The 115,343-nt window shown below is 55.7% G+C and carries 95 protein-coding genes and 1 tRNA gene (2 of these 96 cut by a window edge); 48 read left to right on the top strand and 48 right to left on the bottom strand.

Features of this window, described 5'->3' with window-relative positions:
* A protein-coding gene (gene folD / locus EI77_RS07385; RefSeq protein WP_133794226.1) for a bifunctional methylenetetrahydrofolate dehydrogenase/methenyltetrahydrofolate cyclohydrolase FolD crosses the window boundary here: on the bottom strand, positions 1–35 show its start. 841 nt of this gene lie to the left of the window's left edge; 35 of the gene's 876 nt are visible here — the first part of the coding sequence; it begins with the start codon at positions 33–35; its stop codon lies off the left edge, out of view.
* A gap of 484 nt (positions 36–519) precedes the next feature.
* Here folD and EI77_RS07390 point away from each other — a divergent pair, with 484 nt between their 5' ends.
* From EI77_RS07390 to EI77_RS07410, 5 genes are all read left to right on the top strand, one after another.
* Positions 520–1,017 carry a Spy/CpxP family protein refolding chaperone gene (locus EI77_RS07390; protein ID WP_133794228.1) on the top strand — a complete coding sequence of 166 codons (498 nt, stop codon included), beginning with the start codon at positions 520–522 and terminating at the stop codon, positions 1,015–1,017.
* 86 nt (positions 1,018–1,103) lie between these two features.
* Entirely contained in the window at positions 1,104–1,688 is a 585-nt protein-coding gene (locus EI77_RS07395; protein ID WP_133794230.1) for an RNA polymerase sigma factor, read from the top strand.
* Positions 1,669–1,968, top strand: coding sequence for a hypothetical protein (locus EI77_RS07400; protein ID WP_133794232.1), 300 nt, complete (start codon positions 1,669–1,671; stop codon positions 1,966–1,968). Before EI77_RS07395 ends, EI77_RS07400 begins: the two co-directional genes overlap by 20 nt.
* On the top strand, positions 1,965–2,402 hold the full coding sequence (locus tag EI77_RS07405; protein ID WP_133794233.1) for a hypothetical protein: 438 nt from the start codon (positions 1,965–1,967) through the stop codon (positions 2,400–2,402). Before EI77_RS07400 ends, EI77_RS07405 begins: the two co-directional genes overlap by 4 nt.
* Positions 2,403–2,516: 114 nt before the next feature.
* Complete coding sequence (locus EI77_RS07410; RefSeq protein WP_133794235.1) at positions 2,517–3,779, top strand: polysaccharide pyruvyl transferase family protein; 1,263 nt, start codon at positions 2,517–2,519, stop codon at positions 3,777–3,779.
* Between the two features lie 54 nt (positions 3,780–3,833).
* Here the strand turns inward: EI77_RS07410 and EI77_RS07415 are convergent, their stop codons facing one another.
* Entirely contained in the window at positions 3,834–5,186 is a 1,353-nt protein-coding gene (locus EI77_RS07415) for an AI-2E family transporter (RefSeq protein WP_133794237.1), read from the bottom strand.
* A 158-nt stretch (positions 5,187–5,344) separates the two neighbouring features.
* Here EI77_RS07415 and EI77_RS07420 point away from each other — a divergent pair, with 158 nt between their 5' ends.
* The 3 genes from EI77_RS07420 to EI77_RS07430 all read left to right on the top strand — a co-directional run bounded on the left by EI77_RS07420 (position 5,345) and on the right by EI77_RS07430 (position 8,114).
* The gene (locus tag EI77_RS07420; RefSeq protein ID WP_133794239.1) at positions 5,345–6,466 is read left to right on the top strand and encodes a glycerate kinase; all 1,122 of its coding nucleotides are present in this window, start codon (positions 5,345–5,347) and stop codon (positions 6,464–6,466) included.
* Positions 6,467–6,553: 87 nt separating this feature from the next.
* Positions 6,554–7,486, top strand: coding sequence for an ACP S-malonyltransferase (gene fabD / locus EI77_RS07425; protein ID WP_133794241.1), 933 nt, complete (start codon positions 6,554–6,556; stop codon positions 7,484–7,486).
* Positions 7,487–7,580: 94 nt separating this feature from the next.
* Positions 7,581–8,114 (top strand): hypothetical protein, encoded by a 534-nt coding sequence (locus EI77_RS07430; RefSeq protein ID WP_133794243.1) that lies wholly within the window; start codon positions 7,581–7,583, stop codon positions 8,112–8,114.
* Positions 8,115–8,136: 22 nt separating this feature from the next.
* Here EI77_RS07430 and EI77_RS07435 read toward each other — a convergent pair whose 3' ends face one another.
* Positions 8,137–9,339, bottom strand: coding sequence for a magnesium transporter (locus EI77_RS07435; protein ID WP_133794245.1), 1,203 nt, complete (start codon positions 9,337–9,339; stop codon positions 8,137–8,139).
* A 124-nt stretch (positions 9,340–9,463) separates the two neighbouring features.
* Between EI77_RS07435 and EI77_RS07440 the strand changes: the two genes are divergently transcribed.
* Complete coding sequence (locus EI77_RS07440) at positions 9,464–10,051, top strand: hypothetical protein (RefSeq protein ID WP_133794247.1); 588 nt, start codon at positions 9,464–9,466, stop codon at positions 10,049–10,051.
* A gap of 21 nt (positions 10,052–10,072) precedes the next feature.
* Here the strand turns inward: EI77_RS07440 and EI77_RS07445 are convergent, their stop codons facing one another.
* On the bottom strand, positions 10,073–12,085 hold the full coding sequence (locus tag EI77_RS07445; RefSeq protein ID WP_133794249.1) for an ATP-dependent helicase: 2,013 nt from the start codon (positions 12,083–12,085) through the stop codon (positions 10,073–10,075).
* Positions 12,086–12,267: 182 nt separating this feature from the next.
* Here EI77_RS07445 and EI77_RS07450 point away from each other — a divergent pair, with 182 nt between their 5' ends.
* From EI77_RS07450 to EI77_RS07465, 4 genes are read left to right on the top strand one after another with little or no spacing between them, the layout of a single operon-like run.
* Complete coding sequence (locus EI77_RS07450) at positions 12,268–13,182, top strand: DUF58 domain-containing protein (protein ID WP_133794251.1); 915 nt, start codon at positions 12,268–12,270, stop codon at positions 13,180–13,182.
* Positions 13,183–13,219: 37 nt separating this feature from the next.
* Entirely contained in the window at positions 13,220–13,522 is a 303-nt protein-coding gene (locus tag EI77_RS07455; RefSeq protein ID WP_133794253.1) for a ribbon-helix-helix domain-containing protein, read from the top strand.
* 5 nt (positions 13,523–13,527) lie between these two features.
* On the top strand, positions 13,528–13,818 hold the full coding sequence (locus tag EI77_RS07460) for a type II toxin-antitoxin system RelE/ParE family toxin (protein ID WP_133794255.1): 291 nt from the start codon (positions 13,528–13,530) through the stop codon (positions 13,816–13,818).
* Positions 13,819–13,822: 4 nt separating this feature from the next.
* Entirely contained in the window at positions 13,823–15,667 is a 1,845-nt protein-coding gene (locus EI77_RS07465; RefSeq protein ID WP_133794257.1) for a vWA domain-containing protein, read from the top strand.
* Between the two features lie 23 nt (positions 15,668–15,690).
* On the opposite strand, the gene EI77_RS07470 is transcribed toward EI77_RS07465, so the two are convergent.
* Entirely contained in the window at positions 15,691–16,818 is a 1,128-nt protein-coding gene (locus tag EI77_RS07470; protein WP_133794259.1) for an Lrp/AsnC family transcriptional regulator, read from the bottom strand.
* A 212-nt stretch (positions 16,819–17,030) separates the two neighbouring features.
* On the opposite strand from EI77_RS07470, the gene EI77_RS07475 reads away from it, so the two are divergent.
* From EI77_RS07475 to EI77_RS07490, 4 genes are all read left to right on the top strand, one after another.
* Positions 17,031–18,281, top strand: a complete 1,251-nt coding sequence (locus EI77_RS07475) for an MFS transporter (RefSeq protein ID WP_133794261.1) — start codon at positions 17,031–17,033, stop codon at positions 18,279–18,281.
* Positions 18,282–18,453: 172 nt separating this feature from the next.
* Complete coding sequence (locus EI77_RS07480; protein WP_133794263.1) at positions 18,454–19,635, top strand: outer membrane protein assembly factor BamB family protein; 1,182 nt, start codon at positions 18,454–18,456, stop codon at positions 19,633–19,635.
* Between the two features lie 62 nt (positions 19,636–19,697).
* Entirely contained in the window at positions 19,698–21,413 is a 1,716-nt protein-coding gene (locus EI77_RS07485; protein WP_133794266.1) for an FAD-dependent oxidoreductase, read from the top strand.
* 293 nt (positions 21,414–21,706) lie between these two features.
* Entirely contained in the window at positions 21,707–22,051 is a 345-nt protein-coding gene (locus EI77_RS07490) for a hypothetical protein (protein ID WP_166647102.1), read from the top strand.
* A gap of 25 nt (positions 22,052–22,076) precedes the next feature.
* Here the strand turns inward: EI77_RS07490 and EI77_RS07495 are convergent, their stop codons facing one another.
* The 5 genes from EI77_RS07495 to EI77_RS07515 all read right to left on the bottom strand — a co-directional run bounded on the left by EI77_RS07495 (position 22,077) and on the right by EI77_RS07515 (position 32,136).
* A complete protein-coding gene (locus EI77_RS07495) occupies positions 22,077–26,126 on the bottom strand; it encodes a beta strand repeat-containing protein (protein WP_166647103.1) in 4,050 nt (1,349 codons plus the stop codon).
* 199 nt (positions 26,127–26,325) lie between these two features.
* Positions 26,326–27,522 (bottom strand): glycine C-acetyltransferase, encoded by a 1,197-nt coding sequence (locus tag EI77_RS07500; RefSeq protein WP_133794272.1) that lies wholly within the window; start codon positions 27,520–27,522, stop codon positions 26,326–26,328.
* The gene (gene ald, locus EI77_RS07505) at positions 27,519–28,622 is read right to left on the bottom strand and encodes an alanine dehydrogenase (RefSeq protein WP_133794274.1); all 1,104 of its coding nucleotides are present in this window, start codon (positions 28,620–28,622) and stop codon (positions 27,519–27,521) included. The genes EI77_RS07500 and ald overlap by 4 nt, the downstream gene beginning before the upstream one ends.
* A 13-nt stretch (positions 28,623–28,635) precedes the next feature.
* Entirely contained in the window at positions 28,636–29,664 is a 1,029-nt protein-coding gene (gene tdh / locus EI77_RS07510) for an L-threonine 3-dehydrogenase (protein WP_133794275.1), read from the bottom strand.
* Positions 29,665–29,769: 105 nt separating this feature from the next.
* A complete protein-coding gene (locus tag EI77_RS07515; protein ID WP_133794277.1) occupies positions 29,770–32,136 on the bottom strand; it encodes an ABC transporter permease in 2,367 nt (788 codons plus the stop codon).
* A 106-nt stretch (positions 32,137–32,242) separates the two neighbouring features.
* Between EI77_RS07515 and murI the strand changes: the two genes are divergently transcribed.
* The gene (gene murI / locus EI77_RS07520) at positions 32,243–33,052 is read left to right on the top strand and encodes a glutamate racemase (protein WP_133794279.1); all 810 of its coding nucleotides are present in this window, start codon (positions 32,243–32,245) and stop codon (positions 33,050–33,052) included.
* A gap of 17 nt (positions 33,053–33,069) precedes the next feature.
* Here the strand turns inward: murI and EI77_RS07525 are convergent, their stop codons facing one another.
* The 9 genes from EI77_RS07525 to EI77_RS07565 form a co-directional block, all read right to left on the bottom strand.
* A complete protein-coding gene (locus EI77_RS07525; RefSeq protein ID WP_133794281.1) occupies positions 33,070–34,188 on the bottom strand; it encodes an iron-containing alcohol dehydrogenase in 1,119 nt (372 codons plus the stop codon).
* 65 nt (positions 34,189–34,253) lie between these two features.
* Complete coding sequence (locus tag EI77_RS07530) at positions 34,254–35,690, bottom strand: aldehyde dehydrogenase family protein (protein ID WP_133794283.1); 1,437 nt, start codon at positions 35,688–35,690, stop codon at positions 34,254–34,256.
* Between the two features lie 285 nt (positions 35,691–35,975).
* On the bottom strand, positions 35,976–37,526 hold the full coding sequence (locus tag EI77_RS07535; RefSeq protein ID WP_133794284.1) for a ribosome-recycling factor: 1,551 nt from the start codon (positions 37,524–37,526) through the stop codon (positions 35,976–35,978).
* A gap of 15 nt (positions 37,527–37,541) precedes the next feature.
* Positions 37,542–38,441 carry a hypothetical protein gene (locus EI77_RS07540; protein ID WP_133794286.1) on the bottom strand — a complete coding sequence of 300 codons (900 nt, stop codon included), beginning with the start codon at positions 38,439–38,441 and terminating at the stop codon, positions 37,542–37,544.
* 56 nt (positions 38,442–38,497) lie between these two features.
* Positions 38,498–39,892, bottom strand: a complete 1,395-nt coding sequence (locus EI77_RS07545) for a MotA/TolQ/ExbB proton channel family protein (RefSeq protein WP_133794288.1) — start codon at positions 39,890–39,892, stop codon at positions 38,498–38,500.
* A gap of 246 nt (positions 39,893–40,138) precedes the next feature.
* On the bottom strand, positions 40,139–40,558 hold the full coding sequence (nusB, locus tag EI77_RS07550; RefSeq protein ID WP_133794290.1) for a transcription antitermination factor NusB: 420 nt from the start codon (positions 40,556–40,558) through the stop codon (positions 40,139–40,141).
* A gap of 5 nt (positions 40,559–40,563) precedes the next feature.
* Complete coding sequence (gene ribH, locus EI77_RS07555; protein ID WP_133794292.1) at positions 40,564–41,070, bottom strand: 6,7-dimethyl-8-ribityllumazine synthase; 507 nt, start codon at positions 41,068–41,070, stop codon at positions 40,564–40,566.
* Positions 41,071–41,102: 32 nt separating this feature from the next.
* On the bottom strand, positions 41,103–42,317 hold the full coding sequence (locus tag EI77_RS07560; RefSeq protein ID WP_133794294.1) for a bifunctional 3,4-dihydroxy-2-butanone-4-phosphate synthase/GTP cyclohydrolase II: 1,215 nt from the start codon (positions 42,315–42,317) through the stop codon (positions 41,103–41,105).
* A gap of 99 nt (positions 42,318–42,416) precedes the next feature.
* Positions 42,417–43,610, bottom strand: coding sequence for an ArnT family glycosyltransferase (locus EI77_RS07565; protein WP_166647104.1), 1,194 nt, complete (start codon positions 43,608–43,610; stop codon positions 42,417–42,419).
* A gap of 246 nt (positions 43,611–43,856) precedes the next feature.
* Between EI77_RS07565 and fabV the strand changes: the two genes are divergently transcribed.
* Positions 43,857–45,047 (top strand): enoyl-ACP reductase FabV, encoded by a 1,191-nt coding sequence (fabV, locus tag EI77_RS07570; protein ID WP_133794298.1) that lies wholly within the window; start codon positions 43,857–43,859, stop codon positions 45,045–45,047.
* 73 nt (positions 45,048–45,120) lie between these two features.
* On the opposite strand, the gene EI77_RS07575 is transcribed toward fabV, so the two are convergent.
* From EI77_RS07575 to EI77_RS07605, 7 genes are all read right to left on the bottom strand, one after another.
* A complete protein-coding gene (locus tag EI77_RS07575; protein ID WP_133794300.1) occupies positions 45,121–45,876 on the bottom strand; it encodes an ABC transporter ATP-binding protein in 756 nt (251 codons plus the stop codon).
* Positions 45,877–45,881: 5 nt separating this feature from the next.
* The gene (locus EI77_RS07580) at positions 45,882–47,069 is read right to left on the bottom strand and encodes an ABC transporter permease (RefSeq protein ID WP_133794302.1); all 1,188 of its coding nucleotides are present in this window, start codon (positions 47,067–47,069) and stop codon (positions 45,882–45,884) included.
* A gap of 112 nt (positions 47,070–47,181) precedes the next feature.
* Positions 47,182–47,613, bottom strand: a complete 432-nt coding sequence (locus tag EI77_RS07585) for a YidB family protein (protein WP_133794304.1) — start codon at positions 47,611–47,613, stop codon at positions 47,182–47,184.
* A 69-nt stretch (positions 47,614–47,682) separates the two neighbouring features.
* Positions 47,683–48,240, bottom strand: coding sequence for a hypothetical protein (locus EI77_RS07590; RefSeq protein WP_133794306.1), 558 nt, complete (start codon positions 48,238–48,240; stop codon positions 47,683–47,685).
* 95 nt (positions 48,241–48,335) lie between these two features.
* Entirely contained in the window at positions 48,336–49,586 is a 1,251-nt protein-coding gene (locus tag EI77_RS23970) for a TIGR03943 family putative permease subunit (protein ID WP_133794308.1), read from the bottom strand.
* Between the two features lie 16 nt (positions 49,587–49,602).
* Entirely contained in the window at positions 49,603–50,625 is a 1,023-nt protein-coding gene (locus EI77_RS07600) for a permease (protein WP_133794310.1), read from the bottom strand.
* Positions 50,626–50,797: 172 nt separating this feature from the next.
* Positions 50,798–51,667 carry an alpha/beta hydrolase gene (locus EI77_RS07605; RefSeq protein WP_133794312.1) on the bottom strand — a complete coding sequence of 290 codons (870 nt, stop codon included), beginning with the start codon at positions 51,665–51,667 and terminating at the stop codon, positions 50,798–50,800.
* 170 nt (positions 51,668–51,837) lie between these two features.
* Here EI77_RS07605 and EI77_RS07610 point away from each other — a divergent pair, with 170 nt between their 5' ends.
* Complete coding sequence (locus EI77_RS07610; RefSeq protein WP_133794314.1) at positions 51,838–52,686, top strand: hypothetical protein; 849 nt, start codon at positions 51,838–51,840, stop codon at positions 52,684–52,686.
* Positions 52,687–52,695: 9 nt separating this feature from the next.
* Here the strand turns inward: EI77_RS07610 and EI77_RS07615 are convergent, their stop codons facing one another.
* The 3 genes from EI77_RS07615 to EI77_RS07625 all read right to left on the bottom strand — a co-directional run bounded on the left by EI77_RS07615 (position 52,696) and on the right by EI77_RS07625 (position 55,308).
* Positions 52,696–54,117, bottom strand: a complete 1,422-nt coding sequence (locus EI77_RS07615; RefSeq protein WP_133794316.1) for a cryptochrome/photolyase family protein — start codon at positions 54,115–54,117, stop codon at positions 52,696–52,698.
* Between the two features lie 125 nt (positions 54,118–54,242).
* Complete coding sequence (locus EI77_RS07620) at positions 54,243–54,770, bottom strand: hypothetical protein (protein ID WP_133794317.1); 528 nt, start codon at positions 54,768–54,770, stop codon at positions 54,243–54,245.
* A gap of 73 nt (positions 54,771–54,843) precedes the next feature.
* Positions 54,844–55,308 (bottom strand): plastocyanin/azurin family copper-binding protein, encoded by a 465-nt coding sequence (locus tag EI77_RS07625; protein ID WP_133794319.1) that lies wholly within the window; start codon positions 55,306–55,308, stop codon positions 54,844–54,846.
* A gap of 143 nt (positions 55,309–55,451) precedes the next feature.
* Between EI77_RS07625 and EI77_RS07630 the strand changes: the two genes are divergently transcribed.
* Complete coding sequence (locus tag EI77_RS07630; RefSeq protein ID WP_133794321.1) at positions 55,452–56,819, top strand: DUF1552 domain-containing protein; 1,368 nt, start codon at positions 55,452–55,454, stop codon at positions 56,817–56,819.
* 92 nt (positions 56,820–56,911) lie between these two features.
* Here the strand turns inward: EI77_RS07630 and EI77_RS07635 are convergent, their stop codons facing one another.
* Positions 56,912–57,829, bottom strand: a complete 918-nt coding sequence (locus EI77_RS07635; protein WP_133794323.1) for a sugar phosphate isomerase/epimerase family protein — start codon at positions 57,827–57,829, stop codon at positions 56,912–56,914.
* 196 nt (positions 57,830–58,025) lie between these two features.
* Between EI77_RS07635 and EI77_RS07640 the strand changes: the two genes are divergently transcribed.
* The 4 genes from EI77_RS07640 (at position 58,026) to EI77_RS07655 (ending at position 62,026) form a co-directional block, all read left to right on the top strand.
* Complete coding sequence (locus tag EI77_RS07640; RefSeq protein WP_133794325.1) at positions 58,026–58,763, top strand: winged helix-turn-helix domain-containing protein; 738 nt, start codon at positions 58,026–58,028, stop codon at positions 58,761–58,763.
* A gap of 40 nt (positions 58,764–58,803) precedes the next feature.
* Positions 58,804–60,342 (top strand): sensor histidine kinase, encoded by a 1,539-nt coding sequence (locus EI77_RS07645; protein ID WP_133794327.1) that lies wholly within the window; start codon positions 58,804–58,806, stop codon positions 60,340–60,342.
* 40 nt (positions 60,343–60,382) lie between these two features.
* Positions 60,383–60,802 (top strand): c-type cytochrome domain-containing protein, encoded by a 420-nt coding sequence (locus tag EI77_RS07650; protein ID WP_133794330.1) that lies wholly within the window; start codon positions 60,383–60,385, stop codon positions 60,800–60,802.
* Between the two features lie 138 nt (positions 60,803–60,940).
* A complete protein-coding gene (locus EI77_RS07655) occupies positions 60,941–62,026 on the top strand; it encodes a GNAT family N-acetyltransferase (RefSeq protein ID WP_166647105.1) in 1,086 nt (361 codons plus the stop codon).
* Positions 62,027–62,100: 74 nt separating this feature from the next.
* On the opposite strand, the gene EI77_RS07660 is transcribed toward EI77_RS07655, so the two are convergent.
* Complete coding sequence (locus tag EI77_RS07660) at positions 62,101–64,833, bottom strand: DUF6797 domain-containing protein (protein WP_133794334.1); 2,733 nt, start codon at positions 64,831–64,833, stop codon at positions 62,101–62,103.
* Between the two features lie 176 nt (positions 64,834–65,009).
* Here EI77_RS07660 and EI77_RS07665 point away from each other — a divergent pair, with 176 nt between their 5' ends.
* The 4 genes from EI77_RS07665 (at position 65,010) to EI77_RS07680 (ending at position 71,381) form a co-directional block, all read left to right on the top strand.
* A complete protein-coding gene (locus EI77_RS07665) occupies positions 65,010–66,398 on the top strand; it encodes an N-acetylmuramoyl-L-alanine amidase family protein (RefSeq protein ID WP_166647106.1) in 1,389 nt (462 codons plus the stop codon).
* A gap of 101 nt (positions 66,399–66,499) precedes the next feature.
* Positions 66,500–67,522 carry an FtsH protease activity modulator HflK gene (gene hflK, locus EI77_RS07670; RefSeq protein ID WP_133794338.1) on the top strand — a complete coding sequence of 341 codons (1,023 nt, stop codon included), beginning with the start codon at positions 66,500–66,502 and terminating at the stop codon, positions 67,520–67,522.
* Entirely contained in the window at positions 67,519–68,562 is a 1,044-nt protein-coding gene (gene hflC, locus EI77_RS07675; RefSeq protein WP_133794339.1) for a protease modulator HflC, read from the top strand. Before hflK ends, hflC begins: the two co-directional genes overlap by 4 nt.
* 20 nt (positions 68,563–68,582) lie before the next feature.
* On the top strand, positions 68,583–71,381 hold the full coding sequence (locus EI77_RS07680; protein ID WP_166647107.1) for a PD-(D/E)XK nuclease family protein: 2,799 nt from the start codon (positions 68,583–68,585) through the stop codon (positions 71,379–71,381).
* Between the two features lie 19 nt (positions 71,382–71,400).
* Here the strand turns inward: EI77_RS07680 and EI77_RS07685 are convergent, their stop codons facing one another.
* Positions 71,401–72,018, bottom strand: a complete 618-nt coding sequence (locus tag EI77_RS07685; protein WP_166647108.1) for an MBL fold metallo-hydrolase — start codon at positions 72,016–72,018, stop codon at positions 71,401–71,403.
* A 103-nt stretch (positions 72,019–72,121) separates the two neighbouring features.
* On the opposite strand from EI77_RS07685, the gene EI77_RS07690 reads away from it, so the two are divergent.
* Both EI77_RS07690 and EI77_RS07695 read left to right on the top strand, forming a co-directional pair.
* Complete coding sequence (locus EI77_RS07690; RefSeq protein WP_133794345.1) at positions 72,122–74,455, top strand: carboxy terminal-processing peptidase; 2,334 nt, start codon at positions 72,122–72,124, stop codon at positions 74,453–74,455.
* 171 nt (positions 74,456–74,626) lie between these two features.
* Positions 74,627–74,699, top strand: a tRNA-Ala gene (locus EI77_RS07695).
* Between the two features lie 39 nt (positions 74,700–74,738).
* On the opposite strand, the gene EI77_RS23305 is transcribed toward EI77_RS07695, so the two are convergent.
* The 3 genes from EI77_RS23305 to EI77_RS07705 all read right to left on the bottom strand — a co-directional run bounded on the left by EI77_RS23305 (position 74,739) and on the right by EI77_RS07705 (position 78,926).
* On the bottom strand, positions 74,739–74,912 hold the full coding sequence (locus EI77_RS23305) for a hypothetical protein (protein WP_166647109.1): 174 nt from the start codon (positions 74,910–74,912) through the stop codon (positions 74,739–74,741).
* A gap of 108 nt (positions 74,913–75,020) precedes the next feature.
* Positions 75,021–77,558 carry an outer membrane protein assembly factor BamD gene (gene bamD / locus EI77_RS07700; RefSeq protein WP_133794347.1) on the bottom strand — a complete coding sequence of 846 codons (2,538 nt, stop codon included), beginning with the start codon at positions 77,556–77,558 and terminating at the stop codon, positions 75,021–75,023.
* A 57-nt stretch (positions 77,559–77,615) separates the two neighbouring features.
* Positions 77,616–78,926: a phosphoribosylaminoimidazolesuccinocarboxamide synthase gene (locus EI77_RS07705; RefSeq protein WP_166647110.1), complete on the bottom strand. Its 1,311-nt coding sequence runs from the start codon at positions 78,924–78,926 to the stop codon at positions 77,616–77,618.
* Positions 78,927–79,184: 258 nt separating this feature from the next.
* On the opposite strand from EI77_RS07705, the gene EI77_RS07710 reads away from it, so the two are divergent.
* From EI77_RS07710 to EI77_RS07740, 7 genes are read left to right on the top strand one after another with little or no spacing between them, the layout of a single operon-like run.
* Positions 79,185–80,399 (top strand): complex I subunit 1/NuoH family protein, encoded by a 1,215-nt coding sequence (locus EI77_RS07710; protein WP_133794351.1) that lies wholly within the window; start codon positions 79,185–79,187, stop codon positions 80,397–80,399.
* A 12-nt stretch (positions 80,400–80,411) separates the two neighbouring features.
* Positions 80,412–80,957 carry a NuoI/complex I 23 kDa subunit family protein gene (locus EI77_RS07715; RefSeq protein WP_133794353.1) on the top strand — a complete coding sequence of 182 codons (546 nt, stop codon included), beginning with the start codon at positions 80,412–80,414 and terminating at the stop codon, positions 80,955–80,957.
* A 4-nt stretch (positions 80,958–80,961) separates the two neighbouring features.
* Positions 80,962–81,537: an NADH-quinone oxidoreductase subunit J family protein gene (locus EI77_RS07720; protein WP_133794355.1), complete on the top strand. Its 576-nt coding sequence runs from the start codon at positions 80,962–80,964 to the stop codon at positions 81,535–81,537.
* Complete coding sequence (gene nuoK, locus EI77_RS07725) at positions 81,537–81,854, top strand: NADH-quinone oxidoreductase subunit NuoK (RefSeq protein WP_133794357.1); 318 nt, start codon at positions 81,537–81,539, stop codon at positions 81,852–81,854. The genes EI77_RS07720 and nuoK overlap by 1 nt, the downstream gene beginning before the upstream one ends.
* Positions 81,855–81,875: 21 nt before the next feature.
* A complete protein-coding gene (gene nuoL, locus EI77_RS07730) occupies positions 81,876–83,762 on the top strand; it encodes an NADH-quinone oxidoreductase subunit L (RefSeq protein WP_133794359.1) in 1,887 nt (628 codons plus the stop codon).
* A gap of 12 nt (positions 83,763–83,774) precedes the next feature.
* A complete protein-coding gene (locus EI77_RS07735; protein ID WP_133794361.1) occupies positions 83,775–85,271 on the top strand; it encodes a complex I subunit 4 family protein in 1,497 nt (498 codons plus the stop codon).
* Between the two features lie 21 nt (positions 85,272–85,292).
* Complete coding sequence (locus tag EI77_RS07740; protein WP_133794362.1) at positions 85,293–86,762, top strand: NADH-quinone oxidoreductase subunit N; 1,470 nt, start codon at positions 85,293–85,295, stop codon at positions 86,760–86,762.
* 37 nt (positions 86,763–86,799) lie between these two features.
* On the opposite strand, the gene EI77_RS07745 is transcribed toward EI77_RS07740, so the two are convergent.
* Positions 86,800–89,496, bottom strand: coding sequence for a carboxypeptidase regulatory-like domain-containing protein (locus EI77_RS07745; RefSeq protein ID WP_133794364.1), 2,697 nt, complete (start codon positions 89,494–89,496; stop codon positions 86,800–86,802).
* Positions 89,497–89,725: 229 nt separating this feature from the next.
* On the opposite strand from EI77_RS07745, the gene EI77_RS07750 reads away from it, so the two are divergent.
* Together EI77_RS07750 and EI77_RS07755 are read left to right on the top strand one after the other, a co-directional pair.
* A complete protein-coding gene (locus tag EI77_RS07750) occupies positions 89,726–92,053 on the top strand; it encodes a DUF1549 domain-containing protein (protein ID WP_166647111.1) in 2,328 nt (775 codons plus the stop codon).
* 137 nt (positions 92,054–92,190) lie between these two features.
* A complete protein-coding gene (locus EI77_RS07755) occupies positions 92,191–93,024 on the top strand; it encodes an AAA family ATPase (protein ID WP_166647112.1) in 834 nt (277 codons plus the stop codon).
* 55 nt (positions 93,025–93,079) lie between these two features.
* Here the strand turns inward: EI77_RS07755 and EI77_RS07760 are convergent, their stop codons facing one another.
* From EI77_RS07760 to EI77_RS07795, 8 genes are read right to left on the bottom strand one after another with little or no spacing between them, the layout of a single operon-like run.
* Positions 93,080–93,817 (bottom strand): tetratricopeptide repeat protein, encoded by a 738-nt coding sequence (locus tag EI77_RS07760; protein ID WP_243838720.1) that lies wholly within the window; start codon positions 93,815–93,817, stop codon positions 93,080–93,082.
* A gap of 18 nt (positions 93,818–93,835) precedes the next feature.
* On the bottom strand, positions 93,836–94,873 hold the full coding sequence (locus tag EI77_RS07765; protein ID WP_133794372.1) for an SAM-dependent methyltransferase: 1,038 nt from the start codon (positions 94,871–94,873) through the stop codon (positions 93,836–93,838).
* Between the two features lie 38 nt (positions 94,874–94,911).
* Positions 94,912–95,679, bottom strand: a complete 768-nt coding sequence (locus tag EI77_RS07770; protein WP_133794374.1) for a DUF1295 domain-containing protein — start codon at positions 95,677–95,679, stop codon at positions 94,912–94,914.
* A complete protein-coding gene (locus EI77_RS07775) occupies positions 95,676–96,170 on the bottom strand; it encodes a DUF2062 domain-containing protein (RefSeq protein WP_133794376.1) in 495 nt (164 codons plus the stop codon). The genes EI77_RS07770 and EI77_RS07775 overlap by 4 nt, the downstream gene beginning before the upstream one ends.
* A complete protein-coding gene (locus EI77_RS07780) occupies positions 96,167–96,502 on the bottom strand; it encodes a DUF1475 family protein (protein WP_133794378.1) in 336 nt (111 codons plus the stop codon). Before EI77_RS07780 ends, EI77_RS07775 begins: the two co-directional genes overlap by 4 nt.
* A gap of 35 nt (positions 96,503–96,537) precedes the next feature.
* Positions 96,538–97,827 (bottom strand): SAM-dependent methyltransferase, encoded by a 1,290-nt coding sequence (locus EI77_RS07785; RefSeq protein WP_133794380.1) that lies wholly within the window; start codon positions 97,825–97,827, stop codon positions 96,538–96,540.
* On the bottom strand, positions 97,824–98,624 hold the full coding sequence (locus EI77_RS07790; protein ID WP_133794382.1) for a DUF1365 domain-containing protein: 801 nt from the start codon (positions 98,622–98,624) through the stop codon (positions 97,824–97,826). The genes EI77_RS07785 and EI77_RS07790 overlap by 4 nt, the downstream gene beginning before the upstream one ends.
* Positions 98,618–99,895, bottom strand: a complete 1,278-nt coding sequence (locus EI77_RS07795) for an NAD(P)/FAD-dependent oxidoreductase (RefSeq protein WP_133794384.1) — start codon at positions 99,893–99,895, stop codon at positions 98,618–98,620. The genes EI77_RS07790 and EI77_RS07795 overlap by 7 nt, the downstream gene beginning before the upstream one ends.
* A gap of 161 nt (positions 99,896–100,056) precedes the next feature.
* Between EI77_RS07795 and EI77_RS07800 the strand changes: the two genes are divergently transcribed.
* The 3 genes from EI77_RS07800 (at position 100,057) to EI77_RS07810 (ending at position 104,877) form a co-directional block, all read left to right on the top strand.
* Entirely contained in the window at positions 100,057–103,101 is a 3,045-nt protein-coding gene (locus EI77_RS07800) for a PVC-type heme-binding CxxCH protein (RefSeq protein WP_166647113.1), read from the top strand.
* A 65-nt stretch (positions 103,102–103,166) separates the two neighbouring features.
* The gene (gene hemB, locus EI77_RS07805; RefSeq protein WP_133794389.1) at positions 103,167–104,138 is read left to right on the top strand and encodes a porphobilinogen synthase; all 972 of its coding nucleotides are present in this window, start codon (positions 103,167–103,169) and stop codon (positions 104,136–104,138) included.
* 4 nt (positions 104,139–104,142) lie between these two features.
* The gene (locus EI77_RS07810; protein ID WP_133794391.1) at positions 104,143–104,877 is read left to right on the top strand and encodes a uracil-DNA glycosylase family protein; all 735 of its coding nucleotides are present in this window, start codon (positions 104,143–104,145) and stop codon (positions 104,875–104,877) included.
* Positions 104,878–104,886: 9 nt separating this feature from the next.
* On the opposite strand, the gene EI77_RS07815 is transcribed toward EI77_RS07810, so the two are convergent.
* Positions 104,887–105,612 (bottom strand): metallophosphoesterase family protein, encoded by a 726-nt coding sequence (locus EI77_RS07815; RefSeq protein ID WP_133794393.1) that lies wholly within the window; start codon positions 105,610–105,612, stop codon positions 104,887–104,889.
* A 37-nt stretch (positions 105,613–105,649) separates the two neighbouring features.
* Positions 105,650–107,896 (bottom strand): M48 family metalloprotease, encoded by a 2,247-nt coding sequence (locus tag EI77_RS07820; RefSeq protein ID WP_133794395.1) that lies wholly within the window; start codon positions 107,894–107,896, stop codon positions 105,650–105,652.
* A 346-nt stretch (positions 107,897–108,242) separates the two neighbouring features.
* On the opposite strand from EI77_RS07820, the gene EI77_RS07825 reads away from it, so the two are divergent.
* The 5 genes from EI77_RS07825 (at position 108,243) to EI77_RS07845 (ending at position 113,890) form a co-directional block, all read left to right on the top strand.
* Positions 108,243–108,701 carry a GreA/GreB family elongation factor gene (locus EI77_RS07825; protein ID WP_133794397.1) on the top strand — a complete coding sequence of 153 codons (459 nt, stop codon included), beginning with the start codon at positions 108,243–108,245 and terminating at the stop codon, positions 108,699–108,701.
* Positions 108,702–109,158: 457 nt separating this feature from the next.
* Positions 109,159–111,516, top strand: coding sequence for a 3-keto-alpha-glucoside-1,2-lyase-like domain-containing protein (locus EI77_RS07830; protein ID WP_133794399.1), 2,358 nt, complete (start codon positions 109,159–109,161; stop codon positions 111,514–111,516).
* Positions 111,517–111,584: 68 nt separating this feature from the next.
* Positions 111,585–111,824 (top strand): hypothetical protein, encoded by a 240-nt coding sequence (locus EI77_RS07835; RefSeq protein WP_208300299.1) that lies wholly within the window; start codon positions 111,585–111,587, stop codon positions 111,822–111,824.
* Positions 111,821–112,381 carry a nucleotidyltransferase gene (locus EI77_RS07840; RefSeq protein ID WP_133794403.1) on the top strand — a complete coding sequence of 187 codons (561 nt, stop codon included), beginning with the start codon at positions 111,821–111,823 and terminating at the stop codon, positions 112,379–112,381. Before EI77_RS07835 ends, EI77_RS07840 begins: the two co-directional genes overlap by 4 nt.
* 6 nt (positions 112,382–112,387) lie before the next feature.
* Positions 112,388–113,890, top strand: a complete 1,503-nt coding sequence (locus tag EI77_RS07845; RefSeq protein ID WP_133794405.1) for a DUF7133 domain-containing protein — start codon at positions 112,388–112,390, stop codon at positions 113,888–113,890.
* 46 nt (positions 113,891–113,936) lie between these two features.
* On the opposite strand, the gene menB is transcribed toward EI77_RS07845, so the two are convergent.
* Both menB and EI77_RS07855 read right to left on the bottom strand, forming a co-directional pair.
* A complete protein-coding gene (menB, locus tag EI77_RS07850; RefSeq protein WP_133794406.1) occupies positions 113,937–114,749 on the bottom strand; it encodes a 1,4-dihydroxy-2-naphthoyl-CoA synthase in 813 nt (270 codons plus the stop codon).
* A gap of 37 nt (positions 114,750–114,786) precedes the next feature.
* Positions 114,787–115,343, bottom strand: partial view of a PfkB family carbohydrate kinase gene (locus EI77_RS07855; RefSeq protein ID WP_133794408.1) — the 3' portion only. It continues 364 nt past the right edge of the window; only the last 557 of its 921 coding nucleotides appear in the window; its start codon lies off the right edge, out of view — the gene reads right to left on this strand; its stop codon occupies positions 114,787–114,789.

The raw sequence follows: 115,343 nt of genomic DNA on the forward strand, positions 1-115,343 counted from the left end.
TTTTCAGCGACAGCGGTTCCAGAGATCAATTGCATCCCTTTTGGTGACGCAGGGCGGCCCGCCCGTCAACGATCTCCCGAAAACTTTCTGTAACCGGTTCCTGCCTCCCGGCATTTGGGTGGGTGAGTGCAATGACTGTGCTCATGCCAAAACAAACCTCAAAATTAATCAATTCCATGAAAACATTCCTCATCATTTTGGGCCTGGGAGCATTCTCCACGTTGGGGGCCAGTGCTCGCGATATTTGCCGTGTTACGACAGTTCATCCCGGTCCGGTCGTGGTGACGCGCCATTCCCATGGGATCATTCTGCCACGCCTCTTTCCTAGAAGGACAGTCGTGGTCACTCGGCCATTGGTTTACGCAGCGCCAGCATCTCATCATGTCGTGACCACCGGTAGCGGACACAGTACCACAAGCGTTTACACTGGCCCTCAAGGCCAAACCACAAGCGTGACTAAAACCACCACCCGCAACTGATTCGGGGGCATCGTTGTTAACTTCTTTCCTTATCAATCCGATGAAAAAGTTTTTTCTTATTCTTTCAATGGTCGCCCTGGCAATACCTGCCACCGCATTGCCAAAACTCGGAGCCATGCGTGATATCGGGGAAGGCATTCTCCCTGAGGCGGCGCGAGGTTCTGTTCGTGAAATCATCAAGACCGTGACCCGGCATGCCCTGAATTTCCGCAAGGAAGTGCCTTTGACGGATGAACAGCGTCAAAAAGTGGCCGCTGTCCTGGAATCCCATCGTGGCGAAGTCCGGGTTCTCGTCGAGCGTGGACGCTCCATTCGTGAAGCGTATGCAGAGGCGGTAAAGACTCATGGCCCAGATTCAAAGCAGACCCTTGAAGCTGCTGAACAGATTGGTTCCCTGGCCCGAGATCGCGCTCTGCTGTTTGCTAAAATAAGCGGTGAGACACGACCGCTGCTAACAGCCGAGCAGCAGAATCGGCTGGAGGCTGCGCGCCAGGAGATTGGCAATCTGGTGGATGCTGCCATTGCGGCTGCAAAGTGAATCATCGATGCGGTAGGTTAAAATGAAATGCGGATGGTGCCTGGGCACGAGCTCTGCGCACCATCCGCAATGTTTCTTCAAGCTCCATGTCGTCCCTTGATGTCAATGACCCGGATGTCCTGCTCATCCAGCAGGCGCAGATGGGGGATATGGATGCTTTTGATGAAATCGTCCGTCGCCACCAGCCTGGGATGACTGCTCTCCTCCATCGCTTTGCCCCTGCCACTGCAGATCTTGAGGATCTGGTACAGGAGACTTTTGTCAAAGCGTGGCATGCCTTGCCAACATGGCAGCCTGAAAAGCCCTTTCTGCACTGGTTAAAACGCATCGCGGTGCGCACGGGGCTGGAGTTTTACCGCCGCTGTCAGCGGTCACCTTTTTCCAGACTGGTTGAGCCTTCAGCAGATGGTCGGCATCCTTTGGATGCGGTGCCGGCGGGAAATCCTGACGGGCAGCAGGCAGCCGATGCTCTGGAGGAGGCGCAGTATATTCTTTCTTTTCTTTCGCCGGAGGACCGTGCTCTCCTGACGCTTTTATATCTTGAACAAATGCCGCTTTCAGAGATTGCCCAACATTATGGATGGAGCCGGATCAATGCGAAGGTGAAAGCCTTTCGCGCACGTAAACAATTACAGTCTCTTCTCAAACGTCATGGATACGAATTCCACTAAACCTCAATGGAATGCCCTTCTAAAAAAGGCGCAAGAAGCGCCTGTGCCTCCGGGTGTAGATGTGCGTTATTCAGTCCGCCAGCGCATTAGCCAACCGGCTCCACCGGATTCGCCCTCTAAAGTCTGGGATGAACTTGTCTCAATGGGCGGCTCCCGCTGGATGCAGGCAGCCCTGGCCGGTCTGGTATTCAGTGCCGGGTGGGTATGCTGGAATGAGTTCACCTCGTTGGACGAACTCGCTTTGGTATGGTCTTTGGATGCAACGTTTCTGAACTTATGAATTCTACTACAATCCCTGTGGCCGGACGTCCGGGACGTATGCGTGCCCTGTTACTTCTCGGACTGGTGTTTATCCTGGGTGCAGCTTGCGGGATCGGGGGCGGATTGATTTTCCTTCGTGGCCTCGCTCAGCGTACATGGGCGGGAGAAACGGGTGACAAAAGTCCTGTCGAACGGGTGACCAACAGTATAGAAAACCAAATGGCAAAGGAGCTGGACCTGACGCCTGAAGAGCGCTTGGCCGTGCGCAAGGAATTTGCCACGACCGTGGCCCAGTTTCGGGCTCTTCGTATCAAACTGCGGGAAGATTCGCGCAGCATTGTGGAGGATACGCTGTCCCGCCTGGAAAAGCAGATCCCTGAGGAAAAACGGGCAGGCCTACGGGAGAGGGCGGATGCACGATTGAGGCCGTGGGGCCTGATGCCAGAAGATTGATCGGGCTACGACAGATGCCTAGAGCAGGAGGCGGCTTCGTCAGCATCTTCGTTTGCCTTCTACCAATTTCTGTCCAAACGGAACAGGATACCGCCTTATTCTAGGCTACCTACCATGACCACACGCCGCTCTTTTATTTCTGCTGTGACCGCCGCGCTAGGCGGCTCTCTTCTCGCTGCCGATGGCAAAGCTAAAACCGTCCTGCTGATGTCCGCTTGGGATACCGTCAATATTGGAGACATCGGCCATACGCCTGGTACCTTGCACATCCTGGAGCAGCACCTGCCCGAAGTGAACGTCATCGTGTGGGCGAGGAAGCTGGATGAGCGCGTGACCGCCATGCTGAAAGCCCGCTTCCCAAAGGTGGTGCTTCTCCAGGGAGATCTGGCAGGCAAATCACCGCAGGATGAAGCGCTGCGCGCTGCCATTGGCCGCTGTGATCTGTTTATTCGTAATTCCGGGATGGGGCAGGACACTGCATGGATGAAGTACTGCAAGGAACTGGACAAGCCGTACGGAGTCTATGGGCAATCCTATTTTGAAACCATGGTCACTGGCGCAAATGGACCGGAAAACATGGCTCTGCTGAATGCGGCGTCATTCATCTACACTCGGGAAAGCCGCACTTTGAAGATGCTGCAAAAGGCAGGGGTCAAATGTCCGGTGCTGGAATTTGGTCCAGATGGATGTTTCGGCATTGATGTACTGGATGAAGAACGCGGGCTGGCGACGATGAAAAAGCTGGGCCTAGAAGATCGCAAATTTATCACCGTGCTGCTGCGCACAAATACTCCAAAAGCACCGGGAGTGGATGACAACCGGCCGCAAAAGCTCAATCCCCTGCATCCCACACCGGAACAGGTGGCCGATGATGAACGCCGCGCGGGCGTCTTTCGTGAACTGATCACGAAATGGGTTCAGACGACAGGAAACAAAGTTCTCATCGCACCGGAGACCTTCAAGGAGATGGGGCATAACAAACGATTGATCTTCGATCCACTGCCTCCGGAGATTCAAAAGCAGGTGGTGAACCTGGAATACTTTTGGAATGCGGATGAGGCGGCTTCCGTCTTTGCCCGTGCTCATACGGTCGTCTGTCATGAGCCGCATTCTCCCATCATTGCGCTGGCTAACGGCACACCCATTATTCATGCCTTCTCCGAGTTCCACGGACTGAAGTGCTGGATGTTTGAAGACATCGGTCTGAAGGAATGGTTGCTGGAGTTCGACGCCACTCCTGCGGAGGCGCTTTTCCAGACCGTCATGACCATTGACAAGGATTACCCTGCGGCGCTGGCCAAGGTTAAAAAGGCCATGGATTTTGTGAGGCAACGCCAGGCGGACACGATGAAAGTGGCCGGTAAAGTGCTGGCCTAACGAACAGCATTGCGGAGTTAATGGCTGGATGGGGCGGACAGATCGTCCGCTCCGTCAAACGACCTGTCGGGCGCCGCCGATTGTTCGGGGTGCGATGCGTGCCCGCCAGATGTAGCGCTGGAACAGCACCTTCAAACTGGCCGTGAGAGGTACAGCGAGGATGGCACCCAGAAGCCCGCCTAACAGAAGTGTCCAGACGAGGACGCTGGCGATGACGGTCATCGGATGTAGTCCGACCGCCTCCCCGACGATGCGGGGTGTGATGAAAAGAGCGTCAATTTGCTGCACGAGGATGAAGATCACGGAGACGGCCAAAGGCATGGCCCACCAAGGGTCTCCGGGGATAAGAGCGCTGCCGTTTTGCACCGCGCCAATGATGACCGCCGGGATCCAGCACAGGGCGATGCCTAAATAAGGAATGATTCCGGCCACGCACAGAGCCAAGCCAATCAGCAGTCCAAAGTCCAGACCGATGATCATCAGTCCAGCTCCCGTGGCGATGCCATTTATTACGCTGACAAAAAGCTGGCCACGGAAAAAGGCGATGAGATAACGGTTGATCTCATTGAGACAGGAGACCACTTCATCTTTAAATGCACTGGCACGCAGGGGTAGATAGTCGGACCATTGAGCCTTGATCTTGACGCTCTCAATCAGGAAGTAATAGAGATACAAGGGCACAATAATGAGAGAGAGGAGAAAGCCGAAAACGCCCAGGAAACCGCCAAAGGTGGACTTGATGAAATTCCATCCATTGCCCAATAATGTCGGAAGCGTGGTCTTGACCCATTCTCCGCTGAGGAGGGCACGGAGGTCGAAATCAAATGAACTTTCCGCTGCTGGTTCGGTCGTCGTATCAGGTGGCGATTCAGAAGTGGTGCCAGTGGCGGCGGCGATGGTGGGAGGTGCTTCAGGAGTAACGGCAGTCGCATCAGGAACCGCCGTGGCGGCGGGTGCCTTGGTGGTTTCATGAATCACTTCGGCAATCGGAGCGGGCAGGGGAATGCCATAATCCCGTTCCATGCGTGTGGCGAAGTCCAGGACTGCGGTGCGGGCTTTGACCGTATAGCCGGGCACTTTTTTCGCCAAATTGGACGTCTGTTCTCCGATCTTCGGAAGAATCCACCAGCCTAAACCCGCCAAAGCCAAGGTAAAGGCGGCAAAGATAATCAGCACGGCTGGTCGCCGCTTCAGGCCGCGTTTTTCTAGCCATGCCACCCCTGGGTCCAGTAGATAAGCCAGCACACCTGCCACGGCAAAAGGCATCAAAATGGGCTGAAGGAAACCGATGACCTGAGTCACTAAGTAGATGAAGCCAATGGCCAGGGCTCCAACAACGGTGATGGAAAGAGCCGTGATGGCCGTCCACAGGGAACTGCGCTGAAAGGCGGTGGGAAAGTTCTTCATGTGAAGGCTGAGTGGGAGAAGATAGAATGAGATTCGCGCTTGGCCACGACGAAGTCACTGTCGTCAAACTCTGACAGTAGAAAAAGGGCTCGTTTTTATCATCGTTCTGAATCAGCACCCGGAGTTGCCCCGTTGGCAGTCAACGCTAGCGTGAGCCGATGCGAGTACTCATTGCCAGCGATAAATACAAAGGATCCCTCACCGCCACGCAGGTGGCGCAGACGATCTCGCGAATTTTAGAGGAGACTATTCCCGGAATCGAATGTGATCTCTGCCCGATTGCGGACGGTGGCGAAGGTACGACGGAAGCGATGGTCACAGCCCTGGATGGAGCCTGGATCAAGATAGACACCCTAGATGCGCAGTCCCGGCCACGGCAGGCGAGTTATGGCTGGTGCGCAGGGCAGGCGGTGATGGAAATGAGTGCGGCCAGCGGTTTAGCTCTGGTCAATGATCTGTCTTTAAACCCGCACACGGCCAGCACTTATGGGACCGGTCTCATGTTGAAACATGCGCTGGAACAGGCCGCCACGCGCATCGTCATTGGCATCGGTGGCAGTGCCACCAACGATGCAGGTCTCGGCATGGCAGCTGCATTAGGCTACCAGTTTTTGGATGAAGCTGGGAATCGGGTGAAGCCCGTGCTGGATGAAGTTTTGCGCATGACAAAAGTGAAATGGGCGGGGTCAGATAAGCCTCCCGTTTTCTGTCCCATCCTGGTGGCCTGTGATGTGGATAATCCGCTGCTGGGGGTCAAAGGGGCCACTCAGGTTTATGGAGCACAGAAAGGTGTCAAAGAGACAGCGTGGTTCGAGGAGCGCCTGACGCATTTGGCTGATTTGGTGGCAAAGGATCTGGGGCAGGACCCGCGTGAAATTCCCGGGGCAGGGGCAGCCGGTGGGCTTGGCTGGGGACTGATGGCTTTTTGTGGAGCACAACTGACCAACGGATTTGACCTTGTTGCGGAACAAATCGGCCTGGAAGAGCGTGTGACTCAGGCTGACTTGGTCATCACTGGGGAAGGCAGGCTGGACGCGCAGACCTTGCATGGAAAAGGCCCCGTGGGCATTGCGCAGATGGCTCGGCGCTTGGGTAAAAAAGTCGCCGCTTTTGCCGGTGCAGTCGAAGACAGCTCGGAACTACAGGCTCAATTTGATTTCACTCGTGCCACCAAACCGGCGGACATGCCTCTGGCGGAGGCCATTGCGCGTGCTGAGGAACTCCTGGCGGCAGCCGTGCGGGAAAGCGAGGCTGAGATTCGCAGTTTACTGGGGCACTGAGTGCAATTTTCAGTTTTCAGGATTCAGTTTTCCGCCACTGTCACGATCTCACTTTTAGAAACAGAATTCGAAACAGATCCTCTCAAGATGCCAAAACAAGCCGTTCTCCTCTTCGCCGGTCAGGGTGCCCAAAAAGTAGGCATGGGTAAAGACCTCGCCGAAGCGTATCCCGCTGTCCGTGCCATGCTGGAACAGGCGGACGCGGCCATCGGCTATCCGTTGAGCCAGATCATGTTTGAAGGTCCCATGGAGGAGCTGACGAAAACCAGCCGCTGCCAGCCTGCTCTTTATACTCACGGTTTAGCTCTTCTGGAGGTCCTGAAGTCCAAGGTGCCAGACCTGGAATTCACCGCCACGGCGGGGCTCTCCCTGGGGGAATTTACGGCCCATGCGGCAGCAGGGACCTTTGATTTTGCTACGGGATTGAATCTGGTTTTTCAGCGCGGCAGCTTTATGGAAGAGGCCTGCGAGACCACCCGCGGAGCGATGCTGGCCATGATTGGTGGTGAGGAGACTGCCATTCGTGAACTGGCTGCGGAATGTGATGTGGATGTGGCCAATTTGAATGCACCTGGGCAGATCGTCCTCAGCGGCAGTGTGGAAGAAATCGAAGCGGCCGCCGCCAAGTCCAAGGATAAAGGGATCAAGCGTGCCATTCCCCTGCCTGTGGCTGGCGCCTATCACAGTCGTCTGATGAAAGGCGCTCAGGACAAACTGGCTATTGCCTTGGAGGCAGCCACGATTGTCAGTCCCGCTGTGCCTGTCGTGTGCAATTTCGAAGCTCGCACCGTGATTCGCCCGGAGGAGATCCGCGCCACCCTCACCGCTCAGGTCACGGGCAGTGTCCGCTGGGTGGAATCCATGCAGCATCTCATTGCGGAAGGGCATACTCTGTTCATTGAACTCGGACCTGATGCCACCCTGGCGGGTCTGATGGGGAAAATTGATAAATCGGTGAAAGTCATCTCCATCAAGGACACCGCGACCCTGGACGCCGCAGTCGCCGAACTGCTCGCATGAGAAGTTTGCACGCAGGCAGACCTTCCTCCACGATTAATAATGTGAACGACAAAACGCCGTTTTCGGCTATCGTTCTAGAATCCCCCATCCTGTTATGCTCGAAATTTTCGAAAGTCCTCTGAACACCTTTGTTATGGGCTTTGCCCTGGGTTCCGTCTTTTTAGTCATGGCCTATTTCAGCCACTGGAAGACCAAAGGTGAGTTCAAGCGTTATAAATCCCATCTCAGTGACAAACTGGAATTGGATGCCAAGCAGTTGCAGGATACCAACAAGGAGCGGGCCCGTCTTTCCCAGGAAAACGAGCATCTGCGTATCCAGGTGAATCGTCTCAATGAGCGGCCTGACAACAAACTCCAGCGTGAGCTGGAAGTGCTGGCCCGGGCGGAAAAACACATGCTCATCAATGCGCCAGGATTCGCTCCAGCGTGGGAAATGGCCAAATCCCAGGCTCTTTCACAGATGGAGACTGAGGAAAAAGGCATGTCCTTTCCGCAAAAGATCTTCCGCAAGCTCATCGGCCCAGGAACTGGCGGTAATGGCACTGCACTGACCGAAAACGCCAGCAGCAACGGCAATCATAACAAGTCTGGAGCCACAGAAACGGCCACGACGACGACTGCCGCCTGATCCTGGCGGTGTGGGTTTGCTTCTACACCAGGATGGTGGCCAGTCCCAGGAAGACGCCCATGCTGACCACATCCGTGGCGGTGGTGAGAAAGATGCTGGAAGCGGTGGCAGGGTCTGCACCCAGCTTCCGCAAGGCGAGGGGGATGAGGGCTCCGCAGAGTCCGCTGACGATGCAACTGGCGATCATCGAAAGCAGGACCACGATGCCGAGCATGATCGCGCTTGGATTCCCCAGCATGCGGGCATAAATAAACATGGCGATGCCGGCTGTGAGGCCGACCAGCATTCCGTTTAGAAGGCCCAAAGTCCCTTCTTTAATGACCAGTCGGCGTTCATCGCCATCCTTCAGGTCTCCCAGAGTCATGCCGCGCAAGGCCACGGCCAGGGCCTGACAACCTGTATTCCCCGATTGACCCGCCAGCACAGGTAAAAAAGCCGCGAGCAGGACGAGCCGGTCCAGCGTGGATTCAAAGTACCCGACGACACCGGCAGCTAGGAAGGCGGTGACCAGATTGATCTGGAGCCATGGATGGCGGAATTTCAGACTGTGCATGACCGGGGTACTGAGGCGTTCCTCATCATTCACCCCCATCATGGTACCTGCCTGGGCGCTGATCTCGATGGCGCGTGCTTCGAAAAGATTCTGTCCGCGCACAAGTCCTAACAGGCGTCCCTCGGCATCACACACAGGATAAACTGGCAGGTGGCGGTTGACCGTTTTTTGCATGGCCTCCGTGAGTTCCATGTCAGGCCGGAGGGCGAAGATGGTCGTATACATCACCTCGGAAAGCAGGGATTCCGGTTTCCCTAGCATGAGGTCACGGAAAACCAGCACTCCCAGCAGTTTGTTGGATTCATCGGTGACATAACCATAGGTGATGAAAGCGCGTTTGGTCAGCTTTCGCAGCGCTTCAATGGTGCCGCGCACCGTCATGGAGGGGCGGAAAACTGCCACCGGCGGTTCCATCAGCCAACCCACGGAATCCTCCGGGTATTCCCGGTTGCGCATCCACTGCCGGGCTTTTTCAATGGGGGCCGCAGCGATGATCGCACAGCGGTGCTCATCCGTCATTTCATGAAGGACCTGCTGGGCCACCATCGGGTTTAGCGCCTCCAGTACCCTTACACCAGCAGGAGCTGGCAGGGTTTCCAGGAGGTCGGCCGCGTCATAGGGCGCACGCTCACGTACGTCTTCGAGGAGGTTGGCATCAGCTTCCAATGTCATACTCAGGCAGTAAACCGAGGTTGAACGGCTGTCCAACATTGCCCCTTCAATGGGGAAAAAAGGTATCAAAACATCCGCGTGTTCCAGATTGACCGCTCACGAAAAGTGGAGGCATAATAAGGCTATGCGAGTACCCGCATTGATCTGCCTCTTGTTGATTTTCTGCACATCCGTGAAGTCGGAGGAAATCCCTCTGAATGATGTGACCATTGTTCCTGGTGTGCGAGTAGGGCCGATTGAAAAAGGCATCACTCTTTTTGGCCTGAAGACGCTTTTTGGAGGCGGTCAGGTGAAGGCGGCTGACATTGGCGTCGGGGAAGGGGAGACGCTTCCGGGAGCCAAGCTTTTTGAGGGAACCGACAAGGAGCTGGAGATCCTCTTCAATCCTGAAGGAGACGAAAAGGAAGTCTGGGATATCCGTGTCATCGGCAAGGGCTGGAAGTTCGAAAACGGGCTGAAACTGGGCCAGACACTCGAAGAGGTGGAGGCGATCAATGGTGCGCCTTTTATCGTGTTGGGTTTCGGCTGGGACTACGGCGGCTTTGCCAATTTTAAAGATGGCAAGCTGGACTCCAAAGTGGGGATCCGTTTTGGGACGGGTGATGCTGAGTTGGATGATTCACTGGTCGGGGATCGAGAGATACTTAGCACGGACAAAAAATTGCGTGCAGCTAAGCCCAAAGTGGAAACCATCAGCATCGTCTTCCGCTGAGGTATTCACCTCTTTATAAGATCACCAGCCACTGCGCACGTTCCACTTCTCCATGAGTTCCATGGGCACTTCAGTGATGAAGCGGCTGGGTTTCATGAGGATGTCTCCGTCGCGGGCTTGGTGGTTGATGAGCGGATAGGTCAGATAGAGCTCATCCTTGGCTCGCGTGACGGTGACGTAGAAAAGGCGGCGCTCCTCCTCCAGACCTGCGTCGCTTTCCTCAATGGCGCGTGCATGGGGGAACATGCCATCCGCCATCCAGACGGCAAAGACGGTGTGCCACTCTAGACCTTTGGCCTGATGGGCGGTTGTCAGTGTGACGGCATCCCGGTCCTGGGCCTGCTGGTCGGGCTTGTTGTCCGTATCCACGCCACTGAGGAGGGAGAGCTGGCTGAGGAATTCCAAAGGATCAGTGAATCGGACACTGTAGTTGCTGAGCTGCTCCAGGTCCTGCTGGCGCTGCTCGGCGTTTTTAAATTTGGACTTCATGTACTCTTCGTACACACCGTCATAAATGCTGCGGATCATCTCCGGCGGGGTGGCTACCTTTCCATCCACAATGAGTTCATCCAGGGTATAGGCGAACTGGTCCCAGGTTTCCCGGGCTTTCTTCGGCACGGACATGGGGATGAGCAGATCGGAAAATTTGCCAGTCATCACCTCGGACTGGGAGGCTTCGGTTTTAAGCCACTCATTCCAGACCTTGGTGGCACTGGCACCGCCGATGCCGGGAATGAGCTTCACCATGCGCATGAAGCTGACTTCATCCCGCCTGTTGACGGCAAATTTCATGAAGGCGGCCACGTCTTTCACATGCGCTTGCTCAAAGAAACGCAGACCGCTGGTGATCTGGAATGGGATGCCGCGATTGGTCAGCTCCATCTGGATTTCCATGCTGTGGAAATGGGCGCGGTAGAGCACGGCGATTTCATTTAACTCAACGCCTTCATCTTGAAGTTCGAGGATGCGCTGGGCGATGAATGAGGCCTGAGCGCTGCCATTGTCCAAGGGCACCAGGGCAGGAAGCTGACCCTTCAGTGGACGTGCAGGCAGCAGGTTCTTGCGGATCTGAGCGCGATTGTTGGCAATGGAGGCATTGGCCAGTTCAAGCACTTCAGGGACACTTCGATAATTGACCTCAATTTTATGCACGGTGGCCCGGGGCCAGTAATCGTGGAATTCCAGGATGTTTTTGACATCCGCACCGCGCCAGGAATAAATGGACTGCGCGTCATCCCCGACGACCATCAGATTGCCATCACGGCCGGTGAGCATTTCGATGAATTGGCACTGCAGGCTGTTGGTATCCTGATACTCATCCACCAGGACGAATTCAAACTGGCTGCGGTAACGCTCCTGGAGATCCTCGTTTTCTTTGAGCAGTCGCAGGGATTGGCTGAGCAGGTCGTCGAAATCCATGCAGTTGGTTTCGACCTTCTTGTCCTGATAAAGCTTGCGGATGCGGATGATCTGATCGGCAATCTTTTCGAAATAAGGATAGCGGGTCAGGATGATCTCCTCCAGCCGCATGCAGGTATTGTCCGCCATGGAGAAGATATCTCCGATCACTTCGGCCTTGGGGAAGCGAAAGCCTGCTGTGTCGATGCCACTGCTGCTGATGACGGTTTCCATGAGGTCCTTCTGATCCTCGCGATCCATGATGGAGAAGCCTTTTCGGTAGCCGAGGCGTTCAGCATTCCAGCGCAGCAGCTTGTTGCCGATGCTGTGAAAGGTACCGCTCCAGAGCCGTTGTGTATCGAGGGGGACGAGGGAGGTCACCCGCTCCAGCATTTCCCGTGCGGCTTTGTTGGTGAAGGTGAGCAGCAGGATCTGGTCTGGCAGCACACCATTGTCCAGGAGCCAGGCTACACGATAGGTCAGAGTGCGTGTTTTCCCTGAGCCAGCCCCTGCGATGACGAGCGTCTGTCCCGGTGGGGCCGTCACGGCAGCATACTGCTGCTCATTGAGCTCCGCTTTGTAGTCTATGCGGGGGGCTGCATGGGCGGCGGTGTGCAGGGTGTATTCGCGAGGCATGGGAAAGGGAACGTGCTCAGTGCTCAGGCGGCTGCTTGGAGTCAACAGGGAAGTTTAAGGTCGCTTTTGCCCGGCATGCTGGATTTCCGGGGCGCTCCCTCTCCTCCAAACGTAAATGCTTGTGTTCAGGCCGGTCCCGATGGATAAAAGGGCTGTCCTGTGGACGTTTACTCCGCCCCCTCATGCCTTCCGAAACACTCGCCCGCGATGACCTTTTCGATGCGGCCTTTCTGGACCGGTTGCGCTCTTTGGCCGTTCGGCTGCGCAAACGCAGGTCCCTGATGCGGCGGGGCTCCCAATCCTCTCCGGCGACGGGCTTTACGCGTGAGTTCAAGGACTATCGCCATTACACCCCGCGCGAGGACTACCGGGCCATCGACTGGCGGCTGTACGCACGTCTGGATAAGCTTTTTGTTAGGCTGTATGAGGAGACCCAGGAGCTGAATCTCCACATCCTGGTGGATACCAGCGGCTCCATGGCGGAGCCTCATGGTGAAAAGCGCCGTCAGGCCTTGCGCTTTGCGGTGGCGCTAGCCTATCTGGGACTGGCAGGGCAGCAGCGGGTGAGCCTGTATTCGCTCAATGAAACCGTGCATCAGGAACTGCCGCCGTTGCGAGGGCAGGGGAACATCGAAAAGATCATTCAGGCTGCCACGCGTCTGCAATATGGAGGATTTACCGATCTGGAACGTGGCTTCACGGATTTCCATCCCACCCGCCAGCGTTACGGGGTGATCTTTGTCATTTCGGACTTCTTTGGCCGGGATGTGAATACAGCCGCAGAAGCGGTGAAGCGTGCCGCTGCGTGGCCTGGCGAGTGCCATTTTGTTCAGATCCTGCACCCTGAAGAAAGGCAGCCCTCCCTGGAGGGGGAGGTCGAGCTGGCTGAAGTGGAAACAGGCGAAAAGCGCCGTTTTTGGCTGACCCGCCGTGATGTCCAACGTTACGTGGACAGCTTTGACGCCTTTTGTGAAAACCTGGCCCGGGAGTGCGCGGCCCATCGAATTGACTTCATGCAATGCGGTGCCGAAGAACCGTTTGAGGATCGCTTCCTCGATCTTTTGAACCGAGGCACCGCCCTGGCGGGAGGGGTGTGAGATTGACCCATAGACGATCCATTGTTATAATTCTTCTATGTCACAGCTAGCGATTTCATTGCCGGACGATCTACAGTCGTTTGTCTCGGAGGCTGTGCGCTCCGGGCGCTTTACTGATGAAGGGGACTTTGTGGTCAATGTGTTGTACCAGGCCATGGAGCAGGCACCTTTGAATGAAGCCACACTGGATTCTCAGGGACTGCAAAAGCTGGAAGCGTTGAGAAACGACATTCGGGTGGGACTGGACCAGTTGGACCGTGGCGAAGGCATTTCTGATTTTGACTGGGATGCCTTCATTCAGGGAATGCATAAAAACCCTGTAGCAGCTAAATCTGACTAAGCTGTATGGCGGAGATTATTTATGCGCCAGTTGCTTTGGAGGATTTGCGAGATGTTTGGATCTACATTGCCGATGACAGTGTGCGGCAGGCTGATCTTTTTATGTTCAAGCTTCGGGATAGGATTGCCCATTTGGCCAGTCACAACGGCATGGGCAGATCCAGACCTGAACTTGCACCGGCTCTCCGTAGCTCTCCCTTTGGCAAATACATCATTTTCCACCGTCAGATTGACGGCGGAATCGAAGTTGTACGCATTATCCATTCTTCACGGGATTTGAATCGGATACAATTCTAACCAGATGCATTTCCTCACCCCCCATTTCCTGCATCTGGCTTGGTTGGCGCTCATTCCGCTGACGCTTTACCTGTTCAGGAAAAAGGCGAGGCGGGTGCCGGTTTCCACGCTGCTTTTCTTCCGGTCCCTGTCACGTGAGCATCGGGAGTCAGCCTGGCTGCGCAGGTTGAAAAAATGGCTGTCTTTGCTCATGACGCTCTTGGTCATTCTGTTCGCTGTGCTCGCCTTGGGACGCCCCGTGGGAGATGAGGGCAAGGATTCCCCAGGGGCAGTGATTGTGGTGGTGGATCGTTCAGCCTCCATGTCGGCCAGCGATGAAACGGGTCGCACGCGGGTGGAAGAGGCCCGGCGGGTTTTGCGTGATCGCCTCAATCGCCTGCCTGATCAGGTGGTGGTATCTTTGGTCGCTTATGATGCGAAGGCGCAGGTATTGCTTTCTCGAAATCGTAACCGGCGTGAATGCCTACGCCTTCTGGATGAAATCCTGCCACTGCCGATGGAGGGGAGGCCGGATGCTGCCTTGACCGTCGTGCGGCGTCTGGCGGAACTGGAAACGAAGACCCAGGTCTGGCATGCGGGGGATACTCCTTGGGTAGATCAAGAAGGACTGACTTATGAATTCATCAGCGTGGCTCTGCCTAACCTGTCGAATGTCGGCATCACGGGTTTTCGCATCCGTCCGGCACCCTTGGCCAGAGACCGATATGAAGGATTTGTGCAGGTGAGTGCGGCCGCTGCGAATCCCGGCAAAGTGACGGCCACTCTCGAAATCACTTTGGGCGGCAGGCTGGCTCAGTTGCGTGAGTTGGAGCTTGAGCCAGGTAAATCCAGTGCGCTGATTTTACCTATGGAGGGAGTGCGTGGACAGCGTGCAGAGATCCGTCTCAAGGCTGCCGGAGATTGCCTGAACTGGGACAATGCTGTGGCTGCGCCGCTGCCAGATGCACGTCCGCTGGTGGTGGCCTGGGTGGCGGATAAACCGGACCCGTTTACTGAACTGGCCATGACTTCCATGATCGAAGCGGGCCGTATCGAAATGCTGAAAGGCACGCCAGCCGCCTGGCCAATGAAGGACAAACCTGACGTCTATGTCTTTGAGCAATGGCTGCCCCCTGAATGGCCCGCAGACCGGCCTGTCATCGCGCTGAATCCTGTGCGATCCTCCGGCCCCGTCCAAATGAAACCGCTCCAGGGCGCTGGACTGCCGCATGACAGTATCCGCAGTGTGGCGCCCGATCATCCCGTGCTGTTTCGTGTTTCGGCCAGCCGCTTGGCCATGACTCAGACCAGCGTTCTGGCTTTGGGGAATTCGTTTGAGCCGTTATGGATGGCGGGAACGGAGCCTGTTTTAGCCGCAGGAGAAGCCAATGGACAGAGGGTGGTGGTGAGTGCTTTTTCACCGGCGAAGTCGGAACAACTGGCATTGCTACCTGCGTTTCCTCTCATGCTGGGCAATGCACTTTACTGGTGTGCTGAAAACAATGAGGCCACCGCCGGACTGAAAGTGCAGCATCCCGGGGATCTCTTGGAGGAAACGGGATTGCTTCAGTGGACGGAGTGGAACGGTACACAATTCGTGGAAGCCTCCGAAGCTGTGCCCACAGGGCTGCTGGCCATCCAGCGCATCGGTGCCTGGCAAACGGCCGAGGGCAGGTCCGGGGCGAGTATTCTGGGTTCAGCGATGGAAACGGATGTGCCTGCAAAAGCAGCCACGGGAGTGCCTGCGAGTGCATTGCCACGGATTGCCAGTTCCAGCGGAATTGGCAACTGGCCGCAATTGCTCATCTGGAGCCTGCTTGGCGTGCTGCTTTTAGAAAGCTTCCTTTTCCATCGCAAGGCGGTTTTTTGACCGCCATGCGATAGGAATCAAAATCAGATCACCGGACCCTGCACGCTGTCCCACTTCTGATGCCACTCCCGATAAACGATGGGGCTGATCTCGCTAGGCTTGATCTCGCTGCGACCACCCCAGAAAACGTTGGTGTATTCCACCGGCATGCCGATGGAGGCCAGGTGGTCATCAATGGCCGCCTTGTGCTTCATGATGAGGTCTTTGTCGGTGCCATGCACCACGCCCATGATGTTCACATTGCCAAAGCGGGGGCCGCCTTCGCGCCAGTAACAGTGGGTCATGATGGTGTGGCGGCCGACTTCTGAACCACCACGCTCCTGCATGCCGTCTGGCACTTTCCAATGGAAGAGGCCGTTGAAACGGGTCACACGCACACCGGTCTGGCTGGGCTTCACATGTTCCAGGAAGGTGGAAAAGCGGCCAATAACGCCTTTTTTGTCCAGTTTTTTGGCGACTTCGCAGAAACGCTCTAGCGTGGTGCCTGCGGCTTCGGCGCGTCCTGCCCAGGGTTCTGGGCCGATTTCTTCCACGGAAAGCTCACCCTTCAGATGCAGCAGGACATTCCATTCCTCCTCGTCCAGATCGGCGATGTTGGTGGTCATCATCTTGGCAGGCTCGTCAGCCTTTTCTCCTGGCTCCATGGTCTTGCGACGGACATGGCCGACGCCGAGGGCGAAGATGCCGTGGGCAGGCATGAGCAGGTATTCCTCAGCCCCGGTTAGGCGCTTCAACACATCCGCATGTTCTCGCATGTCGATACCCTGCGGGACTTTGAGGGTGGTCCACAGCTTGTATTCACTGCCGCTGACTTCACGATCCGTGGATCGGAGCACGACGTGGCCGCTGAAGGGATCCTCTTTGAACATGAAGTCAAAGGCGGCATCCAGCTTGTCATTCGGCACCTTCCAAGCCACAAGTGCGCCTTCGGCCAGCTTGTTGGCCAGCAGGGTCTGGCGCACACGGCGGATGACTCCGCCGCTCACCATGGCGCGAATGCGCTCAACGACGGTATCAAAAGGAAGGCCGCTTTCTTCAGCGATGAATTGGAAAGGATGCTGATGGAATCCCTTCACGCGGTCCTCGCTGACCGCTAGAATACGGGCATTGGTTTCTTCGGTGTGTTCGATGGGGAGAGTGTCGGCGGTCATGTGAAGGAAAGGATCAGATAGCATGGCGGTCTGGAAAACACGGCCAGCGGGGAGGGATTCTTAGCGAGTTGACGCCGAATGACAAGGACGGCGTGCTCTTGGACAAACGGGTTCAAAAGCTGCCGGTTATGAAAACCAATGTGCTTTGCCAGGAATCCTGTCTTGCCAGCGTTTGTTACGCTCCCTATTCTCGCCTTCTCTCTCCCCGATATATGAAATCACCCGCTGCCAAAAAACTGTTTGTCATGATGGTCCTGGAGTTCTTCATCTGGGGGGCTTGGCTGCCACTGATTTGGGATTACATGGAGATGCCGGTGGTTGATGGAGGGCTAGGTTTTAGTGATACACAAGTGGCGCTGGTGGGTAGTGCCTTTGCTATCGCTTCCATCTTGGGCATTTTTTTCAGCAACCAATTTGCTGACCGTAATTTCGCGGCGGAGAAGTTTATGGCTTTTAGCCATCTCGTGGGAGGACTGGCCATACTTGCACTGTATTGGGTCAAAGACTTTCCGTTATTCTTTAGCCTGATGTTGGTTCACTCCCTTTTGTTTGTACCGACGATGTCAGTGGCCAACTCGCTTGCCTTTTCGCATCTTAAAAATGCACAGAAGGAATTTGGCCTTGTACGCATGGGCGGCACCTTTGGGTGGATGTTTGCTGCGGTGCCGATGTATTTCATTTTAGGAAATAAGGCAGGAGCTGAGGCCATTGCTGCACGCGACAGCATTTTTTTGGTGTCTGGCATCGCATCACTGGTTTTGGCTATATTCAGCTTGAGTTTGCCTCATACCCCACCAAAAGCTGCTGCTGAGGGGCAGAGTGGATTTGCATGGTTGCGTGCGTTAAAGTTTTTGAAGAAGCCCTTCTTGTTAGTGCTATTCGTCGTGACCTTCATTGATTCTACGATTCATAATGGCTACTTTGTGATGGCTGGCGGATTTCTGGGCAGTTCCACAGTGGGCATTGAGCAAAAGTGGATTATGCCTGTGATGAGCATCGGCCAAATTTCGGAGATCCTGACCATGGCGGTTCTCGGCTGGTTCCTTACTCGCCTAGGTTGGAAAACAACGATGATTCTGGGTATTCTAGGTCACGCGGCACGCTTTGCCGTATTTGCCTTCATGCCTCAGAACCAGACAATGATCATTCTCGTCCAGGTTCTCCACGGCATCTGTTATGCATTCTTCTTTGCCACGCTTTATATCTTCATTGATGCAGCTTTCCCAAAAGATGTGCGCTCCAGTGCCCAGGGACTTTTCAACCTACTTGTGCTGGGTATTGGCGACCTAGCTGCGAAATGGATTTTTTTTCCCCTACGAGCGAATCTAACCTCAGACGGCGTTGTCAATTACCACGAGCTTTTCCTTTGGCCCACAGGCATGTCTTTGGCAGCGGCGTTGCTGCTGTTCCTGGCGTTTTCTCCTCCGAAGGAACTGGATGCCCCTGCGGAAGTGGCACATTGAGTCCCGGCGGTGAATGGAATACTTTAGGGTGGACGAATGATCCGAATTTCGGCCGCCATCTGGCTTTTTAGTGATGCTTGTGTGCGGCTCCTGATCGGGGCCGCTCGGCTATTTTGATCAGGTCCTGCGGAACATCCGTCCATGTACCCACGTTTTGTTCGTATCTTGTTTCATGAGTTCTTTTCTGCCCCAGATGAAATCGTCTTTCTTTTCTTCATGCGTCTGTGCTCTTCTGGCGCTGGTTTCGTTAAGCTCCGTTGCTCAGACCCCAGGAGAATGGGTGCACTCGCGGGGCAATGAAGCCATGACGGGGCTTTCGCCTGTGGAACTCCGCTTTCCGCTGGAACTTGCCTGGGAATTTAAGCTTCAGGATAAACCCAAAGGGCAGGGGGAAATGCTCGTCAGCAGTGCGGTGGTGAGGGCGGGCAAGGCGTATGCAGGGTGTAAAGACGGAAAATTCTATGCCCTGGATCTGGTTACCGGCGAGAAGAAATGGGAGGTGACGGCAAAGGGTGCTTTTGACGGGGCCGCTTCGTTTGCTGGGGATCTGGTCGTAGCCGGATGTCAGGACGGCTTTGTCTATGCCTGGAATGCAGAAACAGGGGCAGAGGTTTGGAAGTTCGAGACCGATGCGGAGATCCACGCTGCTTCGAATACTTGGACGGATCCGAAAACCGGCGTGCAGAAAATCCTCATCGGCAGTTACGACTACAATGTTTATTGCCTGGACGCGAAAACAGGAAAGAAGGAATGGGCAGCAGAAACCGGCTACTACATCAATGGAGGATCTGCCGTGGGTGATGGCATGGTGGTCTTCGGCGGCTGCGACAGCGTGCTGCATGTGCATGATGTGGCCACCGGGGAAGAAAAGCGCCAGATTGAGGTCGGCTCCTACATCGGTAACAATGTGGCCATTTCCGACGGCATTGTGTATGTCTCCCATTATGGCAATCGCGTGGGGGCGTACAATCTGGCCGATGGCGCACTCGTGTGGGAATACGGGGAGCGTGAATTTGAATTTTATGCTGGCCCGGCTATCTGGGAGAAGGCCGTGTTTGTTGGCGGGCGCGACAAACGTTTCCATGCCATTGATCGTGTGACGGGAGCCAAGCTCTGGGAATACCGGAGCCGGGACCGCATCGACAGCAGCGCAGTCATTTGCGCAGGAAAAGCTGCACTCTTTGGCAGTGACGACGGATACGTCTATGCGCTGGATTTGAAGGACGGTAAGGAACTGTGGCAATACGAAATCGGTGCGGCGGTCAAGACCTCCCCGGCTGTGGCGGGAGATTATATCCTTTTCGGTGCGGATGACGGAGTCCTATACTGCTTCAAGAATGCAGCTGTGAAGTGAAATCTGGTTAGATGATGTAACCAGCAAGCTGGGTTCTTGCCCTCCGTTGTTTACATCTGACCATGATTCGCTCCTACCTCCGTCCTTTTGGCGTCGCTGCACTTGGCATCGCATTTTCTTTTACCGCTTCATTTGCCGCAGAAGTAATTGAAGCTGATGTTTGCATCTATGGCGGCACCAGTGGTGGCGTGGCTGCGGCTGTGCAGGCGGCGCGAATGGGGAAAAGCGTGGTCATTGCGGAGCCTGGCCGTCACCTAGGCGGCATGACCTCCGGCGGTTTGAGTGCTGTGGATATTGGTGATCCGCGCAGTGTCGGCGGCATTTCACGGGAATACTTTACTAAGCTGGCGGCAACCGTGGGCATTGTGCTCGCCTGGGACAAGGCTTTTGTCGCCAAAGGCGGCGGACCCGCCACAGGTGGAGCGTATGCGATTGAGCCTCACAAGGCTGAGGAAGTGTATGCTCAAATGGCTGAAGAAGCCGGAGTGAAGGTGCATTTCAAAGCCCGCTTGGCCAAGGTCATCAAGAGTGGCGCGCGCATCACAGAATTCATCACCGAAGAGGGTACGACCTTCCGCGCTAAGATGTTCCTGGATACCACTTATGAGGGAGATCTGATGGCCAAGGCTGGTGTCAGCTATACTCTCATGCGCGAGGGCAATGCGAAGTATGGCGAAACCTACAATGGCATCTACTACGATGAAAAATACATCCCGCGTACGGGTCATTTACAGCCAGGTGAAACAGGGCGTGTCACAGGCGGGCAGGGGGTGTGGGATCGGGATTTCCCCCTGGATCCATACGTGGTCAAAGGTGATCCGAAGAGCGGTCTGCTGCCGCTGATTCAGGAAGGGGAACCAGGTAAACCGGGCGAGCCCGCCCCTGGCGTGCAGGCTTATTGCTTCCGTCTTTGCCTGAGTGTGGACCCGGCCAACAGCATCGCCATCACCCCTCCGTCTGATTATGATCCAAAGCGCTACGAGATCGTTGCCCGATTCATCGAAGCTTGTTTGGCGAATGGGGATGACATGGACTTGCGCTGGTTCTCCAAGCATGATGCCCTGCCTAACCAGAAGTGGGATTTTAACACCGCCACCTTTGGTGGTAACATGCCGGGGGCCAGCCATGAGTGGCCGGAGGCCAGCTACGCTCGGCGCGACGAGATCGCCAAGGAACATGAGAACTACCATCGTGGCCTGCTGCACTTTCTGGCTACGGATTCACGCGTGCCGGAAAAGGTGCGCAATGACATGAAGCGTTTCGGTTTGCCCAAAGACGAATTCACCGACAATGGCGGCTGGCCTCACCAAATCTACGTACGCGAAGCCAGACGGATGGTCAGTGATCTGATCCTGACCGAGCATCATACCTTTGGTCGTGAGATCGCGCCGAAGTCTGTCAGCCTGGGCAGCTATGGAACGGATACTCATGAAATCCGCCGCATCGTCAAAGATGGAGTGGTCATCCGCGAGGGCAAGACCGCAGGAGGACGGGATGGTTTTGGTCCCTATCAGATCGGTTACGACTGCATTGTGCCAAAGCAGTCAGAATGCGAAAACCTCTTTGTGACCTTTGCGCTTAGTTGCAGCCATACGGCATTCAGCAGTCTGCGCATGGAGCCCGTGTTTATGGTCACGAGCCAAAGTGCCGCGACGGCCGCTGTGATGGCTATCGAAGATGACTTGCCGGTGCAAAAGGTGGATTATGAAAAGCTGCGCAGCCGTTTGGAAAAAGACGGTCAGGTGCTGACGTGGAAATTCAAAGATGGCGGTCATTGAAGGCACCTCGTTTTGAAAATGGTGCCGACGTTGCAAGTGCGGCACCGCCGCTTTCCCTGAAATTCTTATCGTGATGAGAAACTGTAAGGAGGAATGTGGCGGAAACTTTGACGTTGGACACTTGATGTTCAGGCGTCTGGCTTTGCTGTTGAATACAAGTCTCTTGGCGATGCTCCAACGGCCCACTGCGCCTCGCTGGAGGCTTGTATATACCTCGATTTAGAACAAAGTTCTGCGTCTGAATACGGTAAGTTTAGACTCGTTTGTGGCCTGTTGACAGTGAATTGCCTAGCTTGGCACGAATCCTGGTGCTTGTTGTCATATCCCCCCATATGACAGAAGCCGAAATAGCCAAAAAATACACCCGAATTGTAAAGACCAGTCTGGGCCAATGGGTTCAGGCAATGGTTGTGAAGAAACCGATGTCTGATACACCGGAGATCACATGGAAGGGGGTTGGTAGAATGCTCCCCGTGCGTGCTCTAGATGAAAACGTGGAGATGGCGCGGCTTGCAGTTTTGAAAGACCGCCGTTTTTTCAGGCTGTGCGAAAAATGCAATGAAGCCCGTCCTGCGTCTTTGATCCTGGATTCGGGTGCCTGTCAAGAATGCGTCAGCGAAAGCAAGGCCATGGCCTGATTTGACAGGAGCGTTTTTGCTGCGCTTAGCGGTCACGTCTGCGGCGCAGCAATCCCAAGCACAAACCGATGCTGACCAGGAATGCCCGTCCCGGTTCTGGAACGATGGTGACGACTGCGTAAAGGCCTGTCGTATCAAATTCATAAGTCCATTTGAGTTCGGTCGGCAGACTGATGTCTGGAGAATTTATTTGGCTGAAGCTAACTCCAGGGAGTCCTCCCGTAAGGCCGCTCCAATCCACAAGAAGCCAGCGGTCACCCTCGGAGAAGCTTTCGGATGTCAAGGTGCTGCCTTCACCCAGTCCGAGGTGGAGTGTGCCGGTGAGGTTGATCTCGGAAGCTAAAGCATCCGTGATGATGAGACGGTCCGCTGCGGAGGCTATGCCACTATTGTCACCGGCGTTGGTGAAGAGATCAAAGGAAAGGGTGCCCGTGGAGTTTAGGCCACCGGTTGTATCTCCCAAGTCCAGGGTTAAGGCACCTGCGCTGAGGCCTCCTGGTGTGCCCGCTTTTAGAGTGCCTTGATTAACAAGGCCCGCCGTGTTTTGCGGTGCCAGCCTACCGGTGCCTGCCAGCGTGCCATTGGCCAGGATCTGAATGCCTCCGTCCCCTGTGGCTGAGCCGGTGCTATTGCCTGCCAAGAGGATGCCTTCCTGAATGGTCGTACGACCGGTATAAGTGCTGGCTGCCAGCAGATGTAGCGCGCCAGCTCCGGTTTTGGTGAATGCTGCTGGGCCGACTGAACTTCCATCCACCAAGCTGGAATTTACGGTCGCGGTACGTCCGGCTGATATCGCGAAACTACGGGTGCCGCTGCCATTGAGCGTCAGGTTGACCCCAGTGATGGTGAGGTTCGTGTCACTGTCATAGTTTTGAATACTGCCGCCGTTCCAATTAAAAAGGGCTGCGCCTTTGGGCGCTGCTCCCCGCTGGACGGTTTCAGCCTGCAAAACACCAGCTTCAAGATTGAAGGTGCCATTCGCAAAGCCATTGCCGCTGCTGGTGCGGTTGGAAAAAGTCAAGGTTTCGACCTTGATGGTGCCTTCTCCGGCAAGAGTCAATGTTCCGGAGGCATTGTAGTTAGGATTGGTTGAAGTGCTGCTCATCTCTCCCAGGATGATATTCACCGCGTCGAGTGTGCCGGTTCCCATCAGCATGCTGGCGGTCGTGGAAGATGCCTGTGAGCCACTGTTAGCGTTTTGGCCGATGGTCAGTGTGCTGATCAATGCATCCAGGCTGCCACTGCTGAGGTCCACCAGAGCATTGGTTCCTAATGAACTGCTTTGCCCACGCCCCACGATTATGTTGGCCCGGCTCGTACCATTGGTCGCCCGAATTTTCAGGCTGCCATTCACGATTCCTGCGTCAAACTCCAACCGCGTTAGACTTTTAAAGCTCCCGATCGTGATGGTCGTCGCATTGAGGGTGTTAGTTTGTCCCAGATAAACGGTTCCTACGTTTTGCGCAGTGGTGGGACTGGCCGTCACATTGGAAATGCCAAAACTGCGGGCGGTGATTATGTTGTTTTGTGCCGCCAAATAAACGGTCACAATGTTATTCGCGACGTTACCCTGGGCACCGAAATTGACGTCGGCTGAACTGCTGTCGAAGGTAAAACTACCGAGTCCGGACATGTCCAGCACGGTGTTGGTATTCGCAGCATCCCCGCCGATAGTCCAATCAGGTCCGCCAGTGAGAGTGAGACTGCCGCCTGTCCCCAAAATGGTGGCTGTCCTGCCGAGGGTTACATCAAGGGTGGAGATGGTGTCGCTGTTGTTTTGCAGATCCAGAGTGGTGCTGCCGGTAAAATGGATGCTGGCTCCATCGGAGAGCACATCATTTGCCGTGGTGCGTAAAATGCCTTCCTGAAGATTGATGCTACCTGTATGAGTACTGCCAGTTCCGCTGAGCACGAGTGTGCCTGCACCCGTTTTGGTGAAGGCTGATGTTGGGGCCGGAGTGCCTGCGTTATTGATCGGCCCGCTGACAGTGATCGTGCGGCCAGTGGCGACGTTAAAAACGCGTTCGGCTGAGCCTACCAGATTAAGGGTGACATCATTGATGGTTAGGTCGGTGCTTGCGTCATAAGTCTCGATGCTGCCGGCAGTCCAGTTGAGGAGACGACTGACGCCTGCACTGCCTCCGCCACCTTCCAGCGTTTCAGCACGCAACGTTCCGCTGATAAAATTGAAAATCCCAGTCACGGTGCCCAGCAGGCCGGTGTCCTTTTTATCCGCGAAAATTAGGCTGCGCACTAGGATGAGGCCTCCGTTCAGATCCAGGGTTCCAGTTGGACTGGCTCCAAGTCCGCTGGTGGTACCTGCACTGCTGAGACGTTGGCCTAATATGATGGTCGTCGCATCCAGTGTGCCTAATCCCATGCTGAAACGGCCCAGGCCCGGTCTTCCTCGGTTACTGGTCACACCCAGTGTTAAAGTGCCCACAAGTGCATCCAGTGTGCCTGCTGTGCTGTCGAAGTAACTTTGCTCAACAATCACACTGTTGGAGTCATGCATGCCTATGAGAATATCCATCCGTGATTCGGCATTGGTTCCCCGTAGGGTGACGGTCCCTCCGGTGACCCCTGTGTTGAAACGCACATACCCCTGATTTTTAAAGGCACCCCCAATATTAAAGTTTCCTGCCGTGATGGTGTTGGCCTGCCCAAGAAGCAGTGTTCCACTATTCTCATGGTTGCCCCCGCCCGCATTGACGTTGCTGACATTGACCGTGGCCGCAGTGATAAAGTTGTTTTGAGCAAGGATCAGCGTGCCACTGTTGAGGCTGGTTCCGGCGGAGGTGACGAGCGTTCCACCGACGGCCAGCGTATTGGTGGCTCCATCAAAGATAAACGTGCCCAGTCCAGACATATTCAGTGTGGCGCTCGCATTTGCGGTGGCACCTCCAATCACCAAATTTGTGGCCCCTGTGGTCAGTGTACTTCCCGTGCCGATGATGGTCCCTGTCATGTTATCGGCCACAGTGATCGTGCCGACGGTCTGGTCGTAAGTGTTCAGATCCAGAGTTCCGGTGCCGACAAAGCTGACGGTTGTACCCGTGGGCAAGGCATCATCATTGGCGATCTGGAGCACCCCGGCTTCAATGATGGTACCCCCGCTGTAAGTGCTGGCTGTACCAGATAGAATCAAAGTCCCACTCCCAGCTTTTAAAAGGCGTCCTGCGCCGGTGATGGCACCTGTAAAACTGCTGGTGTCCGTGCGATCAAAACGCAGGGTCGCACCACTGGAAACCGTTGCTCCTGTAGCGGTTGACATACTTCCTTCCGTGGCTCCGTTTCCGATTTGCAAGGTGCCGGATGTCACTTGCAAAAGCCCCGTGAAGCCGGTGTTCTCACTGGCGACGATGAGTGTGCCTGTGCCTGCTTGGCGTAAAATGCCTTTGTTAGGATCGGAGGTTCCACTCACCAGATTCTGAGTCAGACTCACGGAGTCGCTTCGGTTGAAAGCCAGTACCGTCTGAGCTGTGCCCGGATCTGAAGACAAGGTGGAAAAAGTGACATCGCCACTGCCCAGCGTGCCTGTGGTTCCACCATTGCCGATCTGCAAGACACTGCTTGTACCTGACGCGGCATTGGTGGAAATACTGGTTCCTCCAGACCAGGTGTTGTCTGCGGCCAGGATCACCATGCCGTTGTTAAATTTGGTGATGCCATTGCTGCCTCCATTCACAGAGACATTGATGGTTAGCGCAGCGGCTGCACTGGTGTTGTTATTGCCAAAGCCAGCCGTGGCTCCGGTCAGTGTCAGCGTGTAACCGGCTCCCGGATCGATAATGTAGGCTCCGGCACGGCTACTTTTGTCGATCCGATAAGCCGTGATGTTTTCTCCCAAAGTGATGGTGCCACCTGTGCCATCATTCGTATAGCCATTGACTGATCCAAGATTGGCCGTGTGCTCGCCATTGATCCAGACTGCCTGAGGACTGCCATTGTTACTGGTCCAATTGGCAGTGCCGGCGTCTCCGCCAGCAACCCAGGTGCCGCTGCCATTTTGGTTGAGGGATGTCGCCGGGTCCGCATCCCAATAGAACGGCGCGGCCTTTGATGGAAAAGACATCAAGCAGGCAAGGGATGCGCACACGATCATGCGGTAGAGCGGTTGGGGGGAAGCCGTCATCCTCCCAGCAAACAATTTTGGCGCGTGTATGCAAGCCGTTAGGGGCTAACTGGAAGGAGATAAAGGTTTTGCTAGGGGGCGGCTTTCCTTCGACTTTTGCCCGATGATGATGGAACGATTTTATCCAGGCCCTAGCGGATCACACGCCAAGCTTTTGCTTCACTACCTTGAAGGCGTCGATCGCAGCATCCAGCTCAGCCCCAGTATGGGCTGCGCTGATCTGTGTGCGAATGCGCGCCTTGCCCATCGGCACGACCGGATAGCTGAATCCGACGACGTAAACGCCGTGTTGCAGCATGGCCTCTGCGAACCGGGAGGCGAGTGCTGCGTCTCCCAGCATGATGGGCACGATGGGATGCTGACCTGGCAAAAGGTTAAAACCAGTCGCCGTCATGGCTTCTCGGAAATACAAGGTGTTAGACTCCAATGTGTCACGCAATTCGGTGGAATGCTTCAGCAGTTCAATGGCCGCTAGCGAGGCTCCGGCTATGACGGGAGCCAGGGTGTTGGAAAACAGATAAGGGCGTGAGCGCTGGCGCAGCCATTCGATGATCTCCTTGCGCCCGCTGGTGTATCCGCCGCTGGCACCTCCGAGTGCTTTGCCAAGGGTGCCGGTGAGGATATCCACACGGTCCATCACTCCGCAGTGCTCATGCGTCCCGCGTCCTTGCGCGCCCATAAAGCCGACTGCGTGAGAATCATCCACCATGACCAGGGCATTGTACCTGTCTGCGAGATCACAGATGGCTTTGAGATTGGCGATGTATCCATCCATCGAGAAGACCCCATCGGTGGCGATGAGCTTGTATCGAGCACCTTGTGCAGAGGCTTCCATCAGGCGGGCTTCCAGATCCGCCATGTCATTGTTCTTGTATCGATAGCGCTGCGCCTTGCACAAGCGGATGCCGTCAATGATGGAGGCGTGGTTCAGTTCATCACTGATGATGGCATCTTCAGGGCCTAACAAGGTTTCGAATAATCCACCGTTGGCATCAAAGCAGGAGCCGTAAAGCAGGGTGTCCTCCGTGCCGAGAAAGTCGCTGAGGCTGGCTTCCAATGCTTTATGAACACCCTGCGTGCCGCAAATAAAACGCACGCTGGCAAGGCCGTAGCCCCATTGATCCAACGCCTCATGGGCAGCTTGGCGAACTTGCGGATGCTGAGCCAGGCCTAGATAGTTGTTCGCGCACAGATTGATCACTTCCCGCCCTCCATCCGCCTTTACCTGGCTGCCCTGGCGTGTGTTGAGGACCCGTTCATTCTTAAACGTACCGGCTTCCCGAACGCTGGCGAGCTGGGCATTGAGATGGTCTTGAAATGCAGGGTAGGCTTTCATGGGAACGAGATGGGGGTAAAGGGCAGTCCATGTGCGTGGGCCACCGCTTCATTGTGAAGAGTACCCCCCATCACGTTAATGCCGCCAATGATGGCGGGCTGGCGCTGGCAGGCTTCAGTTAGGCCGTGATCAGCCAGCAGCTCGATGTAACGGTGGGTCACATTGATGAGAGCCTGGGTGGCGGTGCGGGCATAGGCACCGGGCATGTTCGCCACGCAGTAATGCGTCACTCCTTCCTCCACATAAATGGGATCATGGTGAGTGGTCGGGCGCGTTGTTTCGGCGCAGCCGCCCTGGTCCACCGCGATGTCCACCAGGACACTGCCGGGACGCATGCGGCGCAGCATCTCACGGCTGATGAGCTTGGGCGCGCGCGCTCCGGGAACAAGGACGGCACCGATCAGCAGATCCACCTGCGGCAGTAGCTCCATGAGATGCGTTTCATTGGAGTAAAGTGTGTGGGCGGTGTGCAGGGTGATATCCAGGAAACGCATGCGCTCTAGGTCCACTTCCAGGATGGTCACATCCGCTCCCAGACCGGTGGCCATGCGGGCGGCATTGATGCCCGCTACGCCGCCGCCAATGACCACGACCTTGCCAGGCAGCACACCCGGAACACCGCCCAGCAGGGTGCCGCTGCCACCCGCATGTTTCGCCAGGAAGTAGCCACCTACCACGACCGACATACGTCCGGCGATCTCGCTCATCGGTTCCAGCAAGGGCAGGCGATGATTCACCTCAATGGTCTCATAGGCCAGGGCTGTGGCACCCGACTGCATCAATGCTTCCGTCAGCGGACGATTAGCGGCGAGGTGGAGATAGGTGAACAGAAGATGATCGGGACGCAGCAGGGCATATTCAGCAGGCAGCGGTTCTTTCACTTTGATGATCAGCTCAGCCTTGGCAAAAACCTCGGCATGATCATGGATCAGTGTGGCACCCACCGCTTCATAATCTGAATCTGAAAATCCAGCGCCAGTGCCTGCATTCACTTCCACATGAACCTGATGGCCACGCTTGATGAGCTGATAAGCTGCCGAGGGTGTCAAGGCCACCCGGTGTTCCTGCTCTTTGATTTCTTTGGGGACGCCGATGTTCATAAGGGAAGGGGGCTCAGGTGTTCCAATCCAGTACGACCTTGCCACAGTTTCCAGATTCCATGGCGGCAAATCCTTTTTCGAAGTCCGTGTAATGAAAACGATGCGTGATGACCGGTTTTAAATTCAGCCCGCATTCCAGCATGACGCTCATCTGATACCAGGTTTCATACATCTCCCGTCCATAGATGCCTTTGATGGTCAGCATGTTGAAGATGACTTTATTCCAGTCAATGGCCATGGGTTCTGAGGGAATGCCCAGCATGGCGATCTTGCCGCCGTGGCACATGTTCTCGATCATGCTGTGAAAGGCGGATGCATTGCCACTCATCTCCAGGCCGACATCGAACCCTTCCTTCATGCCGAGCTGTTTTTGCACGTCGGCTAGATGGTGCGTCTTCACATTCACGGCCAGGGTCGCTCCCATTTGCCGCGCCAAATCCAGGCGGTATTCATTCACATCGGTGATGACCACATGCCTGGCTCCGGCATGCTTCACCACCGGGATGGCCATGATGCCAATGGGGCCAGCTCCGGTGATGAGCACATCTTCTCCCAAACATTCAAAGGCCAGTGCCGTATGCACCGCATTGCCGAAAGGATCAAAAATGGACGCTACTTCTTCATCCACACCTTCGCGATGATGCCAGACATTGGTCATCGGTACGCTGATGTATTCGGCAAAGGCTCCGGTGCGGTTGACGCCGATGCCCACGGTGTCTTTGCAGAGGTGACGGCGGCCTGCCAGACAGTTTCGACACCGACCACAGACGACATGGCCTTCGGCGCTGACGATTTCACCCGCATGGAAATCACTGACATTGGAGCCAACGCGGACGACTTCGCCCACAAACTCATGGCCCACCACCATGGGAACGGGAATGGTCTTTTGTGCCCAGGCATCCCATTTGTAGATGTGCAGATCGGTCCCGCAGATGCCGGTTTTATGGACTTTGATGAGCACGTCATTGATGCCCACTTCAGGTTCAGGAACATCTTGCAGCCAGAGGCCGCGTTCTGCATGGGCTTTGACAAGTGCTTTCATGGTTAGAACGGTATATTGGAGGGCTTTCCGTTAAAATGGCAAGGCTTAATCCGTTTTAATGGATAATATTCCATTAAAACGTCGGCCTGAGATTGGAGATATAGTTTATTCCCTGGCTTTGAGAACACCCACCATGTCCAGCTTGGTGACCATCCTGCCGACGACCCAAAAGCAGGCTCCGGCGGCAAATAGCACGACGAGAATGGCGGTGCTGTAAGTCTTGTAGCTGATGAGAAGCGGCATTCGAATGGTCTCCGTACTGATCGCTGCAATGATGAAAGTGGCGAGTCCGCGACCAAAAAGTAGCCCAACGGGAAGGGCAGTCAGTACCAGGATAGTGAGTTCTCCCAAGAGGACGCTGCCCACTTCACGCTGGGTGAAGCCGACGACACGGAGAGTCGCCAGATCCCGGCCGCGCTCGGAGAGGGCGATGCGGGCGCTGTTATAAACGACGCCGAACGCAACAATGACGGCGAGGGTGAGATACAGGCGGCGAATGATGCCGATGCTTTCACCCGTCGTGCTGCGGAAGGCGGCAAGCTGCTCCTTTTTCACCAGGGTGACGGCAATGCGCGGAGTCTCTTTGACCTGGGTCATGAATTCAGTCCAGCGTGTGGGATCTACGGTCATGTAGGCACCACTCACTGAATCTCCTTCGCGCATGAGGCGGTGAAGCGCCTGTTTATCCATGTAAGCGGCGACGCCGGCGAAGTCTTCCCGCAGGCCGCTGATGGGGACGGTCAGTAGAGGGCGCTGCCCCTCCAGCACGGCCACCTGGATTTCATCGCCCAGTTTAGCCCCGAGAATCTCAGCCAGCTTGGACGACATGACGATGCCATTATCGGGCAGCTCAAGCGTGTTGCCATTTTCGTCGAGCACACGGTTGAGGTCCGCACCTTTTGGCAAGCCTGTGATGGACAACTTGCGCGTGTGGTGTCCATAACGCAGCCGCGCTTGTACAACCCGGACTGGTTCAGCCCGGATGACACCGGGGAGGTGCTCCAGATCATGAATGGCACTGCTGCTGCCCGGCTCGATGAGAAAAGCGATGACATCCTGGCGCTGGACTTCGTTCCATTGGTAAGTGAGAAGGTGATCAATGCTGTCCTCCATGCTGCCTGGCAGGACCATCAATCCCGTGGCAAGCGAGAGGCCAAAGACCGTGAATGCTGATTGCCAGGGACGCCGCTCGATGTTCCGCAAAGCCATGCGAAAAGCTGGGCCTGTGCCCCGGGTGAGGCCGATGCGCTCCAGCAGACTGGGTTTAAAGTCGGCCGGGGGTTCTGGGCGCATCGCTTCGGCGGGGGGCAGCTTGACGGCCATCCAGACGACACTCAGGACGCCGAGAAAGGAGGCACCTGCACTGACGGTGAGTGCAATGCCCAGAGCACTGTAATCCATTTTAAAGTTGAGCTCTGGAAAACGAAAAAAGAGCTCATACATGCTGATGAGGCCATTCCCCATGAAGCGCCCGGCAATGCCGCCCATGATAGAGCCGACAACAACGATGACCATGGCAAACCCGAGGTAATGCCTGCCGACCTGCCAGGAGGAATAACCCAGTGCTTTGAGTTGGGCAATCTGCTCTCTTTGCAGCCTAACCAGCCGCGCCAGAACGGCATTCACCATGAAGGCAGCGACGCTGAGAAACACGACGGGATAGGCAAAGGAGAGCGCATTCAAGACGCGCAGTTCATCCTCCAGCCGTGAGGCGCTGCCGTGATCCCGCCGGGTATAGGCACCCACCGCTCCATAACTCATCAGCAAACGGTCTGCATCGGCGATGACGGTGCCAGCTTCCACGCCCGGAGCGAGATCGATGACGAAATCATTAAAAGCTCCGTCCATGTTATACGCCACGGCCACGGAGCGGTAGTTCATCCAAAAGACGCCAAACCGTTTGTTGTCGGGGAGAGTTTCGCCGGCCCGCGCTTCAAAAACGAACTCGGGAGAAAGGCCGATGCCCGTCACGGTGATGCGGTCGCGCCGTCCATTGATGATGGCATGCACGCTGTCTCCGAGTTCCAGTTTATTGGCCAGAGCGAAGGCCTCGCTCACCACGGCTTCGCCACGTGCATCGGCTCTGGGAATGCGGCCTTTGCGAAGAAAGATCTGGTTTAAAAGAGGATCCCGATCTTCCGGCAGAGACACGATGTGGGCCGTGCAAGGCTCCAGCACTCCTGGCAGGTCCAGGACGGCATCCAGCACCACCCGTGTCTCGATGGCGGTGACGCCTGGTATTTGAGCCATTCTTTCCCGCATGGAAAGGGGCGCTCGTTTGAGGGAGCCAAACACATCCGCCATCCGGTAGCTCTGATAATAAGCATCGCGTGTGCTCTCCAGGGTGAGGATGAGGCTGCGGGTCATGATCATCATGGCCAGTCCGCAGGCCATGACCAGGGAGACGGCAATGATCTGCCCTTTCATGCGATTCACATCGCGAAAAAGCTTGAGATCAAGGGGCGTGAGCATGGAAGGACTTTAAACTGGATTGACCCAATGTGAAGGTAGTCCGAAATCAATGCTGTTCATCCGCCAAATCGTGTGAATGCTTTCCATATCTATCGTTTCTCCCGCCATGACTGCTCCTGATTCTTCTGCCCCCCTCGGTGTCTTTGATTCTGGCGTGGGGGGGCTGACGGTGGTGCGTGCGTTGCGCGAGCTTTTGCCGAATGAATCCATCATCTATCTGGGGGATACGGCACGGGTGCCCTATGGGTCTAAATCACCCGATACCATCCGCCGTTTTTCGGTGGAGGATACCCAGTTCCTGGTCGGCCATGGGGTGAAGGCGGTGATCGTGGCCTGCAATACGGCCACCGCTCATGCCCTGCCACTTTTGCAGGCGACCTTCAGGGTGCCTGTGATCGGCGTGCTGGAGCCTGGGGTGGAGGCGACCCTGGCGGGTGGAAATTGCGAGCGGGTGGGGATCATCGGAACCGCCGGCACGATCCGCAGCAGCGCGTATCAATACGCCCTGGCCATGCGCAAACCCGATCTGCAAATCCATGCGGTGGCTACGCCTTTGCTCGTTCCTTTTGTGGAGGAAGGCTGGACGGATCATCCCGCCCTGAAGTCCGTTTTGAAAGAATACCTGACGCCGCTGCTGGATAAAGGAGTGGATACACTGGTACTGGGCTGTACACACTATCCGCTGCTGGTGCCGGTGCTGAAGAAGATGCTGGGTAAAAAGGTGCGCCTCGTGGACAGTGCCAGCACCTGCGCTGCACATGCCAAGCGAATGCTGGAGGACCGACAGCTGCTGCGTTCCACCAAGGGGAAACCCACCTTGGAAATCTATCTCACGGATTTGGCTGAACAAGCTGAAGCCCTGGCCAAACGCTTTCTCGGCACTGAATTCGGCAAGGTGAAAAAGGCAACGCTATAGGGCTACCATTCCTACCTTTACATCGCAGAGCGATAAAGGTCAGCAAAGTCGGCGACGGTGAGTGGGCGGGGATTGAATTGTGCGGTCCACTGTTTCATCGCCATTTCAGCTAGCGAGGACAGATCGGATTCCTGGACGCCATAGCTGGAGATTTTCAGAGGCATTTGGGCCAGGGAAAGAAGCTCTGTGACGCGCTGCGCAAGGTCGCCCTCGTAATAGCTGGCGTAAACGGCTGCACACTCGGGTAGGGCGGAATTAAAACGGATGATGTGAGGAAGCATGACGCCCACGGCTTCGCCATGAACGACATGAAATTTGGCCGTCAAAGGATTGGCGCAGGAGTGTGCTGCACCGAGCATGGAGTTCTCAATGGCGATGCCCGCATAGGCTGCACCGAGTAGCATCTGGCCCCGAGCTTCGAGATTTTTGGAATCCGCGAGGATGCGGGTAAACCCTTCGTGGCAGAGACGGAACGCCTCTCGGGAAAAGACCGTGGACCACGCATTGCCTTTGTTGGTGACTGCCGTTTCCAGCGCATGGGAAAGCGCATCCACACCGGTACAGACCGTCACCCGATGGGGTTGTGAAACGGTTAGCTCAGGATCAAGAATGGCGACTTTGGCGGCGGCTTTGACATCCCCACACGCCATTTTCACATGAGTTTCCGCGTCAGAGATGAGGGCGTAGCTTTGGCACTCGCTACCCGTGCCTGCTGTGGTGGGAATGGCGATCATCGGCAGCATGGGCTGCGTGGCTTTCCCGGTCCCCCAGTAGTCCTGCATCCGGCCGCCGTTGGTCAGAATGAAGTTGCAGCCCTTGGCTGTATCCATGCTGCTACCGCCGCCCAGACCGATGATAAAGTCTGTCTGGAATTCACGGGCGATTTCCACACACCGGTCCACATCTTCCGTGCTGGGATTCTCGCGTACATCTCCATAGACACGTGTCTGCACGCCCGCCGTCAAAAGATAGGATGCCGCGCGGGTCACGTAGCCAGCTTTGACAATGCCAGGATCACTGACGATCAACGCCCGCCTGCCTCCCAGTTCCCGGGTCAGTTCGCCGATTTGGGAGAGCGTACCGTTTCCAAAAATGAGTCGGGTGCGGGGATGATGGTCAAAGGGGGAAAAAGGCATGATGAAGAAACGGGGGCAGACCCAGGATGACGGGCGGAGACATGGGGTGCAATCCCCGTGCCACTTCAGGCGCGGTCGATCGAACGGCGCTTGTAGAGGAACTCGAACATGTTTCCTTCATGCGGCTGGTCCCAACTGATCTTCATCGTGCTGATCGGTCCGAGGTTGAGGCGGTCAATGGTCGGACATTCGAGCAATTCGTCCGTGAAGGCTGGGTCTTCAGTGATTGCTGTGACAATCAGGGAATAACCAATTTTGCTCAATACCTCGGATTGCTTCACCTCGACGACACTGGCGTAGGGGCAAAGGAATTCCCGGTTGGCCAGCGGATGATCCCAACTGTTGCAATGAATGATCGTCGGACGCAAAAAGGTGCCTCCCTGGAACTCCACTTTCCGTGGACCATTGCGATATTTGGCGGTGACGTCCTCTGCACCGGGTTTGTCGGCGAGATCGGCATCAATGACGCCATCAATGTAATCAGCCATCTTGGTGTTGGCAAAGCCGGACAGACGCGCGTTTTCATCATCGGCTGGCAGAGGCTCCACAGGGCCGAGGCGCTGGGCGATGGCATCTGCGATTTCCTTGCCATACTTCGGCACGATCACGGCCGAAGCATTGATGCAGGAGCGACCACCGTTGTCACTGATGGAACTGACGATGACATCAATGTAGTCTTTCCAGTCTTCGATCTTGTCTTCGCCGATGATGATCTTGCTCCAGCCTGGGCCGTGGACCTGGACGGAAGGATTGCCTTCGTACATCTTCGCCATGGCGACATCACCGAAGACGAGATTACGGCCACTGAGTTTCACCACTTCGCCGCTGCCTTCATGGTCAGTGGGATAAAAACCGAAGGCTTCAGGGGGTGCTCCGGCGGCGATGAAAGCCTGGATAAGGCGGAAGGGGGTCCAGGGTTCCTCACGCCCCGGTTTGATGACCACTGGGATCTTCAGGGCGATGGCTGGCAGCCAGAGGGAGTTGACCGCTGGCGAGTTACTCGGCATCACGAGTCCCAAAGAATTCGTGGTGGGAAAATACGAGACGGGGCAATTGGCCTGGGTGCCGAATCCCAGGTCAATGACGCTCATATCGAGCCCACGGGAAAGACCATTGAGGATCTCATCCATGTGGGTCAGCGCATAGTGCAGCTTGGCCATGTTCCGCTTCACCATGATGTGGGGAAGGCCGCTGGTGCGGGAGAGAGTGGCGATGTATTCTTCGGGGCTTTGTGTATGCCCCTTGTCACCCAGTGGCAGTGTGCCGTTCAGGAAAAGGTCACCTGCTTTGGCTGTGATCTCGACCAACTGGGCCACCGTGAATTTTTTCAGGGCTTTGCGGGCCTCGCCGATCTTTCCCAGATCCTTGCGCACAATCCCTGCATTCACCTGGCTGACTTCCGCGCATACCTCGCCAGTTTTGTGATCTTTGACCGGTACTTTGTCGAGCGATTCGTAGGGACGGCCTTTGCGCAGAGCGGGGAGGTGGGGAATGGATGACATGGGAGAATGATTGGCGGGCGTGAGGGTTACGAGTGACCTCCACAAGGGGCAACGGAAAAACAGGCTTCAGAGGCCCGGTCTTTCAGTGAACCTGAAGACATCTCCTCAAAGAATAACCAGGGCTTCATCTCAATGATGAAGACAGAATATGTGCAATAAAGGTGATTCAACACCCACGGCATCCATCGCAAAACAGCCTCTATTTCAGACAAGTTGCTCAGAGCATGGCTTTGTTAGTTCCCATGACCCGGCAGGATCATGGTAACTCAAATGCATCAAAGGGTTTTAGTCCAAAGAACGTTTTGGAGCAGCAATCCGCACAGGATCTCCGGCCCCTGGTTTTTTGGGAGCAGGTGGTGTCGGTAAATTGAATCGCTGCACTTCATAACCAGTCACATTCACCGAAAGGTCCAATTGCGCGAGGAATTCCCAGGTAGCGGATACACCAATGTCATCGGCAATTTTGCGTGCTTCCAAATAGGTGTCAAAGGCATCCGCCATGACCTGGAATACAGCCACACCTTGGGTATCCCCTTTGATCTGGCGCATGAGACGCTGATAATTGGAGCCTTCCGCACGCATTTGATCCAGTGTTTCTCCACCGCCAGCTCTCGGTGTGAGGGCCAATTGAATGGCTGTACTTCCAGGGCGGATGGTTGGCTTGATGGTGTAAGAACCGCTCAGAGTGGGGCTTGAAGCTGCACGCTCTAGCATGGCCTGGAGCTTAAATGCGTCGTAAATCACTTTGCTGCGGCTTTTGTTTTTGATGCTGTCCAGTCCGGCCAGATCCTTCACAAAATAACTGAGCACCTCTTTAGCACCTGCTTTGACTTCCACGGATTTAGATCCGTAACTAAAGTTGATTTTGCCTCCGGCCATGGCCGCTTTGATCGTCGGTTTGGTGGGGTCCTTGGATGGATCAAGAGCAGTCCATTTACTCAGGTCGGCCTTCGTGGCTGCAATCACTGCGGTGGTAACAGCAGGCAGACTGGATTTGAGGGTCACCGCGATGTCGCCAAGCGCTCCTAAAACAGCTTTGTTTGGCTGCAAACCTGCCGCAGCGAGGTCTTTGTAAGCGACAGCGACTTGATCCATTTGGAAATTGCCTGCCAGAGGCGAAATTTCAGGCCAGGCCTGCTGGGCGGCAGGGGCCGTGCCGAAGACTTTAGTCAGCATCGGCAGAAATGGGTCAATCCTGACCTCTTTATACTCCAACTGACTTTTTACTTTTTCCAAGCCATCAATAATCGGTTTGATGAAAGCTTCGTCATTGAGGAAAAGTACGCCTTGCCTGGCCACCAGCACACGAGTTTCGTTAGGCTCCGCAGGATAGGGACGGGGATTGGGCAAGCGTACAAAGGTTGGCGCAGGCGGAGTATAGACCGGGGTTTCGTCTAACAGGCTTTTAAGACGTTCAAGCTCAGCCAGCATGGCATCTGTCTTGGCCTTTTCCTCTTCCCGTTTCTTTTTAGCCTCATCCAGTTTCTTGCGGAAACTGTCGAGATCCATGAACTCCATCTGCTTGGCTACCGACGTGGTGTCAATTTTGCTCAGTTCTTCGGTGACTTTCTGGAGTTCGATCTCGGCTATCTTTTGGTCTTCCTCCAGCTTTTTCGGATCTTGTGGCAATGGCGGCAGTTGCTTGATTTTTTCCACCATTTCTTTATGCTGCTCCTCGGTCACCGGGGGCAGGTCTGAAAGGATTTTATTAACGGCAGCAGCGAGGCTGATACCGACCATCACCATCACGATAATGAGAACACCCACGACGTTCGTCATGGTGTCCATCAAAGCGACGAAGGGCAGTTCCTGCTCCTCATGTTTGTGTTTGGACATAGGGTAAAAGAGACTTTAAGATTTGGTTCCCGCAGGGGGCGTAGGAGCGGGAGCACCTGCTGCAGGTGCCGGAATTTTCCCTCGAAATTTATCGAAAAGTGCAAGATCAAGCTGACCGCGGCCCGGGATGGGGAGTTTCCCCACACGGACTTTATAGTCTGCCTCTGCACGTCCAGCACCAGCATTGAATGCCGTCTGGCCGTCGTCGCGAATCAGGAAAAGAATGAGCGAGTTCTTGTCCTTTGATACTTCAGTGAGAAAATGATTGTATGCGACATCGGCGACCACCACGCTGGCGCTGGCACTGAGCCGATAATCCTGGTCATCCCAGGCTCCCAAAACTTTAAGTGAGCCTGAAGAGCATTCCACAAAATAGACTTTAGTCGTCTCAGGCATGCCGGAACCGGAAGGTTGTACCACTACCGGAGGCAGCTTTTTACTTTCTGGAATCTTCCGCTTCTCCAGTTCGGCTGTTAAAGCAGCAATTTCCTTCTTTGTCTCTTTCTCCTGACGGGTCATGCCATCAATTTCCGTCATCAAATCATCAAGCTCCTTCTGGAGCTTCATGCTGATCTCTTTATTTTGTTCCTGAAGTTCCTTGGAGGAGCTGAGCAATTTGCGGAGATTAACGAACCTCTGCTGCTTGTCCTCCAGGTTTTTTTGGACTTCCTGAAGCTTGACCAGCATTTGCTCCACTTTAACCTTCTGCTCCTCCCTCTCTTTGAGTTCCTTGAGCATGTCCTTATGCTCCTGGGCCATCCTGACTTCCTCCGCTGTCCTGCCCTGCGTTTGTTGCGACTGGGCAACGCAGAGCACGACAATGATAAGAATGAGGACGCCGATCAGAGAACACAGAATGTCCAAGAAGGGAATGAGAAGAATCTCATCCGTTCCTTTATGACGTCGTTTAGCCATGGAAAATCAAAAAGAGTGAAGACGTAGCTGAAGAGGAGGCTGAAGGAAAAACCGGATCAGTCGTGCTTGCTGAACCAGCCTTTCTTTTTGACCTGATGAATAAGGATCTGTTTGCCACCCAATTCGGTGAGAACATTGTTGAGACCCTGAATGCCAGTAGCGAGTGCACGCGTATAGTCCGTCGTGGTCTTGACGCTGTCTTTGATGGCACCCGTCATGTCTTCGCGCATGCGATTCACGGCAATGGCGAACTCGGCATCCACACGTTCCTGATGAGCGGTTGCGCGTTTGTCAAGGTTTGCCGCCTGCTCATTGATGCGAGCGGAAAGTGCATTGAGATCCACCAGGAATTCTTTCTGTGCCAGGGCAACCGCACGCACCAGTGTTTCCATGACGCCGTTGGTGTCACCGCCGGCAATGCTGCCTCCATCATTAAGGCGTGGAAGCAAGATTTCGTTACAGAAAGCGTCGATGTCATTCAAGCAGTCGTCCTCACTCTTCATCATGGAGTTCATGGGGAAGTTGAGAAGCATGGCGAGAACGAGGCCGAGGAGCGTGGCATCAAAGGCTGTGCCCAGACCGCTGGTCACTGCGTTGATCGATTTCATGATCGCCGTCACGTCTTCGACGTTGGCAAAGTTCATGCCGCCGATAGCGTGGGAGAGACCAAGCACCGTGCCGATGAATCCGAGAATCGGAATGGCCCAGAGGAAGGCTTTCAGCAAGGTGAACGAACCACCGATACGCATGCTGTCGATATCCGACTGGCTAGAAAGCATGTTGGTGACATCACCGACATTTTGCTTCACTTCGAAGAGCTCCAGCGCTTTACGAATCCGGTTGACCATCATGCTGTCACGAAGGCGAACTGGAAGTTTGTAGAGGTTGTCAATGAAAGTGCTGACGTTTTGAGCATTAATTTCAGAGCCAAGTTCCCATGGCAGCACGTCCAGCAGAAGGGCCTCACGCTGATGGCGAAGCTTTTTGAACTTCAAATACAAGATGGCCATCGCCCATGTGAAGAACAAGGTGTTGGTGAAGCTCACCAGCATGTGCTTGTAAAACAGCGATGCAATGAACTGCATCCCTGTATAGTCGGCAGGTGAAGTGCCTTCGGGTGCCTGGAATGGGTAAAGAATACCCACCCATGCGAGGAAGAGAACAAAGCCAATGCCAAAACTCAGCAAGGGATTCGGATTGGTAGGATCGGTCTCCTCCCAACCGCCTCGCTCCTGACGATGCTGCTCGAGCTCGGCGGGATTGGGCTGCTCAGTTCCTGAAAACTCTTCAGAACCGCTGCTGGTTTCCGCAGGCGGGGTAAAGCCGGAAGGGGAAGGAAGTCCCGATGGTGGCGGCAGATCCCCCAGGGTGGCAGGGATCGAAAGTTTGCTATTGCAGCCTGGGCAACGGACGACTTTCCCGGCCATGTCTGGCTCGGCCTTCAACTGCATGTCACAAGACGGGCACTTAAATTTCACAGATTGTTTCTCCTTCGTTCCTGATTGATTTTTTGGGTAGGCAAGTGGGACGTTATCAAAGCGGTTGTCAGCGCATCAACAAGTTATTTTCATTAATGATGACACTGATTTCAAACTTTTACCGCTATTTGGCCATTTCCAGACCACATTCAGCGCCAAAAGCACCCTCAATCGAGCTGCCAATCGGATTGAGGTGGTAGAATGGACCTGATATTTTGCTCAAGCGTTCGATTTCGGGCGAACTTTTTGAGCGATTTTATGCAGGATGCCGTTCACGAATGAACCCGACTCTCCAGCCCCCAGGGATTTGGCGATTTCGATAGCTTCGTTGATCACGACGGCTGCGGGTACATCCGGCACATGGGCCAGTTCATAAACGGCCAGCCGCAGGACGTTCCTGTCCACCGCAGCGAGGCGCTGGATGCGGAAGTTTTCCAGGACAGGCTCGATCAAGGCATCCAGCTCAGGGGTGCGTTCCATCACTCCATGGATCAATGTCTCGGCATAGGCCCGGACGGATGTTTTGGCGTTATGAATGGTCCAGAAAGCTTCCTGCTCCTCCGGTGTGTGTTCACCATGGAGCTCATTGGCAAAAAGGAACTGGACGGCGGCTTCGCGTCCTTCGCGGCGTTTTCCCATATAGATTAGGCGGTCTCCAGTTCAGGTTGACCGGCAAAGCTGGCGCGCATTTTACGAAACAGGGCCATCATGTTCACGGCCACCTGGGCAGCCTCGGTGCCACGATTGATTTTCACGCCCAGGCAGCGCTCTTCCGCCTGTTCCTCGGAGCTGACCAGCAGCACTTCATGGACCACGGGGGTGGTGTGGCGCACGGCCATCTGTTGAAGCGCATCGGTGACGGAGGCACCCACCAAATCTGCATGCTCGGTGGAGCCGCGAATGATCACACCAAAGGCGATCACGACGTCAGGCCGTGTGTTTTTGATGACAAGCTCAGCGCAGACAGGGATCTCAAAGGCGCCCGGCACCCGATAGACGGTGATGGTGGCATTGGGAGCCAGTTCTTCCAGCTCTTCACGGCCGGCATCCAGCAGGCCCTGGACAAACTGGTTGTTGTAAAGACTGGCCACGATCGCGATGGAGACGCGATCCTGGATAGGGCGGGGACGACTGGGACCGTATTGGGACATGAGAAAAGGAAAATGAGGCCGGGTGCGTGATCTTAGAGCTTGTGACCGAGCTTCTTCTTTTTGGTTTCGAGATACTTTTTGTTATGCGGATTCGGTTCGGAGATGACGGGTACCTGCTCCACGATCTCCAGTTTGTGGCCTTCCAGGCCCACCACCTTGCGCGGATTGTTAGTCATCAGGCGGATTTTACGCACCCCCAGGTCGGAGATGATCTGGGCACCGATGCCGTAGTCCCGCAGGTCCATGGCAAAGCCAAGTTGCAGATTGGCCTCGACGGTGTCCAGCCCCTGCTCCTGCAGTTTATAAGCCATGATCTTGCCATGCAGACCGATGCCGCGTCCCTCATGGCCGCGCATGTAAATGATGATGCCGCGTCCCGCCTCGGCCACCTTGCTCATGGCTGCATGGAGCTGGCTGCCACAGTCACAGCGGCGGGAGGCAAAGATATCCCCCGTCAGGCACTCGCTATGCACACGGACCAGTGTCGGTGTCTTGGCATCAATGTCACCCATCACCAGGGCGATGTGATGCACGCCATCCAGGCTGCTTTTATAAAGGTGGAGTTTGAAAACTCCGAAGTCGGTGGGCATGTCCACTTCTTCGATTTTCTCCACCAGCTTTTCACTCCGGCGGCGGAAAGCGATGAGGTCGGCAATGGAGCAGATCTTGAGCTTGTGTTTTTTGGCAAATTTCTGCAGATCAGGCATCCGGGCCATGGTGCCATCATGATTCATGATCTCGATGAGCACGCCGGCCTCACGCAAGCCTGCGAGGCGGCACAGATCGACGGCGGCCTCCGTGTGTCCGGCGCGGCGCAGTACACCGCCGGGTTTGGCCACCAGGGGATTGATATGACCAGGCTGGACGAAATCTGCCTTGGTGCTGTTGCCATCGGCCAGCAGGCGGATGGTGCGGGCGCGGTCAGCGGAGCTGATGCCCGTCGTGATGCCTAGTGCGGCATCCACGGTCACGGTGAAATCGGTACGAAAGGCTTCCCGGTTCTCCGGCACCATGCTTTCCAGGCTGAGCTGTTGCGCGATGGGGAGGGAGACGGGGACGCAGAGCATGCCGCCACCTTCACGTACCATGAAGGTGACCATTTCTGGCGTGATGGCCTCCGCTGCGCAGATGAGATCACCCTCATTTTCGCGGTCTTCATCATCAGTCACGATCACCATGCGTCCGGCACGGATGTCCGCGATGACGGATTCGACAGAGTCGCAAACGTGGGTCTTTTTGCTGGGCATAGGGAGATGGGAAAAGAACCGCGCTGGGGTAGCTCCAGCGGCTGGGGAGATACGATTCTAGCGGTTCCTTGGGTCAATTCCAGCGCCGATTTGATCTTTTCAGGCAGTAACTGTCACTTTTAGGTGACGGCTCCAGACCTGGGCAATGCCCAGCCAGAGGATGGGGATCATTAGCACAAAGTAACGTGGCAGGCTGGGGGCCAGGGTACTGCCTCCCAGGTAAAAAGCGGCGAAACCCATCAAAATCCACACTTCCACCGGCACCGTCCGCCAATACCAAGCCCCCATCACCCCTGCGATGATGGCCATGAAAATCACAGGTCCGTTAAACCCGATGAGAAGGATGGTCCGCAGTTCTTCCGGCTGATGAGAGCGGGGAAAGCCAAAGGCCAGTCGGCTAAGATTGCAGACCCAGTTGTAACCCACTCGTGCCGGATTGGCTTTAAAATTGGCCAGTGCGGCTGCCTTCAGCATCTCTTCACGCTCCAGGATCGGGTGCTTTAGGACGTCCTGATAAAAGGCATCATGCAGGGGAGCCACCTCCGGCAGGCTGCGTACATCGGCTTTGCCAAACCAATGTCCGTTTTCCCCCTCGTGATGGCTGCTCATCCAATAAAGCAGTTCGCCACTGTTGGTGGACCAGCATAAAAACTGTCCCGTTTTAGCTTGGGTATAGGCCAGGTACGGTGTGCAGAAAAGAAATGCGCCCGCCAGAATAACCAATGCGCGGCCCAACGCAGGCCGCCATTCCTTGATGATTAGCAGCGCCAGGCACAGTACCGCTGTGGCCATGAGCACATGACCAAAAAAGACCCGGGTCAGGATCAGCCAGCCTAAAAACAAGACCGCTGCCAGTGTCCAGCTCCAGCGTCTGTCCCGGAGGGCGTGGGCAAAACTCCAGACAAAACCGGTCAGGGTGAAGGTGGACATGGGCTCGCTCATCAGGGCAAATCCCATCCAGAGCAACGTCGGGTGAAATCCGGTCAGTGCTGCGCCAGCAAAAGCCCACGCTGCCCCGGCGTAATGGCGGACAGTCAGCCAGACAAACCCCACGGCCCCTGCCATGAAAAAAGCATTCAGCAGCCTGGCGCCCAGGGCTGCCGAGGCACTTTCACAAAAGGGCATCAGTACAATCGGATAGCCTGGGCCGTTGACGAAATTAGGCTCTTCATCCGTCACATAAAAACCGTGGGTCAGATTTCGTGCGTATTCCAGATACCGGGCTTCATCCCAGATGGGCTGGTCCGAATGACGGAGTATGGAAAGCACTCCATAAATCAGAAGCGTGGCCAAGACCAAAAGAATACCCGGGCGATGAATGGAAGATGGCGTGGCTGACAACGATGACATTCGGGTACTCAACGGGCAGTTGTCAAAATGCGCCAGTAAACTTTTGCACCGTTCCGGTAAACCAGGACAAGCCGTGAGGCAGGGGGGAGCGTTATGGAATTTCAGGCCCCCACTCGGCAGTCAGGGCAGGGGAGACTGAATAAAATCAGTTGCCAGCGGCCCTGACCACATTACCCGATGAGCCTGACTATGATCGTAGCACCCAAGATCCGAGGTTTCATCTGTACCACCGCCCACCCTGAGGGCTGCGCCAAGCATGTGGCTGAACAGATCACCGTTGTTAAAAACCGTGGACTGATTGCCAATGGCCCCAAGAAGGTTCTGGTCATCGGCTCCTCCACCGGGTATGGCCTTTCATCCCGCATTGCGGCGGCCTTTGGCTCCAATGCGTCCACCATCGGGGTCTTTTTTGAGCGTCCCGGAGAGGATGACCGCACAGCCACGGCAGGCTGGTACAATTCGGCCGCTTTTGAAAAAGAAGCCAAGTCCGCAGGTCTGTATGCACGCTCTTTCAACGGCGACGCTTATTCCGATGCGGTCAAAACAGAAGTCATCGATGCGGTCAAGGCTGATCTGGGGCAGGTGGACTGCGTGATTTATAGCCTGGCATCCCCCCGGCGCACCCATCCTAAAACGGGCGAGGTCTTCAAATCCGTGCTCAAGCCGATTGGTGAGACTTATACCAACAAGAATCTGAATACCACCACCGGCGTGGTGAATGAGATTTCCATCGAGCCTGCTCAAGGGGATGACATCGCCCAAACGGTGGCCGTGATGGGTGGTGAAGACTGGGAAATGTGGATTGATGCCCTGATGGCGGCGGACGTGCTGGCTCCGGGTGTGCAGACGGTTTCTTATTCCTACATCGGGCCTGAAGTGACCTGGCCGATCTATAAAAACGGTACCATCGGTCGTGCGAAGGAGGATCTGGAAAAAGTGCAGCAGTCTCTGGATGCCAAGCTGGCTCCGCTGAATGGCAAAGCCTGGGTCTCTGTGAATAAAGCGCTGGTCACTCAGGCCAGCTCCGCCATCCCTGTTGTGCCTCTTTATATCTCCCTGCTGTATAAGGCGATGAAAGCCGAGGGCACCCATGAGGATACCATTGAGCAGATGGACCGTCTTTTCCGGGATCGCCTTTATAGCGGTGAACCTCAGCCGGATGAAGCGGGCCGTATCCGCGTGGACGACTGGGAAATGAAGCCTGAATTGCAGGCTCTCGTTGGTCAGCGTTGGACGGAAGTGAATACTGAAAACCTCACCGAATACGGAGACTTCGCAGGCTATCAGGCCAGCTTCCTGCGCCTGTTCGGCTTCGGACTTGAAGGGGTGGACTACGCCGCTGAGACGAATCCGAACGTGCCTGTTCCATCCCTGGCTTGATCTTCAATCTGGCCCTCTCACTTTCAGTAGCGGAAGTGAGGGGGATGGCAGATCGCGCCTTTAAAAAGCAGCGTCATTGGTGAAAACCATGACGAAGGTTTTCCGGCAACGGATGGCCTTCATCAATGTCATGCACCTCGACGATGCGGCCATCATCCATGGCTGCGATGCGGTCCGCATGGGGAAAAATGCGGTTGTCATGAGTGACGATGAGCACGGCTCGGTCAGGGCTGCGTGCGACGTTTCCAAAAAGCTCCATGATCACCTGGCCATTCTTGGCATCCAGGGCCGCCGTCGGCTCATCACAAATGATCAGGCGCGGCTCATGAATGAGGGCGCGTGCGATGGCCACGCGTTGCTGCTGGCCGCCTGAGAGCATATTGGGGCGGCTTTTAGCGCGGTCACCCAGACCTACTTGCTCCAGCACATCCCGGGCTTTTTTCTCCGCTGTGCGGGCACCCACTCCCTGGATTAAAAGAGGTACGCTGACGTTTTCCGCCAGGGAAAGGGTGGGGATGAGGTTAAAGGCCTGAAAGATGAAGCCGATGTTTTGGGCACGGAATCGGGTGACCGCTGCCGTGCTCAGCTTTTGCAGGTCCTGCTCCAGCACCGTCAGATCCTGCGTTCCTGGATCCGGCTTCAGTGTCCCGGCCAGGATGCTGATGAGAGTCGTTTTTCCGCAGCCGGAAGGGCCGATAAGCATGGTGATATCTCCCAGCCGGACGTCCATATCGACATCCTTCAGCACATGCAGGCGTGATGAACCGTCGCCAAAAGACTTATTCAATCCGCGCACACGCGCAGCAAATGGGGAGGCAGCGTCAGACATGGGAATTAACCACGGAAGACCATTGCAGGCTCCAGCCTGGAAACACGCCAGATACCCAGGAGCGCAGACAAACTACAGATGACCAGGATCACCCCCAGGACCACGAGCGGCACGGCTTCAGGCATGTAAAAAGGAGGCTGTTCATTGGCCAGAGCACCTTTGGCAAAACCTGCCGTGAAAAACAGGCCGATGCCGTACCCGATGAGTCCCACCGTGAAGGCTTGCGTGAGCAGCATCAGGCACAGAGTCCAGGTGGAGGCCCCCATCGCTTTCAGGGCTCCCAGGTGTTTCATGTTTTCTAGCACGAAGGAGTAAAAAGTCTGGCAGGAGATGGCCGTGCCGACAATGAAACCGACGATGACGGTGATGCCAAAGCTGATGGGGATCCCCGTATTGCGGATGTACCAGGCCACCGTTGTGGTATTGAAATCCTGAATGGAAGGCGGCGTTTCAGCTGTGAAATCAGCCCAACTGAAACCCTTGTTCAAGTATCCCTTCAGTCCTGTTTCGCGTTCGATGTCAGCCACGCACTGGGCCTCGCTGATGCCCGGGCGCGGGGCGGCAATGACGGCAGAGAGCATCTTGCGCTGCGGGGGGGTATATTGCAGGGCACGCTCATAAGTGGTCCACACATACGGACCTCCCGTGAAGCTCTGCATCGTATCGGCGATGCCGACCACGCGGGCCTCCTGGTCATTGATCTCAAAGGTATCCCCCAGTTTAACTTCGCCACCGCTCTCTTTCGCCAGGCGCTTCATCCCCAAGTCATCAATGATCACCGCATGGGGCAGGCGCAAATCTTCCAGCCGCCCTTGTAGCAGCTTCACCGGTGCACCCGCCAGTGTGGTGGCATCAATGCCGATGAGCTGGATGATTTTGAAATTGCCGTTTTCAAGTCGCACGCGCTGGATGCCGGAATAAAGCGGAGCTGCCCAGGCCACGCTATCCACACTGCGCACCCGTGCCACGTCGGTATCCAGCAGGGGATTGGTTTCATTGACCTGCTCCACCTTTTTCTCCACCACCCAGATGGGAGCAGGCACGTTTTTCAAGGTGGCGGTGGTCCAGCTCATCAAGCCACAAAAGACCGCTGTCTGCTGAGCCATCAGAAAGGTGGCAAAAACCAGCCCGGCCACCAACATCAGGTATTTGCCGGTGTCACCAAAAAGCATCTTGAGGGCGAGGCGCAGCATGTCAGCGATGGGCGGATGGAGAAGTCATGACAGTCATCTTGCGTGACTCTACGCCTGGGTGAGGAAAGAAGCGGCAGAAGACATGCCAAGGGTGCATCTTTCCACTTTTTCATCAAGAACGTCCGCCGAACAGCCCGCCTAAACCGCTTTTCATCACTCCAGAAAGCACTTCCTGCAGCTTCTCAGTGGATGGATGGGTGTCATCAATGACTCCGTTGGGGGTGAGCCGGTCAATGATCTGCGGCAGAAACTGGGACATGAGCGGCAGTACCATTTTGGCGTCAAAACCCAGCTTGGCTGCCAGATCCTGGACGGCCTGGCTACCAAGCGCTGCTTCCAGTTGGTCCGGCTGTACAGGCAAATTTTTGTCTGCGGATACCCACGAAGCAAACGTCTCACCCAAGCCTGCCTGCTGGAACTGCTGCATCAGCCCACCCAGGCCACCGGCCTGATTCATCAGGCTAGTGAGCATATCGCCCTGCTTACTGCCGCCGCCGAAAATCCCGCCGAGTGCCTGCTTGGCCAATGAATCAAAAAGTCCCATAGAAGGTCAGGATGCCGGACGAGCCGGGTGAAGTCAATTAAGAGTGGGGATTCGACCTGCTTGGTATGTTCAATTTCCACTGGAAAACAGCCTTATAATGTTGGCGAAAAACACCAAAATCAGAAAGAGCCCAATAAGCACACCTAGCACGATTATGAGCTTCCGATTGATCTTACGCTTCACATGCGGGGTCTCAGAAATGATCAGTTGGTATTCGGGAGTCATGACAAACTTCCCTCGGCGACCAGCTATTTTGGAAATGATATAACCGTTAATGAGAGTGCCGATGGGAAATGCAATGAGACCCACGATCGAAAAGAGGAGTGTCGGAATCCGTGTCCAAGAGCGAAGTCTGCGTAATCCATAGGCTATAAACAATTGGGCAATGCCCAAAACAAAAAACACTCCGCCTTCGATAACGACGGCTGATCTGTCATTGTCTATTCCTTCTAACAGCAAAACAAGTCCACCCACAATCGCCAAGAATCCGCCTAAGTAATAAAGCAAGCCGACTGATTTGATGGTTGCTTCATTGTCCAAATGCTCTCGCCGGAGTTTTTCCGCAGAAGTTTCAACCTGTGGGATGTAAAGATCAGACTGCGGCGGCGCGTAGGGGTTAGCTTCCATGAATGACTAGGTCATTCCATGCTCTAATCGGATAGTCAAGAGCGTTGCAACCCAGCCTTTTTAAAGGGGGGCGTGGAATCTTACGCACTAAATTCTCAATAAATCATCGTATTGTCGGGTGCGGTCGTTTCTTCCACACCCGTCACTTTGATCACGGGAACCGTCTGATCACCTTCCTTTTCGTAGCTCATGGTGCCGGAGATTTTAACCCAGGTCATCTCTTTGAGATCCGGGGCTTTTTCACCGAAGTCCACCGGGACGGAGTAAGGCCGGGCATCAGCCGCGCAGCATTGGACGAGCATGCGGAAAATGCGCAGGCGGTGACCGTCGGCATTGTTCACTTTTTCCGGCAGGATCTGGGCGGTGGTCTCGATGGCCTGACCGGTGATGACTCTTTGCACCTCCAGATCGCCGCCGGTGTAATAGATTTCAGGTACTTCCAGGACGAATTCACCTTTGCTGTTCTGCGGCACCTGCTGTTTCAAATCTTCCAGGGTGAAGCTGCCATAGCTCTGTGCCTCTTTGGCCGGGGCGGAGGCGGCCTTGGTGACGGCTTCGGGATCATTGAATTTATCCGGTGGCGGCAGCGGAGTGTCCGGCATGGGCACGGGTTTGGGGAGTGCCCGGCTCGGCTTGTTACCATCACCACGCAGGGTGAACTCGTCCGCACGGGCGGTGGAGGCATAGTTTTGGTTATACACGCCTTTATTCATGACCCAGTGCTCACTGGGCCTATCAGGTGTCAAAAAAGCCGCGACAGTGATGGGAAGGGCGAGGATGAGGATCGCGACGATGCGTCCTGTCCAGGTGCTTTCTTCCAAGATCCCGTGACCGTGGTTCTCATGGGCATGCGCGTGTCCGTGGCCGCAGCAACCGGCCTCATGTGAATGATCGTGCCCGGGTGCCTTGGTAAATACATGATCATGCGAGTGATCGTGACCACAACCTTCATGATGAGCGTGACCATGATCATGGCCACAGTCTTTAGTGTGAACGTGGGCATGCCCACAGGCTTCAGTGTGGACGTGCTCATGCTTGTGACCATGCCCACACGCTTCTGTATGCACGTGGCCATGTCCATGACTGTGGCCGTGGTCATCATCCTCCTCCGGCAGGCTGTGGTCATGGCCATCACAAGCGGCATCTTCGGCCCCCATGGTCAGCAGGTTAAAAAGGCCCATGACGGCCAGCCCGATGCCGGTGACGAGAACCATCGGACGAAAAATCCCGTCCCCGGGCAAATACTGGTTTACCCGGCCAGTGTAGTAAAAATAAAGCAACACGGCACTCCAGACAAACAGGAGGGAAATGCTGATCAGGTGGACGAGAGTACGTGTTCCGCTCATGGCTTGGACGTCGTGGTTAAAAGGTGAAAAGTGCGCTGAGGGCGTTCCAGAAGTTTTCGGGGAAGTTTCGTGGATCTGTGACCAGGAGCATCATGGGTCCCGAAAGGAGGGCGATCAAAAGGAAGGTGCCGATGAGCATGCCGATGACCATGCGGCGCTTGAACACGGCCGCATACATGAACATGAGTTTGATATCCATCATCGGGCCGAAGACCAGGAAGGCCAGCTTGGCTGCCATGGAAAAGGAAGCCATGGGCGCGGCGATAAAGGCATCCGACGTACTGCATAGCGACAATACGAATGCGAGGCCCATGATGGACGGGATGGCTAGGAAACCGTTTCCGGCGACGGAATCCAGGATGTTCTGGTCCACCTGGGTGTTGAAAAGGGAAGTGATGATGACGCCGACGGTGAAGTACATCCCGGTATCCAGGAAGTCTCCCATGGCTGTGCGGAAGGCATGCACCAGTTTGGCGTTAAAACTGGTCTTGGGTGCATGGCCGTGTGCGGCTTCGGCGGCCGAATGCTCAATGCTATCTGCCACGCTCGCTTTTAAGAGCTGAGCCGGTTTAAAACGGAGGACAATCAGACCCACCGTCACCGCCACGATATAACCAAGAGACAGACGGGCGATGGTCATGCTGGCATTGCCCAGAGTTGCCCAGCCAGTGATTTTTTCGAACTCCTTGAAGGCTGTGAGCGTGCTCACTGCCACGATCGGGTTCATGATCGGTGCTGCGAGCATGTAGGAAAGTGCGCAGGAAAGTGGCAATCCCTTTTTCACCAGACGGCGGATGACCGGTACCACCGCACATTCACAAACCGGAAAGATGAGGCCGAGGAAACCCGCCATCAGGGTGGAGAGCACCTTGTTCTTTGGCAGCACGCGGTCCAGGAGTTTGGCCGGGAGAAAGGCATCGATCAGCCCTGAAAGGAGGGTGCCGATCATGATGTAGGGAGCACCTTCGAAAAGGATGCTCAAAAAGGCCATCAGGACATCACCAAAGGCGCTGGGTTCGGGCAGGGCGGCTAAAATCATGGATTCGGTCTGCTTTAAACGTACAGGCGGGATGGATTCAAGCGGTAAACCTTCAGCCTGAACAATTCACGCAACAGAATACGCAGGGTGAGAGCACCAAGCTTCATCCTTGTTCCCAACCTTTTTAATTTCCTCCACCAGCCTCTGTCTGAACAGAGAAATCGAACCTTTTTCAGTCCACCTTGCCCAGTCCGGCATCCGGATCAGGCTCCAGGAAACCGAGTTCGACGAAGAACTCGTCCATCGCCATGAGGGTGGCTTCATACATTTCAAAGGAGAGATTGAAATTGAAGAAGCCGTGGCCCTGGCCCTCAAATTCAATGAGGCGGCAGAAGTTCTTTTTCTTGGAGGACTTCTTGGCAAACTCGTACGTTCCGCCAAAAGGCACCACGCGGTCAGCCGTGCCGTGCATGATCAGCATCGGAGGCAAACCCGGACGAATGGCGCGGATGAGATTGGCATCCTTGGCCACACCGGCATCAGGGAAACGTTCCAGGCCAAAGCCCTTCTTGGAGGTATCCAGGACGGGATTGAAAAGCACGATGGCATTCGGTGCCGGGCTGCTGTCCAGGATATCCGCAGGATCATCAAAGCCATTGAGCATGGCCGAGGAGGTGATGGCGTGACCGCCGCCACTGCCGCCAATGCCGACGATCTTGCCCGGATTGATGCCCAGTTCCACAGCATTGAGTCGGATCCAGCGAATGGCGGAGCGCGCATCGGCGATGGCTTCCAGGGGGCCGCCCTTGTTACGGTTGGTGATGCGATAATCGAACGCCATCGTCATCATTCCGCGTGAGGCAAAGTAAACGCAGTGAGGGGCAAACTGGGCTACCTGGCCATTGTCCCAGCCACTGCTGAAGAAAAAGGCGGCCACAGACTTTGGATAGGGCGGTGCTTTGTCAGCCTCCGGTTCCCAAATGTACACGGGCAGGCGGACATCTCCGACGGTCTTGTAGATCTCCTCGCGAGCCGTCTTGAGAAGTTCCCGATTTCGGTCGAGTGGGAGTGTGCGTTGATGACCTTCGCCGAGAGATTCCATGTTTGCGTGTGGCAGAATTGTGACTCTTGCGAAAAACCTCGCTCCAGCAACATCTTTTCCTGGTCTAGAGGCCTCAATCAGGATGTATTTATGTTTAACACCGGAATTCAGCCCCCACTTTACTGTCCGTGAAAACTTTTGTGCCCCTTATCTGCTTTTTTGCATGGTTATTGTTCCATTCATCTCTGTCCGCACAGGATCCTGCTTTGAGGGTAAATCTGGACCGTGCCTATGAGCAATGGCGTGCAGCCATCCTGGCCCAGGATGCCCGTGCCTGGGCCGCCGCCATCACCCAATATCGTCAGGTGGTGACGAGAAATCTCATTGTCAGCCAGCGCCAGCCATTTCCGCAGGCGGTCTTTGCGGTGCCGCTGGATCCACCGGAAATTTCGGGCCTGCGTTTGCTGGAAGCCCAAGCCGTGGGTGAGACGGCGCACCTTCTTTATTTTGGCAAAGTCAACATGGGGGGCGATCCTGGCCAGATCCCGGAGAGCGTCTTGATGCTCAAATTTTTCTATGAGCGCGGTGCGTGGCGTTTTGACAGCAGCAAGATCCTAAAGATTTTAGAACAGCCGGAAATCGTCCAGCAGATCAAGTCGGGAGGTCGTCTTGAGTTTCTGGATTATCCTGAATTCACTCCGCCGGGCACGGCCCCCACGGTGCCTCCTCTCTGTGGCATACCGGAAAATATGGCCGGTTGTACGCTCCAGTCCTACGGTTATGAAACCAAGATGCGCATCAATGGTTTTGATTGCCCAGTGATGGCGGACCACGCTGAGAAGTTTTTCGTGATCGGTGGATTGAAGAACGGGGCCAATGATGTGACCCTGACGGTCAAACCGACCGATATTCCAGCAGGTGAGGAACGGCTTCTCCAAGTGGATTTCTTTGTGCTCGCTGGCAAAGCGCAGAAAGCTCCTGTGCGGGTCTTCCATTACGAATCCAAAGATGCGGCGACGAGCAGTCCGTTAAAACTGCCCGTCATTATCAACGAGGACGTTTTGAGCAAGGGCCGCTGACGCCAGCGATCACTTACCCCGATGCTTGGCAAAGATGGCCAGGGTGCGGTCTCTCTCGGTGGAATGATCGACGATGGGCAGGGGATAGCCGGGGGCAATGGCGCGATTGTCCTTGGGCGGGTCCATGAATCGCTCGGCTGAAACGTTTTTGAGTTCCGGCACCCACGTGCGGATGTAGCTGCCATCAGGGTCGTAGCGTTTGGTTTGAGTCCAGGGATTTTGGATGCGAAAATACGGGGCTGCATCCGCTCCTGTGCCTGCGCTCCACTGCCAGCCGCCATTGTTGCTGGCGTTTTCACCATCCAGAAGATGCTGCATGAAGTGGCTTTCCCCCAGTCGCCAATGACAGTGCAGGTCCTTGGTGAGAAACATGGAGACGATCATGCGCACCCGGTTGTGGACAAAACCGGTGGCCAGAAGTTCGCGCATGCCAGCATCCACAATCGGAAACCCCGTCCGGCCTTGAGTCCAGGTTTGGAAATCCTCGTCACTCCCCGGCCACGGCATGCCTCGAAATTCAGGGGCAAACTCCTCGTCGAACACCTCTGGGTAGTGCCACAAAATGGCCAGGTAAAATTCCCGCCATGCCAGTTCCTTAATGTAGGTCTCAATGGAGGTGCGAGCATCCGGCGTCGTGGCAAGCGCAGCGGCTGCCATGCATCTTTCGTGTAACTCGCGGATGGAGATCAGGCCAAAACGCAGGTCCTGACCCAGCCTGGAGGTCGTGACCCCGGCCGGGATGTTACGCTTTTGTGCATAGGCATGCAGCGTACGGTTCTCGATGAATGTTTTCATCCGTTCTCTCGCCGCACGTTCACCTGCTGCGGGGAGGATGGCCGTTGCTTCGGGCAATTGCCAGTGTTCCAATGTGGGAACGGGTAAGCTTTTGATGGCCGGGTCAGGCGCTTGGCCCAGAGTGGTCAATTTCCCCAAAGAAGCCGTTTTATTCAAGCCCAGCCAGTTACGTGAATACGGAGTATAAACGCGGTAGGGGCCTCCGCTTCCTGTCAATACTTCATCGGCTTCATGCAGAACCCGGTCTTTATAGGAGTGGCAGGGAATGCCGATACGGTTGCATACCTCCTGGAGTTTCTTTTCCATCTCCCGGCCGTAGGGATCATAATCGCGATTGTAATACACGGCTTCAGCCTGGGTCTCATGGATCAGCCTTTCGAGCTCCACATCGGCCTGGCCACAGCGCAGGATCAGGCGGCTACTGAGAGTCTCCAGATTTTTGCTGAGCGAATCCAGACAACCGCAGAGGAACTGCTGGCGTGTCGATCCTGTCCACCCATGCTGGCTTTTCCAATCACTTAAAACATAGGCCGGGATCACCTGAGCGGCCTCTTTGGCCGCGTGATGAAGGGCGGTATTGTCCATCAACCGCAAGTCGCGGCGAAACCAGTGAATGACAGTCTTATACTGAGGCATGGCCCTTTTTTACGCCTGTAACCGCAGTCCGGTGGCCCGGATTGTAAAAAAGAGCTGCCTCAATGAAGCACCTGGGAAATGCGGCATCCCAGGTGCTTATTTCTCATCCTTTGAAGGGCTGTCTTTTACTTCGCCGGGAAAGGGCTGGTGGAGAGCTTTTTAAAGTCCTCGGTGATTTTGGCCACGGCGTCTTTAGGGCCGGTGAGCTTGATGAAAACGGGGGCGTCAGGTCCTGGGATGATGGCACCCAGCAGGGTATAGTCTGCCTTGGCTGTCTTGGGGCCAAACATCGCGCCATCCATGTAAGTGCCGGTGGCGGTGACGAGGCTGACCTTGGTGCCGTTGGCATCCAGTTCTTCGGTTTTGGAAACGGGTGGGCTTTCGAACTGGCCCAGCCAACGGTCGATGTTCGCCTGGGTATCCCCGCCCTGGCCGCTGCCGAAGTAATAAAAGATGGCTTCAAGAGGTTGCTCGGCACCTTCCACGGTGATCTTCAGGGTGGCGGCACGCATCGGGCTGCTGGTCGGGACGGAGGTCCAGCCGGTGGCAGGCAGGGTGAAATTGAGGTTTCCGGCGGTGACTTTGCCCTCTTCAGCGAGGAGGCTGGTGGTGGCGATGGAGATGAGGGCCAGGGTGGTGAGTAAAAGTTTCATGGTGGTTGGAGGCTGGGTTGGTTTCAGATATGGAAAGGGCGGACCCGTGGGCCCGCCCTTGGAAATTAAAAACTTACTTGGTGACGTGCATCACGCCCTTCATCAGCAGCCAGTGGCCGGGGAAGGTGCACATGTAAGGATAGTCACCGGCTTCAGCAGGTGCGGTGAATTCGATGGTCTCGGTAGCCCCTGGCATGACCAGCTTTGTGTGAGCCAGGATGTCATCTTTGGAGGCATCCGGCACATAGCTCTTGGCCATCGCTTGCGGGTCCGTCATCATGGCATTGGCTTGTGCGCCCACCGCCATTTCTTTGCCGGTCTTGATGAGCAGGAAATTGTGCGGCTGGGGGGCCACACTGCCGGTGTTGTTAAGGGTCAGTTTGACTTTCTGGCCAGCCTTCACGCTGAGGTCGGTCTTGTCATAGCCGAGTGGATTGCTGGCGTGTGGTTTCAACTCAAGGGTGGCGACGTCGGCTTCCTGGGCGGAGAGTTGCAGTGAGAACAGGGCGATGGCAGTAAGGGCAGCTAGTTTCTTCATGGATGTGGGTTGGCGGGGGTAGTACGTTTAATCGGGAGTGGAAGGGCCAGATTTTCAACCAATTTCGTGTGTAGGACGTGAAGTTTGCAATTTGCGTCAAGGAAAGTTTGGGCGACGTATCTCCGTATAGAGTTCTATCCCCCATGAATCCTTTTCACGAAACAGCCGCCGCCGCTCATCAGATGAGCCGTCGCCATGTCCTGCGCGGACTTGGAACGATGATGTCTCTACCCTTCCTGGAGTCCCTGGGGGGGCGGGCATTTGCGGCTGCCGCTAAGGCTCCAGCGACCCCGCCGATGCGCGCGGCCTGGCTTTACATTCCTAATGGGGTGAACCCCAAGCAGTGGTTCCCAACTGGGGAAGGCACGAATTATGAACTGAGCGCCACGCTGAAAGAGATCGAGCGTCATCGCAATGATTTTATGGTCGTTTCCGGTTTGGCTCAGGATAAAGCCCGCTCCCATGGCAATGGCGGCGGAGATCATGCCCGTGCGACTTCCACTTTCCTCACGGGCTGCATGCCGAAAAAGACGGCAGGATCCGATATCCAGCTAGGCGTTTCTGTGGACCAGATTGCTGCCCAAAAGATCGGCCACCTGACCCGTCTGCCATCGCTGGAACTCAGCACCGACGGTCAGCGCAGTTCTGGCCGTTGCGATAGTGGTTACTCCTGCGCTTATCAGTTCAACCTGGCCTGGAAGAATGAAACCATGCCGATGGCTCCAGAGATGGATCCTCGTTTGGTGTTCGAACGTCTTTTCGGTTATGGCGCAGCCGGAGGCAAAGGTGCTGAAGGTGCCCGCCGTCAGCGTCTCCAGAAAAGCATTCTCGATACCGTCCTTGGCGAGGCTAAATCCCTTCAGGGAAAAGTCAGCGGTAACGACAAGCGCAAGCTGGATGAATATTACAGCAGTGTGCGTGACATTGAGCTGCGCATTGAGCGTGCTGAGAAATTCACCACCACTTTGCCCAAAGATTACCCAGTGCCAGAGGGCATCCCTGAATCTTATGAGGATCACATCCGCATGATGTTCGATCTCCTCACCCTGGCTTTCCAGACGGATACCACCCGTCTTTGCACCTTCATGCTAGCGCATGACGGCAGCAATCGCAGCTTCCCACAGATCGGCGTGCCGGATTCCCACCACTATCTCTCCCACCATGAGAATGATGAAGAGAAATTGGCCAAAATCGCAAAGATTGACCAGTTTTACATGCGTCAGTTCGGCTACTTCCTGGATAAGCTGAAAGGTACCAAGGAAGGTGATGGCAACCTCCTGGACAACAGCATGATCGTCTTTGGTGGCGGCATCGGTGATGGCAACCGCCACAACCATGACAACCTGCCGATCCTTCTTGCTGGCCGTGCTGGCAAGACCTGGACACCAGGCAAGCGCATCGTCCTGCCAGGTGAGACACCGATGACTAACCTGTATCTTTCCATGCTCGACCGCCTGGGCGTCCGTGCCGAAAAAATCGGCGATAGCTCCGGTGTCCTCGAAGTGAGTTAAGGCAAGGCGACGCGGATTGAACTGAATTGTTCCTCCAACAAAAAACGCCCTCGTTCCAACCGGAAGGAGGGCGTTTTTGTATTTGAGAGAGCTTAGCCCAGCTTGGCACCCTGCTTCTTCAGCATGGCTTCCAGCATGCGGCCATACTTCACGTAGCTGTCATACTGCTCCTTGGCCTTCTGCTCTGGGGAGAGATCATCGGCAGCGCCGGCACCGTGGAAGACGACGGCGACATGCGGTTCAATGCTGATGTAACCTTCGTATCCAGTGTCCACCAGGTCCTTCATGATGCGCTCGATCTGGCCTTCGCCCTCACCTGGGTAGGTGTAGGTGGCGTCATTCTTGGCTGTGTCCCAGATGCCGTCTTTCACGTGCACATGAGCCATGAATGGCTTGATGGCTTGGTACATTTCCCAGGCGTCCTGCTTTTGGCCAGGGCGGTCACGGTCATCGATGAAGACAGGGTTGCCAGTATCAAAGACCCACTTCATGCCTGGGACAGCTTCAGCCATGCGTTGAACATAAGTGGGGCTCATGCCGCCCCAGTTCATGCAGTTCTCATGGACTACAACGAGACCGGCATCGTCGAAACGCTGGTGAATATTCTTCATCCGCTTGATGCGCTCCGGGGCGAACTGCTCCTCCAGGTCTTTTCCGCTTTCGTCTTTGCAGACAGCATAGGACATGACGCGAACGAGCTTGGTGCCGAGGCGCTGCATGCGCGGGATAGCACGGCTGATTTCAGCTTCGGTGACGCTGAAATCGTCAGTGATTTTCTTGGCCCAGTTGCCGATGAGGGAACCGAATCCGCTGATCTTCATGTTCTTTTCAGCCAGGTGAGCGACCACCTTTTCAAACACGGCCTCAGGAATCTCATGCAGGTTGCCTTTGACGCCGTCGAACTCGACCCCACGGCATTCAATGCTGTCCCAGCCGAGTTCCTGGTGGGCCTGGATCTGCACGTCGAGGGGTGCGCCTGCTTCATCTGCAATGCCGGTAAGTTTGATCATGGTCAGTTTAAGAAAAGGGGATGTACGGTTTGGGAATCCGTTCTTTAAAGGAAGATACGCCCGGTGGCAAGCGGGCGTGACAGTACAGAAGTGGCTTCGATGTCTGGTTTGATGCGGGGCGGTCCAATGAATAATTTTGTTAAGATCTTGTAAATGTGTTCTCGCTTAACGGATTACACCTTTACAATTGAATTAGATGTCACTCGATAAACATGCCTTCACGGATGGTCAGACGCAGATTCTGGTGATTGATGATGACCGTAAGCTGTGTGGGCTGATCCGTGATTATCTGGAGCCCCTGGGTTATACGGTGGCGATGGAGCATAACGGGCCTGAGGGGGCGGCTCGGGCGATGGCTGAGCCCTGGCATGCGGTCATTTTGGATCTGATGCTGCCGGGCTGCGATGGGTATGAAGTCCTGCGCAGGGTGCGGGCGAAGTCTGCCGTGCCGATCCTGATGCTGACCGCACGGGGTGATGAAGCGGACCGGATCGTGGGGCTGGAGAGCGGTGCGGATGATTACTTGCCGAAGACCTTTTCCGCACGGGAGCTGCTGGCCCGGCTGCGTGCGGTGACCCGTCGGGCGACTTTAAGCCAAGCCTCTGCGGATGCCGTACCACCGATGAAAGAACTGGTGGTGGGGCCGGTGCGGCTGAACCTGGATGCACGGGTGGCGACATTAAGTGAGCAGACACTGAGCCTGACCCCCGTGGAATTTGACATCCTGGCAGCACTGATGAAATCACGCGGACGTGTGCGAAGCCGCGAGGCGCTGATCGAATCCCTGCGTGATCGCGAGTATGAGGTGTATGACCGGAGCATTGATGTGCACATCGCCGCCTTGAGAAGAAAGCTGCGTGACGACGCCCATGAACCCCGCTTTATCCGCACGGTGAGGAGTGCGGGGTACATGTTTATCCATCCGGTGGGGTGAGCCTGCTCGTGTTTTAAAATCCATTCGGCTGTCCCATCTTATGAAACTCCGCTCTTTAAACTTATATACCCGCATCCTGCTGTGGCTGCTGGTGAATGTGGCGGTGCTAGGAGGGGTGTTTTTACTGGTGCTGAAGTGGCAGTTCAGGGAGGGGCTGCAAGGAGCACTGGGTGGAATAGCCGGGGACCGATTGCAGGTCATCGGGCAGGAAATGCATGATACCCTGAGTGCCAATGCCGAAGCTGAGTGGGCGGGCATTTTAAAAGAGCTGGCTGACGAGTATGCGGTGCAGGTGGCACTGGTGACACCTCCAGATCGTGTGATTTGTGGGGACGCCATTGATTTTCCGGCCAAGCTTAAAGAACAACTCGTCGACATGAGTCCAGGTGGGCCGCCGAGAGACTGGGGGAGACCGCCACGTGAAGGTGGACGCCCTCCTCCACCGAGGGATGAACTGGAGGCTTTTTTGTTAGGCGATGATTTTCTTGGCGAGGGTTTTCCCCCGCCCCCACCCTGGCCGGAAAGAGCGGGAAGAGGAGTGCCCTCGCGGTTTGGTACTTTTCTGCTGCATGCAGGGGATCCGCCGCTTTATTATGCCGGGGTACGTTTGCCTCCGCCATCAACGCTGACCCGCCGGGATGGGCCGTTGACGTTGATCATCGCCACCCGCTCCATGACGGGAGGGGGACTGTTTTTTGATACCAGCCCTTGGTTGCTGACCACCTTTGGGGCGATGGCGATCTCGGCGCTTCTCTGGCTGCCTTTTGTGAAAAACATGACGAGCAGCATCCGGGCAAATATGAAGGTGACGGAACAGATCTCCAAAGGCCGCTTCGATGTCCGGGTGCCGGAGGGCAGGGGAGATGAGCTGGGCAGGTTGGCGCACGGCATTAACCAGATGGCTGTGCAATTGGACGGACTGGTGAATGGACAAAAACGTTTCCTGGGAGATGTGGCTCATGAGTTATGCGGACCCATCTCACGGATGGAAATGGGGCTGGAAATCCTGGAGCCACGGCTTGATGGCGGGGAGGCTTTTCGGCTGGCTGAAGTGAGAGATGAGCTGCGCCAGATCTCTGCGCTGGTGGATGAATTGCTGTCTTTTTCTAAAGCGACGCTGGGCCAGAAGAGGCTGACCTCTGAGCCAGTCACTCTGCTGCCTTTGATCGAAGGGGCCATACACCTGGAGGGACTGCCGGAGGAGCTTTGTCTGCTCCTGATTCCAGAGGATCTGAAGGTGAATGTGGTGCCGGATCTGCTTCGCCGTGCGGTGAGTAATCTGCTGCGCAATGCGCACTTGCATGCTCGAGGGGCCCGCATCGAAGTGACAGCGACTCGGTCCAAGGAGATCGTGACACTGACGGTGGCGGATGAAGGACCGGGAGTGCCCGAGGAGAGCCTGCCGCGTTTGTTTGAGCCGTTCTATCGGGTGGATGTGGCCCGTGCGCGGGAGACGGGCGGCACTGGACTGGGGCTTGCCATCGTTAAGACCTGTGTGGAATCCTGTGGCGGCAATGTCACGGCCCGAAATCGTGAACCCCATGGACTCATTGTGCTGATTGAGCTTCCTTGTGCTTGACCTATCGAAGCAAAACGCTCAGATTTAGCGTTACCACCCCATGAATACCAAGCACATCCTTGCTGTTATTGCCGCTGCTCTTGCTGTTAACACTGCCTCCGCTCAAGACGGTGCGGTGGACTTTGAAAAGCAGATCCTGCCGATCCTGAAAGAAAAATGCTTCAAGTGCCATGTGAAAGAGCACGAAGAAGACGGCAAGCTGAAGAAGCCAAAAGGCGGTCTGCGCCTGGATGGTGCGGCTGTCATCATGAAAGGTGGCAAAGAATATCCGGATGAAAACGTGGTCGCAGGCAAGCCGGACGCAAGCTGGCTGCTGAAGACCATGGCACTGCCAGAATCCGATGAATACGCGATGCCTCCAGAGGGCAAAGGTGATCGGGTGACTGCGGAAGAGCAGGCTCTGGTGAAGAAATGGATCGAGGCCGGTGCTTCCTTTGGTGCCTGGAAGGGTGAGGAATAATTCCTCCTTTAGATCCCTGATTTTTCAGTGAATCATCGAGCGGCGGAACCCCTGGTTCCGCCGCTTTGTTTTTGGGGAAAAGTGCCGTCCCGGCAGTGCAGGCTTGCATGGCCAGCGTGCATGGGGCTTTCTTTTTCCATGCCGCTTCCGCCATTCGTCAATGACCCTCATCCGCTGCTGCCGACGATTGATCGCACCTATAAAGCGGAGGAGATCAATGCGTTTGGAAAGGACCGAGGACCTGCTTTTTACGAGACCTGCCATCTGTATGCGCAGAGTCTTTGGCAGATTGGGTTTCCCGCCAAATGCATCCTGCTGCTGAACCGGGCGCTATCCTCACCGATGCCGGGCACGGAGCCCCTCTTTCAAAGGTTGCCTCTGCCTTATCAGGCGATGGCCTGGCTGCTCATTCACCGGCCTGCGGATCAGTTCATTGGCAATCCACGGCGGCATTGGCAGCATCTGGCCACCCGGATGGTGGAGCCTAACAAAGAGTTGCGCGCTTGGCGGGCCTGGGCGTGCTGGTATCTGGCTAAGGAAATCCTTCCTGAGGCCGACTTCCCGGCGGATCTCGAGCAGCTCCGGGAGGAAGGCGTGGTGGAGCCCACCCAGGGTGACATCGCAGATCACCTCCAGGATTTATCCCCCGCAGATGACCTGGCCCAGTGGCAGGCTGCGCTGGCATGGGCGGATGAACAAACAGGCCAGGGACGACGGCCGCCGCTGCAGGTCCGGGTGCGACGGATTGCAGAAGATGAACTCCCCGTGGTGCAGCGCCTCGGGCGGGAAATCTGGCGGCAATATTACCCTGGCATCATTTCCAATGAGCAGATCGAATACATGCTCAGCGTGTGGTATCAGCCGGATGCCATGGCACGCGAGATGCGTTCACGGGGAACATGGTTTGCACTCATCGAAGTGGCTGCGCATGGACCCGTGGGATACCTTTCATTTGAACGATACCCGGAAGGGGTGCTGTTCATCAACAAGCTGTATGTCCAGGCTGCGATGCATGGCCATGGTGTGGGGGCTGCTGCGTTAAGGTGGACTCAGGAGCGCGCCGTGGAGCTGGGCTGCCAAAGCGTGCAACTGCGGGTCAACAAAAGGAATGTCACCGCCATCCGGGCCTATCAGCGCGCAGGATTTCGTTTTGCAGAGGATGTGTGCAGCGATATCGGCAGCGGCTTTGTGATGGACGATTACCGGATGGAAAAGCGGCTATAATATGACAATGGCCTAACCAAGGATGAAAATAAAACCGGCCTGCGCATGCAGGTCGACGAACAGGGAAGCTGAACTTACTTCAAACTTTTGATGTACAAGACCAGGCTTTCGATCTGCGATTCATTCAAAATCCCGGCATAGATGGGCATGCCGGTATCGAATTTTTCGAACCCTTTCACGACCTTGGCACTGGGATTGGTGATGGATTCGCGCAGGTAGGCTTCATCGGCCAGGGCGGACTTGCCGCCTTTGCCCAGGATGCGCTCACTGCCGTAAATGCCTTTCCAGCTCGGGCCGACTTTGCCGACGGTGCTGCCATCAATGCTGTGGCAGGCCATGCAGCCGATCATTTGATAAAGCTTGGCCCCTTCTTCGACGGTGGGTTTGGCCAAGGCGGTTGTCTCCATTTTTCGTGGGGTCAGATCCACCGTGAGGTCGGCGAAACCTTCTTTGGCCGGGTCGAATTTCCCCAGCTCCCAAGGGCTGAAGTAAGCGGTGTTGGCGGCTTCCAGGCCGTCGGCACTTTTGAGCCCCCAGCCGATGCGCATCTGGTGCACACCTGCCTGCATGTCTGGAAAACCGACAAGGACACTCATGCCGTCCTTGCTCAGGTAAGCGCTGCTGGCAGTCAGCCACTCCTGGCCCGTGCTGCCGTCCAGTTTCAGGTGCGGAGAGCCGTAGTCAAAAGTGCGTTTGTAGTTCCAGCGTTCAGCACTGTAGCTGGCGGGATCTGTGGCCAGTTTTGCATCCATGGGCGTATTGAAACGCAGCAGCAATCCCTTGTCCGTGGGGGTCATTTCCTTGAGCAGGACGCGCGGCTGGTCTGTGTAACGCACACGGACGAGACCGCTCAGCTTTTTGGCCGTGGTGCCCCAGACCTGAAAACCGGCGACGTAGAGCTGGCCGTCCGCCGGATTCACCTGGGCATTGAGTGGCCCAAAATCGAAGTCTCGTTCAAAGCTCATCACGGTGGCCTGGGGGCGCTCGAAGCGGGTGTTGATGAGCACACGGAAAAGCTCGGGGCGGTTATACCCCACGTGGATCAGTTCATCATTCAGCGGACCCATTTTGGCATCGGTCAGCCAGGTCTGCGTGGCTCCGCTGGGATTCACTGGATGCGGCAGCCAGACCATCGGTTCGGCAATCGGTGCAGGATAGACTTCTTTGGGAGCGATGGTGGGAAGATGACCGTAAAATTGGTTATCCTTGATGATGTGGATGGGGGTGGAGGGGACGTAATTACCCTGTTGGTCGCTGGCTGTCACCATCCCGGTTTTGGGATTCACGCCGATGAATGGCTGACGCAGCCCATAGGCGATCACCTCGAAGGATTTTCCATCGGGGGCCACCTTGATGACGGTGCCGTTATGCTTACCAAAGGTGGTGCCTTCCTGGCCGCCTTTGGCGATGTAGAGGGAGCCGTCCGGCCCCAGTTTCATTGAGTTGGGAAATTCCCGTGTCTCCGCTGTCTGGGCAAAGAGATTGCAGAACATTTCATAACGGTCTGCCTCTTTGTCCCCATTGGTATCCACCAGTTTCCAGATGCCGCTGCGGTCAAAGACAAACAGTTCCCCCTGGCGGGCGACGATGCTCATCGGCTCATGCAAGCCGGAGGCGAAACGCTTCCAGGTCACTTTTTCCAAGTCACCTTTCAGGCCGGAAATCAGCCACACATCGCCATCAAAGGTCACACCTGCGGCATCGCCCTGGTCATTGAGGAAAGCGAGGTCCGCCAGGCGCACATTGCGCTTCCAGGGATTTGGAACGGGCAGGGGAATCTCGTCCAGCACATAGGCATCCGGGGATTTGGAGAGGATGCCTTGGGTGGCGACGGTTTCAGGCCAGTGGGTGAGTTTGGCTTGGGATTCGGGCATCTCCGCAGGGATCGTGCCGGTGACCATAAGGTCTAGAATCTGGCCTTGTTCAGAGGGCGGGATGACAATCCAGGTATGTCCTGAATCATCGTGCTGGAGATGTATCCCGGAGGTCTCAGAGGCCTCGATGACAATCCCAAAGTATGCGTCTTCTTTTTCCTGTTTACCCAGGGTGATAGATTCAATTTTTTTGGGATTGAACGTCAGGTTTTTGATTTTTGGCAGAACCCCAACAACCAATGTCAGAGGTTCTTCATGGGGTGGGATGTCCCAATTTTGGGAAAAGCATTTGTTTCCCATTCCTAACAAAATGAGACTCGTGAGATCCAGATCATGAACTCTCACGTTGAGTTCAATATGAGAACTGTCGTGCAATTTCAGGGCTTTAAAGGCTGCATGTCTTGGATCTAAAGCCCCCCGCCCCACCTCTTCCGGGCTAGGTCCTGGCTCACGGGGATCAGTGAAGCTTGGTTTCTCACCCACCTGCCAGCCGGGGTAGATGCCATTCGCCAGCCAGACTTTGCCCACCGGTTTTGGCAGGTACTCCTGACCGTCTTTGGTTTTTTGTCCGGCGACGTGGTAAGAGCCGGAGGCCAGTGCATCGGGGGTCACGGGCGCTTTTCCTTCCTCACCTTCCCAGATGGCGGAAATGCGCAGGAGGTCGGTATCGAAGCATGCCCAGAAATTATGGCCAAGATTGAGAATCAGACCTCGGGGGGTCAGATTGTCCTTCGGAAAACCTTCGCCGAGGTCGCGACAGTCCAAAACGCTGCTGAAAAACGGAAAATCTTTTTCCACGAAATCACCCCAGGGAGTATCCGCGGGGATGACGGGAGGCTTCGGCGCTGCAGACGGCTTTTTGGCCTTTTGCTGGGCAAAGGCTGGGGAGAGAAAGCAGAATAATAGGCACGCCAGGGTGGAAAAACGCATCATGAAAGAACACACCGAAGGGACCGTCTCTGTCAATACTTGAGCATCAAGTTCAGGTGCGGAGGGTGGCTTGTCTGACATCCAATTTGCCAAATCACCGAAAATGCCTAATCTCATTCACTTATTTGGCGGCCCAGCCGCGTATATTTAACGCTGTTTTGCTTTCCATGAGATCCGTTATGCCTGTTCTTTTCCGAAGCGTATGCCCTTTGATTGTGGCGCTGCTGTCCTTCTCTTTTACCTCAGCCCAGGCTGATGTAACGCAGGCTGAGGGAGACAAGCCGGGCATTATGGGTCGCGTTTTTGGATTTGGTAAAAAGAAGGAAGAGGCCCCGCCTCCAGCCCCGGTGGTGGAGGCAAAACCGAAGCCTACGACTCCCGGCCCTCCGCCGAAGGTGACGACCATCAAGCCGAAATCCGGCAGTTCCACACCCGCGAAGAAGTCCTCCTCCACGCCGACCACGGCTAAAAAATCCACTCCCCCCGCCCCTAAGCCGACGGCTCCCGCCAAACCGGCTCCACCAAAATCCACCGGAAGCGATGGAGAATTCAGCCAGTCCAAGGAAGCTGAGAAACCGGTGGTCAAATCGGTCACTGTTTCTACCCCCAGTGCAGCCGATATTCCCACGAAGCTGCCCGCCAACGCTGGCTGGCAGATCGTTAAGGTCGGTGGCCGCGATTACATCACCGGGGAGAGCATGCATCAGTTCTATCGTTTCAGCTCTTATAAAGTTGAAGGCAAGCATGTCTGGTTCCGCTCGAATAACCTGATTCTCAAAGCCACCATCGGCAGTCAGGAACTCCTCATCAACAACATCAAATTCATTCTCAGCTATCCAGTCCAGGAATCCTCCGGACGTGCCTTGTTTTCCCGCATCGACCTTTGCAAGCTCATCGATCCAGTTTTGCGGCCTACTTACATCACGGATGCCGAGCCCTTTGATACGGTCGTGATCGATGCGGGCCATGGCGGCCATGATGCTGGTGCCCGTGGCGTTTACGGATATGAAAAAGACTTTGCTCTGAAAATGGCCAATGTGCTGAAAACGGAGCTCACACGGCGTGGTTTTAAAGTCATCATGACCCGCACCACGGATACCTTCATCACTCTCAGCGGACGTGTCGCCGTGGCGAATGCGACGCCTAACAGCATCTTCTTGAGCCTGCACTTCAACTCGGGATCCAGTAGCGCTGCCAGTGGTATTGAAACCTTCGCTCTGACTCCCCAGGGCAGCTCCGCCAGCCTGGAGCGTGGCGGCGGCTACAATGCCAGCGGCCTAACCGGAAATTCTCACGATTCGGCCAACATCGCCTTGGCCACGGCTGTGCATGCCATGGTCATCAGCAAATTCAAGTTTGTGGACCGTGGCATCAAGCGTGCGCAGTGGAGCGTGCTGACAGGTTGCAAGCGGCCGGGGATTCTCTTCGAAGGTGGCTTTGTGACCAACGGTAACGAGTGCCGCCTCATCGCCTCCGATACCTACCGTCAGTCCGTCACCAGCGCCATTGCGGATGCGGTGGTGAATTATCGCACGGCATTGCGCGGCGCGATGACTCGCACCCGGTAATGCTGGAGTGTGATGAGGTCACGGCTTCCATTTTAAGCTGGATTGTGTAACCGCACGCTTGAGGGCTTGCCCTGTCTGTCTGCCGCCGCTACGGTCAATGCATGGCCGCTTCACGACCTCCCAGCCTCCCGTTTCCTGATCCGTCCAATTTCAAGATCAATCCCGGCCGTATTCTTATGGCCGTGCTTGCCCTGCTTGTGGTCATCGGGGTTCTTTCCAGCTTTTACCAGGTGCCTGCCAACTCCGTTGGGGTCGTTCAGCGCTTTGGTAAATATTTGGATACCACTCAGCCAGGGTTGAATTTTAAACTGCCTTTCGGGCTGGACAAAGTCACTCAGGTGGAAGTGCGCCGTCAGTTGAAACTGGAGTTTGGTTATGGCACCGCCGGTGCCACCAACGAGTACCAGTACAATGAAGACTACTCCGAAATGGAGAAGGAAAAGAACATGGTCACGGGGGACCTCAATGCCGCTGTGGTGGAATGGGTGGTGCAGTTTCACATCGAGGAAGCTCGGGATTATGTCTTCAATTTCCTGGAGCCTCAGGACACCATGCGGGACATGTCTGAAGCGGTGATGCGGGAGGTCATTGGCGACCGCTCCATTGACGAGGTGCTGACCGTCGGCCGTCAGGAGATTGAGGTGAAGGCGCTGGAGCGGATGCAACTCATCGTCCATGCCTTGAAGATGGGCGTCCGCATTGACCAGATCCAGCTTGGCAACGTGAATCCGCCGGCGGAAGTGAAAGACAGCTTCGATGAAGTGAACCGTGCTCAGCAGCAGAAGGAATCCTCCATCAACCAAGCCAACGGCGAATACAACCGGGTCATTCCTGAAGCGCGAGGCAAGGCCGAGCAGAGCATCAGCCAGGCTGAAGGGTATGCCACTCAGCGTGTGAATCAGGCCCAGGGTGACGCCTCCCGTTTTACCGCCTTGCTCACTGAATATCAGAAAGCTCCCGAAGTGACCAAAAAACGCATCTATCTGGAAACCCTGACCGAAGTGCTGCCTTCCATTCCTGGTAAAATCATCGTGGATGACCGCGTGCCGCAGTTTCTCCCGATGATGCATCTTCAGCAGAAAGCGACCACTCCTGCCACAACCCCTCTCCGTCCTGCCCGATGAAACCTGCGCTCTCTCTCCTCGTTCTAATTGCCAGTTTTGCCCTGTACGTGTTGGCAACCGCCAGTCTCTACACCGTCAGTGAAACGGAGCAGGTGATCATCACCCAGTTTGGTAAACCGGTGGGTGATGCCGTCAGCGATGCCGGACTGCACGTGAAGGTTCCTTTTATTCAAAAGGTGAACCGTTTCGAAAAACGCATCATCGAATGGGACGGTCCTCCCGCCAATATGCCTACACGCGACAAGGTTTACATCGTCGTGGATAACTTCGCCCGTTGGCGCATCACCGATCCGCGCAAGTTTTTTGTGAATCTGCGGGATGAGCGCGGTGCCCAGTCACGATTGACAGACATCCTGGGCAGTGAAACGCGTAACGTCATCGCCAAGCATGATTTCATTGAGGCCGTGCGCACGACGAAGGACCGCAAAGTGGCTCGTGATGCCAACATCGGTACCTCCATCGCTGATGCACGCATTGGCAACCTGCCGCCCATTATCAAGGGACGCTCGGAACTGGAAAAAGAAATCTTTGCCAACGCAGCACCCAAGATGGAGGGCTTCGGCATTGAGCTGATGGACCTGCGTTTCAAGCGCATCAATTACAACGTCTCTGTCAGCCAGACCATCTATCAACGCATGGTCAGCGAGCGCACCCAGATCGCCGAACGCTTCAAGTCCGAAGGGGCAGGGGAGGCGGCCAAGATCCTGGGCCAGCGTGAGCGCGACTTGAAATTGATCGAGTCCGAGGCTTATCGGAAAGTGCAGGAAATCGAAGGCGCGGCGGATGCCAAGGCCACCGAGATTTATGCCAATGCCTACAACGGCAGTGTGCAGGCCCGTGAATTCTTCGAATTTACCAAAACGATGGAGGCTTATAAAAAAGTGCTCACGGCCGATACCAATCTCATCCTCAGCACGGACAGTGACTTCCTGCATTATTTGAAGTCGGACGAGAAAAAGGCAGTGATGCCGAGTGTCTCGTCGGGTGACCCGGTTGAGGGACTGCCATCCCTGCTGGACCTGGCCAGGCCTACCGAATAACAGCGTGCTGTATGGCGACCTTGAACCGCCACTTTTGGGGATGGGATGCACCGGTGTTGAAAAACGCGGTGCGGCATCTCATGCATGGCTACTCGGGCCCGGCTGCGCTCGACTTGACGGATACCCTGCTCATCGTTTCCACGGCTGAGGCGGGGCGCCGGCTGAAGGAAGCGCTGGCGCGTGCCCATGCTCCCGGGGCCCTGGTGCCCTGGGTATGGACGGCGGAACAAGCCCTGCTACCCGCGGCAGTGCGTAAAGAGGCGGCAACACGTTTGCAATCCCAAATGGCCTGGCAGCAGGCGCTGCAAAAGGTGGCTGTGGAAAAGCTGACGGCGCTTTTCCCAGTCCTGCCTGAGGAGCGTGGCTGGACCTGGCAGCTTGAGCTGGCACGTGTGCTGGATGATTTAAACTCTTTGTTAGGTGCGGGCGGGCTTACCTTTGCTGATGTGGCTATGCAGTCCACTCATGATGCCGCCCGCTGGCATGATCTGGCCATCATTGAGGATGCCTATACGCAGGAGCTGAACCTGGCCGGTCTCTGCGATGCACAGGCCCTTAAACTGCGCACAGCCATACAGCCCGTGTTGCCGGAGGACATCAAGCGGGTGATCGTCCTCGCCGCTCCAGATTTGCCCCCCTTGTTTCAGCGTTGGTTGTTAGGCTGCGCTGCGGAAGTGACCGTGGCCATTCAGGCTCCGCAGGAAATGGAACACACCTTTGATGAGATCGGCAGGCCTTTGCCGGGATACTGGGGGGAGAACGCGGATGTCATGGTGCCATTGCCGGATGCCCACATGCATCTGCATCATGATGCCTCCACCCAGGCGGAGCGCACCATCACTCTTTTGAGGGAGCTGGCCCCGAAGGCGCGTGTGGCCGTCGGCGTTGGCGATCCAGAAGTGGGTGCCGTTTTGCAAGAAAAACTGGCTCTGGAAAATGTGCGTGTCTTTGAGCCCGGAGGCGTGTCTCCCACGGAGGTGGGGCTGTGGCATGTTCTCAATCAAATGCGTGCCCTGCTGGCGGGTAGTACCTGGAAAGCCTTTGCCGTTCTCTTGCGGGTGCCGGAAGTGCGTGCTGCCTGGATGGGGGGAGGGCAGAACGGCGGATTAAAGGTTCTGAAAGAGGCGGATGACTTCGCCATGGAGCACATGCCGGTCACGCTGGAGCATGCACTGGAGCTTTCTGCCAGGGCAGAGCCGGGGTCTCTGTTGCCCACGGTATTGGTGGCCGCCCGCACCTTCGTCCAGGAATTAAAAAGTCTGCCTCTGACCCTGACGGCGCGGACTCTACTGACCCAGCTCTATGGCGAGCGCAAGTTCAGCCCGAACACACCTTCGGATCAGCTCACCACTTCTTTGGCAGATGCTTGGTTAGGCTGCTGCCGTGAAATTGAAGCTGAACTTGCCCGCTTTGGTCTGACCCCGAAGCCTGAGGAAATCTTCGCTCTATCCCTGGAGGCTCTGGCCCGGACTGCGCTGACCGAGCCGCGTGGGGAAATCGATCTCGTTTTGCAAGGCTGGCTGGAACTTCTCTGGGAGCCTGCGCCGAATTTAGTCGTGGCTGGGCTGAATGAGGAGCACGTGCCCGGCATCCTCATCGCCCATCCTTTTTTACCTGACCAGGTGCGCCAGCAGCTCAGTCTGCCTAGCCAGGCCACACGCTTCGCCCGTGATGCCTATACCCTGGCAGCCTTGGCGGCACAGCGACTCCACCACGGGGCCTTGCATGTCCTGTGCGGCCAGTGGAGTGAGCGCGGGGATGCCCTGCGTCCGTCACGGCTGTTGTTTCTTTGTGATGATGAAACGCTACCCCAGCGGGTGAAGCATCTTTTTCCCAAAGAGGAATCCGGCAGCATGCGTGCCCAGGAGCCTGCCCGCACCCTGGCCTGGCAACTGCGCCCCCGCATCCGGCTGCCCAAGGTGGAATTCATCTCTCCCTCACGCATCCGTTCTTACCTGGAGTGCCCCTTCCGTGATTACCTGAGCCAGGAACTGCGCATGGAGGCCATTGATGCATCCAAGCGTGAACTGGCCCCCAGTGAATTCGGTACCTTGGCACATCATGCATTGCAAAAGCTGGCTGAACACCCGCAGATGAAAGCGAGCAAGGATGCCAAAGAGATTGCCGATTTCCTGGTCGGCATGGCGATGGAACAAGCGCACCTGCGATACGGGCGCAAGCCAGCACCGCTGATCCGCCTCCAGCTTGAAAGCCTGAAACAACGGCTCACGCATGCGGCGGATACGGAGGCTGCGGAACGCGAAAACGGATGGGCGATTTACGCTTCCGAATGGTCGCCGGGCGAGAAACCATTGATCATCGAAGGTGCTCTTCTCAAATGCAAAGTGGACCGCATCGACCGCCATGAGCACTCGGGACAGTTTCGTGTGCTCGATTTTAAAACGGCGGATAAAATCACGGATCCTCTCGCCGCCCATGTCCGCAAGGTGACCGGCCGCACGCACATCGCCGAGCCCGATGAATGGAAGTGCTTTCAGTTAAGCGATGGCTCCTCTTATCAATGGAAGGATCTCCAGCTTCCTCTGTATGCGGCGGCTCTGCGGGAGCATGGATTGCGTCCAGATGCGGTCGGTTATTTTACACTGCCTAAAAATGTGCAGGATACCAAGGTGCTGACCTGGTCTGGCTTTAGCGATGAATGGGCGGACCGTGCCCTGGAATGTGCGGCGGAAGTGGTCCGCCGCCTGCGGGAGGGACGATTTTGGCCACCTTCACCGAAAGCCTATGACCGGGGCTTCGATGAACTTTTTCTGGGGGATCTTACCGCAGCGACATTGTGGGAAGGTCCCACTGTCTGACATCATTCCCCAGGGCCGTTTACATGAACGGATTCTCTCTCTTCTCCCGTCCAATCGTGGTGCCTGGACCATGGCCTGGATAAACCCGTGTGATTTCAGGCAGAGGCCACAGTTTCTCCTCAATGCCGGCCACGAGTTGCTTGAACGAGCCGCCAGGGAAATCACAGCGGCCCAGGCTGCCGTAAAAAATCACATCCCCGCTCATGAGTATCTGCTGGTCATTTTGCCAAAAGCAGACGCTGTCTGCGGAGTGACCAGGCACATGAAAAAGCTGCCATTCCACGCCGGCGATGGATACCTGGTTAGCGCTCCCTTCCAGGACATGATCCACGGTGTATTCCGGCACAGAAAAGGAGCTGCCAGTCGCCGCACCAAAAAACTTTTCCAGCGTCAGTGCCCGGCTGAAGGGCGACCACGCATAGATGGGGCAGCCGTGCTCGCTCTTTACCAGAGCCGCGTCCAGGACATGGTCGAAGTGTTGATGAGTCAGCAGCAGCGCGTCCACGCGAATGTTTTGTGCGCGCAGCCAGGCGGCGACGCCCTCGGGCGCATCCACCAGCAGAGTGCCGCCAGGCAGGCGTAAAACATGACCATTTGTCTCCACAATGCCGCCTGTATAGGTCTCGGGTTCCAACATAAGCTGCTGTTGATGTAGGAAACCTGTGGACATTTCAAGCAGCAAACGGCAAAATTAGTGACCATTTCTGGCGTTTGTACGCGTATTTAGAGATCAAACCCCCATGACTCGTAACCCCTTGTCCCTCGTGGCCGCCGGTGTGGCGTCCATCTCTCTGGCTTTCATGCCTGCTGCCCGGTCCGAGACCAACTATGGTCAGGTAGCTATGCATGTGGCCTACATGCTGCAAAGCCAGCATTACTCGCATCAGGACTTTGATGATGCGATCTCAGCCAAGCTGCTGCAAAATTACCTCAACATGCTGGACTTCCGCCATGTGTTTTTCACCCAGGAAGATGTGGACGGATTCAAAAGCAAATACGACACCACGCTGGATGACCATGTGCTGATGCGTAACATCAGCCCCGCCATCGAAATCTACGATGTGTATAAACAGCGGGTGAAGGAGCGGATCGAATTCACCAAAAACTCACTCAAGGATCATCAGTTCACCTTCGATTCCGATCGCACTATTGAACTGAAGCGCGACAAGGCTCCATACCCCAAAAATAAGGCTGAGCAGGACAAGATCTGGCTGGATATCCTGGAGGACAACTTGCTCCAGGAAAAACTTTCTGACGAAGCCAAGGCTGAAGACGCCAAAAAGAAAGAGGAGAAAGCCGCAGAAAAAGCCAAAAAAGACGCTGAAAGCAACGAGGCGTCCGCCAAAAAAGACACGGGCGACAAAACCGTGGCGAAGACTGAATCCGCTAAAGAAGAAAAGCCCCTCACTCCTGAAGCCCGCGTCCTGAAGGATTATGAGCGCCTTTTGGAGAGCATTGAGGAGAACGACCAGGAAGACGTAGTGGATTTTTTCCTCTCCAGTCTTTCCGCCGCCTATGATCCGCATACGGAATACATGAGCGTCAATGAGACGGACAATTTCAACATCCAGATGAAGCATAAGCTGGTGGGCATCGGTGCCCTTCTTGGCCTGGTGGATGATGTCGCCCAGATTCAGGGCATCGTCGTCGGCGGTCCTGCTGACAAGCAGGGTGAGCTCAAGCTCAACGATAAGATTACCGGCGTGGCCCAAGGGGATGCGGAGTTTGTCGAAACCAAGTACATGAAGCTGCAAAAGATCGTGGACATGATCCGCGGCACGGATGGCAGCACCGTCCGCCTGCGGGTCAATCCAGCAGACGCCCCTTCTGATACCAAGATCATCACCATCATTCGTGGTGCTGTGGAACTGAAAGAAAAACTGGCCAATGCCGAACTCCTCCAAACCCCCTCCGAAATGGGGCCTCCGCTGAAGATTGGCTGGATCAACCTGTCTTCCTTTTATGCGGACATGGAAGAAGGCACCGTCAGCACGACCGATGACGTGCAGCGCCTGCTCACACGCCTCATGAAAGAGAAAATTGACGGCCTGGTGCTCGACTTGCGCGGCAACGGCGGCGGCTCTCTGGAAGAGGCCATTCGCCTCACCGGCCTCTTTGTACCCTCCGGCCCCGTCGTGCAGGCTAAAGACTGGCGTGGCAACATCTCCTGGCGCGAATGCGAGACCCCCAAGGCCTTTTATGACGGCCCGATGATCGTCCTCACCGACAAAACCAGCGCCTCTGCCTCCGAGATTTTAGCCGCTGCCCTTCAGGACTATCGCCGGGCTTTGATCGTGGGGGACAAGTCCACCTTCGGCAAAGGCACCGTGCAGACCATCCTGCCTGTGGAGCGGTTCATGCCTTTCTTTGCCAACAAAGATCGCGCTGGAAACCTGAAGGTGACCATCCAGAAATTCTACCGCATCGCGGGTGGTTCCACCCAGCTTAAAGGAGTGGAGCCAGACTTGGTGCTGCCTTCCATTCGTGACGTCCTGGACATCGGCGAAGCCTCGGCAGACAATCCGCTGCCCTATGACACCATCCCGGCCCGCCGTTATGGTCTGGTGACTGATAAGCCGTATCCTCTCGAGGAACTGCGTAATCGCGTGAATGGTCGTCTTGCCGAAAACCCAGAGTTCCAGTACGTCCTGGATGAATCGAAGCGCCTCAAGGAGCGCATTGACCGTAACGTCGCCACACTCAGCTTGGTTGAGCGCCAAAAGGAAACCGCCGAAACCAAAGCTCGCCGTGAGAAGCAGGAATCCGAGCGCGCCGACCGAGTGAAAGTGCTGAATGAGAAGCTCAAGGAAGACGGCTTCAAGACTTACCACCTGACACTGGATAACGTCGATGCAACAGAACTCGTCCCTGAGTCCGCTTTCACCCGCGAGCAAAGCACCGGCATGAAAATGGCCGCCAAAGAGGACGGTGAAGACGCTGCATCTGAGCTGGCTAAATTCCCCTACGGCCTTGAGCCCGTGAAACTGGAGACCGTGAACATCATGCGCGATTTCCTCGACCTAACCACCAAGCGCCCAACGACCGCCAAGGCAGAAGAAAAAGCAGCCAAGTAACGGCTGCCGCCTGACAGGTGTCATTCCCAAAAAAGCCGGAACCCCCCAAGGTTCCGGCTTTTTTATGATCTGCGATTAATCCTTGTTAGGAATCCCGTCTGGACACAAGCAGCATTGCTGTTAAACTATTGGTTAGAACACTGAAGCAGGCATTCAGTGGATTCTGTCGCAGGGGCTATAGCTCACTTGGTAGAGCGTCTCGTTCGCAATGAGAAGGTCAGGGGTTCGATTCCCCTTAGCTCCACGGCGGGTTTGGGGTTTTTAAACCCATCAACGGCTAAAGCTATTCTGCCGTCTTTTTGGCCTGGGCGCGGTCATGGCGCTGAATGTCTTTTGCGATGAGATGCTCCACATAAGACGAGAAAGATCGGCGGTCCAGCTTGGCCAGCTTCTTACCCTCTTTCATGAGTTTTTTGTCCACAGTGATGCAGGCTTGGTCTTTGGTCGTGAGTGCCATTGCAAAATGATGTGTGACGATGTATAGAGTGCAAGTGTATTTTTCCAGATCGCCGCATAAATTTTTCCCGGACTGGGGGTAGGTATGTCAGGGCCCAGGGCTAACTATTTATTTGGCGTCCCACAGGAAGTGCTCCAGCCGGATTCGTGTGGCCAGCTCTTTTGCCTCAGTTGCTCTTTCTCCAGATGAAAGGGCGAGCTTTTCGGCCAAGCGAGCAGCAGATTCCCATTCTTTATTCGCTTCCAGGAGCTCGATGCCAAAGAAGCCAGCGCGGTAAAACCAGCGATGCTCCGCTGGATTGGATGGTCCGGTATAACCACTGGCCTGTACGGCGTCATAACAGGCCTCCAGGGCTTCGGTCGTACGTCCCGCTGCCTTCAATACAGCGGCGAGCGTATATCCGGCACGGGCACTCCATAGATAGGTAAGATTATTCTCCTTCAACATTTCCCGGAGAGTCGTCACGGCCTTGTCCAGTTGAGCAGGATCTGTCTTGCCAAGAAGCATCAAGATTTCAGCACGCTCACAGAGCAGGGAGCGCCGCATATCTTCGGAAAGGTCTTTTTCTGTGAGCAGACTGTCGAGCAATTTCAGCGCTTCAGGTTCCTGACCTGCACGGCGTTTGGCCATGGCCTGCTGCTGGCGGGCTGGGATGCTAAGAGGGCCTCCGCGCTCAGCCAGTTCCTGCCAGAGATTGATGGCGGTTTCGCGTCCTTCATCACTCATCATGGAGATGGCTGCCATGCCAGCGAAATAGAGGGCCGTATCCGCATAGGGGGAGCTGGCGTAATCCTTGGCCACCAGCTCAAACTCCGTGCGGGCGCTGGCGAAGTTTTCCTGACGATAGTAAGCATCAGCGATCTTCATGCGCACACTCGCTGAATGGGATGATTCAGGCCAGGTCAGGAGGAATTCGTTCCCAGCATCGGTGAGGGCTTTGATCTGGCCCTGCTTGTCCAGCATCCACATGCGGGTGATGGCTGCCTGTTGACGCTGCCGTTCGCTCAGGCCCGGCAGGGCGGAAAGCGTTTTTAAAGTCTCTTCAATGGCCGGGAAATCCGTGGGGATTTGGGCGAGTAACGTCTCTGCCAGCGCCAGATGTGCCTGGGCGAGCCGTGGATGCCCGCTGTTTTTCTGGATGAAGGAGCGTAATTCATCAGTGGCGCTAGGGTCACCTTTGGCAGCTAGATCCAGCACCCGGTCCAGCTCAAGGTCGCTGGCTGCATCTCCCGCTGGAACATTGGAGTTGGTCCCGGCGCTGACGATTTCCAACTGGCCCAGGATGCTTTGGTAAAGCACCAACTCACCAGCCCGGAGCGCTGCCACGCCGGCATTGTAGAGAGCCGCACGCCTTTCTGCTAGGGTGGTGGCCACATTGGCCGCTGCCTGGAACAGTGAAATGGCCTGAGTATATTCATTGCGGGCATACGCCGTGCCGCCAGTGACGAAATCCACCATCGCGGACTGGCCTGCTCCATAGCGCAAACGCCATTCATTGGCCAGGGTGGTGACCCTGCGGTCAGCTTTCAGGGTTCCATAAGTCTCCAGGGCCAGCCGCATAGCTTCCGCGCCTTGAGGGTGCCCGTGATGCAATTGAACCATGGCCTCAAGCAATCCCAGACTTTCCAGCGTGCGTTTTTGGTTCAGTAGCCAGCGTGCCATCAGCAGGATGGCGTGCCCTTGCAGTTTTTCAACGGAAGGCGGGCTCTGGAGGGCTTGCCGCTGGACGGTATTGCCCTCCGTCATCCATCGCAAAACGGCATCTGGCGGCAGAATGTTCCGGGGCTCTTTTTCCAGGGTTTTGGCTAAAAGTTCAAAAGCCTCATTCCAGAGCAGGCTTTCAGAGGTGTTATCAAGAAACTGCACCAGTGTCTCCAGGCATTCGGACGTTTTATCCTGCCGCAGCAATGTATCAGCCAGCAATACTGAGGCGGAATGATGTACCCTTTCGCCTCCGCCCGTGGAGGAAATCAAGTGGCGTAAAAGGCTTTCGGCCTCCGCATAGCGCCCCAGTTCCACGAGACCACGTGCCCGTAAAAGTTCGGACATGGAGCTGCCTGTTTTTTGGGAAAGCTTGTCCAGGTCCTGCACAGCCGGTTGGTAATTGCCGCTGTTTAGGTCCAGTTCATCCAGCATGAGCCGCGCGCTTTTGGAGGTGAGTTCCAGTGGCGACTTCTTCAGCGACATCAGCAATTCACGCGCCAGAGATGTCTGGTTGGTCGCCAGCCAGACCTGGGCAAGTAAAAGCTTTTCCTGGCTGGTTGCTTCGTTAGCCTGGTAGCGTGATTCCAGGGAAAGCCGCGCTGCATCCAGATCCCCAGCCAGTAACTGCGCCTGAGCTTCCCAAAAAGGCTGGTTGGGCACCTGCTCTCTGGACAATACCGCCAGGGCTGCACGCCCGTCTTTGGCCCGCACCCAGGATTCCACCGCCAGTCCTGCCAGGCTTAGGCGGTCCGTGCTGCTCCAGGTATTTTGTTCCAGCAGACGGTTAGCCTTGGTTGCTGCCACCCCAGGCAGGCCATCGCTCAAGGCTTGTTTGGCCAGCCGGAAGTCATGATTCTCCTCCAGGCCTTCTGCGTGCAGGGTCAGCGTGCCGAGCCCGAAAAGGACCTGGAGGCAAAGAATGGTTCGTCTGGCTCGGCACATGAAGAGGTGATGCTAAAGCAAATGTGGTGCTTTTGCCAATGCGTTCCGTCGTCCGGCTCACATCCCGTTCAGTTTCAGCAAATCTTCCAGCAGACCGTGTTCACGATAAAACTCCGCCTCGGCAAGCCCGGTTTCCTGAAGCCCTGCCCGGATAGCCGCAGCGTCCTTTTCCCCAAGCACATGAGCTTTGATGAGCGCCGTCTTGCGGGATTGCAGATCCAGGAAATTTGTATCCACTTCCGGGGTGGCTGGATAGAGACCCGTAGCCTGTCCTTCTTTGAGGACTTGTTTAAAGGCGGTGCCTGTCTTTTGGGCCTCGGCCTTGGCGGCGTTGATCCCGGCATACCAGTCTGCACAGACCAGACGATAATAATCACGCATGGCCTGTTTGTTATAGTGAATGATGAGATTTCGCCCATCCACGGGGACCGTGCTGGTGGCGCGGAAGCTGTCCGCATCAATGGTGTCCACAAACAACAGTGCCTCGCGGTCCACGGCGAATTCCCATTTAAGATCCCAAAGCTGCAGGCCGATCTCGTCCAGCAGATCACGCACTGCCCACGCTCCTAGCAGGGCCATTTTAATGGTATCGGTGAAGTGTTGGGTGCTGAGGCCGGACATGAGCAGAGCTTCCTGTTTGCTCACGGCCCGATCCTCCGGCTCATACTTGCTAGTCAGGTCATAGATAGGCCGGTCCAGCATCTGCCAGGCCTGCATCGGCCCCGTGAGGCCCAGCTCCTGCTCGAAAGCACGACGCTCTTTTTCGCTCAGTCCTTCGTATTTACGCAGGACCGAGCTGCCGCTGGTCACGCCAAATCTCACAATATACTCCAGGGGCACCACATAAGTATCGCTCTGGTGAAACTGGGCATAATCAAAGACAAAATTACCCATCACATTGCGCTGTGGTGGCTTCATCACCGGGAAACGCCGCACAATGTTGTAGCAGCTCGGCGTCGTGGGCATGCCTTGGGTGACCACTTCGCCCGTTTCGCCGTCCAGCATTCCCACATGATGGGTGTGCGCACCGCTTTCCAGCATGTTTTGCAGCGGGCCATCCATCAATTGATCTCGCCAAGTCACACCCAGGGAGTCTGCCTTTTCCAAGGCTGCCTGCACACGCATCCAAGTGGCTGGCTGAGTGAGGCGTGAATACATGGCATGGCGGAAGATGGCCCGGTTCAGGTCATTGCCCGCGATGCTGAAAATGCTGCCCACATCAAAGACAGATCCTGCTGGCGTGGTCTCGCAGACAATATAGGAAGGATGGTCCGGCACCGCATAGAGATGCTGCACGGAGCCAAGATACACGGGCTCTCCAAGCTGGGACAAATCAAGGCGGGTTGGGGCGGGGGCAGGGTAGGACATGAGCGTTACGCATTCAGTTTTCAGTGCGACCGGACCAGTTTGCAAGAGGTGGCTGCACAGTCTTGATCGCATGAAACATGGTGGAAAATAAAGCCGATGAATCCGTTTGACCTTCGGCCTGCCTCGGGCGGGGCCTTACAAGTCGGAAATTTGGCAGTCACAGGCCTCCTTTTTTCTCCTTCCGGGGGTGAGCTTGTGAAATTTTTCACAAATTCGGGTTGCCCCTTTTAAAGCCTTCCTGATAATGGCCCTGCCCCCATGGCAGCACATCTCGCCAGCTTTGACTTAGCCTTCCTCATCACATCTGTGGTGAAGATCGTTTTCCTGACCTTTTTGGTCATCTTGCCCCTCGTCGCCTACTCGGTGTATGCGGAGCGAAGATTCTCCGCCATCATCCAGGACCGCGTGGGACCCAACCGCACCGGCATTCCGCTGACGCTGTTTGGTTTCAAGAAGGATATTCAGATCTTCGGCATCGGCGGTCTCGTTCAGCCCCTGGCGGACGGATTGAAGTTTTTGCTCAAAGAAGATTTCACCCCCAAGTCGGTCAATACCTTCTATTACTGGCTGGCCCCTGCTCTGACCATGGTGCCTGCGCTGATGACCTGCGCTGTGCTTCCTTTCGGTAGTGAGCTGGATCTCAGCTTTCTCAATCCTCTCATTACTTCACTGGGCGGAGACGGCTTTACGGCACCGATCAAATCCGTCATTGCTGACCTCAACGTCGGCCCTCTGTTTGTCTTCGCCATTGCCTCCCTCGGTGTTTACGGAATTGTCCTCGCGGGCTGGTCATCCAATTCGAAGTATCCTTTCCTGGGCAGCATCCGCTCATCGGCGCAGATGATTTCGTATGAACTATCTCTGGGTCTTTCCATCGTCCCTGTGCTGATGGTTTTTGGAGAATTGAACCTTTCTAAAATGGCAGCCTTCCAGGATGCCAACGGCTGGTTGCTCCTGCCGCTCTGGGGTGAGGGACTGACTGTCGCCCGCTGGGTGCTCTGGGTGCCGATGCTCATCTCCTTCTGCATCTTCACCGTCGCCATGTTTGCGGAGACAAACCGTCTGCCTTTCGATCTTGCTGAGTGTGAAACGGAACTTGTGGCCGGTTATCACACCGAATACAGCTCCATGAAATTCGCCCTCTTCTTCATGGGTGAATACGCAGCCATGATCATTGGATCAGGCATTGCCGTCACTCTTTTCCTGGGTGGCTGGAGCATTCCTTTCGCTCCATTGATCGGCCTTGACTACGTCGCCGGGGCCACTCCCTTCTGGCTGGGTCTCCTGCACATCGGCACCTTCTTTGCCAAAGTCATTGTCTTCATTCTTTTCTTCATCCTCATCCGTTGGTCACTTCCGCGTTTCCGCTTCGATCAGCTCATGAAACTCGGCTGGCTGTATATGTTTGAACTCGCACTGGCTAACGTCTTCCTGACGGCTGTGCTCATGATCATCTGCTACCCGGTGAAGTAAACCCCCGCTCCGATGGCAACAATTATCGTCCAACGCCCCAAGCTCGCCTGGCATGAGAGATGGTTTATTTCCACTCTCGCCAAAGGCCTGAAAATCACCCTGGGCCATGCCTTGAAAACCTTCCGCGAAATTACTGGCGGCAAGGCAAAGGTGACCATGGAGTATCCTGAGGAAAAATGGGACTCCAATCTGCCTTCCTATTATCGTGGTGCACCGGCGCTGGTCACCGATGAGCATGACCGTGAGCGTTGCGTGAGCTGCCAGCTCTGCGAATTCATCTGTCCGCCAAAGGCCATCAAAATCATCCCGAGCGAGATCCCAAGTGACGATCCTTGGGCCAAGGTTGAAAAGCGCCCCAAAGAATTCGATATCGACATGATCCGCTGCATTTACTGCGGCATGTGTGAGGAAGTCTGCCCTGAACAGGCCATCTTCCTTCGCAAGGACTACGCCATCACGGGAGAGTCCCGTGCCGAGATGGTGCACGACAAAAAGAAGCTCTACGAGATCGGCGGCAAACGTGTGGGTCTCGTGAACAAGTGGAACGAATTGAAGTAGCCCCATGCCGTCCATTCTCTTTTATTTCTTTAGCGCTATGACCCTGGGCTTCGGCCTCCTGGTCGTCACTGCGCGCAATCCGGTCACCAGCGCCCTTTCTCTGGCAGCCAGCTTTGTCGGCCTCGCTGCTCTTTTTCTGAGCCTGGATGCCTACTTCATCGGTACCATTCAGATCCTCGTTTACGCCGGTGCCGTGATGGTGCTCTTCCTTTTCATCATCATGCTTTTGGACATCAAGGCGGAGGAGGGTAAAAAGCCCAACCTGCCAGCAGTCATCGGCGGAATTACCCTCGCGGTCCTTCTCGCCCTGCAGATTACGACCATTTGCAGCAGCTTTGACAGCGCAGGTGTGCAGCTCAAAAATGCTCCTCTCGCACTCACTCAGGCCGGAGAAAAAGCCGAGCTGCCGACCATCGCGAATGATTTGAAAGCGGGCGTCCTGCCGGATGCCAAGCTTATGGGTTTGACCCTGTTTCAAAAATACGGCTTTCACCTCCAGGTGGTCGGCTTGCTGCTCCTGGTGGGCACTGTCGGCGTGGTGGTGCTGAGCAAGCGTGAGAAAGGAGTCAAGGACGCCTGATGATCACCCTCAGTCATTACCTCATTGTCAGCGGCATGATGTTTGCCCTCGGTCTCGCGGGTGTCATTGCCCGGCGTAATATTCTCATCATCTACATGTGCTTGGAGATGATGTTGAGCGCGGCCAACCTGACCCTCGTCGCCTTTTCCCGTTTCCGTGTGACGGACGGCCTGCCGGATTATGCCGCGCAGTCGCTGGTGTTTTTCACCATTACCGTGGCTGCCGCTGAGGTGGCCGTCGGCCTTGCCATCATCGTCGCGCTCTACCGTGCCAAGCAGAGCGTTGAAACTGAATCCGTCACCAAGCTGCAAGGCTAAGCGCAACCGAATCTCCCGCTCATGCCCGCCCAGGAAGCCGCCCCATTACCCACCCTGCTGCTGCTGTTGCCGCTCTTCACGGCACTCACGATTCTGCTTGGTCACAAAGTTCTGAAAGGAGCCAGTGTGTTCCTTTCGGTCGCCTCTGCGGCCATCTGTTTTGCCATCAGCCTGATGCTGTTGCATTCGGAAAATTCGAGCCCCGTGCTGCTGCCGTTCCTTAGTGTTGGAAACTTCAGACTCACGCTGGATGCGCTCATTGATCAGCAGAGCAGGGGGATGATGCTCATCGTCACCTCCATCGGCTTGCTCGTGCATATTTTCTCCCTCGGTTACATGAAGGAGGATCAGGGAAAAGTCCGCTTCTTTGGTGCCCTGTCTTTGTTCATGTTCTCCATGACCGGCATCGTGCTGGCTGGAAACTTGGTCATGATGTTCATCTTCTGGGAACTCGTCGGTCTCAGTTCTTATCTGCTCATCGGGCACTGGTTCAACAAGGCCTCTGCCGCTGAAGCTTCGAAGAAGGCATTCCTCACCAACCGCATCGGTGATTTCGGTTTCATGATCGGCATCCTCATGCTGTTCTCGGCCAATTTTGGAGATGTAAGTTTCGTGGGGCTTAAAGACAGCTTTGCCTCCGGTTCACTGCACCAGATTGCAGCCACCCAGCCGACTTTCATGGCCTTTGCCGCCATTTGTATCTTCATGGGTGCCGTGGGCAAGTCCGCCCAGTTTCCTCTCCATGTCTGGCTTCCTGACGCGATGGAAGGCCCGACGCCTGTTTCCGCTCTCATTCACGCAGCGACCATGGTCGCTGCCGGCGTCTTCATGCTGGTCCGCTGTGCGTTTGTAATTGAGGCCTCCCCAGATGCCGCTTTGATCATCGCCTGGATCGGCGGCATCACCGCCCTGATGGCGGCCCTGATGGCCACTCAGCAAGACGACATCAAGCGTGTGCTGGCTTACTCCACTCTCTCCCAGCTTGGTTACATGGTGATGGCCGTCGGTCTCCTGGCAATGCAGGTGGGCAATCATCTTCATGAAGCAGGGCCGGGCCATCCCGCCATGTTCCATCTTTACACGCATGCCTTCTTCAAAGCCATGCTCTTCCTCGGATCTGGGGCCATCATTTATGCCTGCCACCATGAGCAGGACATGTGGAAAATGGGTGGCCTAATGAAGCACATGCCCGTGACCTTTGTCACCTTTGCCATCGGCACCGCCTCCCTCATGGGTGTTCCTTTCATCACCAGCGGTTTCTGGAGTAAGGAAGCTATTCTTGGAGTCGCCTTCGAAGTCAAAGGCGGCAGCCCGCTCTTTTGGATCGGTGTCATGACCGCCATGTTGACTGCCTTTTACATGACCCGGCTTTTTATTGTCGTGTTCCTTGGCAAAGCCCGCACTCATTCAGCCCAGCACTCCGTGGAAGCACCGATCATCATGGTCATTCCATTGATTATCCTGGCTGGATTAACGGTTTTCTCCGTGCCGCTTGCCAAGCTGTTCGAGGCCATGAAGCCTAATCATGCGGAAACACACATGACTGTCATGGTGGCTTCCATCGTGGCGTTGTTGATCGGAGTCACTGCTGGTTTCATCCTTTACAAAGGCAAAGACAAAGACCCACTGAACATCAAGCTCTTCGCCAACAAGTTCTATTTCGACGAGATTTATGCGGTCATTGTTAAAGTTTTTCAGGACAGTCTGGCCTGGATTGTTGCCGGTCTTGAGCGTCTCATTGTGGACGGCATCATGGCCCGTCTGCCAGCTTATCTTGCCGCGCGTGTCGGTTCTGCCGCGCGGATTCTTCAGGGTGGCCACTTGCAGGGATATACCTTCCTGCTCGGTCTCGGCGTCCTGCTTGTTATTTATGTGGTCGTTTTTGTCCTGCCCTCTGTGGGCCATTAATGGAGGAATGGAATGAGCGTTCTCGAAATCGTCATCCTGCTGCCAATCGTCGCTGCCTTAGCCATCTGGCTCGGGGCACCGGTCCGTGCCACCTCGGTGGGTGCGGCCATCATCAATCTGCTCATTGTCTTGGGGCTTTTGTTCCAGTTCAAGTCCGCCTCAGTCGAGGCTGGCGGCATGGCTTTCACCAAGGCCCGTGTGGTGCTGGAAAATCCGGCCATCACCTTTGGTGTGGGTGCAGACGGCATGTCACTGATCCTGGTGTTGCTGACCGCACTCGTCACTTTGGCGGCTGTCTGGCAGATCGCCAAAGACAAGCCCGCGATCTACCACATCGCTTCCTTGCTGATTGCCGGTGGCGGTTTGGGGGCCTTCCTTTCGACCGATGTCTTTTTCATCTATGCCTTCCATGAGCTGGCTCTGATTCCGACCTTTCTTATGATCGGTCTTTATGGCCATGGCGAAGATTCGCATCGTAAAGCCGTTGCCTGGAAAACCACTATCTACCTTGGTGCCGGCAGTTTGATTCTGCTGGCTGGCTTGGCCTGGCTGGTCCTGGAATACAGTGGCGGGCAGAAGTTGACCTTTGATCTGAATGCTCTTCGTGCCCAGGCTGCTAGCACACCGCTGCCTGTGGAAAAGCAGGGCATGATTTTCTTCGTCCTCTTGCTTGGATTTGGCACCCTCGTCAGTCTCTTTCCTCTCCATAGCTGGGCCGCTCCTGCGTATGCCACAGCACCGACACCAGTCGCCATGCTGCATGCCGGCGTTTTGAAAAAATTCGGCCTTTATGGTCTCATTCGGATCGCTCTTCCGCTTCTCCCGCAAGGAGCACAAGTGGAGTGGGTACAGCAGGCCCTGCTTTTCATGCTGCTGGGGAACATCCTCATCATGGGTTTTGTCACCATTGCCCAGCGTTCTCTGGACCAGATTTTGGGCAATTCTTCCGTCATGCACATGGGATATATCTTCCTCGGCATCGCAGCCGGAACGGAAATCGCCCTTCAAGGTGCGGTCCTGCTGATGTTCGCTCATGGCATCTCCATCGCTCTTTTGTTTGCCCTGGCAGGCCGGATGCGGAACCAACTCGGCACGCTTGAGCTTAGTAAACTGGGCGGTCTCGCCTCTCATGCCCCAGTCTTCACCGTTCTATTCGCGTTTGGTACCTTTGCTTCCATTGGTCTGCCAGGTCTGGCCAATTTCGCGGGTGAACTGATGGTCTTCCTCGGAGCTTTCGGTGGTGGCGGCAGCAGCACGATCGGTCCCCTTCAATGGACCGTTATTTTTGCCCTCTGGGGTGTTGTGATGTCTGCTGTTTACATGCTGCGTGCTTACCGTTCCATTTTTCAGGGCACTGCCAGTGCAGGCCTGTTCATGAATGACCCGGCTCTCAGCCAGCGCATCCCTTTGATCCTCCTCGCCGCAGCCCTGCTCATCGTCGGCTGCTGTCCCTGGCTTCTGCTCGGTCTGCTGAAGTCCCTGGCTGCCGCTCCGGTGGCTGCGATGTAGAAACCGAAGTTCTTCCGATCCATGTCCGTTTTCTCCGTCGAAATCTTCCTGGTTGTTTTAGGCCTAGCACTTCTGTGCCTTGAAGCCCTCGTCCCCACCATCAAGCGTCACACGCTTGCTACGCTCAGCATCAGCGGTGTCGCGCTGGCTTTCGTTCTGTTTCTCTTTGCCTCAAAGTCTGCGGCGGACCTGCCAGCGTTTGTGCAGCCCTTTCATCAACTGGATACCCTGGCGGTATTCTACAAAGGCTTTGCTCTGGTCATCACCTTGCTGGTGCTCTGGCTCACCGTGGAAAGCTCGGCCTACCTGACCAAATTCACACCCGGTGGCAATTACAGTGAACTCTTCAGTCTGCCAATCATTGTTTGCGCAGGCATGATGTGGATGGCCTCCGCAAAAGACCTCGTCACCGTCTTTGTTTCTCTCGAGCTTGTCACTGTTTCATTCTACGTGCTGGTCGCTTTTGCCCGGAAGAGTAATCTCGCTCTCGAAGCCGGTGTCAAATACCTCATCCTGGGTGCTCTCAGCACCGGCGTGCTGATCTATGGTATCGCCTGGGTCTATGGAGCCACTGGGGCCATGAGCTTTGAAGGCATCTCTGCTGCCCTGGCCAATACCGCGACCTCCAAGCAGGCCGCTCTTCTTGGCGCAGCCCTTATTCTTGCAGGCCTCGGTTTCAAAGTGGCTGCCGCTCCCTTCCAAATGTGGGTGCCAGATGTTTATCAGGGCGCACCGATTCCCGTCACCGCTTTCCTTTCCGTGGGGTCCAAAGCCGCAGGGTTTGTCGTATTGACCCGCACCGTTGAAGCTTTCACTGCCAATGGTTCCATCATCGCCAGTGAAGTTCAGGCCCTGTTGATTGTCGGAGGTTCTCTCACCATTCTCCTCGGTAGCCTGCCTGCAATTTTCCAGACCAGCATCAAGCGCCTTCTGGGTTATTCCAGCATCAGTCACGCCGGTTACCTTCTTCTCGCTCTCGGCGCGGGTTCCGCACGCTTTGACCTTAATTCCGGTGGTGTCGTTGCTTTTTACCTCGCGACTTATCTGCCCATGACCGTTCTCGGTTTCCTGGTTCTCGCCTTGCTTCGTGCCAATGGCGGCGGCGAAGACCTGCGTGATTTCCGAGGCCTCGCCAAGCGCAGCCCCTTACTGGCCCTCGTCATGACTCTTGCCCTGGCCTCCCTCGCCGGTCTGCCGCTCACTGCGGGCTTCATGGGCAAGCTCTTTGTCTTTATCGGTTTGGTGGACCAGGCCGCCTGGGGTGCTCTTGCCTGCGCCGTCATTGGAGCGGCTGTCGGCTTTTATTATTACTTCCGGGCCATCCTCGCCATGTACACCAGCGATGCTCAGACTCTTGAGCCAATCAAATTGTCCCTGGGTACAAAGGCAGGTGCCATCGCCCTGGCTGTAGTCATCGTTGTCGTCGGTGTTTATCCGAAGCCGCTTCAGCAGTTGCTGGCTCCGAACACCGTCGCCGTGGCAACCCATTGATCGAGTGAACGGTGGGTTCTGCTGAACCGCAAAGCCTTTATTGATTCATCAAACGCAGTGCCGCCTTTTCTGTGGCAGACCAGTCACTGCCTGTTGAAACTATCTTTCCCTCAGGATCGATAACGACATAGAGGGGTACGCCACGAATGTCATAGTCCACATTCGAAGTGGCATCCTCCGACAGCAGTGCGATGGGGAAAGTATACTCCGGGTGTTTGCTGAGAAATTCGCGAACTTCTTCTTCGGGATAATGAGAACTGCTCAGTGCGATGAACTCCACCTCATGCTGGTGCTCTTTCCAAAAAGCCTGAACCTTTGGAAAACCAGCCAGACACGGCGCACATTCCATACCCCAGAAATCCAGAATACGCACCTTTCCCCCTGCCTTAGGAGAAAGGGCTGGACTGTTCAGCCACGCGGTCACCTGGACGGCTGCGGCGGGTCTGCCGATGAGATTGACGGGAGCCAGCGGTAGTTCCAGATAAGTTTTGGTCTTGTCGGGCATGACGATGTGGGCCGCCATCATGCCTGTTTTCAGACGCACCCGGTCTTCCACCTTTGTTCCACTCTCATTCGCAAAATTCACCTCCGCATTGAACCATCCTTCCGTGATCCCTTGCAGTTCGAACCGGCCTTCCTTGTTCGTTGTTGCTATTCGATCCCTTCCAATCAAGCTCAATTCCGCCCCCATGATGGGACGGCCTTGATGGTCGGTGATGATTCCCGCCACCCTCCCTGCCGCATTTGGCAGGACGATGCGCACCTCGGCGACCGGTTTCACCAGCCGTTTGTATGCCTTGCGGCTAAGCTCGGGCGTGTTTTGCACCGCCGTCAGTGAGACTGAATCCTCAGTGAGCTGGCCAATGTTGAAACGTCCCTGTTTATCCGTGATGGCCACCTTTGTACTCTGTTGCCTGTCTCCCCCAGCCATGACGCGAACGCCAGGAACCGGCTCGCCTGCACTGTCCACCACGATGCCAGATACGATTTGATCCGCCTTTTTCAGAACCACATTCCATTCCAGAACTTGTTCGGGCTTGAGTGTCTGGTCCCGCAGAGCCGCCCCTCCGTAACCCTCTGCTTGGCAAAATAAGGTTAGACTGCCCAAGCCAGTCCAGAGGCGAGGCACCGCAAAACGGCCTGTCGCATCGGTTTTGACAAATTGAGGAATGGGTCCATTGCCAGTTGCTGACAGGCTGCCCAGCGAAACTTGGATACGCGCTTCTCGAATCGGTTGGGCCAGCTCGTTCAATACCTGACCCTTGAGATGTGCAAAGCCGCTGTCCTTTAACTGGAGCGTGACATGACCTCCTGGATGGGCTCGCAGCGGGTCCGCCATCTCATCTTCCTCGTTCCATGCCAGTATCGTCAGCTCTCCCTCTGGTTTAGTGATGACGATACTGAATTCTCCTCTTTCATTGGTGGTCGCTGGAGGACTGAAATCGTACTCCGAGACTTGCACAGCGATGACCGAAGTTTTGGATTCAGGCTGCCCATCCACTCCCAGGATTACACCGGTGATCTTATTTTGTGGACGGACACGATGGAGCCGATGCTCCACGGTTTTCTTTTCTCCGGCACTGACCGTGACACTGAGCATTTCCTGTCGATCCGGCGGCAGGTATTCGATTGGCGGATAACGATGAAACCGGTAATTCAGTTGGTGGGTTCCGGCCTTAAGCCGGTAGATGATTGGATCTTCGATGGGAGTTCCTGTCTCGGCATCCACGACCTTTCCAGTCACGATGGCAGCCTGCGAAAGTTTTAAATCGCCCACTTCAGTGGCCCCGCCTGGGCTGACCAGTAGGCCGGAGATTTCATCGCCTACCCATTCATCCAGCCAGGGCGGCTGGGTTTGATAGGTCAGCTTATAGGTCGAAGGCGGTATCTGCTTCAACTCAAACTGGCCCTCTTCATTTGCCATCGTCACTGCTCCATAGGCCGTTTGATAAGGGATCATTTCAATCAGCCTGATGAGGCACCCTCCTGCCGCCCTTCCATCCGGCAGGGTGATTCGCCCACTTATGCTCCCTGCCGTCACGAGCTTGATCACAGTCTCCTGGCCGCCTGCCTTCGGAGCATCCTTGTAGTCTCCAAAATACCGTCCAGATGGCTGGGCCCATTCACCGCCATCATGCACCAGATACAGCCTAGCATTCTTGGGCACCGCACGGATCACGCCCCGGCCATCTTCATCGGTCATCGTGCTCCACGGGCTGCCAGGTAGTCGTGGCACTGTAAAGGAGTCGGGGAAGCCGGCTGCATTTTTTTCAGGCAGTGAGCACAGATCTACCCAGACATTGACGCCTGCGGCAGGCGCGCCGTCAGGTTTTAGCAGACGCACCCGGCAGTCTTCGGTCTCGCGCAGCCGGATGCTCACGGCGGACGCGTTTTTCTTGGGTTCTGAAAAATGGATCGTGGTATGCGAGAACCCGCTTTCCAGATTTTTCGCAATGGCCACCACTGTGAAAGGCCTCACCGTCCAGTGGACAGGAGCCTTGAGCCAGGCACGGAAGCGGCCTTGCTCATCCGTCTTTCCTTGGGCTACAACGAGTTCATTCAAATAATGATCACCCGAGTTTGGATGGCAGACATACACCAGTGAATCCACGCTGGGTACTCCTGCGGCAGACACCACCGCACAGTCGAATTCGACCTCCCTCATGACGGGTCCAGGCTCTGTAGCAGCCCCCAAAACAACCACACTCAAGCCAAGCAAGGCGGCGAATTTCATAGGTAAAAAGGATCAATCACATTACTGGAAAACCACACGGGGTGTCAGTACAAAAAATGCGTCCTGACCTTCCAGCACTAAATCTCGTCTCTGCTGAGCTCTGGGTATCCAATTTTTTCCTCATCAGGCGTGAAAGATGCGCTTGCCCCTATCGTTTCCGCCCATGTCCTGCCCCCCAGGATATCAGCGCGGACCCATGCGCTGGCGCGTAATGTTTAAAAACACTCCCATGAAAAGCACCCTCATTCAAAAAACTTCGAGCTACCGTTTACCGACGGCGCTGGCTGTCCTGGCCTGTGCGCTTGCGGGACTTGCCCAGGCGAAGGAGATGCCCCTCGAGAGCATTCAGGAAAAAGCGGGTGAAATCGATCGCCTCATCACCGCCAAGCTGGAGAAGGAAAAGATCCAGCCCACGGCCCCGGTGACCGATGATGTTTTTGTCCGTCGTATTTACCTCGATATCGCAGGCCGCATCCCCAGCCTGAAAGAGACGACCGATTTCCTGGCCGATAAGGATACCAACAAACGCGCCAAGCTCATTGATGCCTTGCTGGCCTCGGATGGCTACGTGCAAAACTTCACCAATTACTGGAGTGACATCCTCCGCGTAAAATCAAAACTCACCCAGGGCAACAGCCAGCCTGCGGGGGAAGCCTATGGCATTTGGTTGCGCGAGTCTCTGAAGACCAACAAGCCTTATGACAAGATGGTGCAGGAGATGCTGACCGCCAGCGGCAAGACCTATGAAAACGGTGCGGTGGGCTATTACATCCGGGATTATAACATGCCCTTGGATAACATGGCCATGACGACGCAAGTCTTCCTGGGCACCAGCATGGTCTGCGCCCAGTGCCATAACCATCCTTTCGATAAATGGACCCAGATGGACTACTACCAGATGTCCGCCCATAGCAATGGCATGGTCGGCACCAATGGCCTGTCCAATCCCCTCCTTGCCGAGGCCTTTTACGGCCGCCCTGGTAAAGGCAAGGCCAAGAAGTCCAAAAAAGCGGATCCTTCCATGGATGGCATGATGATGGGGGATGCCATGGGCACCCTGACGCGCAAGGACATCTCCCGTGCCATGAGTGAAATCATGCGCCCGTTGCGCTACAACACTGTTTTGGATAACTCAGGTAACAGAGGCCTGCGTTTGCCAAAAGATTACCAGTATGACGATGCTAAGCCCGGCTCTGTTGTGCAGCCCGTGATCCCGGCCTCATTCTCCAATGATGGCAAAATCGTCGAGGAAGGCGTCAGCCCCATTCACTCTTATGCCAAGTGGCTGGCCTCCAAGGAAAACCCCCGCTTCACCCTCGTCATCGCCAACCGCCTGTGGAAAAAAGCCATGGGCATGGCTCTCATCGAGCCTGTGGATGAGATTACGGATTCCACAGTCCCCAGCAATCCTCAGCTTATGACCTTCCTGGAGACCACCATGAAGGATCTGAACTATGACATGAAGGAATACCTTCGTATCATCTTCAACAGCGCCACTTATCAGCGTGCTGCTTACAGCAAGGATGTGGAACTGGGTGAGGTCTATCACTTCCCAGGCCCGCTTCTTCGTCGCATGAGTGCCGAGCAGATCTGGGACAGCATGGTCACCCTTTACAAGCCCGCTCCAGACGCTCCTAACCTGAACGCGCGCATCGCCCGTGAAACCGTCATCCGTCAGGTGGAATGGCTGGATCGTTCTCTCAATGCCCTCAGCGCTCAGGAACTGGCAGCAGGTGCCGCCAAAGTCATGGCTGTGCAAAAGCAGCTCGCTGCCGATGTCCGCAAAGCTCAGGAAGTCCTGGCCGAAGCCTCAAAAAACAATGATGAAGAAGCCATGCGCGCCGCCAAACGTGTCGTGTCCAATCAGCGCCGCGCCATTGATGAAGCCGCTGAGGACATCATCTATTCCATGGGCTTCAAGAAATTCGCTGAGTTGATTCGCGAAGGAAAAATTGAGGAACAAGTAGAAGATGCCGAGTTCGCCAAAGAGATCGCCAGCGTCCTGCGCAACAAGAAAGATGACGACGTGGCCATTGACGACGCCCTGCGGATCATGGCCAAGCAGCAGAGAGCACGCCTGACCGCCGTCCAGCAGCAGCGTCTGAAGAAAGATGCCGACTTGCTGAAAGCGAATACCAAGCAGGAGCTCCATGCTCTGCAAACCTGGGAGAGTTTTCGCGATACCTACATGGTCCGTGCCTCTGATCTGCGCAGTCCCGCTCCCAACGGCCACTTCCTGCGTGAGTTCGGCCAGAGTGACCGCGAGCTTGTCAGCAATGCCAATGGAGATGCCAGTGTTGGCCAGGCCCTCATGCTCTTGAATGGAAAGACCTTCACCCAGCTCATGAACCCATACACCATGATCTCTCGTGCCTTGCGCCGTGCAGAGACCGCAGAGCAGACGGTGGATACCATCTACCTGTCTCTTTTCAGCCGCAAAGCCACAGCCGAAGAGAAGGAATTGCTGGCCCCTGTCGTCGAAGGTAACGGCCTCACCGGCAAAGGCGATGCCCTCTGGGCCGCCCTGAATACGCGCCAGTTCTACTTCATCCAATAAAGGATTACCCTTCAGGATAGAAAAACGGCGGCCCGCAAAGGTCGCCGTTTTTTTACGTCCACACATCCAGAGTCAAACGATTCATTGTGACAAAGTCGCCAGATGGTAGTAGCCTGGCGAAATCTCACGAAGAAAACATGATCGTAGTTGAATTAGCGGGTGATAGCGGGGTGGGAAAATCAACGATGTCCGCCATCGTTGCCGAACGTCTCCGCCAAGTGTTGGGCGATGAGGCCGTCGCCGCGCTGCCTGAAAAAAATGTCCCTCGGCGCAGCCGCCGCTGGACTCGCGTAAAACGTTGGGTCTGGGTAACGACTCACCCGGCTGCATTGCTCACTGCCTGGAAAACGACAGAGAGCAGCATCTGCACCGCGAGCTATTATGGCTGGATGCGTTGTTTATCGACGGTTGGTCTGGCTCGTAAAGCCGTCAAACAGGGCGTGCAGGTAGCATTGGTGGACCAGGGCATTCTGCGTCTCCAAGTCCTTCCACAGCACATTCATCTGTTGCCCAGGACATCCTTGCCAGATCTCGTTTTACATCTCGTCGCGGATCCCGCTATTCTCGAAAAGCGGCGCATATCCAGATCAAAAAAGAAGTGCGTGCGTCATCAGGGCGAAGCTCGTATCTCGGCCGCAATCACGAGCCTTCATACCCTCGGGGCGGAAATGGATGAGGCCAAGCGTCGCGTTTTACTGGATGACTTTGGTCATAAGTTCTGTGATCAGCCTTTTTCCGAAGAGGAAATCACACATATGCTGGCCATGCCCTCCACGCCAGTCACAGCGGAATCAAAGCCTGAAGGTCTAAAGGCAGGCCGGTGCCATCCGCAGGTCTGTCAGCTTCTTCAGGCACAGGGCATTCGGTTGGAAAAGCTGGATACTTCTCTTCATGACCTGGAAACCACAGCCGAAAACTGCTGCCGCGCTATCCTTTCTGTTCTTGGATTCAAAGGCAAATTGGAAGTTTAGACCGGATCCCGTATGATCTGAAGGTGCTCCCACAGGGGCAGCCGGGAATCCTCCATTACAGGCTTTGTAGCGTCTCTCTGCCACGGCGTTTTGTCTCAGGATCATCCTTTTCGCGGTTAGGCATGGAAAGACCTTGGTTGATCTCTTTTCTGGCTTCTTCCTTTTTGCCCATTTGAGCATACGTGCGGCCTAACTCAATGTAATGAATCAGCCTGTCAGGCTTCAGGGAGATCGCCCTCTTCAGGCAGGTCACCGCTTCCTCATTGGATGCAGTCGGCAGTTCCCCATACACCAGTCTGGCGATTCCCCGGGTGATGTTGTTCATGCCCGCCAGTGCCTGATGCCATCGCCCCAGCAGATGCCAGGCGTAATCGTCCCCGGGATTTAACTTCGTCGCTTTTTCTGCCGCTTCTTTGATCTTTTTAGACGCCTCGATCTTTTCTCGATTCCCCATTAACGGCGTCATCTTCCCATACACAATCGCGATGGCAAGATGGCCGTCAGCATTGTTCGGGGCTGCCTTGACCGCCCGCTGTGCATAGCTCAGCGCGGTTTTGGCAGAGCTCATCTTGTCCGCATTCGTCTTGAGATCATCCATGCGAAAAACATACTGCCGGGCTATTTTGACCAGCAGTGATGCATCCTGAGGCGTTTGCTTTTCTGCCGGCAGATAATGTTTCAAAGCCTCATCCGGTTTGAATAACTGGTCCATAGCATCCCCCTGACGGACCAGATCATTGGCCAATCCAGAGGAGCACAAAGCGATGCCTGCGATGCAAAAGAGGATGTTCATTTTCATATCCGTGGCGGTTTAAGGTTTCACAAAACGGTAGTGGGAGACCATCCATTCTTCTCCATCGCGGTATCCCCACAGCTCTGCACAGGCCATGTAAAAAATGCGCCAGTAAGCCCACCACTTCACCGCCTGGTCCTTGCCGTAGGTATCTGCAAATAAAGGCATAATCTCCGCCTTGTGTTCATCCATCTTGGACAGCCAGGCCTCGGATGTCTTGCTGTAGTGCATCCCGCTCACACACCAGTGATCTTCGATCTTGAGGTCATCTTGGAAATACAGCAGCAGATCATCCGAGGGCATCTGACCGCCCGTGAAAAAGTACTTCGCCATCCAGTCATCATCGCTCGTCACCTCATAGTGATACGCATATTCACGGTGGGTGAAGATATGCACAAACAACTTGCCGCCTGGTTTTAACCAAGTGGATACCCGTCGCAGAAGCTCTTGGTAATTCTTCATGTGCTCAAACATTTCCACCGAGACACAGCGGTCGAAAACGCCCTCACCCACTCCCTCGAAATGAATCATATTGGCGGTGACGACCGTTAGGTTTTTGAGACCTCTCTGTCTTGCTTCAGCGTCGATGAATTCTTTCTGCGTGCGTGAATTGGAGACGCTGGTGATCTGAGCTTTCGGATAATGCTCCGCCATCCATAGCGACAGAGATCCCCACCCGCAGCCCAGCTCTAGAATATGCTGTCCATCTTGCAGTTCCGCACGCTCACAAGTCATCTTCAGCATGATCGCTTCAGATTCGTCAAAGGTCGTTGTCGGCTCCGGCCAATAGCCGCTGCTATACTTCAAATGCTTGCCCAGGCATAGCTGGTAAAAGCGCGTCGGCACTTCGTAGTGCTGCTCATTCGCTTCATCGGTAGCGATGGCCACCGGACTTTTCTTCAGACCTTCCACATGCTGCATCAGCGCCGCCTTTTGATCTTCAATGTTAGGCTGCTTCTGCTTGCGGAGTGTGTTAGCCAGGCGTTGCCGGATGCCAAAGCGGATGGCCGCATCCGGCAGGATGTCTTTCGCGAGGAGGTCGTTGAGATTGAGCATAGGATGGAAAATTTTGCGCGTAAGTCCAGTCGCCAGATTCACTTTTTTGGAAACCACGGCACAAAGGCGCTCGTGGTTCGCTGATATTCCCGGAAGGAATCTCCACGCTTTTCCAGCGACAGTTTTTCCGTGAGGGGAACCCCCGTCACGTTTAACAAGAAGTGCAGCATCGCTGCGGGTGCCACGATGGCGGTCCAGCCCCAGGGCGCAGGCAGTGCCATCAAAAACAGCCCCCACCAGAGCAGCGACTGGAAGAAATAATTCGGATGTCGGCTGTAGTGCCACAGCCCCACTTGGCAGACGGCCTTGGCATCCTTGTTGGTTCTCTTGAATCCCGCCAGTTGGGCATCCGCAATGGCCTCGCCCGTGAGGGCCAGGAACCATAAGCCTAGTCCTGCATATTCCAGCGGGTGAAACGCCTCTGCATCCTGTTGGGAAATGAGATGCACTGGCAGCATCAGCAGCCAGACCAGCAGCCCTTGCATCAGGAAGAAGGCCAGGAAAGCCCTCTCTCGGTTCTTCTTCCATTTTTCCCGCAGCACCGCATAGCGCGGGTCTTCCTTCGGATGATGGCTGGCCACCCGTTTCCATAAATGCACCCCCAGTCTCAGGCTCCACGCCGCCACCAGCACAGCGATGGCCACCCTACGCGGCATCCATCCGTCGTTTGCAAATGCATACCAGGCGGCCACTGGAGCAAAGGCCAGTGACCACGTCACATCCACGAAGGAGTAGTTATCCAATCGGAGGCTCAGCCACCAAGTCAGGAAAAACAGGGTCAGCAGGATGAGTGCGGCGACAGTCATGGTGTGGATGGGCGTAATGGATTGCGTGTGGCCAGATGCTCAATGAGCGGCTTCGAACTGAAATAGATCACGGCCATAAGAACCGGGGCCACCAGACACCAGACCGCGATGCCATACAGAGCCGTCATTCCATAGTCCTTGAAGAAGGGGATGGGTTCGGCAAAGAAACGCTCGATCATGCTTGGGATGTGAATGCTCACATGCGGTGCATTGAAGAGCCATTCACCCGCCCGGTAAAAACCCAGGATCAGCGCCCATTGCAGCGGATAAGCCAGGGTTTTGAAAGCCTGCAAGATCGGCTGGTTCAGCTTCAATGGAACACCCGCTAGCAAGGTCAGCAGCGTGTTGGATCCAATGATGGGGAAGATTCCCAGCGTGATGCCATAGGCGATGGCCTGGGAGATCTTCGCCGGCGTTGTGCCCTGGGTGAGTTGCTGCATGATGGGATTCACCACCCAGCGCCTCCATGGGCCAGTCTTCTTTGGGGTCATGCCTTCCTCCTCAGCAGCACCTCTTCCACCTTACCGTTCATAGGCACCTTGAAGAGCTGGATCAGGGCATACACCGCCATCGCAATGTTTCCCAGAAGCAGGACTGCAATCAGCCATGCCCCGCGGGCCACCCATGAAACTTCCTTGTACGCGATCCAACAGTAAAAAGTGAGGAATCCCCAATACGCATCAAACAGCGTCGCGATCCACCATGGATGCGTCCATGTTTCATAGGGAATCTTCCACAAAGTCACCTGCGTGCTGGCCCAGGTTGTCACGGCCAGCATGGACAGCAGGACCACAATGAAAAATAGACGCAGGATGAGGATCATGACTTTGATAGGTTGAGTTTTATTTGTCGATATTATCACCAGGTTCGGTGAAGTTGTTCATTGTTAGGCCGCGTATAGACAGCCTGAACCACGCTGATGTTGCGAGTGGCAAAGGCCGCCTCACAGTATTGAAGGTAATAGTTCCACTTGCGGATAAAGGTTTCGTCAAAGCCCAGTTCTTTCACTTCATCCAGTCGGGCATTGAAGCGCTCAAACCATAACCGCAATGTCTTCGCATAGCCGGCCCCCAGGTCCTCCAGCCCATGTAGAAAGAGATCACCCGTCTTATTGATGGCTTGATTCACCCGCGCCATGCTCAGCAGCAGAGAACCAGGAAAAATGTGCTTCTGGATCCAATCCACACCTTGCACCAAATTCTTATATCGGCAGTCCGGCACAGTGATCACCTGAAAAGCCAGCAACCCCTGTGGTTTCAGCACCTCCTGGCATTTCGCGAAGTATCCATCCACATACGCCTCACCCACCGCCTCCAGCATTTCGATCGAGGCGATCTTATCATACTGCCCCGTCACCAGCCGGTAATCTTGCAGACGGATCTCCACCAAATGGTCCAGGCCCTCCCGCTTCACCCGCGCCGTTGCATAATTGTGCTGCTCTTGGGAGATCGTCACCGCCGTCACCCGGCATCCGTATTCTCTCGCCGCATGCGTGCAGAAGCCGCCCCATCCGCAGCCGATCTCCAGTACATGATCAGTCGCCTTCAGTTCCAGCTTCTGGCACAGCGCATCATATTTGCCAAACTGTGCTTCTTCCAACGGCTGGCCTTCATGCTCAAAACGCGCCGCAGAATAAGTCATCGTCTTGTCCAGCCAGAGCGCGTAAAACTCATTCCCCAGGTCATAATGTTCTGCGATATTCCTCCGGCTTGTCTTCAGGCTGTTAGGTCGCAGTAGATGCAGAGCTCGGTTGTAAGCCCGCAGCAGATTCATCCCTCGCAGCTTAGTGGATGAGGCGGCACTTCCTTGGGTCGCGTGGATGTTTTGGATAAACCATCGGATCACCCCGGCCACATCCTCCGCATCCCAGTCACCATGCACATAGGCTTCACCAAAGCCGATGTTACCATAGAGCGCGCATTGGCGGAAGAACTCCACATGATGCACGCGCATTTCCAGCATGTCTTCCGCATCAGGATTTCCCAGCCGGTGTTCGCGACCGTCCGGCAGCACCATGCGCAGGCCGCCCACAGGGAAGCTTCGCAGGGTGCTCATCACCAGCCTTTCATAAAAACATGCCCGCTGAGCTTTGGCGGTGGAAGTGGAGACAACTTCGGTATCTTCGAGGCTGAGCGTAGTCGGGTTCATGGCTTGATGGGAGAAATGGAGCGATGGGGGCGGAAGACGCCGCGTTGCAGGTCCGGCTGATCCGCTTTCCGATGCACGCGCAGGCCCTTCATCCAGAGCCTGAGTGCATGCCAGTGAATGAGGAAAATCACCCGCAGCGTCAGCAGTGGATACTTGAATGCACAGGCTAGCAGCGCCGAGTCCGTCAGTGGCCGCCGATGGCCTGTCAGGCTGGTGAGCATCACCCGCTCCCCCCCTTCACGGTCATCCACATGGATCTCCAGATGCTCCGTCGGCAGGCGCAGTTTGAAATCAAAGTTCAGTTCCAAGCCAAAGAATGGCGATACATAAAAATGCTTGGGAGTCGTCAGCCGGAAGCGGTCCCCCTCATGCCGTGTCAGCACATAAGGCTTCTGCTCATGAAAGGTGTTTGTCACCTCCGCCACTGAACATACCGGCTGACCCTGGGCATCGTAGCAGTAATAAAAGCAGACCGGATTGAAAATATACCCCATGACCCGAGGGAAGGTCAGCAACTTCACCTTGGCGATGATTGAAGCATCCACGCCAGCTTCCTGGATCGTCTGCAAAACATTCGCCTTCGTCTCCTTCGCATCTCTCACGATGTGATCTTCATCATAGAAGGAGAACAGCGCCCACCTGTTCCGTTTAAAGAATCGCAAATGGTTGGATAGCTCATCCAGTTCATCCAGGTCCAGCCATAGATAAAACAGCCGATAGCTGAACCGGTGCACCTTCGGCTTCAGCCGGTGATGCATCACCTCGCATTCGTAAATGGCGGACGCTGCATTCACCATGGCTCCTCCCCTAACAGGTCACGGCACAGGTTCACCGCCGACATGAATCCGTCTTCATGAAAGCCGTAGCGGAACCAGGCCCCGCAATAATAAGTCGTCTGGTCTTTGGAGATCTGGTTTAGCTCAGGCAGTCTTTTTTGCGCTGCCGTTGCTTTCACATCAAAGAGCGGGTGCTCATAAGAAATGCGTTTGATGACCTTGGTCGGGTCAATGGCATCCTCCCCGTTGACGCTCACAAAGTAGTTCTTTTGATCGGATACGCCCTGCAGCAAATTCATCCAGTAATGCGTGCTTGGCTGGATGACTCCGTTAGCGTCAAATTCGATGTGATAGTTCCACGACGCCCAGCACTTCCTCGTTCTCGGCATGAACCGGTCATCCGTATGCAACGTCGCGATGTTGGACTGATATTTGAAATGCGGCAGCAACTCCAGTTCCAGTGCCGTTGGCTCCGCCAGCATCTTAAGGCTCGTCGGCGCATGGGTGGCCAGGATGACCTTGTCAAAAACCTGAGGTTCGTGACCCTTCACATACACCTTCACCTCTCCATCATGTCGCTCAATTCGTTCCACTGGTGAGTTCAGATGAATACGTTCCCGAAACGGAGCCACCAGCTTACGCACATACTGCCGGGAGCCATCCACCACCGTCCACCAGGGGTGCCGGGTTTCCATGCCCAGGAAGCCATGGTTGAACCAAAAGTGCATCAACGTCCTTGCCGGAAAATCCAACATCAATTCCGGTGGCGTGGACCACACCGCGCTGCCCATCGGCAGGATGTAAAGATCCAGAAAATCCTGCCCATACCCCCGCGCCTCCGCATACTCCCGCAACGTCATGTGCTCAAACTGCGGATCATTCATCGCTGCCACCGTCTCTTCGTTGAAGCGTTTGATCTTCAGCAGGAATTTCCAAAAACGCGGGCTTAGCAGATTGCTGCGCTGGCCGAAAATGGTATCCAGGTTTTTGCCATTGTACTCATAACCAGTCGGCAGATGCCGCAGACTAAAGGACATGTCCGTCCTCTTGGTCTCCACCCCCAGTTCTTTAAACAACCGGCAGAGCAGGGGATACGTCTGGTGATTGAAGACCATGAATCCCGTATCGATGGGCAGCCTTCGGCCATCCTCAGTCACTTCCACCGTATTCGTATGCCCGCCAATATAGTCTGCTGCCTCGTATAATGTGATGTCGAACTTTTTGTCTAAAAAATAGGCGCATCCTAAGCCGGAAATACCGCTCCCGATGATGCATAGACGTGGTTTTGACATGGGCGTGTTTAATATTTTGTCGAATTCACCCAGTTCTTCGACTGCCACCGCCGGGTGGATTCATCTCCTTTTAAAGGACCGCCATAAAAGTACCTGTTCCCGTCATCCGGTGCCGAGACACGGGGATGCCAGACACGTTGGTAGTAAGGATACCCTCCCGCATGAAACACTTTCTCATCCTCACCCTCGGGCTTTCGGTCGTCGCCTATGCCGCCCCCCCGCCTGCGGATGGCATCAAGTCCAAGACCACCTATGCCGCTGCTTATGGCCCCACGAACAATGAGGCCATGGTGGACCCTGCCAAAGATTTGCCCCGCTATCCCGCCGTTGCACCCAAGGACGCGGCGGCTACCTGGCAGGTAAAAACAGGCTTCCGGCTGGAACTCGTCGCCCATGAGCCTCTGGTCCGTGATCCCATCGCGGTTTGTTTTGATGAGCGTGGTCGCATGTTCGTCTGTGAAATGATCGACTATTCAGAGATGCGTGACGTCACCCCTCACCTCGGTCGCATTTCCATGCTGGAGGACAAAGACGGAGATGGCTTCTTTGAAACCAGCCAGGTCTTTGCCGATAATCTCCCCTGGCCCACCGGCCTCATCTGGGCCAATGGCGGTCTTTACGTTGGAGCCACGCCAGACATCTGGCGCTTCGAGGACAAGGATGGCGATGGCACTGCTGAGGTGCGTCAAAAGATCTTCACGGGCTTTGGCACCGGATTGAAAATCCTCAATGTCCAAGGCCTCATGAACAGCTTCCAGTGGGGACAGGACAACCGTATCCACATCCTCGCCGGTGGTGGCAACCGGGGGGCGATCCAATGTCTCCTCCGACCGGAACTGCCTGCGCAGGAACTCGGCGGTAAGGATTTTTGGTTCGATCCCCTTACTCACGAATTTGGCCTGGAAGGTGGAGGTGCCCAGTATGGCATGAGCTTTGATAACTATGGGCGCAAGTTCGGCTGCTCGAATTCAGACCACCTTCAATACTGGGTCTATGACACCAAGTATGCAGCCCGGAATCCCTACTACTCGATGCCTGCTGCCCGCACAAGCATCGCGGCGGATGGCGGTGCTGCCGAGGTATTCCGCCTGAGCCCGGATGAACCCTGGCGCATCATCCGCACCCGCTGGCGTGTTGCTGGTGTGGTCAAAGGTGCCGTGGAAGGGGGCGGTCGCGTCAGCGGTTACTTTACCGGCGCTACGGGCACCACCATCTATCGTGGGGATGCCTATGGCCCTGACTTTTTAAACAACAGCTTCACGGGCGATGCCGGTGGCCAGCTCATCCATCGCAAAATCATTCGTTATGCCGAAAACGGCATCGACCTCGTTGGCGAGCGTCCCGCGGATGAACACGGGATCGAATTCGCCGCCAGCGATGACACCTGGGTCCGCGTGGTCAACTTTGCCAATGCCCCCGATGGTCACCTCTATGTCTGTGATATGTATCGCGAGATCATCGAGCATCCCTGGAGCGTACCTGACGAAATCAAAAAACATCTCGATCTAAACAGTGGCAATGACCGTGGCCGCATCTGGCGCATCGTCCAAACCGGCGCGAACAAGCCCGCCACCTATCGCACCCGGCCCGCTCTGGACCAAGCCTCAACCGATAAACTCGTCCAGACCCTCGCCCACCCGAATGGCTGGCATCGCGATACCGCCACCCGTCTTTTGTATGAAAAGAAACGACTGTCCTCCATGCTTCCTCTCCAGGACATAATGGAAGGCGACACCGACCCTGTGGCCAAGCTTCATGTTATGCAGGCTCTTCAGGCCATCGGTCAGCTCACTGAAGACATACTTCTCATCGCCCTCAAAGACAAAAACCCTTTCGTTAAGGAGCGGGCACTGACTTTGCTGGACAGTGTTTACCCGGATGCTCAATACCCCGCTGAGGTGATGAAGGTAATCACCCATTATTCATTCAAATCTTCCTCTCCAAGGGTCGCATATCAACTGGCGCTCACCCTGGCCGGCCTTCCAGCAGGCCATGATGCCGTCAGCGAATTGCGTTCTATAGGCAGAAAGCCACGTCTTGTCGAAGCGATTGCCAGCGGTCGGCCAGAACACGCCTTTAGACTGCAAAAGGAAATGGAGCGACCTGCAGGAAAAGTGGGGCACCCCCACGAAGTCCAGCTTGCTTTGATTGACATCATCGGTGCACGCAATGAAAGCGCAGAAGTCCAGGAGCTGCTTCAATTGTGGACACGCGATGACAGCCGTCTTCAGGCTGACAAACTCGCTGCCCTCGGCACCGGGCTTCGCCGCGCAGGCACCACCCTGGCCAAAGTGGATAAGGAAGGCAAACTCACCGCCGTTTTCACCAAAGCCGTAGCGACTGCCCAGGACGCCACCGCCGAAGAGCGATCCCGGCTCGAAGCCCTCAGCCTTCTTTCCCTAGCCACCCCAGATCAAGCTCAAGAAGCCTTGGAGGCCTGCCTGAAATCGGACCAGTCCGCCGCCATCCAAACGGCTGCCGTGATGGCGCTCAAAGACCTGACCCCAAAAGGCCTCGCTCATCTCTTGCTCACAGCTTGGCCCGGCCTGAAGCCCAAGGCCCGTGATACCGCCCAGGCTGCTGTATTGGCACGGGATGACAGCGTGCTTGCTCTTCTGGAATCCATGGGAGCGAATACTCCAGTCCTGAAACCGGCTGACCTCAGCGCCTCACAGGTCCAGGCTTTGGCGAAGCATAAGAACGACAAGGTTTCCGCTCTTGCCAAAACCGTTCTCGCTTCCGTCATCCCACCGTCGCGTGAGGAGGTCGTGAAGAAATTCCAGCCCGCTCTCAGCCTGAAAGGCGATGCTGCCGCCGGCAATCAGGTCTTCATGGCCCGCTGCTTCGCCTGCCATGTTGCCAACGGCCAGGGGATCGAAGTCGGCCCCGGCTTCACCACAGTCAAAACTCGCGGTAAAGAAGGCCTGCTCACTGCCATCCTCGAGCCTCATAAGGAAGTCGCCTCCCAATACATCGCCTACACCGTGAATACCAAAGACGGCCAGACCCTCAGCGGCATCATCGCCAAGGACGATGCCAGCAGCATGACCCTCAAGATGATGGGCGGTGCCGAAATCACCGTTCAGCGCTCGAACATCCAGGGCAGCACTTCCAATGGCCAAAGCCTCATGCCCGAAGGCCTGGAGCAAGGCATGACCGTCCAGGAAATGGCGGATCTCATCACCTTCATTGAGACCGCAAAATAATCCGGCCACCACATCCGGCCATACAACACATTTGATCTCCCCTCAGCCCCCGCCATCATGAGGGCATGAATCTGCCCATCCGGCCACGCCGCAACCGCCAGTCACCCGCCATTCGTGACCTGGTCCGCGAAACCGTCCTCACTCCTGGCAATCTCATCTACCCCCTGTTCATTCAGGAGGGGGATGAAAACACACCCATCGCCGCCATGCCCGGCTGCCAGCGCTGGTGTTTGGCAGACTTGGTCAAAGAAGCCGGTGAAGCACACGCCCTCGGCATCCCCGGCGTCGTCCTTTTCCCCCGCATCCCTGATGAACTCAAAACCCCGGGTGCTGAAGAATGCCACAACGATGCAGGCCTCGTTCCTCGTGCCATCCGTGCTCTCAAAGCTGCCCATCCCACTTTGATGGTCATCACCGATGTCGCCCTGGATCCCTACAACAGCGACGGTCACGATGGTCTCGTCGCTGCCGATGGCCGCATCCTCAATGATGAAACCGTCACCGTGCTCTGCCAGCAGGCCCTTTGCCATGCCCGCGCCGGTGCGGATATCGTCGCCCCCAGCGACATGATGGATGGCCGCGTCGCTGCCCTTCGTGCTGCTTTGGATTCCGATGGGTTTACGCAAGTATCCATCATGAGTTATACCGCCAAGTACGCCAGCGCCTACTATGGCCCCTTCCGGGGTGCTCTGGATTCCGCTCCCAAGGCTGGAGATAAAAAGACCTATCAGATGGATCCCGCCAATACCATTGAAGCCCTGCGCGAAGCCGCCCTCGATGAATCCGAAGGGGCGGATATTCTCATGGTCAAACCCGCCGGTCCATATCTGGACATCATCACCCGCATTCGTGATGCCAGTACCCTCCCCATCGCCGCGTATCAGGTCAGTGGAGAATACCTCATGATCAAGGCCGGTGCCGCCGCAGGTTGGCTGGATGAGGACAAAGTCGCTCTGGAATCCCTCCTCGGTATTCGCCGTGCCGGGGCCAATATGATCCTAACATACTTTGCCAAAAAAGTCGCCGCCGTTCTCTGATTCCATGTCCACCTCTGCCCGCCTCATCCAGGCCGCCCGCACTTTGAGCGATGGCCTCCGCTCCCTCACTTTCGCCCCGCCCACAGCATACGTTTACTGCCCGCTCGATTACGCGCGTGTCCCTCATGAGCTCTACCTCAGCCTTTATGGCGAAGGGAAAAAGCGAGTCGTCTTCGTCGGTATGAACCCCGGACCTTTCGGCATGACCCAGACAGGCGTGCCATTTGGAGAGATCGCTTCCGTTCGCGACTGGATGAAGATCGAGACCCCCGTCGGCCATCCTGAAAAGGAGCACCCTAAACGCCGCGTCACCGGCTTTGCCTGCAAAAATTCAGAGGTCAGCGGTCGCCGTCTCTGGGGCCTCTTTGCTCAGCGTTTTGGTGCGGCTGAAAACTTCTTTAAAGACCACTTTGTCGCCAATTATTGCCCTCTCGTTTTCATGGAGGAAGGCGGCCGCAATCGTACTCCAGACAAACTTCCGGCCAACGAAACCGATGCCATGGAAAGTCTTTGCGATGCTCATCTCCGCGATGTCATCACCACCTTGGACCCGGAATGGGTCATCGGCGTTGGAGCTTTTGCTGAAGCCCGTGCCCAGCGTGCCAAGGATGCCCTGGGCAGCAGTTTCAAAGTCGGCCGCGTCCTTCACCCCAGCCCTGCCAGTCCCCTGGCCAATCGCGACTGGCCCGGTGAAGCCACCCGTCAGATGGTCAAACAGGGCGTTTGGTCTGCTGATTGAGCGGTGAAATCAGGCCTGCTTTGCCACCAGAATATCCGTGGCTGTCGGCGGATCTCCCAGCAGGTCAGCCATTGTGAAGGTCTTGATCACGCCCGCCTGATTTGCCTGCACGAATTCTCCGGTCGTCACGTCCAGGCAGGTCAGCCATCCTTCTCCATAGGCCCACGTATCCAGGCAGATCGCCTGCGGCTTCAGCGCCGGGATGCCGTTTTTTTGCGCCGTATGACCGCAGACCATCATCTTTCCTGAAACATGCGGAAAGCTGTCGTCAAATCGTGTCCAGAACAGCCAGTCATCACTTTGCTCACTCAATGGAAAAACCGAGTTTGCATTCGCATGCACAAAAAGATGATGCTCCGTCTCCCAGTGACGCAGACAGCGCTCGCTGAGAAACTCCACATGGGCAGGAGTCACCTGTCGCCAGTCCATGACGGTGGCTTCCGGTGCATACGATATCAGAGTCTCCCTGCCTCCCACTCTCAGCCATGCCTCGGGGTCCACCTGTCCTGCCATGGCATCCAAAAATAGGATTTCATGATTGCCCGTCAATGGCTTCAGTTGCGTCGTCTTCTCCAGCTCCAGCAGAATGTCCAGCACCCCCTTTGAGTCCGGTCCCCGGTCCACATAATCACCCAGGGTGATGACGATATCATCGCTCCCGGGCTGCACCGTATTCAACAGTGTCCGAAGAGCGATGGAGCAGCCGTGCACGTCACCGATAGCCAGGATTCGCATCAGCCCACCTTTGCGCGTCCTGGCGCAGGCGTAAACATCATTTTACAGGCAAACGCGTCTTCGGTGCCAGGGGTTGCTGCTCGTGCATCTTGGCAAATTCTTCCGGGATCAGCAGTTCCGTTTCACTGCCAAAGCTCATCGGCCCCAGAAAGTGCATCTCCGTCAGTTCCGCAGATTCTGCCAGCCAGGCATACGCCTTATGATACAATTGCAGAAACCGGTCCACAAACGGCGCGATCACATCTGCCGCGTCTGCCGCCATTTTGGCGGACATAGCCTTCGTATCCACCACGGCCCCCGGGTTCATGGAGATGCTCACCGGCTCCGGCAGTTTCCCCCTCAGCAGATGTTCGTGCAGCGGGATTTTCCTTTTGTTGGAGGCGAAGGGGTACATCGCCCCATCCATAGTGGACAGGATCTGGCGTATCAGGTTGGTCATCTTCGGTACCACCGCTTGCAGGGCCTGGAAGGAGTCTCCCGTATCATGCAGCCCGGTGTATCGGGCACCCAGCGTTTGAAAGGCAAAAAAAGTGGTCAGCAGTTCACGGAAGCTCGGCAGCCCGCCAGCCATGGCTTCATAAATAGATACCCACGCAGGCAGTTCATCCCGCCGTGCCCTCAGCACATCATCCAGTTGCTCCTTCTCCACCCACCACAGCAGCCCCAGCGCTGCGGCGAACCGGCTTTCCATCTTCGCCTCATAGGTCGCCAGCGTGGTCTCCATATGCTCCATGAGCATCCGTTGCCTCGCTGCTTCGTTCTTGAGCGATTGCGGCGTCGTATCATCCGTCCCAAACTGAATTCGCGAGATGGTGAAACCCGCCAGGCTCAGCAGCGCGGCTGACTCCAAATCCCGCCGCCTCTGCCACGCCAGATTCCATTCCTGCAGCGCCAGCTTTAGCCGCCCGCCCCATTCGCGAATCTCCTCCCGCACCCGCAGGATCTCATCCTGCAAATGCAGCTTTCCAGGTGAAATTTGATGCGTGCCGCCCAGCCCACACATCGCCCGCTCTGGATGCGCTAGCCCACCAAAATAGCGTCGGATCGTCACTAGCGATTCATCTTCCCGCCGGTTTTGGTGGATCACCTCCTCATCCGCCACCAGCCGGTTTTCATGCAGCCCGATCCCCAGTTCATGCTGGTAATAAAAGCACGTCACCTGCCGGGAGAGGTCCACAAAACCGCGGATCATCGTCGCTGCCGGCGCATCCACTGCCAGCTCCTCCACGATCACCGTCGCCGCGTGCCTCTTTCTTTTTTCCGCTCCAGTCACCGCAACGCCTGGCGGCTTGCTCGCCCGCGCCACATGCCGCGCCAGCAGCAGGGATAGATTTTCAGGCAGCCTGTGCTGTCCGATACCTCGTTGGATTTCCGTCCGCGCCGTCTCCCAGGCCGTTTGCAGCAGCCCCACTTTTTCATTCACCCCGCGCCATTCCTCCTTGCCGATCACATTCACCGCCGCCCGGTCTGCTCCCGCTGCCAGCCGGGCCAGCGCCACCGCACTGATTAACCGCGCAGAAACCACAAACAAACCAAAAGGCACCTTGGCGATCTCCATCCAGATCCAGGTGATCACGCGCACCAGCCGCTGACTGCCCGTTTCCTTTTTCCGTCGTGTCCGCAACTCCAGTTCCCACGGATCCCGCTCATGCAGCGCACGGTAAAACCACGTATTCAGTTCCCTCACCAGATGGGAAAAAGTCGTCCCCAGCCCCCCCGCGTTCATCGCCAATTCTCTCGTCAGCAGCGCAGTGAATTCACGCGCATTCATCACGGAGACAATGGGCAGCCCGATGTGTAAAATCAGCTCTCCCCCCGCCACTCCCAGCATCCCGTCCTTGACGGATGACCGGATGCCAGTCGTTGTATCCAGCCAGATCTCCTCCGGCGGCTCCAGCCTCAGGTGCCAGCAGATCTCATCCACTTTTTCAAACAGTTGCGGCTGGCTGGATGGCGTGACTTGCAGCGCCACATGAATGGAGGGCGGCTTCGTCATCAGAGGTCGCAGCATGAAAATCCACGTCACCGTTCCGGCCACAATCGTGGCCACAGGCATCGCGTCCTTCCACTGCCATCTCTCCGCCAGCGCCAGGGAGGTCACCCATTCAAACCCGATCCACCCCACAAAAAAACCCAGCACCACCACCGTTAGCACATACACCAGCGGCAGCATCAGCGTCAGGCTGCTCGTCACCAGCATCAGCAGAAAATGCAGCGGCCCACGCCACGGCGTCAGGCGCACGCGCTTCTTCGGCTTGAGGGCAGGTAAATCAAACTCAGACATTGCAGAAATCCCGGTTTAATGAAAATAGCGTAAGGTTATGGTAATTACACATTCTTTTTGCCCTACGCGGTAAAAAAATATCTCTTCACCTCGGGAATGGGCAAACCGCGAAGTCAAAAAGGGCACTGGGTGAGTTGCCAAAGGCAAATCCTCCGCACTTTCCACAGCCTCTCGTTAAAATTGATCGTCAATGCTTTACTGCAACGTCTCCTGAACCCAACTTGCCACATGAGTTCAAACTGTCCTATGATGCTTTGATGGCATCGAGTGGTCTCGACGAAACTCTGCACATTTTGTTGAGGATAGGTCAGGCCCAAATTAGCTCGTTGTTCACAGATCCAAATTCATGACCAAAACTGCCGTACTCACCGCCCTTCAAATCGTCCTTGCTGAAGAGCTAGAGGTATTGACTCGCGGTGCCCGCGCCTCATTTGCTGCTGCTACGGACCCTGACAGCAAGGCGGAAAACAAGTACGATACCCGCACGCTTGAGGCGTCCTACGTTGCCCGCGGCCAGGCGCAGCGCGTAGCGGAGCTCCAGGAGGCGGTGCATCAATTTCAGGCTTTAGCCCAACAACTGACTGAGAGTGCCACCATTCGAGTTGGCTCGCTCGTCACCCTCAATGACGAGTTTCTGCACTTCCTAGGTCCCGCTGCGGGTGGAACGGAAGTAACCATCGAAGGTCAAGAGATCCTCGTCATCACCCCAGCCTCCCCCTTGGGGCAAAAGCTAATGGGCAAGCAAGCAGGAGACACCGTCGAAATCGGCGGCGGCCGCTCCTTTCGTGTCTCCGCTGTCGTATAGCCCCCTCTTCAACTTGCTAACCCCCTGCTTGTGAAAGGCCGACTTATGAACGATGTTAAACAATGTTTTATCATTCGCTCTAAATGGTTCTCCTTCCATTCCCTTTTCCCCATCGGCTTCCCCAATGGGGAATTTCTTCCCCCTTTGTAACCTGCTGATAATGAATGTTTTACAGCATAAAATCCCCAGATGGGGAAAATTTTCACTTCTCCCCATTCCCCATTCACCGCTAAAACAATTCACCTGGTCGCGAAAACCATATTCACTGAGAAAATATTTATGGAAATTTGAATCTCCTTTCCCTTATATCACCAACGCCCTGATCCAATCTCAGGGTGAAATTTTTCTACCCTCAATCTTTTTACCCATCACTTCAAACCCGGAGCCACCTCAGTCGGAGGCACCGTTCCCCGATAGAATCACCCCTGGGTCCTCGTTTTCTGCGGGTTCAATCATCATGCGCTTTTCCTTTTTTCTGGCCCTCAGTTTGTTTGGCACCGTCCACGCTGCCGATAAAAAGAAAGAGCAGCCCATGACCCCTGGTGGAGTCTATCGCGCGCATGATATGAATAGGCCTCGGCCGCCGGTCATCACGCCGCCAAGCTTCGGCACTCAGGAAAAAGCAGGCACGCCGCCATCCGATGCCATTGTCCTTTTTGACGGCAAGGACCTCTCCCAGTGGAAGCGCGAGCCCCGCAAGGACTCCCCTCCCGGTGATGACAAACCCCAGTGGAAAATTGAAAACGGCTACATGGAAATCGTTGGCCGCAGCGGCAGTATTCGCACCCGTGAAGCATTCAAAGGCGATTACCAGCTCCATCTCGAATGGGCCACTCCGGCCGAGGTCGTCGGCAATGGCCAGGGCAGGGGAAACAGTGGTGTCTTCATCGCAGGTTTTCCGGAAATCCAGGTCCTCGATTCCTACCAAAACGATACTTACCCCGATGGTCAGGCCGCAGGTTTATACAGCAGTTATCCCCCCATGGTGAATGCCAGTCGCAAGCCCGGCGAATGGCAGACCTATGATATCTTTTTCGAGCGCGCCAAAAACGGTGGCAAGGCAAAACTCACCATCATCCACAATGGTATCGTGGTGCAGTACATGCGCGAATTCGACAGTACCGTTCAGGAAGGTGACCTGCTCCTTCAGGACCACCTCAACCCAGTGCGCTATCGCAATATCTGGCTACGCCCGCTCTTGGTTGATTCGGACAAATCCGGCACACCGCCCCTGGCAAAACCTTCCGCAACGCCTCAGCCTGTCAAAACTGCAGCACCCTCTGCGCCTCCTGCGTCAAAAGCTCCTACAGCCAAGGCCCAGGTCATTCGTCTGAAGACCATGACCGCACAGATGAAGTATGACCAGACAGAGTTCACTGTCCGTCCAGGGCAGCCTGTGAAAATCATCTTCGAAAACGGCGACGACCTTCCCCACAACATCGTCTTTTGCCAGCCCGGCACCGATACCGCCACCATGGCCATCAAGCAGATGGAAAACCCTGAGGCCGCCCTCAAGCGCAATTGGCTGCCGGATGATCCCCGCATCTGGCTCCACTCGAAGATGCTCAATCCGCATGAGACTGACACCCTCACTTTTTTAGCCCCAGAAAAAAACGGTGATTATCCCTTCGTCTGCACATTCCCCGGTCATGCTTTGACCATGAATGGCAGGATGAAAGTCATGCCCATGGGAGAAGGCCTGAAGGATCTCAAATATGCCCTGTATCTGGGTGCTTGGGACAAGTTGCCCGATTTCTCCACACTCACACCTCATCGTGAAGGTGTGGTTGAGGACAACCTCGTCCAGATCAAGCTGGACGATTATAAGAACGAGTTCGGCATTGTCTTCACCGGCCAGCTTCATGCGCCGAAGACAGGCAGCCACCGTTTCTACATCGCCGGGGATGACGGCGTCAGACTCAAGATTGATGGCAAGACGATTGTCGAGCATGACGGCATTCACCCCACGGAGATCAAGGAGGGTAGCACCCAATTGGACGCCGGTCCCCACGAGTTCCGTCTCGAATACTTCCAGGCCCAGGGTGACATCGCTGTCTTCGCTGCCTGGAAAGGCACCAACTTTGACGTCACACCCCTTTCTACCTGGATGCCCAAGGGCTGGGAAAAAGGTGCCAAGGGCAGGAAGAAAAACGACTTTGATCCTATCCCCCTTGTCGTGAAGGAAGCGCCGATTGTTTACCGCAATTTCATTGCCGGTGCGGGAAATCGTGGCATTGCCGTCGGCTACCCCGGTGGCGTCAGCATTGCCTGGAGCGCAGAGCAGATGAACCTCGCCCTTCTCTGGCGCGGTGCCTTTATGGATGCGTCCAAGCACTGGAACAGCCGTGGCGGCGGATATCAGCCTCCTTTAGGTTATGATGTCCTCAGCCCAGCATTCGGCCAGCCACTAGCCGTTCTAGCCTCGCCGGATGCCCCCTGGCCAGCCCTCCAGGAACGTGCTTCTGGTTATGCCTGGAAAGGTTATCGCCTGGATACCCAAAGACACCCCACCTTCATGTATGAATGGAACGGCCTGAAGGTGGAGGACCATAGCACCGCCGCGAAAGACCAGTTACAGCGCACCCTGAAGCTCACCGGTTCCATCCCTGCAAATACCTACCTCCGCCTTGCCACTGGCAAGATCGAAGCCAAAGACGACCGTTTCCTTGTGGACGCCGGTAAGCTCGACCTCGCAGGCCGTGGCTTTGAAAACAAGCTTCAGATCACCGCCCCCGGTGCCCGTATCATCGGCGAAAATCTCCTCCTCCCCGTCACCGGCAACGCGATCACCATCACCTACTCCTGGCCACAGTAAGTCCCTGCTGGAGAAAAGCCCTGCACGTATTAAATTGTCCCATGGAAACCCAAACGGAAATCAACGAATTGGCTGATGCCATCTACCGGGATCGTGTTTTGCGCGCCCGCGCGGAAGATCCGTGTGAAAAACTTGTGGATGGATTCCGCCTTTTTGAATACGCGCTGGGCATTACAAAGATGGGTGTACAGGCCGAGCTCAACACAATGGATGAGGAGGCTGTAATGAAGGGTGTTCAGAAACGCTTTGATATGGTGCGCAAAGTTCGGGAAAAGGGACTTTATCAGCCTTGGAAACCTGCGGCATGAGTACTCTCGAACAAGCGGCTGTCCTTATGCTCAAGGCTCTGCATGAGACGGGCATTCCTCATATGCTGGTAGGCGGATTTACCACCAATTATTACGGTATCGCACGTTCAACCAAGGATGTGGACATCGTGGTCGAACTTCCTTCCCGTGCACCTTTGTTAGAAGTGGAAAAGCGCTTGCCATCCACTTTTGAATTCGATTCGCAAATCACATTTGAAACCATCACGGGAAACCTTCGCCACATCGTTCACATCAAAGGCACACCTTTTGTTATCGAGCTTTTTGAACTGCGAGATGAACCTTTTCAGAAAGAGCGATTTCATCGGCGCAAGGAACTTTACGTTCCTCAATTAGACATCGTGGTTACCATTCCCACGGCCGAGGACGTGGTCATTCAAAAGCTCCGTTGGGGGCGCTCAAAGGACATTGATGATGCCCGTGACGTTCTGGCAGTTCAGGCGGACAGACTTGATTACGCCTACATTGAAGACTGGTGTCGCAAGCTGGGCCGGTTTGAAACTTACCAGCAGGTCCGTGCCACGGTGCCTAACATTTGATTATCCATGAAATCTGCCGTTCTCTTATCTCTTCTTGCAGTTGTTCCCCTTTTCGCCGCTGATCCGGTGGAGGCGGATTTTTACAAGATCACGACCTTCACCACGCCCACTGAGACTGCAATGGAAGTGGGCTCCGTGGAACTGCTGCCAGATGGCAAGCTCGCCTTGGGCACTCGCCGTGGGGAGATCTGGATCGTCTCCAATGCCCAGCAGTCCGATCCGGCAAAAGTGGAGTATAAGCTCTTTGCCTCCGGCCTTCATGAAGTGCTCGGCCTCGGGTATAAGGAAGGAGCACTGTATGCCACCACGCGCTATGAGATCACTCGCATCAAGGATGTAGATGGAGACGGCCGGGCGGATGTATTCGAAAATTTCAATGATGGCTGGGGCGTCTCCGGTGACTATCACGAATACGCTCTCGGCAGCCGCTTTGACAAGAATGGCGACCTTTGGGTCACCCTCTGCCTCACCGGTTCATTCACCAGCAAAGTACCTTTCCGCGGCTGGGCATTGCGAGTGAAACCCGATGGCACCTTGGTTCCGACTGCCAGCGGCATTCGGAGTCCAGGCGGTGTGGGTTTCGATGCCGATGGCGAGGTTTATTATGTGGACAACCAGGGCCCCTGGCATGGTTCCTCTACTCTCCAGCATCTCGTTCCCGGCTCATTCCAGGGCCATCCTGCGGGCAATGAATGGTATTCCATCGCGCCTAACATGGGGCCGCGTCCTCTGGATCCGGTTAAAGAAGCCTTCATCGGTGATCGCAAACGGGGTCAGCCGAATCCCGCAGGAGACAACGACCGGATGGTCATGGAACGCAAGCGCATCAAGGAACTCCTGCCGCCCGCCGTTTACCTCGTCCATGCCAAGATCGGCAACTCACCCACCTTCATCATCTGTGATGAAAGCCAGGGTAAGTTCGGGCCCTTTCAGAGCCAGCTTTTCATTGCCGACCAGAGTCACAGCAACGTCAGCCGCGTCTTCCTGGAAACCGTCAATGGCATCAAACAGGGCGTCGTCATCCCTTTCAGGGGCGAGTTCTCTAGCGGCCTGATTGGTGGGCGCATGGATGCAGAGGGTAAACTTTATACCGGTGGCAGTGATCGTGGTTGGGGTGCCCGTGGGGGGAAGCCCTTCTGCTTTGAAAAGCTCGAATGGACTGGCAAAGTGCCTTTCGAAATCCATGAGATGCATGTCAAACCGGATGGCTTTGAACTCACCTTCACCCAGCCCGTCGATGCAAAGACCGCAGGCGATATCGCCAGTTACTCAATGCGCGAATTCACCTATGCTTATCGCGAAGACTACGGCGGTCCTGAAGTAGATGAGATCATTCCCAAGATCACTTCAGCCAAAGTCGCAGCCGATGGCAAGTCCGTTTACCTCACCCTATCCCCTTTGACCCAAGGTCATGTCCATGAGTTGCACCTGGATGGCGTCAAGAATACCCAAGGCCAGCCCATCCTTCATCCCGTGGCCTACTATACTCTCAACGAGATTCCCAAGTGATAGAGTAAGACGGGGTATACGCTCAAATGCGGCCCCGTCTATAACCTCATGGAACTCGCGGGAACTGGCTGAAGTCTGGCTTCCGCTTTTCCACGAAGGCATTCTTGCCCTCCTTGGCCTCTTCGCTCATGTAATAGAGAAGAGTGGCATTGCCAGCGAGGTCAAGCAGGCCCATCTGGCCATCACAATCGGCATTCAAAGAAGCCTTCAGACAGCGCAGCGCCAGAGGGCTGTGCTCCAGCATCTCACGGCACCATTTGACGGTCTCCTCTTCCAACTTGTCCAGTGGTACCACGGTATTCACCAGACCCATGTCCAGCGCCTGCTGGGCATCGTATTGACGGCAGAGATACCAGATCTCCCGTGCCTTCTTCTGGCCGACAATGCGCGCCAGATAGCTGGAGCCGAGTCCACCATCAAAGGAACCCACCTTGGGGCCTGTCTGACCGAAGCGGGCATTGTCCGCAGCAATGGTCAGGTCGCAGACGACATGCAGCACATGACCACCGCCAATGGCGTATCCCGCCACCATGGCGACGACCGGCTTCGGCAGCGTGCGGATCTTGCGCTGCACATCCAGGATGTTCAGCCGTGGAACGCCATCATCACCAATGTAACCGGCATCTCCTCGCACCTTCTGGTCACCACCAGAGCAAAAGGCCAGGGGACCTTCGCCGCAGAGAATGATCACTCCCACCTCACGGTCCTCATGCAGAATGTCCAGGGCGATGAGCATCTCCTTCACCGTCTGCGGGCGGAAGGCATTGCGCACCTCCGGCCGGTTGATGGTGAGCTTGCCGATGCCGTCGGCGGTCTTTTCAAGCTTGATGTCCTGGAAGGTCTGGATGGTGTTCCACATGGGGAGGTCGATGGGTTAAACTCGGTTCAGCTGGGAGTTACGCCACGAAGTCCGTGTAAAGCTTCAGTTCATTGAGGCGGGCGGTCACGTCCTCCTTGGTGACGGTCTGCAGCTTGTGGGTGCTGAAGGCTTCACAGGTATAGCTGGCGGTGACACTGCCATGGACCACAGCGGTCTTCAGGTCGGCAAAGGTGGGCTTGGTCTTGCCATTGGCGGAAAGCCAGCCTGCCAGACCTCCGAGGAAGGAATCTCCGGCACCGGTCGGGTCGAACACGGAACTGAGAGGATAGGCGGCGCAGGCAAAGAAATCCTCCGGCTTTTCTCCGAAGAGGAAGCTGCCATGCTCACCACGCTTGACGATGACAAACCGCGGGCCTTTGGCCTGGAGGCGACGGCCAGCTTCGACGAGGTTGGTGGTCTGGGCGAATTCCTTGGCCTCACCGTCATTGATGACCAGGAGGTCGATCTTCTTGAGGACGTCATGCAGACGGTCATTGGCGATGCTGATCCACAGGTCCATGGTATCGGCTGTGATGAAGTCAGCTCCTGAGCACTGTTCCAGGGTCTGCATCTGGTTGTCCGGGCTCATGTTGG

The sequence above is a fragment of the Prosthecobacter fusiformis genome (assembly GCF_004364345.1).
GTDB lineage: Bacteria > Verrucomicrobiota > Verrucomicrobiia > Verrucomicrobiales > Verrucomicrobiaceae > Prosthecobacter > Prosthecobacter fusiformis.

What these genes read in the sequence shown, in the direction of transcription:
- EI77_RS07750 (WP_166647111.1), top strand. Translation starts at nt 89,726, where the DNA reads ATGAAAAGCACCCTCATTCAAAAAACTTCGAGCTACCGTTTACCGACG.
- EI77_RS07770 (WP_133794374.1), bottom strand. Translation starts at nt 95,679, where the DNA reads ATGACTGTCGCCGCACTCATCCTGCTGACCCTGTTTTTCCTGACTTGG.
- EI77_RS07685 (WP_166647108.1), bottom strand. Translation starts at nt 72,018, where the DNA reads ATGTTGGAACCCGAGACCTATACAGGCGGCATTGTGGAGACAAATGGT.
- EI77_RS07460 (WP_133794255.1), top strand. Translation starts at nt 13,528, where the DNA reads ATGGCGGAGATTATTTATGCGCCAGTTGCTTTGGAGGATTTGCGAGAT.
- EI77_RS07660 (WP_133794334.1), bottom strand. Translation starts at nt 64,833, where the DNA reads ATGATGCGTTTTTCCACCCTGGCGTGCCTATTATTCTGCTTTCTCTCC.
- EI77_RS07820 (WP_133794395.1), bottom strand. Translation starts at nt 107,896, where the DNA reads ATGTCTGAGTTTGATTTACCTGCCCTCAAGCCGAAGAAGCGCGTGCGC.
- EI77_RS07585 (WP_133794304.1), bottom strand. Translation starts at nt 47,613, where the DNA reads ATGGGACTTTTTGATTCATTGGCCAAGCAGGCACTCGGCGGGATTTTC.
- EI77_RS07605 (WP_133794312.1), bottom strand. Translation starts at nt 51,667, where the DNA reads ATGGAATCTCTCGGCGAAGGTCATCAACGCACACTCCCACTCGACCGA.
- EI77_RS07795 (WP_133794384.1), bottom strand. Translation starts at nt 99,895, where the DNA reads ATGTCAAAACCACGTCTATGCATCATCGGGAGCGGTATTTCCGGCTTA.
- nusB (WP_133794290.1), bottom strand. Translation starts at nt 40,558, where the DNA reads ATGGGAAAACGCCGCGAAGGACGCGAAGCCGCCGTCCAGTTCCTTTTT.
- bamD (WP_133794347.1), bottom strand. Translation starts at nt 77,558, where the DNA reads ATGTGCCGAGCCAGACGAACCATTCTTTGCCTCCAGGTCCTTTTCGGG.
- nuoK (WP_133794357.1), top strand. Translation starts at nt 81,537, where the DNA reads ATGATCACCCTCAGTCATTACCTCATTGTCAGCGGCATGATGTTTGCC.
- EI77_RS07630 (WP_133794321.1), top strand. Translation starts at nt 55,452, where the DNA reads ATGAATCCTTTTCACGAAACAGCCGCCGCCGCTCATCAGATGAGCCGT.
- EI77_RS07390 (WP_133794228.1), top strand. Translation starts at nt 520, where the DNA reads ATGAAAAAGTTTTTTCTTATTCTTTCAATGGTCGCCCTGGCAATACCT.
- EI77_RS07430 (WP_133794243.1), top strand. Translation starts at nt 7,581, where the DNA reads ATGCTCGAAATTTTCGAAAGTCCTCTGAACACCTTTGTTATGGGCTTT.
- EI77_RS07840 (WP_133794403.1), top strand. Translation starts at nt 111,821, where the DNA reads ATGAGTACTCTCGAACAAGCGGCTGTCCTTATGCTCAAGGCTCTGCAT.
- EI77_RS07775 (WP_133794376.1), bottom strand. Translation starts at nt 96,170, where the DNA reads ATGACCCCAAAGAAGACTGGCCCATGGAGGCGCTGGGTGGTGAATCCC.
- EI77_RS07465 (WP_133794257.1), top strand. Translation starts at nt 13,823, where the DNA reads ATGCATTTCCTCACCCCCCATTTCCTGCATCTGGCTTGGTTGGCGCTC.
- EI77_RS07705 (WP_166647110.1), bottom strand. Translation starts at nt 78,926, where the DNA reads ATGTCCTACCCTGCCCCCGCCCCAACCCGCCTTGATTTGTCCCAGCTT.
- fabD (WP_133794241.1), top strand. Translation starts at nt 6,554, where the DNA reads ATGCCAAAACAAGCCGTTCTCCTCTTCGCCGGTCAGGGTGCCCAAAAA.
- EI77_RS07515 (WP_133794277.1), bottom strand. Translation starts at nt 32,136, where the DNA reads ATGCTCACGCCCCTTGATCTCAAGCTTTTTCGCGATGTGAATCGCATG.
- EI77_RS07650 (WP_133794330.1), top strand. Translation starts at nt 60,383, where the DNA reads ATGAATACCAAGCACATCCTTGCTGTTATTGCCGCTGCTCTTGCTGTT.
- EI77_RS07655 (WP_166647105.1), top strand. Translation starts at nt 60,941, where the DNA reads ATGCCGCTTCCGCCATTCGTCAATGACCCTCATCCGCTGCTGCCGACG.
- EI77_RS07790 (WP_133794382.1), bottom strand. Translation starts at nt 98,624, where the DNA reads ATGGTGAATGCAGCGTCCGCCATTTACGAATGCGAGGTGATGCATCAC.
- EI77_RS07545 (WP_133794288.1), bottom strand. Translation starts at nt 39,892, where the DNA reads ATGCAGTTGAAGGCCGAGCCAGACATGGCCGGGAAAGTCGTCCGTTGC.
- EI77_RS07400 (WP_133794232.1), top strand. Translation starts at nt 1,669, where the DNA reads ATGGATACGAATTCCACTAAACCTCAATGGAATGCCCTTCTAAAAAAG.
- EI77_RS07485 (WP_133794266.1), top strand. Translation starts at nt 19,698, where the DNA reads ATGATTCGCTCCTACCTCCGTCCTTTTGGCGTCGCTGCACTTGGCATC.
- nuoL (WP_133794359.1), top strand. Translation starts at nt 81,876, where the DNA reads ATGCCCGCCCAGGAAGCCGCCCCATTACCCACCCTGCTGCTGCTGTTG.
- EI77_RS07625 (WP_133794319.1), bottom strand. Translation starts at nt 55,308, where the DNA reads ATGAAGAAACTAGCTGCCCTTACTGCCATCGCCCTGTTCTCACTGCAA.
- EI77_RS07560 (WP_133794294.1), bottom strand. Translation starts at nt 42,317, where the DNA reads ATGCCCAGCAAAAAGACCCACGTTTGCGACTCTGTCGAATCCGTCATC.
- EI77_RS07395 (WP_133794230.1), top strand. Translation starts at nt 1,104, where the DNA reads ATGTCGTCCCTTGATGTCAATGACCCGGATGTCCTGCTCATCCAGCAG.
- EI77_RS07715 (WP_133794353.1), top strand. Translation starts at nt 80,412, where the DNA reads ATGGCAACAATTATCGTCCAACGCCCCAAGCTCGCCTGGCATGAGAGA.
- EI77_RS07645 (WP_133794327.1), top strand. Translation starts at nt 58,804, where the DNA reads ATGAAACTCCGCTCTTTAAACTTATATACCCGCATCCTGCTGTGGCTG.
- hflK (WP_133794338.1), top strand. Translation starts at nt 66,500, where the DNA reads ATGGCCGCTTCACGACCTCCCAGCCTCCCGTTTCCTGATCCGTCCAAT.
- EI77_RS07535 (WP_133794284.1), bottom strand. Translation starts at nt 37,526, where the DNA reads ATGTCCAAACACAAACATGAGGAGCAGGAACTGCCCTTCGTCGCTTTG.
- EI77_RS07745 (WP_133794364.1), bottom strand. Translation starts at nt 89,496, where the DNA reads ATGAAATTCGCCGCCTTGCTTGGCTTGAGTGTGGTTGTTTTGGGGGCT.
- EI77_RS07415 (WP_133794237.1), bottom strand. Translation starts at nt 5,186, where the DNA reads ATGAAGAACTTTCCCACCGCCTTTCAGCGCAGTTCCCTGTGGACGGCC.
- EI77_RS07580 (WP_133794302.1), bottom strand. Translation starts at nt 47,069, where the DNA reads ATGCTGCGCCTCGCCCTCAAGATGCTTTTTGGTGACACCGGCAAATAC.
- EI77_RS07420 (WP_133794239.1), top strand. Translation starts at nt 5,345, where the DNA reads ATGCGAGTACTCATTGCCAGCGATAAATACAAAGGATCCCTCACCGCC.
- EI77_RS07765 (WP_133794372.1), bottom strand. Translation starts at nt 94,873, where the DNA reads ATGCTCAATCTCAACGACCTCCTCGCGAAAGACATCCTGCCGGATGCG.
- murI (WP_133794279.1), top strand. Translation starts at nt 32,243, where the DNA reads ATGACTGCTCCTGATTCTTCTGCCCCCCTCGGTGTCTTTGATTCTGGC.
- EI77_RS07450 (WP_133794251.1), top strand. Translation starts at nt 12,268, where the DNA reads ATGCCTTCCGAAACACTCGCCCGCGATGACCTTTTCGATGCGGCCTTT.
- EI77_RS07780 (WP_133794378.1), bottom strand. Translation starts at nt 96,502, where the DNA reads ATGATCCTCATCCTGCGTCTATTTTTCATTGTGGTCCTGCTGTCCATG.
- EI77_RS07500 (WP_133794272.1), bottom strand. Translation starts at nt 27,522, where the DNA reads ATGAAAGCCTACCCTGCATTTCAAGACCATCTCAATGCCCAGCTCGCC.
- ald (WP_133794274.1), bottom strand. Translation starts at nt 28,622, where the DNA reads ATGAACATCGGCGTCCCCAAAGAAATCAAAGAGCAGGAACACCGGGTG.
- ribH (WP_133794292.1), bottom strand. Translation starts at nt 41,070, where the DNA reads ATGTCCCAATACGGTCCCAGTCGTCCCCGCCCTATCCAGGATCGCGTC.
- tdh (WP_133794275.1), bottom strand. Translation starts at nt 29,664, where the DNA reads ATGAAAGCACTTGTCAAAGCCCATGCAGAACGCGGCCTCTGGCTGCAA.
- hflC (WP_133794339.1), top strand. Translation starts at nt 67,519, where the DNA reads ATGAAACCTGCGCTCTCTCTCCTCGTTCTAATTGCCAGTTTTGCCCTG.
- EI77_RS07480 (WP_133794263.1), top strand. Translation starts at nt 18,454, where the DNA reads ATGAGTTCTTTTCTGCCCCAGATGAAATCGTCTTTCTTTTCTTCATGC.
- EI77_RS07690 (WP_133794345.1), top strand. Translation starts at nt 72,122, where the DNA reads ATGACTCGTAACCCCTTGTCCCTCGTGGCCGCCGGTGTGGCGTCCATC.
- EI77_RS23970 (WP_133794308.1), bottom strand. Translation starts at nt 49,586, where the DNA reads ATGAGCGGAACACGTACTCTCGTCCACCTGATCAGCATTTCCCTCCTG.
- EI77_RS07615 (WP_133794316.1), bottom strand. Translation starts at nt 54,117, where the DNA reads ATGCCTCAGTATAAGACTGTCATTCACTGGTTTCGCCGCGACTTGCGG.
- EI77_RS07800 (WP_166647113.1), top strand. Translation starts at nt 100,057, where the DNA reads ATGAAACACTTTCTCATCCTCACCCTCGGGCTTTCGGTCGTCGCCTAT.
- EI77_RS07825 (WP_133794397.1), top strand. Translation starts at nt 108,243, where the DNA reads ATGACCAAAACTGCCGTACTCACCGCCCTTCAAATCGTCCTTGCTGAA.
- EI77_RS07405 (WP_133794233.1), top strand. Translation starts at nt 1,965, where the DNA reads ATGAATTCTACTACAATCCCTGTGGCCGGACGTCCGGGACGTATGCGT.
- EI77_RS07435 (WP_133794245.1), bottom strand. Translation starts at nt 9,339, where the DNA reads ATGACATTGGAAGCTGATGCCAACCTCCTCGAAGACGTACGTGAGCGT.
- EI77_RS07470 (WP_133794259.1), bottom strand. Translation starts at nt 16,818, where the DNA reads ATGACCGCCGACACTCTCCCCATCGAACACACCGAAGAAACCAATGCC.
- EI77_RS07810 (WP_133794391.1), top strand. Translation starts at nt 104,143, where the DNA reads ATGTCCACCTCTGCCCGCCTCATCCAGGCCGCCCGCACTTTGAGCGAT.
- EI77_RS07830 (WP_133794399.1), top strand. Translation starts at nt 109,159, where the DNA reads ATGCGCTTTTCCTTTTTTCTGGCCCTCAGTTTGTTTGGCACCGTCCAC.
- EI77_RS07845 (WP_133794405.1), top strand. Translation starts at nt 112,388, where the DNA reads ATGAAATCTGCCGTTCTCTTATCTCTTCTTGCAGTTGTTCCCCTTTTC.
- EI77_RS07445 (WP_133794249.1), bottom strand. Translation starts at nt 12,085, where the DNA reads ATGCCTCGCGAATACACCCTGCACACCGCCGCCCATGCAGCCCCCCGC.
- EI77_RS07410 (WP_133794235.1), top strand. Translation starts at nt 2,517, where the DNA reads ATGACCACACGCCGCTCTTTTATTTCTGCTGTGACCGCCGCGCTAGGC.
- EI77_RS07815 (WP_133794393.1), bottom strand. Translation starts at nt 105,612, where the DNA reads ATGCGAATCCTGGCTATCGGTGACGTGCACGGCTGCTCCATCGCTCTT.
- EI77_RS07735 (WP_133794361.1), top strand. Translation starts at nt 83,775, where the DNA reads ATGAGCGTTCTCGAAATCGTCATCCTGCTGCCAATCGTCGCTGCCTTA.
- EI77_RS07635 (WP_133794323.1), bottom strand. Translation starts at nt 57,829, where the DNA reads ATGATCAAACTTACCGGCATTGCAGATGAAGCAGGCGCACCCCTCGAC.
- EI77_RS07575 (WP_133794300.1), bottom strand. Translation starts at nt 45,876, where the DNA reads ATGTCTGACGCTGCCTCCCCATTTGCTGCGCGTGTGCGCGGATTGAAT.
- EI77_RS07440 (WP_133794247.1), top strand. Translation starts at nt 9,464, where the DNA reads ATGCGAGTACCCGCATTGATCTGCCTCTTGTTGATTTTCTGCACATCC.
- EI77_RS07620 (WP_133794317.1), bottom strand. Translation starts at nt 54,770, where the DNA reads ATGAAACTTTTACTCACCACCCTGGCCCTCATCTCCATCGCCACCACC.
- EI77_RS07525 (WP_133794281.1), bottom strand. Translation starts at nt 34,188, where the DNA reads ATGCCTTTTTCCCCCTTTGACCATCATCCCCGCACCCGACTCATTTTT.
- EI77_RS07665 (WP_166647106.1), top strand. Translation starts at nt 65,010, where the DNA reads ATGCCTGTTCTTTTCCGAAGCGTATGCCCTTTGATTGTGGCGCTGCTG.
- EI77_RS07720 (WP_133794355.1), top strand. Translation starts at nt 80,962, where the DNA reads ATGCCGTCCATTCTCTTTTATTTCTTTAGCGCTATGACCCTGGGCTTC.
- EI77_RS23305 (WP_166647109.1), bottom strand. Translation starts at nt 74,912, where the DNA reads ATGGCACTCACGACCAAAGACCAAGCCTGCATCACTGTGGACAAAAAA.
- EI77_RS07455 (WP_133794253.1), top strand. Translation starts at nt 13,220, where the DNA reads ATGTCACAGCTAGCGATTTCATTGCCGGACGATCTACAGTCGTTTGTC.
- EI77_RS07600 (WP_133794310.1), bottom strand. Translation starts at nt 50,625, where the DNA reads ATGATTTTAGCCGCCCTGCCCGAACCCAGCGCCTTTGGTGATGTCCTG.
- EI77_RS07740 (WP_133794362.1), top strand. Translation starts at nt 85,293, where the DNA reads ATGTCCGTTTTCTCCGTCGAAATCTTCCTGGTTGTTTTAGGCCTAGCA.
- EI77_RS07785 (WP_133794380.1), bottom strand. Translation starts at nt 97,827, where the DNA reads ATGAACCCGACTACGCTCAGCCTCGAAGATACCGAAGTTGTCTCCACT.
- EI77_RS07540 (WP_133794286.1), bottom strand. Translation starts at nt 38,441, where the DNA reads ATGGCTAAACGACGTCATAAAGGAACGGATGAGATTCTTCTCATTCCC.
- EI77_RS07495 (WP_166647103.1), bottom strand. Translation starts at nt 26,126, where the DNA reads ATGTCTTTTCCATCAAAGGCCGCGCCGTTCTATTGGGATGCGGACCCG.
- hemB (WP_133794389.1), top strand. Translation starts at nt 103,167, where the DNA reads ATGAATCTGCCCATCCGGCCACGCCGCAACCGCCAGTCACCCGCCATT.
- EI77_RS07755 (WP_166647112.1), top strand. Translation starts at nt 92,191, where the DNA reads ATGATCGTAGTTGAATTAGCGGGTGATAGCGGGGTGGGAAAATCAACG.
- EI77_RS07760 (WP_243838720.1), bottom strand. Translation starts at nt 93,817, where the DNA reads ATGAACATCCTCTTTTGCATCGCAGGCATCGCTTTGTGCTCCTCTGGA.
- EI77_RS07475 (WP_133794261.1), top strand. Translation starts at nt 17,031, where the DNA reads ATGAAATCACCCGCTGCCAAAAAACTGTTTGTCATGATGGTCCTGGAG.
- menB (WP_133794406.1), bottom strand. Translation starts at nt 114,749, where the DNA reads ATGTGGAACACCATCCAGACCTTCCAGGACATCAAGCTTGAAAAGACC.
- EI77_RS07590 (WP_133794306.1), bottom strand. Translation starts at nt 48,240, where the DNA reads ATGGAAGCTAACCCCTACGCGCCGCCGCAGTCTGATCTTTACATCCCA.
- EI77_RS07530 (WP_133794283.1), bottom strand. Translation starts at nt 35,690, where the DNA reads ATGTCATCCATTCCCCACCTCCCCGCTCTGCGCAAAGGCCGTCCCTAC.
- EI77_RS07640 (WP_133794325.1), top strand. Translation starts at nt 58,026, where the DNA reads ATGTCACTCGATAAACATGCCTTCACGGATGGTCAGACGCAGATTCTG.
- EI77_RS07710 (WP_133794351.1), top strand. Translation starts at nt 79,185, where the DNA reads ATGGCAGCACATCTCGCCAGCTTTGACTTAGCCTTCCTCATCACATCT.
- fabV (WP_133794298.1), top strand. Translation starts at nt 43,857, where the DNA reads ATGATCGTAGCACCCAAGATCCGAGGTTTCATCTGTACCACCGCCCAC.